General features: G+C 29.0%; 108 protein-coding genes, 5 tRNA genes, 1 rRNA gene and 1 pseudogene (2 of these 115 cut by a window edge). 84 read left to right on the top strand and 31 right to left on the bottom strand.

What is annotated here, in order from left to right; translation table 11 throughout:
• The 3 genes from clpB to GN161_RS00790 all read left to right on the top strand — a co-directional run.
• A protein-coding gene (gene clpB, locus GN161_RS00800; RefSeq protein WP_159714612.1) for an ATP-dependent chaperone ClpB crosses the window boundary here: on the top strand, positions 1–706 show its final stretch. The gene continues 1,871 nt to the left of window position 1, outside the view; only the last 706 of its 2,577 coding nucleotides appear in the window; its start codon lies off the left edge, out of view; its stop codon occupies positions 704–706.
• A gap of 391 nt (positions 707–1,097) precedes the next feature.
• Complete coding sequence (murB, locus tag GN161_RS00795) at positions 1,098–2,132, top strand: UDP-N-acetylmuramate dehydrogenase (protein ID WP_159714609.1); 1,035 nt, start codon at positions 1,098–1,100, stop codon at positions 2,130–2,132.
• A 177-nt stretch (positions 2,133–2,309) separates the two neighbouring features.
• Positions 2,310–3,002, top strand: a complete 693-nt coding sequence (locus tag GN161_RS00790; RefSeq protein WP_236840106.1) for a biotin--[acetyl-CoA-carboxylase] ligase — start codon at positions 2,310–2,312, stop codon at positions 3,000–3,002.
• A 247-nt stretch (positions 3,003–3,249) separates the two neighbouring features.
• Here the strand turns inward: GN161_RS00790 and coaA are convergent, their stop codons facing one another.
• Positions 3,250–4,191, bottom strand: a complete 942-nt coding sequence (gene coaA / locus GN161_RS00785; protein ID WP_159714606.1) for a type I pantothenate kinase — start codon at positions 4,189–4,191, stop codon at positions 3,250–3,252.
• 282 nt (positions 4,192–4,473) lie between these two features.
• On the opposite strand from coaA, the gene GN161_RS00780 reads away from it, so the two are divergent.
• From GN161_RS00780 to rplQ, 32 genes are all read left to right on the top strand, one after another.
• Positions 4,474–4,546: transfer RNA gene (locus GN161_RS00780), tRNA-Thr, on the top strand.
• A gap of 13 nt (positions 4,547–4,559) precedes the next feature.
• Positions 4,560–4,641 (top strand) — tRNA-Tyr (locus tag GN161_RS00775).
• A gap of 67 nt (positions 4,642–4,708) precedes the next feature.
• Positions 4,709–4,780: transfer RNA gene (locus GN161_RS00770), tRNA-Gly, on the top strand.
• A 21-nt stretch (positions 4,781–4,801) separates the two neighbouring features.
• Positions 4,802–4,876 (top strand) — tRNA-Thr (locus GN161_RS00765).
• Between the two features lie 132 nt (positions 4,877–5,008).
• Positions 5,009–5,479, top strand: coding sequence for a bacterioferritin (gene bfr / locus GN161_RS00760; protein WP_159714603.1), 471 nt, complete (start codon positions 5,009–5,011; stop codon positions 5,477–5,479).
• Positions 5,480–5,826: 347 nt separating this feature from the next.
• The gene (gene rpsJ / locus GN161_RS00755; protein WP_159714600.1) at positions 5,827–6,138 is read left to right on the top strand and encodes a 30S ribosomal protein S10; all 312 of its coding nucleotides are present in this window, start codon (positions 5,827–5,829) and stop codon (positions 6,136–6,138) included.
• Between the two features lie 78 nt (positions 6,139–6,216).
• On the top strand, positions 6,217–6,846 hold the full coding sequence (gene rplC / locus GN161_RS00750) for a 50S ribosomal protein L3 (RefSeq protein ID WP_159715516.1): 630 nt from the start codon (positions 6,217–6,219) through the stop codon (positions 6,844–6,846).
• Between the two features lie 53 nt (positions 6,847–6,899).
• Complete coding sequence (gene rplD / locus GN161_RS00745) at positions 6,900–7,499, top strand: 50S ribosomal protein L4 (protein WP_236840125.1); 600 nt, start codon at positions 6,900–6,902, stop codon at positions 7,497–7,499.
• Positions 7,496–7,798 (top strand): 50S ribosomal protein L23, encoded by a 303-nt coding sequence (rplW, locus tag GN161_RS00740; protein WP_159714594.1) that lies wholly within the window; start codon positions 7,496–7,498, stop codon positions 7,796–7,798. The genes rplD and rplW overlap by 4 nt, the downstream gene beginning before the upstream one ends.
• A gap of 21 nt (positions 7,799–7,819) precedes the next feature.
• Positions 7,820–8,647 carry a 50S ribosomal protein L2 gene (rplB, locus tag GN161_RS00735; protein WP_159714591.1) on the top strand — a complete coding sequence of 276 codons (828 nt, stop codon included), beginning with the start codon at positions 7,820–7,822 and terminating at the stop codon, positions 8,645–8,647.
• A gap of 26 nt (positions 8,648–8,673) precedes the next feature.
• Positions 8,674–8,961 carry a 30S ribosomal protein S19 gene (rpsS, locus tag GN161_RS00730; protein ID WP_159714588.1) on the top strand — a complete coding sequence of 96 codons (288 nt, stop codon included), beginning with the start codon at positions 8,674–8,676 and terminating at the stop codon, positions 8,959–8,961.
• Positions 8,962–9,003: 42 nt separating this feature from the next.
• Positions 9,004–9,333, top strand: coding sequence for a 50S ribosomal protein L22 (gene rplV / locus GN161_RS00725; RefSeq protein WP_159714585.1), 330 nt, complete (start codon positions 9,004–9,006; stop codon positions 9,331–9,333).
• Between the two features lie 33 nt (positions 9,334–9,366).
• Positions 9,367–10,077: a 30S ribosomal protein S3 gene (gene rpsC / locus GN161_RS00720; protein WP_159714582.1), complete on the top strand. Its 711-nt coding sequence runs from the start codon at positions 9,367–9,369 to the stop codon at positions 10,075–10,077.
• A 7-nt stretch (positions 10,078–10,084) separates the two neighbouring features.
• Positions 10,085–10,489 carry a 50S ribosomal protein L16 gene (rplP, locus tag GN161_RS00715; protein WP_159715514.1) on the top strand — a complete coding sequence of 135 codons (405 nt, stop codon included), beginning with the start codon at positions 10,085–10,087 and terminating at the stop codon, positions 10,487–10,489.
• Positions 10,486–10,692: a 50S ribosomal protein L29 gene (gene rpmC / locus GN161_RS00710; RefSeq protein ID WP_159714576.1), complete on the top strand. Its 207-nt coding sequence runs from the start codon at positions 10,486–10,488 to the stop codon at positions 10,690–10,692. Before rplP ends, rpmC begins: the two co-directional genes overlap by 4 nt.
• Positions 10,693–10,706: 14 nt before the next feature.
• Positions 10,707–10,964, top strand: coding sequence for a 30S ribosomal protein S17 (gene rpsQ, locus GN161_RS00705; protein WP_159714573.1), 258 nt, complete (start codon positions 10,707–10,709; stop codon positions 10,962–10,964).
• Positions 10,965–11,087: 123 nt separating this feature from the next.
• The gene (gene rplN / locus GN161_RS00700; RefSeq protein ID WP_159714570.1) at positions 11,088–11,459 is read left to right on the top strand and encodes a 50S ribosomal protein L14; all 372 of its coding nucleotides are present in this window, start codon (positions 11,088–11,090) and stop codon (positions 11,457–11,459) included.
• 15 nt (positions 11,460–11,474) lie between these two features.
• Positions 11,475–11,795, top strand: coding sequence for a 50S ribosomal protein L24 (rplX, locus tag GN161_RS00695; RefSeq protein WP_159714567.1), 321 nt, complete (start codon positions 11,475–11,477; stop codon positions 11,793–11,795).
• Between the two features lie 13 nt (positions 11,796–11,808).
• Positions 11,809–12,348, top strand: coding sequence for a 50S ribosomal protein L5 (rplE, locus tag GN161_RS00690; protein WP_159714564.1), 540 nt, complete (start codon positions 11,809–11,811; stop codon positions 12,346–12,348).
• Between the two features lie 32 nt (positions 12,349–12,380).
• Entirely contained in the window at positions 12,381–12,686 is a 306-nt protein-coding gene (gene rpsN / locus GN161_RS00685; protein WP_159714561.1) for a 30S ribosomal protein S14, read from the top strand.
• Positions 12,687–12,721: 35 nt separating this feature from the next.
• On the top strand, positions 12,722–13,117 hold the full coding sequence (gene rpsH, locus GN161_RS00680; RefSeq protein ID WP_159714558.1) for a 30S ribosomal protein S8: 396 nt from the start codon (positions 12,722–12,724) through the stop codon (positions 13,115–13,117).
• On the top strand, positions 13,107–13,670 hold the full coding sequence (rplF, locus tag GN161_RS00675) for a 50S ribosomal protein L6 (protein ID WP_159714556.1): 564 nt from the start codon (positions 13,107–13,109) through the stop codon (positions 13,668–13,670). The genes rpsH and rplF overlap by 11 nt, the downstream gene beginning before the upstream one ends.
• A gap of 30 nt (positions 13,671–13,700) precedes the next feature.
• Positions 13,701–14,054, top strand: coding sequence for a 50S ribosomal protein L18 (rplR, locus tag GN161_RS00670; RefSeq protein WP_159714554.1), 354 nt, complete (start codon positions 13,701–13,703; stop codon positions 14,052–14,054).
• A 20-nt stretch (positions 14,055–14,074) separates the two neighbouring features.
• Positions 14,075–14,599 carry a 30S ribosomal protein S5 gene (gene rpsE / locus GN161_RS00665; RefSeq protein WP_159714552.1) on the top strand — a complete coding sequence of 175 codons (525 nt, stop codon included), beginning with the start codon at positions 14,075–14,077 and terminating at the stop codon, positions 14,597–14,599.
• Positions 14,600–14,772: 173 nt separating this feature from the next.
• Positions 14,773–15,210, top strand: a complete 438-nt coding sequence (rplO, locus tag GN161_RS00660; protein ID WP_159714550.1) for a 50S ribosomal protein L15 — start codon at positions 14,773–14,775, stop codon at positions 15,208–15,210.
• Between the two features lie 10 nt (positions 15,211–15,220).
• Positions 15,221–16,540, top strand: a complete 1,320-nt coding sequence (gene secY, locus GN161_RS00655; protein WP_159714548.1) for a preprotein translocase subunit SecY — start codon at positions 15,221–15,223, stop codon at positions 16,538–16,540.
• Positions 16,541–16,593: 53 nt separating this feature from the next.
• Positions 16,594–16,710 (top strand): 50S ribosomal protein L36, encoded by a 117-nt coding sequence (gene rpmJ / locus GN161_RS00650; protein WP_159714546.1) that lies wholly within the window; start codon positions 16,594–16,596, stop codon positions 16,708–16,710.
• 44 nt (positions 16,711–16,754) lie between these two features.
• Positions 16,755–17,111, top strand: coding sequence for a 30S ribosomal protein S13 (gene rpsM, locus GN161_RS00645; RefSeq protein ID WP_159714544.1), 357 nt, complete (start codon positions 16,755–16,757; stop codon positions 17,109–17,111).
• A gap of 37 nt (positions 17,112–17,148) precedes the next feature.
• Positions 17,149–17,541 (top strand): 30S ribosomal protein S11, encoded by a 393-nt coding sequence (gene rpsK, locus GN161_RS00640; RefSeq protein ID WP_159714542.1) that lies wholly within the window; start codon positions 17,149–17,151, stop codon positions 17,539–17,541.
• Between the two features lie 37 nt (positions 17,542–17,578).
• Entirely contained in the window at positions 17,579–18,202 is a 624-nt protein-coding gene (rpsD, locus tag GN161_RS00635; protein ID WP_159714539.1) for a 30S ribosomal protein S4, read from the top strand.
• Positions 18,203–18,237: 35 nt separating this feature from the next.
• Positions 18,238–19,230, top strand: a complete 993-nt coding sequence (locus GN161_RS00630) for a DNA-directed RNA polymerase subunit alpha (RefSeq protein WP_159715512.1) — start codon at positions 18,238–18,240, stop codon at positions 19,228–19,230.
• Positions 19,231–19,275: 45 nt separating this feature from the next.
• Positions 19,276–19,644, top strand: coding sequence for a 50S ribosomal protein L17 (gene rplQ, locus GN161_RS00625; protein ID WP_159714519.1), 369 nt, complete (start codon positions 19,276–19,278; stop codon positions 19,642–19,644).
• 80 nt (positions 19,645–19,724) lie between these two features.
• Here rplQ and fmt read toward each other — a convergent pair whose 3' ends face one another.
• Together fmt and def are read right to left on the bottom strand one after the other, a co-directional pair.
• Positions 19,725–20,690 (bottom strand): methionyl-tRNA formyltransferase, encoded by a 966-nt coding sequence (gene fmt, locus GN161_RS00620; RefSeq protein ID WP_159714516.1) that lies wholly within the window; start codon positions 20,688–20,690, stop codon positions 19,725–19,727.
• Between the two features lie 12 nt (positions 20,691–20,702).
• Positions 20,703–21,224, bottom strand: a complete 522-nt coding sequence (gene def, locus GN161_RS00615; RefSeq protein WP_159714513.1) for a peptide deformylase — start codon at positions 21,222–21,224, stop codon at positions 20,703–20,705.
• 462 nt (positions 21,225–21,686) lie between these two features.
• Between def and tsaC the strand changes: the two genes are divergently transcribed.
• From tsaC to rrf, 3 genes are all read left to right on the top strand, one after another.
• On the top strand, positions 21,687–22,256 hold the full coding sequence (gene tsaC / locus GN161_RS00610) for an L-threonylcarbamoyladenylate synthase type 1 TsaC (RefSeq protein ID WP_159714510.1): 570 nt from the start codon (positions 21,687–21,689) through the stop codon (positions 22,254–22,256).
• A gap of 25 nt (positions 22,257–22,281) precedes the next feature.
• Complete coding sequence (gene aroE, locus GN161_RS00605) at positions 22,282–23,142, top strand: shikimate dehydrogenase (RefSeq protein WP_159714490.1); 861 nt, start codon at positions 22,282–22,284, stop codon at positions 23,140–23,142.
• A gap of 199 nt (positions 23,143–23,341) precedes the next feature.
• Positions 23,342–23,457, top strand: a 5S ribosomal RNA gene (gene rrf / locus GN161_RS00600).
• Between the two features lie 248 nt (positions 23,458–23,705).
• On the opposite strand, the gene gloB is transcribed toward rrf, so the two are convergent.
• Together gloB and rnhA are read right to left on the bottom strand one after the other, a co-directional pair.
• Positions 23,706–24,461 (bottom strand): hydroxyacylglutathione hydrolase, encoded by a 756-nt coding sequence (gloB, locus tag GN161_RS00595; RefSeq protein WP_159714487.1) that lies wholly within the window; start codon positions 24,459–24,461, stop codon positions 23,706–23,708.
• A 255-nt stretch (positions 24,462–24,716) separates the two neighbouring features.
• A complete protein-coding gene (gene rnhA, locus GN161_RS00590; protein ID WP_159714484.1) occupies positions 24,717–25,172 on the bottom strand; it encodes a ribonuclease HI in 456 nt (151 codons plus the stop codon).
• Between the two features lie 58 nt (positions 25,173–25,230).
• On the opposite strand from rnhA, the gene dnaQ reads away from it, so the two are divergent.
• Positions 25,231–25,986 carry a DNA polymerase III subunit epsilon gene (dnaQ, locus tag GN161_RS00585; protein WP_159714481.1) on the top strand — a complete coding sequence of 252 codons (756 nt, stop codon included), beginning with the start codon at positions 25,231–25,233 and terminating at the stop codon, positions 25,984–25,986.
• A 297-nt stretch (positions 25,987–26,283) separates the two neighbouring features.
• Positions 26,284–26,817 carry a D-sedoheptulose 7-phosphate isomerase gene (lpcA, locus tag GN161_RS00580; protein ID WP_420021887.1) on the top strand — a complete coding sequence of 178 codons (534 nt, stop codon included), beginning with the start codon at positions 26,284–26,286 and terminating at the stop codon, positions 26,815–26,817.
• Between the two features lie 85 nt (positions 26,818–26,902).
• Here the strand turns inward: lpcA and GN161_RS00575 are convergent.
• Both GN161_RS00575 and GN161_RS00570 read right to left on the bottom strand, forming a co-directional pair.
• Positions 26,903–26,976 (bottom strand) — tRNA-Thr (locus tag GN161_RS00575).
• Between the two features lie 117 nt (positions 26,977–27,093).
• On the bottom strand, positions 27,094–27,696 hold the full coding sequence (locus GN161_RS00570) for a peroxiredoxin C (protein WP_159714476.1): 603 nt from the start codon (positions 27,694–27,696) through the stop codon (positions 27,094–27,096).
• A 1,586-nt stretch (positions 27,697–29,282) separates the two neighbouring features.
• Here GN161_RS00570 and tgt point away from each other — a divergent pair.
• The 8 genes from tgt to GN161_RS00530 all read left to right on the top strand — a co-directional run bounded on the left by tgt (position 29,283) and on the right by GN161_RS00530 (position 36,916).
• A complete protein-coding gene (gene tgt, locus GN161_RS00565) occupies positions 29,283–30,389 on the top strand; it encodes a tRNA guanosine(34) transglycosylase Tgt (RefSeq protein WP_159714474.1) in 1,107 nt (368 codons plus the stop codon).
• Positions 30,390–30,457: 68 nt separating this feature from the next.
• Entirely contained in the window at positions 30,458–30,805 is a 348-nt protein-coding gene (gene yajC, locus GN161_RS00560; RefSeq protein ID WP_159714472.1) for a preprotein translocase subunit YajC, read from the top strand.
• Between the two features lie 33 nt (positions 30,806–30,838).
• The gene (gene secD, locus GN161_RS00555) at positions 30,839–32,698 is read left to right on the top strand and encodes a protein translocase subunit SecD (protein ID WP_159714470.1); all 1,860 of its coding nucleotides are present in this window, start codon (positions 30,839–30,841) and stop codon (positions 32,696–32,698) included.
• Between the two features lie 58 nt (positions 32,699–32,756).
• Positions 32,757–33,674 carry a protein translocase subunit SecF gene (gene secF, locus GN161_RS00550; protein WP_159714468.1) on the top strand — a complete coding sequence of 306 codons (918 nt, stop codon included), beginning with the start codon at positions 32,757–32,759 and terminating at the stop codon, positions 33,672–33,674.
• A gap of 476 nt (positions 33,675–34,150) precedes the next feature.
• Positions 34,151–35,290, top strand: a complete 1,140-nt coding sequence (gene ribD / locus GN161_RS00545) for a bifunctional diaminohydroxyphosphoribosylaminopyrimidine deaminase/5-amino-6-(5-phosphoribosylamino)uracil reductase RibD (RefSeq protein ID WP_159714466.1) — start codon at positions 34,151–34,153, stop codon at positions 35,288–35,290.
• A gap of 103 nt (positions 35,291–35,393) precedes the next feature.
• The gene (gene ribH / locus GN161_RS00540; protein WP_159714464.1) at positions 35,394–35,864 is read left to right on the top strand and encodes a 6,7-dimethyl-8-ribityllumazine synthase; all 471 of its coding nucleotides are present in this window, start codon (positions 35,394–35,396) and stop codon (positions 35,862–35,864) included.
• A gap of 35 nt (positions 35,865–35,899) precedes the next feature.
• The gene (nusB, locus tag GN161_RS00535; RefSeq protein ID WP_159714462.1) at positions 35,900–36,319 is read left to right on the top strand and encodes a transcription antitermination factor NusB; all 420 of its coding nucleotides are present in this window, start codon (positions 35,900–35,902) and stop codon (positions 36,317–36,319) included.
• 117 nt (positions 36,320–36,436) lie between these two features.
• A complete protein-coding gene (locus GN161_RS00530) occupies positions 36,437–36,916 on the top strand; it encodes a phosphatidylglycerophosphatase A family protein (RefSeq protein ID WP_181950841.1) in 480 nt (159 codons plus the stop codon).
• A gap of 91 nt (positions 36,917–37,007) precedes the next feature.
• On the opposite strand, the gene dxs is transcribed toward GN161_RS00530, so the two are convergent.
• Positions 37,008–38,879, bottom strand: a complete 1,872-nt coding sequence (gene dxs, locus GN161_RS00525) for a 1-deoxy-D-xylulose-5-phosphate synthase (RefSeq protein WP_159714456.1) — start codon at positions 38,877–38,879, stop codon at positions 37,008–37,010.
• 34 nt (positions 38,880–38,913) lie between these two features.
• Positions 38,914–39,843: a (2E,6E)-farnesyl diphosphate synthase gene (gene ispA, locus GN161_RS00520; protein WP_159714453.1), complete on the bottom strand. Its 930-nt coding sequence runs from the start codon at positions 39,841–39,843 to the stop codon at positions 38,914–38,916.
• Between the two features lie 309 nt (positions 39,844–40,152).
• Between ispA and thiI the strand changes: the two genes are divergently transcribed.
• Entirely contained in the window at positions 40,153–41,610 is a 1,458-nt protein-coding gene (gene thiI / locus GN161_RS00515; RefSeq protein ID WP_159714450.1) for a tRNA uracil 4-sulfurtransferase ThiI, read from the top strand.
• A gap of 212 nt (positions 41,611–41,822) precedes the next feature.
• On the opposite strand, the gene GN161_RS00510 is transcribed toward thiI, so the two are convergent.
• The 6 genes from GN161_RS00510 to cyoA all read right to left on the bottom strand — a co-directional run bounded on the left by GN161_RS00510 (position 41,823) and on the right by cyoA (position 47,774).
• Positions 41,823–42,911, bottom strand: a complete 1,089-nt coding sequence (locus GN161_RS00510) for an MFS transporter (protein WP_236840105.1) — start codon at positions 42,909–42,911, stop codon at positions 41,823–41,825.
• Positions 42,912–43,122: 211 nt separating this feature from the next.
• Positions 43,123–44,022, bottom strand: a complete 900-nt coding sequence (cyoE, locus tag GN161_RS00505; protein ID WP_159714447.1) for a heme o synthase — start codon at positions 44,020–44,022, stop codon at positions 43,123–43,125.
• Between the two features lie 20 nt (positions 44,023–44,042).
• Positions 44,043–44,267, bottom strand: a complete 225-nt coding sequence (cyoD, locus tag GN161_RS00500) for a cytochrome o ubiquinol oxidase subunit IV (protein WP_236840124.1) — start codon at positions 44,265–44,267, stop codon at positions 44,043–44,045.
• Positions 44,268–44,351: 84 nt separating this feature from the next.
• Positions 44,352–44,933: a cytochrome o ubiquinol oxidase subunit III gene (cyoC, locus tag GN161_RS00495; RefSeq protein ID WP_181950840.1), complete on the bottom strand. Its 582-nt coding sequence runs from the start codon at positions 44,931–44,933 to the stop codon at positions 44,352–44,354.
• Positions 44,917–46,878, bottom strand: coding sequence for a cytochrome o ubiquinol oxidase subunit I (gene cyoB, locus GN161_RS00490; RefSeq protein ID WP_159714438.1), 1,962 nt, complete (start codon positions 46,876–46,878; stop codon positions 44,917–44,919). Before cyoB ends, cyoC begins: the two co-directional genes overlap by 17 nt.
• 77 nt (positions 46,879–46,955) lie before the next feature.
• Complete coding sequence (gene cyoA, locus GN161_RS00485) at positions 46,956–47,774, bottom strand: ubiquinol oxidase subunit II (protein WP_420021884.1); 819 nt, start codon at positions 47,772–47,774, stop codon at positions 46,956–46,958.
• A 602-nt stretch (positions 47,775–48,376) separates the two neighbouring features.
• Between cyoA and GN161_RS00480 the strand changes: the two genes are divergently transcribed.
• From GN161_RS00480 to clpX, 3 genes are all read left to right on the top strand, one after another.
• Positions 48,377–48,577 carry a hypothetical protein gene (locus GN161_RS00480; RefSeq protein ID WP_159714432.1) on the top strand — a complete coding sequence of 67 codons (201 nt, stop codon included), beginning with the start codon at positions 48,377–48,379 and terminating at the stop codon, positions 48,575–48,577.
• Between the two features lie 1,403 nt (positions 48,578–49,980).
• Positions 49,981–50,607, top strand: a complete 627-nt coding sequence (gene clpP, locus GN161_RS00475; RefSeq protein ID WP_272897974.1) for an ATP-dependent Clp endopeptidase proteolytic subunit ClpP — start codon at positions 49,981–49,983, stop codon at positions 50,605–50,607.
• Positions 50,608–50,750: 143 nt separating this feature from the next.
• On the top strand, positions 50,751–52,031 hold the full coding sequence (clpX, locus tag GN161_RS00470) for an ATP-dependent Clp protease ATP-binding subunit ClpX (protein ID WP_159714429.1): 1,281 nt from the start codon (positions 50,751–50,753) through the stop codon (positions 52,029–52,031).
• A 230-nt stretch (positions 52,032–52,261) separates the two neighbouring features.
• On the opposite strand, the gene GN161_RS00465 is transcribed toward clpX, so the two are convergent.
• The 5 genes from GN161_RS00465 to metK all read right to left on the bottom strand — a co-directional run bounded on the left by GN161_RS00465 (position 52,262) and on the right by metK (position 57,374).
• On the bottom strand, positions 52,262–52,516 hold the full coding sequence (locus GN161_RS00465) for an oxidative damage protection protein (RefSeq protein WP_159714426.1): 255 nt from the start codon (positions 52,514–52,516) through the stop codon (positions 52,262–52,264).
• Between the two features lie 69 nt (positions 52,517–52,585).
• Positions 52,586–53,635 (bottom strand): A/G-specific adenine glycosylase, encoded by a 1,050-nt coding sequence (gene mutY / locus GN161_RS00460; RefSeq protein WP_159714423.1) that lies wholly within the window; start codon positions 53,633–53,635, stop codon positions 52,586–52,588.
• An 820-nt stretch (positions 53,636–54,455) separates the two neighbouring features.
• Positions 54,456–54,884, bottom strand: coding sequence for a Holliday junction resolvase RuvX (ruvX, locus tag GN161_RS00455; RefSeq protein WP_236840104.1), 429 nt, complete (start codon positions 54,882–54,884; stop codon positions 54,456–54,458).
• Positions 54,881–55,462, bottom strand: coding sequence for a YqgE/AlgH family protein (locus GN161_RS00450; RefSeq protein ID WP_159714420.1), 582 nt, complete (start codon positions 55,460–55,462; stop codon positions 54,881–54,883). The genes ruvX and GN161_RS00450 overlap by 4 nt, the downstream gene beginning before the upstream one ends.
• A gap of 745 nt (positions 55,463–56,207) precedes the next feature.
• Positions 56,208–57,374, bottom strand: a complete 1,167-nt coding sequence (gene metK / locus GN161_RS00445; RefSeq protein WP_159714417.1) for a methionine adenosyltransferase — start codon at positions 57,372–57,374, stop codon at positions 56,208–56,210.
• A 761-nt stretch (positions 57,375–58,135) separates the two neighbouring features.
• On the opposite strand from metK, the gene speB reads away from it, so the two are divergent.
• The 4 genes from speB to rpiA all read left to right on the top strand — a co-directional run bounded on the left by speB (position 58,136) and on the right by rpiA (position 62,863).
• Entirely contained in the window at positions 58,136–59,056 is a 921-nt protein-coding gene (gene speB, locus GN161_RS00440) for an agmatinase (protein WP_159714415.1), read from the top strand.
• Between the two features lie 427 nt (positions 59,057–59,483).
• A complete protein-coding gene (locus tag GN161_RS00435) occupies positions 59,484–60,665 on the top strand; it encodes a phosphoglycerate kinase (protein WP_159714413.1) in 1,182 nt (393 codons plus the stop codon).
• Between the two features lie 106 nt (positions 60,666–60,771).
• The gene (gene fbaA / locus GN161_RS00430) at positions 60,772–61,854 is read left to right on the top strand and encodes a class II fructose-bisphosphate aldolase (protein ID WP_159714411.1); all 1,083 of its coding nucleotides are present in this window, start codon (positions 60,772–60,774) and stop codon (positions 61,852–61,854) included.
• A 349-nt stretch (positions 61,855–62,203) separates the two neighbouring features.
• Positions 62,204–62,863 (top strand): ribose-5-phosphate isomerase RpiA, encoded by a 660-nt coding sequence (gene rpiA, locus GN161_RS00425; protein ID WP_159714409.1) that lies wholly within the window; start codon positions 62,204–62,206, stop codon positions 62,861–62,863.
• 262 nt (positions 62,864–63,125) lie between these two features.
• Here rpiA and GN161_RS00420 read toward each other — a convergent pair whose 3' ends face one another.
• Positions 63,126–63,737, bottom strand: coding sequence for a 5-formyltetrahydrofolate cyclo-ligase (locus tag GN161_RS00420; RefSeq protein WP_159714407.1), 612 nt, complete (start codon positions 63,735–63,737; stop codon positions 63,126–63,128).
• Positions 63,738–63,889: 152 nt separating this feature from the next.
• The gene (gene zapA / locus GN161_RS00415) at positions 63,890–64,234 is read right to left on the bottom strand and encodes a cell division protein ZapA (RefSeq protein WP_159714405.1); all 345 of its coding nucleotides are present in this window, start codon (positions 64,232–64,234) and stop codon (positions 63,890–63,892) included.
• 778 nt (positions 64,235–65,012) lie between these two features.
• Here zapA and ubiH point away from each other — a divergent pair.
• Both ubiH and GN161_RS00405 read left to right on the top strand, forming a co-directional pair.
• Positions 65,013–66,203 carry a 2-octaprenyl-6-methoxyphenyl hydroxylase gene (gene ubiH / locus GN161_RS00410; protein WP_159714403.1) on the top strand — a complete coding sequence of 397 codons (1,191 nt, stop codon included), beginning with the start codon at positions 65,013–65,015 and terminating at the stop codon, positions 66,201–66,203.
• A 31-nt stretch (positions 66,204–66,234) separates the two neighbouring features.
• Positions 66,235–67,464, top strand: coding sequence for an FAD-dependent monooxygenase (locus GN161_RS00405; RefSeq protein ID WP_159714401.1), 1,230 nt, complete (start codon positions 66,235–66,237; stop codon positions 67,462–67,464).
• 27 nt (positions 67,465–67,491) lie between these two features.
• Here GN161_RS00405 and ygfZ read toward each other — a convergent pair whose 3' ends face one another.
• Positions 67,492–68,610: a tRNA-modifying protein YgfZ gene (ygfZ, locus tag GN161_RS00400; protein WP_236840103.1), complete on the bottom strand. Its 1,119-nt coding sequence runs from the start codon at positions 68,608–68,610 to the stop codon at positions 67,492–67,494.
• 430 nt (positions 68,611–69,040) lie between these two features.
• Here ygfZ and prfB point away from each other — a divergent pair.
• The 6 genes from prfB to recC all read left to right on the top strand — a co-directional run bounded on the left by prfB (position 69,041) and on the right by recC (position 79,160).
• Positions 69,041–70,100 (top strand): peptide chain release factor 2 gene (prfB, locus tag GN161_RS00395; RefSeq protein WP_420021886.1). Its coding sequence is split into 2 segments (ribosomal slippage): positions 69,041–69,055 and positions 69,057–70,100, totalling 1,059 coding nucleotides; the frame shifts between segments, so codons are not numbered across the junction.
• A gap of 40 nt (positions 70,101–70,140) precedes the next feature.
• Positions 70,141–71,634: a lysine--tRNA ligase gene (lysS, locus tag GN161_RS00390; RefSeq protein ID WP_159714396.1), complete on the top strand. Its 1,494-nt coding sequence runs from the start codon at positions 70,141–70,143 to the stop codon at positions 71,632–71,634.
• A gap of 209 nt (positions 71,635–71,843) precedes the next feature.
• Complete coding sequence (gene lysA / locus GN161_RS00385) at positions 71,844–73,112, top strand: diaminopimelate decarboxylase (protein WP_159714393.1); 1,269 nt, start codon at positions 71,844–71,846, stop codon at positions 73,110–73,112.
• A gap of 651 nt (positions 73,113–73,763) precedes the next feature.
• Positions 73,764–74,240, top strand: a complete 477-nt coding sequence (rppH, locus tag GN161_RS00380) for an RNA pyrophosphohydrolase (RefSeq protein ID WP_159714390.1) — start codon at positions 73,764–73,766, stop codon at positions 74,238–74,240.
• A gap of 221 nt (positions 74,241–74,461) precedes the next feature.
• Positions 74,462–75,307, top strand: coding sequence for a prolipoprotein diacylglyceryl transferase (lgt, locus tag GN161_RS00375; RefSeq protein ID WP_159714387.1), 846 nt, complete (start codon positions 74,462–74,464; stop codon positions 75,305–75,307).
• Between the two features lie 508 nt (positions 75,308–75,815).
• The gene (gene recC / locus GN161_RS00370) at positions 75,816–79,160 is read left to right on the top strand and encodes an exodeoxyribonuclease V subunit gamma (protein WP_236840101.1); all 3,345 of its coding nucleotides are present in this window, start codon (positions 75,816–75,818) and stop codon (positions 79,158–79,160) included.
• 135 nt (positions 79,161–79,295) lie between these two features.
• On the opposite strand, the gene recD is transcribed toward recC, so the two are convergent.
• The 4 genes from recD to map all read right to left on the bottom strand — a co-directional run bounded on the left by recD (position 79,296) and on the right by map (position 87,258).
• A complete protein-coding gene (gene recD, locus GN161_RS00365) occupies positions 79,296–81,209 on the bottom strand; it encodes an exodeoxyribonuclease V subunit alpha (RefSeq protein ID WP_159714382.1) in 1,914 nt (637 codons plus the stop codon).
• A 169-nt stretch (positions 81,210–81,378) separates the two neighbouring features.
• A complete protein-coding gene (gene recB / locus GN161_RS00360) occupies positions 81,379–84,909 on the bottom strand; it encodes an exodeoxyribonuclease V subunit beta (protein WP_159714380.1) in 3,531 nt (1,176 codons plus the stop codon).
• Between the two features lie 355 nt (positions 84,910–85,264).
• On the bottom strand, positions 85,265–86,086 hold the full coding sequence (dapD, locus tag GN161_RS00355) for a 2,3,4,5-tetrahydropyridine-2,6-dicarboxylate N-succinyltransferase (RefSeq protein WP_159714378.1): 822 nt from the start codon (positions 86,084–86,086) through the stop codon (positions 85,265–85,267).
• A gap of 377 nt (positions 86,087–86,463) precedes the next feature.
• Positions 86,464–87,258 (bottom strand): type I methionyl aminopeptidase, encoded by a 795-nt coding sequence (gene map / locus GN161_RS00350; protein ID WP_159714376.1) that lies wholly within the window; start codon positions 87,256–87,258, stop codon positions 86,464–86,466.
• A 196-nt stretch (positions 87,259–87,454) separates the two neighbouring features.
• Here map and rpsB point away from each other — a divergent pair, with 196 nt between their 5' ends.
• The 18 genes from rpsB (at position 87,455) to tilS (ending at position 108,604) form a co-directional block, all read left to right on the top strand.
• The gene (gene rpsB / locus GN161_RS00345) at positions 87,455–88,138 is read left to right on the top strand and encodes a 30S ribosomal protein S2 (RefSeq protein WP_159714374.1); all 684 of its coding nucleotides are present in this window, start codon (positions 87,455–87,457) and stop codon (positions 88,136–88,138) included.
• A gap of 104 nt (positions 88,139–88,242) precedes the next feature.
• Entirely contained in the window at positions 88,243–89,055 is an 813-nt protein-coding gene (tsf, locus tag GN161_RS00340) for a translation elongation factor Ts (protein WP_159714372.1), read from the top strand.
• Between the two features lie 218 nt (positions 89,056–89,273).
• Entirely contained in the window at positions 89,274–89,999 is a 726-nt protein-coding gene (pyrH, locus tag GN161_RS00335) for a UMP kinase (protein WP_159714370.1), read from the top strand.
• Positions 90,000–90,084: 85 nt separating this feature from the next.
• Positions 90,085–90,651, top strand: a complete 567-nt coding sequence (gene frr / locus GN161_RS00330; protein WP_159714368.1) for a ribosome recycling factor — start codon at positions 90,085–90,087, stop codon at positions 90,649–90,651.
• 103 nt (positions 90,652–90,754) lie between these two features.
• Complete coding sequence (ispC, locus tag GN161_RS00325) at positions 90,755–91,954, top strand: 1-deoxy-D-xylulose-5-phosphate reductoisomerase (protein WP_159714366.1); 1,200 nt, start codon at positions 90,755–90,757, stop codon at positions 91,952–91,954.
• Positions 91,955–92,180: 226 nt separating this feature from the next.
• A complete protein-coding gene (gene uppS, locus GN161_RS00320) occupies positions 92,181–92,858 on the top strand; it encodes a polyprenyl diphosphate synthase (RefSeq protein WP_236840123.1) in 678 nt (225 codons plus the stop codon).
• 33 nt (positions 92,859–92,891) lie between these two features.
• Positions 92,892–93,755: a phosphatidate cytidylyltransferase gene (locus GN161_RS00315; protein ID WP_159714360.1), complete on the top strand. Its 864-nt coding sequence runs from the start codon at positions 92,892–92,894 to the stop codon at positions 93,753–93,755.
• Positions 93,756–93,785: 30 nt separating this feature from the next.
• On the top strand, positions 93,786–95,159 hold the full coding sequence (gene rseP / locus GN161_RS00310; RefSeq protein ID WP_159714357.1) for a sigma E protease regulator RseP: 1,374 nt from the start codon (positions 93,786–93,788) through the stop codon (positions 95,157–95,159).
• A gap of 49 nt (positions 95,160–95,208) precedes the next feature.
• Positions 95,209–97,632 (top strand): outer membrane protein assembly factor BamA, encoded by a 2,424-nt coding sequence (bamA, locus tag GN161_RS00305; protein WP_159714354.1) that lies wholly within the window; start codon positions 95,209–95,211, stop codon positions 97,630–97,632.
• An 82-nt stretch (positions 97,633–97,714) separates the two neighbouring features.
• Positions 97,715–98,215 carry an OmpH family outer membrane protein gene (locus GN161_RS00300; RefSeq protein WP_159714351.1) on the top strand — a complete coding sequence of 167 codons (501 nt, stop codon included), beginning with the start codon at positions 97,715–97,717 and terminating at the stop codon, positions 98,213–98,215.
• 3 nt (positions 98,216–98,218) lie between these two features.
• Positions 98,219–99,250: a UDP-3-O-(3-hydroxymyristoyl)glucosamine N-acyltransferase gene (lpxD, locus tag GN161_RS00295; RefSeq protein ID WP_159714348.1), complete on the top strand. Its 1,032-nt coding sequence runs from the start codon at positions 98,219–98,221 to the stop codon at positions 99,248–99,250.
• 99 nt (positions 99,251–99,349) lie between these two features.
• A complete protein-coding gene (gene fabZ, locus GN161_RS00290) occupies positions 99,350–99,805 on the top strand; it encodes a 3-hydroxyacyl-ACP dehydratase FabZ (protein ID WP_159714345.1) in 456 nt (151 codons plus the stop codon).
• A gap of 4 nt (positions 99,806–99,809) precedes the next feature.
• Positions 99,810–100,598, top strand: a complete 789-nt coding sequence (gene lpxA, locus GN161_RS00285; protein WP_159714342.1) for an acyl-ACP--UDP-N-acetylglucosamine O-acyltransferase — start codon at positions 99,810–99,812, stop codon at positions 100,596–100,598.
• A 2-nt stretch (positions 100,599–100,600) separates the two neighbouring features.
• A complete protein-coding gene (gene lpxB / locus GN161_RS00280) occupies positions 100,601–101,749 on the top strand; it encodes a lipid-A-disaccharide synthase (protein ID WP_159714339.1) in 1,149 nt (382 codons plus the stop codon).
• A 34-nt stretch (positions 101,750–101,783) separates the two neighbouring features.
• Entirely contained in the window at positions 101,784–102,395 is a 612-nt protein-coding gene (gene rnhB / locus GN161_RS00275; protein ID WP_159714336.1) for a ribonuclease HII, read from the top strand.
• A 57-nt stretch (positions 102,396–102,452) separates the two neighbouring features.
• On the top strand, positions 102,453–105,947 hold the full coding sequence (gene dnaE, locus GN161_RS00270; RefSeq protein WP_159714333.1) for a DNA polymerase III subunit alpha: 3,495 nt from the start codon (positions 102,453–102,455) through the stop codon (positions 105,945–105,947).
• A gap of 18 nt (positions 105,948–105,965) precedes the next feature.
• Positions 105,966–106,925: an acetyl-CoA carboxylase carboxyl transferase subunit alpha gene (gene accA / locus GN161_RS00265; RefSeq protein WP_159714330.1), complete on the top strand. Its 960-nt coding sequence runs from the start codon at positions 105,966–105,968 to the stop codon at positions 106,923–106,925.
• Between the two features lie 146 nt (positions 106,926–107,071).
• Positions 107,072–108,604, top strand: coding sequence for a tRNA lysidine(34) synthetase TilS (gene tilS / locus GN161_RS00260; RefSeq protein ID WP_159714327.1), 1,533 nt, complete (start codon positions 107,072–107,074; stop codon positions 108,602–108,604).
• A gap of 198 nt (positions 108,605–108,802) precedes the next feature.
• Here tilS and GN161_RS00255 read toward each other — a convergent pair whose 3' ends face one another.
• Positions 108,803–110,542, bottom strand: coding sequence for a proline--tRNA ligase (locus GN161_RS00255; protein WP_159714305.1), 1,740 nt, complete (start codon positions 110,540–110,542; stop codon positions 108,803–108,805).
• Positions 110,543–110,909: 367 nt separating this feature from the next.
• Here GN161_RS00255 and gmhB point away from each other — a divergent pair.
• Positions 110,910–111,482, top strand: a pseudogene (gene gmhB, locus GN161_RS00250) (D-glycero-beta-D-manno-heptose 1,7-bisphosphate 7-phosphatase).
• Between the two features lie 170 nt (positions 111,483–111,652).
• Here the strand turns inward: gmhB and accC are convergent.
• From accC to aroQ, 3 genes are read right to left on the bottom strand one after another with little or no spacing between them, the layout of a single operon-like run.
• On the bottom strand, positions 111,653–113,008 hold the full coding sequence (gene accC, locus GN161_RS00245) for an acetyl-CoA carboxylase biotin carboxylase subunit (protein ID WP_159714302.1): 1,356 nt from the start codon (positions 113,006–113,008) through the stop codon (positions 111,653–111,655).
• 10 nt (positions 113,009–113,018) lie between these two features.
• A complete protein-coding gene (accB, locus tag GN161_RS00240; RefSeq protein ID WP_159714299.1) occupies positions 113,019–113,477 on the bottom strand; it encodes an acetyl-CoA carboxylase biotin carboxyl carrier protein in 459 nt (152 codons plus the stop codon).
• Positions 113,478–113,492: 15 nt separating this feature from the next.
• Positions 113,493–113,957: a type II 3-dehydroquinate dehydratase gene (gene aroQ, locus GN161_RS00235; RefSeq protein WP_159714296.1), complete on the bottom strand. Its 465-nt coding sequence runs from the start codon at positions 113,955–113,957 to the stop codon at positions 113,493–113,495.
• A gap of 686 nt (positions 113,958–114,643) precedes the next feature.
• Here aroQ and GN161_RS00230 point away from each other — a divergent pair.
• Positions 114,644–115,343 carry the 5' portion of a rod shape-determining protein gene (locus GN161_RS00230; RefSeq protein ID WP_159714293.1) on the top strand. Its footprint extends 344 nt past the window's final position, so the window shows 700 of its 1,044 coding nt (coding positions 1–700); it begins with the start codon at positions 114,644–114,646; its stop codon lies off the right edge, out of view.

The following is a 115,343-nucleotide window of genomic DNA, read 5'->3' as shown; positions in this document are numbered from 1 at the left end:
TACTAATAGTGCAATGATTCGTATTGATATGTCTGAATTTATGGAGAAACATTCCGTATCAAGATTGTTAGGAGCTCCTCCTGGTTATGTGGGATATGAATCAGGAGGATATTTGACTGAAGCAATACGTCGTAGGCCGTATTCCGTGATTTTATTGGATGAAATAGAAAAAGCTCATGCAGAAATTTTTCATGTATTGTTGCAAGTCTTAGATGATGGGAGATTAACAGATGGGCATGGGCGTACAGTAAATTTTAATAATACTGTTATTATTATGACATCTAATTTAGGTTCAGATTTAATTCAAAAACGTTTTGGAACCGTAGATTATCAGGAGATTAAAGTTACGGTTTTAGATATAGTTAATCAACATTTTCGTCCAGAATTTATTAATAGAATTGATGAAATAGTAGTATTTCATCCACTTAGTGCTGAACATCTTATTAAAATTGCTAATATTCAGTTACAGCATTTATGTAATCGTTTAGAAGAAAAAGGGTATCTTAATACTGATATTACTAATGAAGTATTAGAATTTTTATCAAAAGTTGGATTTGATCCGGCGTATGGTGCGCGTCCATTAAAACGTGCTATACAACAGTATATTGAGAATATATTATCTCAAGAGATAATCTCTGGGAGATTGTTACCAGATAAAAAAATTACTATAGATATAGTAAATAATAGAATCGTTTTTATTCAATGAATATTGAAATAATAAAATTTATTAAAAACTAAATTATTTTAGTATTTATTTGGTAAGAATTATATGTAGTAAATGAATTCTTTATTCATACTTAATCAAGTAATTGTATATGTTTAACATTTTATTATATATATTTTTATGTACATATATGGTGTGAATAGTATTGTTTTTGGGTAATGTATTAAACATATTCTATGAAATTATTTTTTTATAATGAAAAAGATGGCAATGGATATTATTTTTTGGAGAAATAGTATAATACATACATATGTGCGTCGAGTATGCATAAGTGCTTATGTAAACTTGCATACTATTATATAGTCACATATAAACACAGCTGTTCTAAGATCTATTTGGATACGTACCTAATATTTTGTTAACAATAAAATATATGAAGTATCATTTTCGATTGAAGTCGTTAAATACTTTTTCAATTAACGTATTTGCTAAAAATATAGTAACAGCACATAATGAACATACATTATTACAGTTTTGGAAAAAAGCGTATAATAAAGGAGAACCTGTCCTTATTTTAGGTGGCGGTAGTAATATTTTATTTTTAGAAAATTACATTGGTACAATATTATTAAATAGGATCAAAGGTGTTTTTATTACTGAAAATAAAATAGCGTGGCGGCTACATGTTGGAGCTGGAGAGAGATGGGATGAATTAGTAGTTTATACTATACATAAGAATATACCAGGTTTAGAAAATTTAGCGTGTATTCCAGGATGTGTAGGGGCGGCTCCGATTCAAAATATTGGCGCTTATGGTATTGAGTTATCTCAAATATGCGAGTATGTAGATGTTATAGATTTGTATAGTGAAAAAAAAATTCGTTTTACTTGCGCTGAATGTGATTTTAAATATAGAAATAGTATTTTTAGAGATTGTTTAAAGAGATATGTTGTTGTATTTGTGGGATTGAGGTTACTTAAAAACTGGAAACCTATATTAAATTATAGTGGATTAAGTCATTTAAATAAATATCATATTACATCCCGTCAAATTTTTAATGTTGTCCGCAGAATTAGACATAAAAAGTTACCAGATCCTGTTTTAGTAGGAAATGCTGGAAGTTTTTTTAAAAACCCAATAATAGATATTAAAATGGCAGCTTGTTTGTTTCAAAATTATCCAAATATACCTTATTATTATCAAAAGGATGGTAGAATAAAATTATCAGCAGGATGGTTGATAGAGCATTGTCGACTCAAAGGTTGTGTATTTGGAGAAGCAGCAATATATCCTAGACAGGCATTAGTATTAATTAATACCAGAAAAATAGCTACTGGGACTGAAATTGCAGCACTTGCTCTTTATGTATATAATAAAGTTGCAGATAAATTTAAAATTTATTTGCAACCTGAAGTTAGATTAATTGGTAGTAATGGAGAAATAAATCCAAAAAAATTGTTTGTGTAATAAATAGTCAGAGAATGATCATCTATGTGTATATTATTTAATAATAATAATGTGAAATTAGAGGTGTTTCAAATATTTTTATTTTAGATACAATTTGTAAATTAATCTTAAGTCATAAAGATATGAGAGCAATTAAAACGTAAATATTTATTTGTTTTTTTTGGAGGTTTGAAAATTTTGTTAGGGTATAATGAAAATTATAATTTTTCTACATATTCTTCTTTTTTGAATGAATCTGAAATTTTAAAACATTTGCCTGAAGGTAGAGTAATGGTTCTGAATAAGATTAGCTCAACTAATAGGTATATAATAGATAATATTCCATATATAAGATCAGGTGATGCTTGCGTTACAGAGAATCAAACACGAGGCAGAGGTAGGCGTGATAAAATTTGGGTTACTCCTTTTGGAGAAGGGGTGTGTTTATCTATGTATTGGCAGTTACATAAGATTTCTCCTATAATCATTGAGTTAAGTTTAATAATAAGTATTGTTGTGGCAAAAGTATTAAAGAATTTTGGTGTATCCCAGATTAAAATTAAATGGCCTAATGATTTATATGTGTATGGACGCAAATTAGCAGGGATTTTAATTGAAATAATAACAAGAGAGGATAGTATTAGTCATATAATAATAGGTATTGGCATTAATGTGGCTACACACACACGTATAACGTTGGATAATAAAATTGGTAAAAATTGGATTAATTTAAAAGATGTTGGAGTGATACTGGATCGCAATATTTTAGTAGCAACACTTATTAATGTATTACGTAAGGAATTAATGGATTTTGTACTTTTTGGGTTTACGCCATTTATTTCTTATTGGAAAATTTTTGATGGTTTATATAATAAACCAGTGCATTATTGATTGGTGATTACATAATATGTGGTACAGTTTTTGGAATTAATATGTATGGAGTATTAATAGCGAGAAAAGAAGGTTCCGTGTGCTATTATTTAGGAAATAATGTTGCTGTTTATGTATCTTGATACAAATAATGTGCCAAATATTTGAGTCGAAATATTTTAAATTTATTTTTTTTGATCATACCGTAATCAGTGTTTTTATAAAGTAAACTAACTGCAATAAAAAATTTTATTTTTTATAGTTATTGTTATTTTTTTAGTTGCACATTATTTATGGTGTGATTAATATCTTTTTTTAAAATTAAATTTGCGCGTTTTCGGGTAGGTAAAATATTTGTTTGTAAATTAAGTCGATTAATGTTAGTCCATAGTTGTGAAGCTATGGAAATTATCTTTTTTTTAGACAATTGAGTATAACGATAAAAATAAGAATTAGAATAAGAAAAAGTGGTATAACAAAATTTTAAAAATCTATCGATATACCATTCTTGCAGTAAATGCTCTGGAGCATCAACATAAATAGAAAAATCAATAAAATCAGATATAAAAACACAAGGTGAGTTACAATGATAATTGTGATGATTTTGTAGGATATTTAATCCTTCTAGAATAAGGATATCTGGTTTATATACTACTTGTTGAACATTAGGAATAATGTCGTATATTACATGAGAATATACGGGAATTGTCATCGACTTGACTCCAGATTTAATTTTAGAAATAAAATTCATTAAATTAGTGATATCATAAGACTGCGGGAAACCTTTTTTTTTCATTAAGTGCCGTTTTTTCAAAATTTTATTAGAATATAAAAAACGGTCAGTTGTTACTAATTCTACAATGCGATGTTCAGGCCATCTGCTAAGCAGCGTTTGTAATATTTTGGCCGTGGTACTTTTTCCCGCAGCAACACTGCCAGTAATACCAATAATGTATGGTATACGTTTTTTTTGGATATTTAAAAATTGTTCTAAAGCAGTTTGCTGTTTTATATTCGAACAAATATATAGATTAAGTAATTTAGATAATGGCAAGTAAATTTCTATTATTTCATTTATAGAAAGGTCATTATTTATTTCTTTTAAATTAAGAATATCTCTTAGGGATAGAGTATTGTTAACATTATCCCTAAGAGATGCCCATTCTTTGCGACTAAAAGTTAAAAAAGGCGCAGACGAAACGTGTAGCATATTGTTTCTACTATTATAGATAAGTATTTATTTTATATAGGATTAAATTCTTATATAAACACTTGATCGAAATAAATGATTAAATTATAATTTATGAATTATAGTGAAAGCATCACGAAATGAATAATAATTTCGGTTGTATTAACAAATTAAAAAATTAAATTTTTTAATAAATATTTTGAATAATTTTATTATATTAAATACACTAGCTCAGTGAAATTAATTAAAATATATGTTTATTAGAAAAGGTTAATATTATTTTTTCAACAATATCAATGTGATGCCGGTGTAGCTCAATAGGAAGAGCAACTGATTTGTAATCAGTAGATCAAAGGTTCGAATCCTTTTGCCGGCATCTATAAAATTTTGATGGGGTTCCCGAGTGGCTAAAGGGAGCAGACTGTAAATCTGTCGTCGTAGACTTCGAAGGTTCAAATCCTTCCCCCATCATTTTTAATCTTGTGTTATAATGTAGAGGTGTTGTTGTCACATCAATAATTACAGGTTTTATTATGTAGTGGGCATCGTATAATGGCAATTACCTCAACCTTCCAAGTTGATGATGTGGGTTCAATTCCCACTGTCCGCTCATATAATATCTCAAAATTACGCTGATATAGCTCAGTTTGGTTAGAGCACACCCTTGGTAAGGGTGAGGTCAGCAGTTCGAGTCTGCTTATCAGCATTATATTTTCGATTTTTTTATGATGATAAGAGGATAGTTTGCAAGTGAAAGAGGGTAAAGCATGCTAAAAAATTGAGTTTTTGATTTAAAACTAATGGTTATGAATATGTGAAATAAAGTATAGGAGATTTCATGAAAGGAGATAATTATATTATTACTAATCTTAATAGTTTATTAAGTGATGAGTTGATTGCTGTAAATCAATATTTTTTACATGCAAAAATTTTTGAACATTGGAGGGTAGAACGTCTTAAAGATATAGAATATCAAGAATGTATGGATGAATTAGAGCATGCAGATCTTTATACTAAACGTATTTTATTTCTAGAAGGTATACCTACTTTAAGAAAATTTGAATTATTAAATATTAAAAAGAATATTGAAGATATTTTGCGTGATGATCTTAGTTTAGAACATCATAGTATTGAAAATTTACGTAAAGGTATAAAATATTCTGATTCAATACAAGATTATGTTTCCAGAGATATAATGGTACAAATTCTTAAGGATGAAGAGAAACATGTTGATTTTTTGGAGACAGAACTGAATATCATGACAAAAATTGGTATGAATAATTATATACAATCACAATTGAAGAAATGATTTTTTGCGTTACAAAAATGTTGTAAGTTATCTGTGTAACTTTTTTAATATTTAATTCATTAAAGATATTTTTGAAAATTTTATTTTAAATCGATCTTGTTTTTTTATTTGATTACTGGTATCCTAAATTTAGGTAATTTTTTTATTCTAGAAGATAGAAAGGATTAAAATGGAATTAGGTGGTATGTTTTCATTAAGGATGAAAAGCAAATTTTTTGAGTATTAATGTGGTGAAAAGCAAATATTTTTACGAGTTATTTTTTAAACTATTTTGATTAAAATAGTGTAATAAAATTGTATATATATAGTGGTTTATGAATAATTAATTGGGAGCTATATATTTAAATATGCAGAATCAAAGGATCCGCATTCGTTTAAAGGCATTCGATCACCGGTTGATAGATAAGTCGACTGTAGAGATTGTGGAGACAGCTAAGCGTACTGGCGCTCAAGTACGTGGCCCTATTCCGTTACCTACTAAAAAAGAACGATTCACTGTTTTAATTTCTCCACATGTTAATAAAGACGCAAGAGACCAATATGAAATACGTACTCACAAGCGTTTGATAGATATTGTTGAACCTACTGATAAAACAGTAGATGCTTTAATGCGATTGGATTTAGCAGCGGGAGTGGATGTACAGATTAGTCTTGGTTAGTTTTTATATATGGTGTGCACATGTAAGATAACAGAGAGATTTTTGTTGAATGGAATAGGAGAGGTTATATTAATCATTATGCAAGGTTTGATTGGTCGAAAATTAGGTATGACTCGATTGTTCAATACAGATGGGGTGTCTATACCTATAACTATGATTGAAATCACACCACATCGTATAACACAAATAAAAAATATTGAAAACGATGGATATTGTGCAGTTCAGGTGACTACTGGTATTAAAGATGTTAAACGTATTAATAGACCAGAAGCAGGGCATATGACAAAATCAGGGGTTGATATCGGGCGTGGTTTATGGGAGTTTCGTTGTGAAAATGCTACAATGATGTCAGTAGGAGATATCATCACGATACAGATTTTTAGAAGCGTTAGGAAAGTTGATGTTACAGGAATATCTAAAGGGAAAGGTTTTACAGGTACAGTAAAGCGTTGGAATTTTCATATGCAAGATGCAAGTCATGGTAATTCTTTATCGCATAGAGCTCCTGGATCTATCGGTCAAAATCAGACTCCCGGTAGAGTATTTAAGGGTAAGAAAATGGCGGGTCAGTTAGGAAATTATAAGATTACAGTACAAAATCTAGATGTTGTTGATGTTGATATAAAACGTAGTTTATTGTTAGTTAAAGGTGCTGTTCCAGGAATAATTGGTGGAAATTTAAGTATTAAAAGATCCGTTAAAATATGATTTTAGAGAAAAATATATAAATGAAATTGGCAGTCAGAGATTTTGCGGTAGAAATGAGTATATCACATGAAACTAAATTTTCTGTATCTGATAAAATTTTTGGATGTCCTTTTAATCCGGCATTAATACACCAAGTGGTTTCTGCTTACTTGACTAATTCTCGTCAAGGTACTCGATCTCAAAAGAGTCGATCAGAAGTTTCTGGTTCTAATAAAAAACCTTGGCGTCAGAAAGGTACAGGTCGCGCGCGTTCTGGATCGGTAAAAAGTCCTATTTGGCGTTCCGGCGGGGTGACATTTGCAGCTAAACCTAAATTATATAACCAAAAGATAAATAAAAAAATGTATCGAGGAGCAATAAGAAGTATTTTGTCTAGATTAGTGTCTGATGATCGTTTATTTTTAGTGAGAAATTTAGTTCTAGAGGAGCCAAAAACTAAATTATTATTAGAAAGACTTAAAAAAATAACATCAAAAAAAAATATATTGATTTTTACTGATTTTTTAGATAAAAATTTGATTTTAGCATCACGCAATATTTATAAAGTAGAAATACGCGCAGCGACACGTATAGATCCAGTAAGTTTAATAAATTTTGATATTACGTTAATTACTGATAGTGCTGTATCAAAAATTGAGACACAGTTAATATGATTTATCAAGAGCGTTTACTGAAAATATTGCGATCTACACATGCTTCTGAAAAAACATCTATTCAGTCGGAACAATGTAGTACTTTTGTTTTTAAAGTATCGAAGTATTCAACTAAAATGGATATTAAAAATGCTATCAATGTGTTATTTTCTGTAAAAGTGCATAAAATTAATGTTGTAGTTGTTATGGGAAAACGTAAAGGTACGGTTAATAATATAGGTCGCCGTAGTAATTGGAAAAAAGCATATGTTGTTTTAAAAAAAGGACAAAAGATAGATTTTATTAATACGATAGAGTAGATGAACGTGGAAAATTAAAAAATGTCTATTATTAAATGTAATCCAACTTCTCCGGGTAGACGGCATGTAATAAAACTAATTAATAGAGATTTACATAAAGGACGGCCTGTTTCTTCATTGTTATCCAATAAAATTAATAATAAATCAGGCGGACGTAATAATTATGGTCGTATTACCGTACGGCATATCGGAGGAGGGCATAAAAAACGTTATCGAATAATTGATTTTAAGCGTAATAAAGATGGGATTACAGCTGCGATAAAACGTTTAGAATACGATCCAAATCGTTCAGCAAATATAGCGCTACTGTTGTATAGAGATGGGGAGAGACGTTATATTTTGGCTCCAAAAGATATAAAAATAGGAGATGTTATTAGTTCTGGGATAGATGTTCCAATAAAACCAGGCAATGCTTTGCCTATGAGTAATATTCCGATAGGATCTGTTGTACATAACGTAGAAATGAAATTAGGAAAAGGTGGTCAATTAGCCCGTTCTGCTGGGTCTTATATACAAATTGTAGCTCGTGATAAAGAATGTGTGGTATTGCGTCTTAGATCAGGTGAAATACGTAAAATACGTTGTGAGTGTCGAGCAACTGTAGGTGAAGTGGGTAATTCTGAGCATATGTTACGTATGTTAGGTAAAGCTGGAGCCAACAGATGGCGTGGGACTCGCCCTACTGTACGCGGAACAGCTATGAATCCCATCGATCACCCTCATGGAGGTGGAGAAGGTAAAAATTTTGGAAAGCATCCTGTGTCTCCTTGGGGAGTGCAGACCAAAGGAAAAAAAACACGTAGCAATAAACGTACTGATAGATTTATATTATCTCATTGTAATAAATAAAATTTGAAGGTTTAGGAAGAAAGTTCATGTCGCGTTCTATTAAGAAAGGGCCTTTTATTGATCTACATCTTTTAAAGAAAGTAGAAAAAGCAATAAAAATGGGTGATAAAAAACCTATTAGAACTTGGTCACGACGATCTACAATATTTCCAAGAATGATCGGGTTAACTATTTCAGTGCATAATGGACGTCAACATATGCCAATATTTATTTCAGATGAAATGGTTGGGCATAAACTGGGTGAATTTGCTCCAACTCGTACGTATCGAGGACATTCAGTGGATAAAAAAATAAAAAATATTATTAAAAAATAACTGTATTATTAATGTGAGATGTACTATAGGGGATATTCTGGTATGGCAACTGTTGCAAGGTCCCGTTATATTCGTTCTTCTGCTCAAAAACTTCGTTTAGTGGTTAACACAGTACGAGGAACAAAAGTAACTCAGGCGTTGGATATTTTAAAGTATACTAATAAAAAAACCGCTGGATTGGTAAAAAAGACCTTAGAATCAGCTATTGCTAATGCGGAACATAACGATGGTGTAGATATTAACAATTTGAAAATTATTAAAATTTTTGTTGATAATGGTCCTAGTGTTAAAAGAGTTATGCCGCGTGCTAAAGGACGTTCAGACAAAATTATGAAACGAACTAGTCATCTTACTATAGTAGTATCTGATTAAAAAAAATAGATTTCAACGGACGGAGCATTGAAAATGGGGCAAAAGGTACATCCGAACGGTGTGCGTTTAGGTATTATTAGGGCGTGGCATTCTACTTGGTATGCAAATAACAAAGATTTTTCTGATAATTTGGATGGTGATTTTAAAGTACGTCAGTTTTTGATGCAAAAACTTTCAAAAGCTTTAGTATCTCGTATAATTATTGAACGCCCTGCTAAGAGCATGCGGGTAACTGTTTATACAGCTCGACCTGGTCTTATAATTGGAAAGAAAGGGGAAGATATTGAAAAATTACGTAAAAACATAGCGAAAATTTCTGGTGTGCCAACACAATTAAATATTGCTGAGGTTCGTAAGCCAGAGTTAGATGCTAAACTTTTATCTGATAATATTGCATCTCAATTAGAACGCAGGATAGTGTTTAGGAGAGTAATGAAACGTGTTGTACAAAGCGCTATGCGCTTAGGTGCTAAAGGTATTAAAGTAGAAGTAAGCGGTAGATTAAGTGGAGCCGAAATTGCTCGCACTGAATGGTATAGGGAAGGACGTGTTCCATTGCATACTTTACGTGCTGACATTGATTATAGTTGTTCAGAAGCACATACTACATACGGTGTAATTGGTATTAAAGTATGGGTATTTAAAGGTGAAATTTTAGGAGATGTATTACTTACTACAGGATTTTCAGATCAATCCAGTAATAATTTTACTAAAAAAAATATAAAACTCGCATATAAAGGATAGTATGATGTTGCTGCAACCAAAGCGTACAAAATTTCGTAAAATGCATAAAGGGCGCAACCGAGGAACCAAAGTAAATGATAATATTAGTTTTGGTGAATTTGCTTTAAAGGCTGTTGGTCGTGGGCGATTAAAATCTTGTCAAATTGAAGCCGCACGGCGTGCTATAAGTCGTGCTATTAAGCGTCAAGGAAAAATTTGGATTCGTATATTTCCAGACAAACCTATTACTAAGAAACCTCTCGAGGTACGTATGGGTAAAGGAAAAGGGAATGTAGAATATTGGGTAGCATTAATACAGCCAGGAAAGATTTTATATGAAATAAATGGAGTATCAAGAGAGTTAGCATACAATGCTTTTAAATTAGGTGCATCAAAATTACCAGTGAAAACTACTTCGATAGGAAGATCATGAGAAACATAATAAAATCATTAGAACAAAAAACAAATGGTACCATTACGTCGATTCAATCAGCACTAATAAACGCATTACGTGAACATTTTAATTTACGTATACAAGCAAAAGTAGGGCAGTTAAAACAGTTGCATTTATTAAAAAAAGTACGTCGTGATATAGCGTCTATTAAAAGTTATTTATCTAATAATAAAAATATATAAATAGAGAGTATTCCATGGAAGATAGGCAACGTATCAAAATAGGTCGTGTAATTAGTAAAAAAATGAACAAATCTGTTGTTGTTGCCATAGAAAGATTAATTAAACATGCAACATATAAAAAATTTATCAAATGTACCACTAAACTGCATGTACACAATCCTAATGAAGAGGCTAATGTTGGAGATTTCGTGGCAGTAAAAGAATGTCGTCCTATTTCTAAAACCAAATCTTGGATACTAATTTCTATTATCAAAAAATCGGATTATTTGTAAATATATAATAAAAAAATCGTATGTAATTAATGATTATTTGATAATAATCTGCACATTAATAATATGTGATTATATATATATTTATTTTATAAATTTAAATTAATTGTTATTATGGGGTGTTATGTGATTCAGGAACGTACTATTTTAAGTGTTGCTGATAATTCTGGCGCACGATATGCAATGTGTATTAAGGTGTTAGGGGGATCTGGTCGTCGTTATGCAAATATTGGAGACGTTATTAAAGTTGCAATTAAAGAAGCAGTACCACGGGCTAAAGTAAAAAAAGGTGATGTGTTAAAAGCTGTTGTAGTACGTACAAAAAAAGGTGTACGTCGTTCAGATGGATCTATTATTAGGTTTGATAGCAATGCTTGTGTATTGTTGAATGACATCAATATACAACCTGTGGGTACTCGTATTTTTGGTCCGGTAACTCGTGAATTACGCAATGAAAAATTTATGAAGATTATTTCTTTAGCTCCTGAAGTACTTTAATGGAGATTATTATATATGGCAGCAGCTAAAATTAAACGTAATGATGAGGTTATTGTGTTAAGTGGAAAAGATAAAGGAAAAAAAGGAAAAGTAAAACGTGTTTTTCCCGATCAAGGAAAAGCTATAATAGCCGGAGTAAATCTGGTAAAAAAACATCAAAAACCCATCCCAAATAAAAATCAACCAGGAGGCATTATTGAAAAAGAAGCATCTGTTGATTTATCTAATATTGCAATATTTAATACTGCTTTAAATAAAGCGGATCGTGTAGGATTTAAAATAAAAAATGGTAAAAAGATTCGTATTTTTAAGTCTACTGGGGATATAGTAAAATGATCGGAAATAGTATATGACTAATTTATATGATTACTATAAAAATAATGTAATACAGGATTTAATGCAGAAATTTCAGTATCGATCTATTATGCAAGTTCCCAAAATTAAAAAAATTACTATTAATATGGGGGTAGGTAAATCTGTTATTAACAAAAAATTATTAGAAAAATCAATAGAAGATTTAATGGTAATTTCAGGACAAAAACCAATTGTCACTAAAGCGCGTAAGTCTATTTCTAGTTTTAAAATTCGTCAAGGTCAGCCGATCGGGTGTAAAGTCACTTTGCGAGGTATGCGCATGTGGGAATTTATTGAAAGATTTGTTTTTATTGCTATGCCCCGTATTCGTGATTTCCGTGGGTTATCCATGCGGTCTTTTGATGGTCATGGCAATTATAGTATTGGAATTCGAGAGCAAATTATCTTTCCAGAAATTGATTATGATACCGTTGATGATATGCGAGGCATGGATATTACTATCACCACTAGTGCTATTTCTGATAATGAAGCACATGCTTTGTTAACTGCTGTTCGTTTCCCGTTTAGAAAATAATTTGCTTTACTTCAAATAGAGGAGCTTCAATTATGACTAAGGAATCTGTAAAGGCCCGTGAAAAAAAGCGTTTAAAATTAGTCAATAAATATTATATGCAGCGTGTTTCTCTTAAAAAAATTATTATTAATTCACATATTCCTAACGAGGAACGTTGGAATGCTGTTTTAAAGTTACAAACTTTACCCCGTGATTCTAGTCCATCCAGACAACGTAATCGTTGTCGTCATACTGGACGACCTCATGCTTTTTTAAGAAAATTTGGTTTGAGCCGCATGAAGGTACGTGAAGCTGCTATGCGTGGTGAAATCCCTGGTTTAAGAAAAGCTAGTTGGTAATTGCAATAAATATTGTGTTGTTGGAGATGATTATAATGAGTATGCAAGATTCAATTGCAGAAATGTTAACTACTATACGTAACGGGCAAATTTCTAAAAAAGAAAAAATTTTTACTCCGTCTTCTACAATGAAAGTAGCTATTGTTAATGTATTAGTAGAAGAAGGATTTATACAAAAATATAATATTAAAGATGGTGTTAAACCTACTTTAGAAGTATTTTTGAAATATTATAAAAAAAGAAAGCCGGTGATAGATATTATAAAGCGTGTTAGTCGACCTGGTTTACGTATTTATAAAAAGAGGAAAGAATTACCTCAGGTTATGTCTGGTATGGGTGTTGTTATAGTTTCTACTTCTAAAGGTGTAATCACAGATAATAAAGCTCGGCAACTTAATGTTGGTGGGGAGATTATATGCTATGTGTCTTAATACTAAAAATATTGCTGAATCATATATATATAAAACAATGATTTCTATTCCTAGCATAATAACTATAAAAGTAAAAGACTATCGTATTTCTGTGAGGGGTGCACTTGGTACACTAACTTATAAATTGCACGAATCGATTGATGTACAATTTTATGATACATCAACATTATTGATATGTATTAATAATTTTGATGTTAAAAATAAAGCTTTAATAGGAACAACACGTGCATTGATTAATGGTATGATTACTGGTGTTACAACAGGTTTCACTAAGAAACTACAATTAATAGGAATAGGTTATCGTGTATTTATTCAAGAGAATGTAATCAATCTAATTATAGGTTTATCTCATTCTGTTAATTACATATTACCTATGGACATTACAGTAACTTGTCCAAGTCAGACTGAAATTGTTTTAAAGGGAATGAATAAACAACTTATTGGTCAAGTTGCAGCAGACTTAAGGGCGCTTCGTCCTCCTGAACCTTTTAAAGGCAAGGGTATTCGTTATATTGATGAAATAGTGCATATTAAAAACACTAAGAAGAAATAATTGTTATTAATAATATAGAGAACATGTAATATGAATAAAAAAGATGCTCGTATTAGGAGAGCCTTGAAAACAAGAAAAAATTTATACAAATTAGGTGCTATTAGATTGGTAGTACATAGGACTGGTCAGCATATTTATGCGCAAATAATTTCAAAAGATAATTCTGATGTTTTAGTCACAGCATCTACGATGGAGAAATTTATTTCTAGTCAGTTAAAAGCTACTAGTAATAAAAAAGCTGCAGCTATAGTAGGAAAAATTATTGCAGAACGCGCAATAAAAAAGGGTATTGTAAATGTATCTTTCGATCGTTCTGGATTTAAATATCATGGTAGAGTGCAAACCTTGGCTGATTGTGCTAGGCAAACTGGGTTAATTTTTTAAAAAAGTAGTAAGGTAATAATATGAGATATATCGATAAACAGCCTGGTGAGTTGCAAGAAAAATTAATTACAGTCAACCGAGTGTCCAAAACGGTTAAGGGCGGTCGGGTATTTAGTTTTACAGCATTAACTGTGGTTGGAGATACCAATGGTCGTGTGGGATTTGGTTATGGTAAAGCTCGTGAAGTTCCTTCGGCAATTCAAAAGTCAATGGAAAAAGCTCGTCGCAGCATGATAATTATTTCCTTATATAAAGGTACTTTACAGCATGCAGTCAAGGGAGCATATACGGGTTCTCATATTTATATGCAACCTGCTTCTGAAGGAACTGGAATTATTGCTGGAACTACGATGCGTGCTATTTTAGAAGTTGTTGGAATACATAATGTATTAGCAAAGGCTTATGGATCTACAAATCCTATTAATATAGTTCGTGCAACTATGAATGCGTTACGAACTATGAAATCTCCCGAAATGATTGCAGAAAAAAGGGGTAAATCTGTTAGAGAAATTTTAGGTCATTATAGTTATGTTAAAAATTATTAAATTTATTTAGGGTGGAATTTTTTTGAGTGTTACCAGAAAAAATAAGAAAACTTTATATGGATTGAGTTAGGATATGCGTTTCATATTAGAAGTATTAGAGCAAGAATTGATCACCTGTTATTTGTGTCAGGACTGGTTTGGCCAGTTACATAGTCAAAGTGGAGTAGTGAATTATGCAACTTAATACTATTTATCCGTCCAAAGGATCTAAATGTTTAAAAAAACGAGTAGGTCGAGGTATAGGATCTGGGTTAGGTAAAACAGGGGGTCGTGGGCATAAAGGGCAAAAATCTCGTTCTGGAGGTAAAGTGCGTCTTGGATTTGAGGGTGGACAGACTCCTTTATATCGTAGGTTGCCGAAATTTGGATTTGTGTCTCGTAGAGCAATGGTTACTCAAGAGGTTAGATTGTCTGATTTATCGTGTATTTCAGATAAAATAATAGATATAAATGTGTTGAAAACATATAATATTATTAATAATAAAATTAAGTTTGTTAAAATTATAATGTCTGGAGAGATTCAATCTCCCGTCATAATAGATAGTTTCTTACGTGTAAGTAAAGGCGCGCGTACTGCAATTCAGTCTGTAGGTGGTCAAATAAAGGAGTGATTATATCAAAATGATAAAAGTTATTAATAAAAGACGTCCTGCATCTACTTTTCAAAGCATAAAAGGAGGATTAAGCGAGTTGAAACGTAGAATTGTATTTGTAATTGGTGCTTTAATTATTTTTCGTATAGGATCATTTATTCCAATCCCAGGGGTAGATTTAATTGTTTTGGCTAAAATTATTGAACAGCAGCAAGGCACTATTATTGAAATGTTTAACATGTTTTCTGGGGGGTCTTTAAGTCGTGCTTCTATTTTTAGTTTAGGAATTATGCCATATATTTCAGCTTCGATTATTGTACAATTATTAACCTCGGTACATCCTGCTTTAATAGAAATTAAAAAAGAAGGAGAAAGTGGCAGAAGAATTATTAATCAGTATATTCGTTATGGGACTTTAATATTGGGAATTTTACAATCAGTAGGTATTGTTACTAGTTTGCCTAATGTGTCGGGGTTAGTAATTAATCCAGGATTTTCTTTTTATTGTATAGCAATTATTAGCCTTGTTTGTGGTACGGTTTTTTTAATGTGGTTAGGTGATCAAATCACTAATAGAGGCATAGGAAACGGTATTTCAATGATTATTTTTTCAGGAATAGTTGCTGGATTACCGTTCGCTATAGGACATACGATAGAACAAGTTAGACAAGATGAATTACATTTTTTTATATTGATTCTAGTAATTTGTTTGGTATTTAGTATTACTTTTTTTGTTGTATTTATGGAGCGAGCTCAACGTCGTATTTTAGTGCATTATGCTCAACGTCAGAAAGGTCGTCGTGTTTATGCCGCTCAAAGTACACATTTACCACTTAAAGTAAATATGGCTGGTGTTATTCCAGCTATTTTTGCTTCTAGTATAATTTTGTTTCCAGGTACTGTTGTTTCTTGGTTTGGTAGTAGTACCAGCTGGAAATGGTTGACTACGATTGCTTTATATTTACAACCAGGTCAACCATTATATATATTACTTTATGCAGCAGCTATTGTATTTTTTTGTTTTTTTTATACATCTTTAGTTTTTAATTCGAGAGAAACAGCTGAAAATTTAAAAAAATCCGGAGCGTTTGTTCCTGGAATTAGGCCGGGAGAGCATACTGCAAAATATATTAACAAAATTATGTTGCGTTTGACTTTTATTGGTGCAATATACGTGACATTTATTTGTTTAGTGCCAGAGTTTATGAGAATAGCTATGAAAGTTCCTTTTTATTTTGGGGGGACATCTTTACTTATTGTAGTTGTGGTGATTATGGACTTTATGGTTCAAGTACAAACTTTAATGATGTCTAGTCAATATGAATCTGTACTAAAAAAGCAAATCTGAAATATTTTAATTACTGGTTTAAAGATGATTATATTTTATATAGAGGGAAAGTTATGAAAGTACGTGCATCAGTAAAAAAATTATGTCGTTATTGTGAAATTGTGAAGAGACACAATGTTGTTCGTGTAGTTTGTCGTATAGATCCAAAACACAAACAACGGCAAGGATAATTATTTAATGTATAGAATTATTAATTTTTAGGAGTATAAAAATAGTGATACGTATTGCAGGTGTCAATATTTCTGATCGAAAACATGCCGTGATTGCTTTAATGTCCATTTATGGTATAGGGAAATCTCGTGCTCGCTCAATTTGTTTAAATATAGGGATAAATGAACATATACAGCTTTCTAAATTATCTGACATACACATAGATAAATTACGTGATGCAGTTGATAAATATATTGTAGAAGGGGATTTACGTCGTGAAGTGACTTTAAATATTAAACGTTTGATAGATCTTGGTACGTATCGAGGATTACGTCATCGCCGTAGTTTGCCAGTACGAGGGCAAAGAACTAGAACAAATGCAAGAACTCGTAAAGGTCCTCGTAAATTAATAAATAAATAAATAACAGTATTAATAAAAAAGAAATTACAAATATAAAATGATTAAATCACCTAATCTTCGAGCACGCAGGCGGCTTAAAAAACAAATTTTAGATGGTGTAGCACATATACATGCATCTTTTAACAACACTATTATTACTATTAGTGATAAACAAGGTAATACTTTAGGATGGACTACAGCTGGTGGTTCTGGATTTCGTGGGTCTCGTAAATCTACACCATTCGCCGCGCAGGTAGCAGCTGAACGTTGCGCTGAAATAGTTCAAGAATATGGAGTAAAAAATTTAGAAGTTATGGTTAAAGGACCAGGCCCGGGGCGTGAATCTGCAGTACGAGCGTTAAATACAGCAGGATTTCATATTGTTAGTATTACTGATGTTACTCCAATTCCTCATAATGGTTGTCGTCCTGCTAAAAAACGACGTGTCTAAAGAATATTAATTGGTTATTTTGAAGGAAACAAAATGTATGGCAAAATATTTAGGACCTAAACTTAAATTAAGTCGTCGTGAAGGTACGGATCTTTTTTTAAAATCTGGAATTCGTTCAATTGATTCTAAATGTAAACTTGAACAACTTCCGGGTCAACATAGTATCCGTAAATCCCGGTTTTCAGATTATGGAATACAGCTACGAGAAAAACAAAAAGTTAGACGTATATATGGTATTTTAGAACGTCAATTTTCTAATTATTATAAAAAGGCTTCACGTATTAAAGGTAATACTGGTGAAAATTTGTTGAAATTATTAGAAAGTAGATTAGATAATATTGTATATCGTATGGGATTTGGAGCGACACGTGCCGAAGCTCGTCAATTAGTGAGTCATAAGTCCATTATGGTCGATAACCGCGTTGTTAACATAGCTTCATATCAGGTTTGTCCCAACGCTGTTATTAAGATACATAAAGCATCATATCAGCAATCTAGGATTCGTGCTGCCTTAGAACTTGCTGAACAACAAAGAGAAGATATAGCATGGATTTCGGTTGATCCTGTGAAACTACAAGGTTTATTTAAACGTTATCCAGAACGTAGTGAATTGTCTGCAAATATTGATGAACACTTGATTGTTGAGTTATATTCAAAGTGAGTGAAAGTTGTAAAATAATAAAAAGAGAGGCAATGATGCAGAATTCTGTAATAGAATTTTTAAAGCCACGTTTAGTGGGTATTGAGCAGATTACTGAAACCCATACTAAGGTTACTCTAGAGCCTTTGGAACGAGGGTTTGGTCATACTTTAGGAAATGCCTTACGTCGTATATTACTTTCTTCAATGCCTGGATACGCTATAACAGAGGTTGAAATTGATGGAGTATTACATGAATATAGTACAAAAGAAGGTATACAAGAAGATATTTTAGAAGTTTTGCTGAATCTAAAGAAATTAGCTATCAGGATTGAAGGAAAAGATTATGTCATTTTAACTTTGCAAAAATCTGGTATTGGACCTGTAATTGCAAATGATATTTTGTATGATAGTAATAGTGTAAAAATTATTACGCCAGATCATGTGATATGCCATATAACCGATAAAAATGCATCTATTAGTATGCGTATTAAGGTACAACGTGGCCGAGGTTATGTTCCAGCTTCTGCGAGGTTTAATCCTGAATCAGATACCTTGCCAATTGGTCGATTATTATTGGATGCATGTTATAGTCCGGTAGAAAGAATTTCTTATAATGTGGAAGCTGCTCGTGTTGAACAACGTACCGATTTAGACAAATTAATTATTGATATGGAAACTGATGGTACCATAGAACCGGAGGAAGCGATTAGGCGTGCAGCAACAATTTTATCTGAACAATTAGAAGCTTTTGTAGATTTAAGGGATATACATCAACCAGAACATAAAGAAGAAAAGCCAGAATTTGATCCAATTTTATTACGTCTTGTGGATGATTTAGAGCTTACTGTACGTTCCGCTAATTGTCTTAAAGCGGAGTCTATTCATTATATTGGGGATTTAGTACAACGAACAGAAGTAGAGTTATTAAAAACTCCCAATTTGGGAAAAAAATCTTTGACAGAGATAAAAGATGTATTGGCATCTCGTGGATTATTTTTAGGGACACGGTTAGAAAATTGGCCCCCGAAAAATATTTTAGATAATTAATGTTTTACAATTAATTTAGTATGAAAAAATAAAGGTAAATTTATTATGCGTCATCGCAAGAGTGGTTCTAAATTAAATCGAACTAGTGCTCATCGTAAATCTATGTTTAGAAATATGGTTATTTCTTTAATAACTCATCAAATTATAAAAACTACTTTATCTAAAGCTAAAGCATTGCGTTGTATAATTGAACCGTTGATCACATATGGTAAAGTAGATACTGTTGCAAATCGTCGTTTAGTTTTTTCTAAAATCAGGAATAATAATGTTGTTACAAAATTATTTACACAAATTAGTCCACATTTTTTTAATCGTCCTGGAGGGTATACTCGTGTACTAAAATGTGGATTACGTAAAGGGGACAACGCTCCAATGGCATATATAGAATTGGTGGAACGATCTAAAATAAAATAAAACATACAAGCAGCAACAGTAAGGTTAAGATAAATAATGAAATTTAAATGGATAAATAATTATGAATGTGTTAGATCGGGTTATTCTAATATGGAATTAGGTATGAACCATGTTTTATGTGCGTTGAGGAAATCACGTGTAAGCGTTCTTTTTTTTCCTGAAATTTGTAGCATAGTAAGTATTAATATTCCAGAACCAGTGCTAACATAAATACCACGTGTATTAATTGTTAATATAGTACCGGGTAATACTGGTGATGATGAATAGTTGGTTGCTTTTTGACTACTTACTTCGGCTTCCCATACTCTAATACGATAATGTTTTATTTGAAAATAACTAATTGGCCATGGATTAAAAGCGCGGATACATCGTTCTAGTTGAATTGCTGGTAATTTCCAATTGATACGTGCTTCTTTTTTATTTAATTTATATGCATATGTACTATAAGTTGAAACTTGAGGGATCAGTGTATATGTATTTAATATAAACTGATCTAGTACTTCTAACAACATAGTAGACCCAATATTTGCTAATCTTTTAGAAAGAGTATAAGTAGTATCTTTTGGAAAAATTCTACAAGGCAGCATGTGTAAAATATCTCCAGTATCTATACCTACATCCATTTGGATGATGGTGATTCCTGTAATGAAATCACCATATTCTAAGGCACGTTGAATTGGTGCTGGACCGCGCCAACGAGGTAGTAATGAACCATGTACATTAATGCAACCTAGTCGTGGTATATCTAATATTTCTTTCGGTAAAATGAATCCGTAAGATACGACTACTATTAGATCTACATCAAATTTTTCAATAATACGAACAATATCAGAAATGGATAAAATACTGGATTGAAACAATGATATACTATATTTTTTAGCTATTTCATGTAAGGATAAAGAATTTTTATATTTAGATGATTGTGTTTCTTGGGTGAAAATTGCTACTATATCGTGCGTGGATAGATGAATCAGCACATATAAATGCCATGCTGCAAAATCTGAGGTTCCAAAAAAAGCAATACGTAATGATTTTAAGTTTTTCATAATATATATCTATCATAGAGGACATTGATGTTTTTTAAACAATTTGAGTGATTTTTTTATTTTTTTATGAATTTTTTTAATTTTTAATGGAGGTAAATAATCGATAAAAAGTTTACCAAACAGATGATCTACTTCATGTTGAATGCAAATTGCTAATAAATTATTTGCTTCCATCTCAAATTTATTACCGTTTTGATCTAATGATTGAATTGTTATTTTTTCTGAACGCGGAATAATTTCATGTATTTGAGGAATAGATAAACAACTTTCAGTGATACTAGTGGTGCCTGCTTTTTTTATAATAGTAGGGTTAATAAAAACTAAACGTTGTTTTCTGTGTTCACCAAGATCGACAACAATAATTTGTTGATGAATATTGACTTGTGTTGCAGCTAAGCCAATGCCTTTGTTAAAGTACATAGTATCAAACATATTACTTATAATCTGCTTAATATCATTAGATACTACAATAACAGGATCTGCAATTTTTCTAAGACGTTTATCAGGATAATATAATATTTCTAATATAGACATAAAATAAAAAATTATTAAATTTATTTAAAAAAAATTATACATTATTTAACAGTGTATGGATATTATTAAGATTTAGCATGAATGTTTTTTGATGCATACCGATAATGTTTAGTATAATTTTATTATAAACAGATTAAATGATGTTTTAAGCATTCCTAATGTTTTGTGATTTATTACTTAATGAAATAAGTACATGAATATTCGTGTTTATATTCTAAATATATAAATATTGCTAGTATAGCATACTACAAGAGCATTTAATAAAAGATATTCAATCGTACTTTATGATTAAAATAATTGACACTAAAACTTAAAATATTGTGTACTTTATACATACATATATATATATATTGAAAAGTCATTTAATTAATAATTTTAAAAGATTTTTTTTATGCTTTACATATCGGTTTAGATAAAAATGTTATATGCTGTTATATCGGACAATTAATTAGATAATACTTTATGATACAGATATTTCCTTCATTAAATATAAAAGATTTACTTCTACAATTATATCAGGGTAAGGTGATCGTTTATCCAACAGAATCAGTATTTGGTTTAGGGTGTGATCCTGATAGTAAACATGCAGTATATGCTTTGTTAAAAATAAAAAATAGATCGTGGAAAAAGGGTTTAATTTTAATTGCTGCTAATTATACACAATTACTTAAATATATTGATGATAGCTGTTTAGATAAAAAACAACAATCGCAAGTTTTTTCTACTTGGCCTGGACCGGTAACATGGGTATTTCCAGCTAAAACTAATAGTCCGTATTGGTTAACAGGTCAATTTTCTTCTTTAGCAGTACGAATTAGTCATTTTGAGCCAATTCAACGTCTTTGTTTGGCTTTTGGAAAGCCTTTGGTGTCTACCAGTGCAAATTTATCTGGACGATCTCCTGCACGTACCATTGCTGAAGTATATAAACAATTTGGAAATGATATATCTATTATGCATGAAGATGTACTTGGGAGATCTAAACCTTCAGAGATTAGGGATGTTATGACTGGTAAATTAATTCGTGGATAATTTCTGTTATTAAGGGGATAAAGAGATGAGTTTTTTTGCTGTTTTTGGAAATCCGATTAAACATAGTAAATCAGCGGAAATTTATGCATTATTTGCAAATGAAATTGGAATCTCAAAAGGGTATGATTTGAAATTGGTATCACAAGATAATTTTCATTATTTATTATATGATTTTTTCAAATTAGGTGGATTAGGAGCAAATATTACTTCTCCTTTCAAAGAGAATGCATATTTTTTATGTAATCAGTTAACTGAACGAGCTGAAAAATCCCGTTCCGTTAACACGATAAAAAAATTAAAAAATGGTGTTTTACTGGGAGATAATACCGATGGTATAGGATTTATTAGTGATTTAAAACGATTGAATTGGATAGATAATGATAATATTTCTGATACAAATAAATCTACGGTAATAAATATTTTGTTAATTGGTGCTGGAGGTGCTTCAAAGGGCATTGTTCCTGTATTATTAACTACTATAGAAAAATGTCATATAAACATAGTGAATAGAACCTTCTCTAAAGCTCAAGTTTTGACATCTTATTATCAGGAAATAGGATATAAAAATGTATCATGTATGCCTTTGTGTGAGTTATATTATGACACTAGTAAATATAGTTTGATTATTAATGCAACAACTAGTAGTATGTATAGCGCTATTCTCAAAATACCATCATTTCTTATTACTCCTGTAACCAAATGTTATGATTTGTTTTACCAGAAGCAAGATACATCATTTATATCTTGGTGTAAAAAAAATGGATCAAATTATTGTGCAGATGGATTAGGGATGTTAGTAGGGCAAGCGGCTCATGCATTTCTATTATGGCATAATTTATTTCCTTCTATTGATCCTGTACTAAACCATTTAAGATCTACGTTTTAGATATAAAACATATGTTAATTTTTAGGAAAATCAACATGGATTGTTGCATGATAATAGAAGTTTGTGATATACATTTAAAGTGTATATTGTATAATGCAATAATGATGTTTGAATTATATTTATTTTATAAAAAATTTATTTAGTATATAACTTTAAGTGATTGTTCAAAAAATTTTTTGTCTGATTGTTGATGATTATACTTGGCGGCGTTAGCGCGATAGTACCACCTGATCCCATCTCGAACTCAGAAGTGAAATGTCGTGGTACCAATGGTAGTGTGGGGTGTCCTCATGCGAGAGTAGGGGGCTGCCAAGTATTGTGAGTTTGTAATTAATCTAATTATAAATATTTTGAAAATAATTTAAGTAATAAGATGGATAAGTTTAATTTTTTTATTATTCAGTGTATTGTTGAGTACACATAGAGAATAAATTTTTGAATATTTATAAATAATGTGTTTTTGAGAGCAAAAATAGAACCGCATGCTTACTTTTAAGTGGTGACTTTGCATTGTTTTGTAGAAGTTTGAACTATTTAGTCTGGTAAATTGTTTATTTTAAAAATTAAAACGAATCTTTTTTTTTGCGTAATTCATAAAAAATTTGCCACTCTTCTTTAATGTCCGGAGATAAATTTAGTGATTTTTTTATATCTAAGTGATTACAGCGAAAGAAAGGGTTGATTGTTAGTTCCAATTTTATTGTTGTTGGAACGGTAGGTTGGTTGTTTTCACGTAATTTAATAATTTTTTTATAATAATTGGTAATAAATTGATCTTGAGGTAGGACAAAGGTAGCAAATTTTAAATTAGATAAGGTGTATTCGTGTCCACTGAAAATTAAAGTGTTATGAGGAAGATTCTTAATTTTTATAAAAGATTCATACATATGCCGAATAGTTCCGTCATAGATTTTACCACAACCTGCAGAGAAAACAGTATCTCCACAAAACAGCCAGGGTTCACTGTAAAAACCGATGTGTCCTAATGTGTGTCCGGATAAATTAAGAACCGTGAATTTTTTTTGTAATAATGTAAAGTAATCTCCTTCTGACACTAAAATTTTAGCACCGCTATTTTTAGTTTCCATGGGCCCATAAACAGTGGTTTTTGGAAAATATTGTATTAGTGTGTCTACGCCATTGACATGATCGGAATGGTTGTGAGTTAATAAAATTGCTCGTAATTTAAACTTAAATTTATTTAAAATATTTAGTATTTGTATTGTTTCTCCAGGGTCAATAATTATACATTCATTTCTGTAATTATATAGAAGCCAAATGTAATTAGTGGTTAGCGCTGGAATTCTAATGATATTCATAGCCAATTTATTGTCAAAAATTATTATTTTTAGAACTTGGATTAATTATTTTTGAATGTAAATGTAGGTTCAAATGAAAATTTTAAATAATTATTTTTAATAGTATCATAATATCATATACCAAAAATGGTACGTGTGGAATTTTTAATGGAAATTTTGATAAATCAATCACTTTTATATGAAATTATCTGTGTTGATATGAAAATATATCACTGCTATATTTCATATAGCAGTGATAGTAATATTAATTAATAATTAATAAAAATCTTTGTTTAAAGGATTTTTAGCAGCTAGGCGAGCTAATTGATCGCATCGTTCATTATCTGGGTGTCCAGTATGGCTTTTTAGCCAGTTCCAATGAATAATGTTATGAATTTGTATTGCTGTATCTAGACGGCGCCATAAATCAATATTTTTTACTAATTTTTCTTCAGCAGTTTTCCAATGATGTTTTTTCCATATATGAATCCATTGAGTAATTCCATTTAATAAATATTGACTATCAGTATTTAAAGTAATTTGACATGGGTTTTTGAGTGATTCTAATGCGATGATAGCTGCCATTAATTCCATACGATTATTGGTCGTTAAGCGATATCCAATACTGAATTCTTTTTTATGTTGTTTATAGCGTAATATTGCGGCGCAACCACCTGGGCCTGGGTTACCAAGACATGATCCATCGGTGAAAATTTCTATTCTTTTATACATATTATAAAGTATATTATAATGTTTTGGAAGGTAACTAGTGTGACACAAATGAGAGGCTATGAGCACTAATATTGTACGACAAATTGCTTTAGATACTGAAACTACCGGCATGAACAAATTTGGAATTCATTATGAAGGACATAGAATTATTGAAATCGGTGCGGTAGAAATAATGAATCGTCATTTAACTGACGAGATATTTCATGTATATATGCGACCAAATAGGATAGTTGATATTGAGGCTTTCCAGGTACACGGAATTAGCGATCAATTTTTAAAAAATAAACCTACTTTTTCAGAAATAGTAAATGAATTTTTAAAATTTATTCATGGTAGTGAATTAATTATTCACAATGCTCCGTTTGATTTGGGTTTTCTTAATCAAGAATTACGGATGTGCAATGTAAACTTAAAAAAAATGGAATCTTATTGCGTCATAATTGATAGTTTAAAATTAGCTCGAAAAAAATTTCCAGGACAACGTAACAATTTAGATGCATTATGCGAGCGTTATTTTATTAATACTGATAAAAGAAGAGATTTGCATAGTGCATTGATTGATGCACGGTTATTAGCCAATGTATTTTTATCTATGAGTGGAGGACAAACAAAAATAGAATTTATGGAAATGATGAATACAAATATGTCAGATAATAAAATTAATGATCTAACGCGATTAGGTAATATGAAGTGTACTCGTGCAACATCATTAAAAATAATTCATGCGAATGAACAGGAAAAATTAGCTCATGAGGAATATTTAGATCGTTTGCAACAGGTAAATAAACGTTGTATATGGCGTAGCAATGAATGATATAACGAATAATAAAGTTTACTTCTGTTGTATAAATACAATACAATGACCATCAAATATTTTCAATTATGTAATATATTACATATTAGATAATTTAGGATGTAAATAGATATATTTATTTAAACAATTATTTAAGAATTTTATATATTTAGTGTTTTTTTGTGGAAACCAAAAGGGATGTTATTATAATAAAATGTATATTACTTTTTTTATGTATATGTTTGTTAGTTCGTAGGAGTAGTCATGTATCATGATTTAATTTATAATGAATTTAATAAAACTATAAAAACGATGCAGATGTTTTTTTCTGGAAAAAACAATATTAATTTGGTAGCATTGTCCGCGAAACTTATTGCTAATACTTTTAAAATGGGAGGAAAGGTCTTATCCTGTGGAAATGGTGGTTCGCACTGCAATGCTATGCATTTTGCAGAAGAATTAACCGGACGTTACAGAAATAATCGTGTAGGGTATGCAGCGATAGCTATTTCTGATCCGTCATACTTATCGTGTGTTAGTAATGATTTTGGTTACGAATATGTTTTTTCTCGCTATATTGAGTCTGTTGGTAACAAAAAAGATGTATTATTTGCGATCTCTACTTCCGGTAAGTCAGCTAATATTCTATGCGCTATAGAAGCAGCGTATAAACGAGAAATGAAAATAATTTTTTTGACTGGAGATAAAAAAGAAAATAAATTATCTGATCACATAGATATAGAAATTTGTGTGCCATACTTAAGTTATCTTGATCATATTCAAGAAGTTCATATTAAAATAATTCATTTAATTATTCTTATCATAGAAAAGGAAATGGGGTCCCTTTCTTAAGAGAAGGGAAAACTAATTTTTTAGTATGTATTATATATGAATGTTTGTGTATTGTATAATAAAAATAAACTATTATAGTCCTATATGCCGATAATAGGATTCGAACCTATATTCTTCGCATTACGAATGCGCTGCTCTGTCCATCTAAGCTATATCGGCATATATATATTATCGTGTGATATTTTTTTAAATAATGGATTATATGTGATTACAGATTATGTATGCGTTTTTATAAAAGAGTCAATTTTATTTTATTATGATGTTTTTCATTTTATTTTATAATTGAGACAAATTATTAGAGAGATAATTGATCACTCCTTTCTGAGATGCTTCTAGTCCCTCTTTATTTTTATTCCATTGAGCAGGACATAAAAGTCCATGAACCTCATGAAATTGCAGTGCATCTACCATACGAATCATTTCATCAAAATTCCTTCCAAAAGGTAAATCATTAATTACCTGATGTCGTATAACTCCTAGTTTATCTATTAAAAAGGAAGCACGTAAGGCTACTCCTGTATCTGGGTGTTCAATGCCATATTTTTTAATAATTTCGTGTTTTATATCAGAAACCATAATATATTTTAATAACCCAATTCCACCTTTATTCACAGGAATTTGTCTCCAAGCACTATGTACGAAAACTGAATCTATAGAAACTCCAATAACCTCCACGTTTCTTTTTTGAAATTCAACATAACGTTTATCACAAGCAATTAATTCTGATGGACAAACAAAAGTAAAATCCATAGGCCAAAAAAATACTATTGTTGTTTTTTTGTTAATATAATCTAATAAATTAAAATTATTTATAATTTCACCGTTTCCTAATACTGCAGAAGAAGTAAAATCTGGAGCAGCACGACTGACTAATACCATATTGGCTCCTTAATCCTTGTTGTAATATATCTAATATATTAATAAATTCAATATATATATAGTTTATTTTCATGATCAATATTTTATTTTACTGCTTAAATTATTTTTGTGCAAACAATACTGTGGAAAATTTTTAAATAAATATTTGTATCTGGTAAATAGCATAATTAATAAAAATTTAATTATTTTGGTATGTTAAGAAGTTTGTCTACTTATTATTTATTTTATATATAATATTATGTTGATATAGTAAAAATCAGAAAAATTCATTTTTTTACTTATCAAAATAGTAGTGATAGTTAATTATTATTATGTTTAATTTATATTAAATATTTGTATATAAAGTGATACTATTTATCAAAAAGAATTTCACATTTTTTTATAATGAAACATGACAGAATCATAATAGTTGCTTTATATGGAGACTGTTATAATAGTTTTAAATTAATAGTCAAAAATTATGATTTTTTATAAAATTTTGTAGATTTTTTTATTTAGATTTCTTAAATATTCTGTATCATTCGATATATAAATTGAAGAAGTTTGTTCCAATTGCAAGTTTTGTAATTTTAAGATAGTTGAATTGTATGATAATCAAGTTATTTGTGGGATTTTATAAAAAATTGAAGGTCAGGATATTTATGATATTTAATAATATTAAAGTAATGTTGCTTGGATTATACGGATATATGTTTGCACATTGAGTTTTATATAGTTATATATGCTGTACAATGATAATTCATTTCCATATATATATAATATTTGAGTCAACAAAATTAATGTTCTATCTAATATAGTGAATACATATAAATGGTACTTATAAGGATTGTATAAAAATTTATTTTGGCGGTGGTAATCAATAATATATCAATAATATTGAATAAAATTAGTTAAATGGTCGTTCTGTTATATTTCAATGCTGAAATAAAAAATAGGTTACAAATAATACGGAAAATAGCGTGATAGTTCATGTCTAAATATCAATAAATATTCTTACAATTGAATGATATTTTTAATGATATAACATTTTCTAGGTATATGTGATGTATACGTAGCGATAGTTTCTTAATGCTATATATTGAGTAGATGGTTCTTAATCAATACTAATTATTAAACAAAAACTATGTTATACGCACTAAACGTGTATAAGTATTTGTAATAATATAATATAAATTGTATTAAAATTTAAAAAATAGATATTACATAAATTAATGTGGATAATTACTATAAAATAATTAAATACAGCATTAATGTATATCAATATAATATAACTATTGATTAATTTTATTTGGATGTATAAATATTTTTTATTTTTAGAGATTATTTATATATTTGAAGGATATGATCATTGATTTTTTTATTAAAATTAATTTTTATAATAATACAAAGAATTCAAATATTATCATACCTTTATTAAGGATCATGAACTATATAATATAGATATAAATTTGTAGTTGTGAAGATATTATATTTTATTGTTCATAACATGTATGAATAAAGATTGTTATAACTATAAGTTTATAATTATTTTTTTGATTACGGTTATATTTGATCAGTAAACATTTATTTAATTAGAGGATAAAAATTTGTCATTTCAATTGTTGCAAACAGACGGTTGTGCTCGTCTTGGTAGACTTGTTTGTAGTCGAGGTGTAATAGATACACCCACCTTTATGCCAGTAGGGACCTATGGGTCTGTAAAAACATTAACTTCAGAAGAAATTAAAGCAAGCGGAACACAGATTATTTTAAGTAATACTTTTCATTTGTGGTTACGGCCTGGCTTAAATGTTGTGCAATTACATGGCAGTTTACATAAATTTATGAGTTGGACGGGTCCTATAATTACAGATTCTGGAGGATTTCAGGTATTCAGTTTAAAGGAAATGTGTACGGTTACAAAAGAAGGAGTATATTTTAAAAGTCCTATCGATGGTCATCGTGTATTTTTAACTCCAGAAAAATCAATAGAAATTCAACATGATTTACAATCTGATATAGTTATGATCTTTGATGAGTGTGTATCTTATCCTAATAATTGGAATTATGTCAAAAACTCGGTAAACATGTCGTTAAATTGGGCGGAACGTAGTCGTTTACATTTTGATGCATTACATAATTCAAATATGTTATTTGCCATCATTCAGGGAGGTATGTATAAAAATTTAAGAGATATATCAGCAAAAGAATTAATAAATATAGGTTTTGATGGATATGCAATAGGGGGTTTATCAGTAGGTGAGCCAAAAAAAGAAATGTATCATGTTTTATCTCATATATGTCAAATAATTCCTGAAAATAAACCACGTTATTTAATGGGTGCTGGAAAACCAGAGGATTTATTGGAGGCAGTACGGCAAGGTATTGATATGTTTGATTGTGTTATACCAACCCGTAATGCTCGTAATGGATATTTGTTTGTTTCTGATGGAATAATTAGAATTCGTAATGCGCGATATAAAAAAGATATTGCTCCAGTGGATAAGAACTGTGATTGTTATACTTGTCAGAGTTATAGTCGTTCTTATTTACATCATTTAGATCGTTGTAGAGAAATTCTTGGTGTACGTTTAAATACTATTCATAATTTAAGATATTATCAGCGTTTAATGAAGGAACTACGTCAAGCTATAAAGATAAAATCATTAAAAAAATTTATTGATATCTTTTATAGACGTATTAATCGTATTTAATGTCGATATAAATTTAGTTTTTACATTAAACTAATAATAAAACTATTCTATAAAAATAGGAAATATAAATGAACGTGTTGGTTAATGCTGCTTGGGCAAGTGTTAATTCTAATTCGCAAGGCAATCCGTATTCTTTAGTAATTATGTTGGCGGTATTTGCTGGAATTTTTTATTTTATGATTTTTAGACCGCAACAAAAACGTAATAAAATTCATAAAGAATTATTAAACTCTATCTCCAAAGGAGATGAGATATTAACTAATGGAGGATTAGTTGGTCGTGTGGTTAAAGTCACAGAAACAGGGTATATCTTCATTATTCTTAATGAAAAAAACAATGCTAATGGTAACGAAATATTGGTAAAGCGTGATTGTGTTACTGCTATTTTACCTAAGGGTACTATGAAAGCATTATAATTTATAATTTTAACGTAGTTTGAGATAAAATCTTTGTTAAATAATTATCCTTTATGGAAATATTTTGCAATTATATTAGTATTCATTACTAGTATAATTTATATGTTACCAAGTTTATATGGATATAAACCTACAATATATATTACTCAATGCACTCCAGAAGCGATGCATCAAGAAATTGGTGATGTTTTATTGTATCAAGTTGAAAAAATACTAGCTAATGAAAAAATAATTAACAAATGTATGTCATTACAAGCAGATAAAATTCTAATACAATTTTTTTGTGGACAGGATCAACTTCAGGCTTATGAAAAATTATCAATTATTTTTTCAAAAAAATATCAGATATCCCTTGGAACTACTCCGGATGTACCGCATTGGTTATCTGTAATAAAAGCTAAACCTATAAAATTAGGGTTAGATTTATGTGGTGGAATATATTTTGTAATACACGTAAACACGGAAATTGTATTAGATAAATTTCAAGAAAAATACATTGATACTTTAAAAACTATTTTGTTTGAAAAAAATATTCCTTATTTAAAAATACACAAAATTAAAAATCATGGCATTGAAATTAATTTCCAAAATGATAAGTATAGAAATAATGCGATTCTGTTGTTATCTCCAATAGATCATGATCTAGAATTGCAGGGAATAGGAATAGATACATTACATTTGTTTTTTTCTGAAATAAAAAAACACGCAATTTGTGAATATGCAATACATCAAAACTCTGCTATTTTACGTAGTCGTATACATCAGTTAGGTATTGTTGAACCATTAGTACAGCGTCATGGAACTGATCGTATTATTGTGGAATTACCTGGTATTCAAGATATTGAAAAAGTTAAAGAAATACTCGGTACAACTGCAAATCTAGAGTTTCGTTTGGTTAATGCAGCAATAAGTGAATTTGAAATAAATAATAACTTAATTCCAGAAGATTCCGAAATTAAATTAAGTAAAAATGGTGATCTAGTACCATTATATAAACGGATAGTTTTATCTGGAGATAATATTATTAATTCTAATGTTAGCGTAGACGAATATAATCGACCTCAAGTAAATGTTACGTTAGATAGAATGGGTAGCATCATGATGTCTAATTTTACTAAAGATAATATTGGAAAAGCAATAGCTACTTTATTCGTAGAATATAAAGATAGCGGAGAAAAAGATGTTAAAGGTCGTACTATTTTAATTAAAGAAGAAAATATTATTAATATTGCTACTATTCAATCTCAGTTAGGTAATAATTTTCGTATTGTTGGTATTAGCAATTTAAATGAAGCGCGACGTCTTTCATTGTTATTACGTATGGGAACTTTAGTAGCACCTATTCATATTGAAGAAGAACGGATTGTTGGTCCTACTCTGGGTAAACAAAATATTGTACAAGGATTTACTGCATGTGCTTTAGGGATATTGACTTCAATATGTTTTATGGTGTTATGGTATCGTTATTTTGGATTGATAGCTAGTATTGCTCTTATTTCCAATTTAATACTTATGATAAGTACAATGTCTGTTATTCCAGGAGTAGTGTTGACTATGCCAAGTATTGCGGGAATAATATTAACTTTATCTGTGGCTGTCGATGCAAACGTATTAATTAATGAAAGAATTAAAGAAGAGATAAAACAAGGTAAACCAGTGCAATATGCAATATATACAGGATATCGTAAAGCACTTACCAGTATTTTAGATGCAAATATTACAACTATTATTACTTCTATTATATTATACTTAATTGGTACAGGGCCAATTAGAGGTTTTGCTATTACTACTATTATTGGAGTGGGGACATCAATGTTTACATCTATTGTCGGCACTCGTGCTGTCGTTAATTTGGTTTATGGGAAAAGACATGTTAATAAGATATCCATTTAATTTTTTAAGTTCTTACACTTATATATTATTAATATATTTTATTAAATTTTTAAAATGAGTGGTATTTATTATTAAAATTTATGATTTTCTTTCATGGAAGCGCGTAGTATTTTTTTTATCGATATTTTTATGTTTTATTTCATGTTGTGCTATGATAACGCGTGGTTTTAATTGGGGATTGGATTTTACCGGAGGTATTTTAGTTGAAATTGTTTTAGAAGAAAATGTTGATATTATTAATATTCAAAATATTTTAGTTCAATCGGGATTTAATAACCCCATAGTACAGGGTTATGGTGCCTCTCAAAATGTAATGATTCGATTACCGTTAGGTTCACATGACAACAAGCTTAATCATAATATTATGAATGATATTATATGTATTTTACGACACGGTATTGTCCAAAATTTTTTTGTTAAACAAGTAAATTGGATTGGACCGAGTGTGGGTAATCAATTAATAAATACAGGAATAATAGCGTTATTAGTCGCGTTAATATGTATTTTAATATATATAACGTTCCGTTTCGAATGGAGATTAGCCACTGGGGTAGTTATATCTTTAACTCATGATATGATAGTTATTTTAGGTATATTATCTTTGTTTTCTGTAAAAATAGATGCAACTATTGTTGCTGCTTTGATGTCAGCCATTGGTTACTCTATTAATGATAAAATAGTTATTTTTGATAGAATTAGAGAAAATTTCTGTCGTATATCCGTAGTAAAATCTATAGATGTATTTAATATATCACTGAGTCAAGTGTTCAGTAGAACCATAATCACTTCAGTTACAACTATTATGGTGTTACTGATATTACTAGTTTTCGGGGGAAGTATGTTACATGGATTTGCAATAACTTTATTGCTTGGCTCTGTTATTGGTACAGTATCTTCAATATATATAGCTTCGGCTTTAGCTTTGAAACTAGGTACCAGACGGGGTCATTTTATAAAGATAAATAAAATTAAATAAAATATTTTATTGCTGGTATTTTATTTATTAAGTTTATGCACATCAATGATGTATGGTATGTAACAGTATTTTAATAATTTATTATAGTTTCTGATGGGATCTATTGTTTAGATAAGTGTTTTGAATATGCATTTTTAATACATTTATAGTTAAATTTTTATGTAAAATTTATATGTATAATGGCAATGCAAAATATAGATGCAATCATTGAAAATATTATTATAACAATACATAAAAAATGAGATCTAATATTATTATTATCATTATTTAATAATATATTAACTGTGATGTTTACGTATTATATAAGTATCATGTATATGATAGTATTTTAGTGTGTATCGAATATTTACGATATGATAACATAATTAAAAGATTAAAACAATAGCACCTTCGTAGTATCAGATTTAAATTATTGTTTTTATTAATAAAAACAAATTCATACATAAATATATTTAGTTGCAAGATCTCATGATACTATGGCGAATGACATCCTACCGTATGATAAGACATTTTTAACACGGGCATTGCAATTAGCATGGAAAGGGCGCTTTACTACAATGCCTAATCCTAACGTAGGATGTGTCATTGTTCGTAATAATAAAATTGTAGGAGAAGGATATCACGTACGCGCTGGAGAAGCACATGCTGAAATACATGCTTTGCGTGTTGCTGGAAATTTATCACGAGGCGCCACTGCTTATGTTACTTTAGAACCATGTAGTCATTATGGACGCACTCCTCCTTGTACTACTGCATTAATTAATGCGGGCATTAAACGTGTTGTTGTAGCTATGCTGGATCCTCATTTTTATGCAAGAGGACGTGGTTTGCATTTGTTAAAAAAAGCAGGTATTGAAGTACAACATAGTTTGATGTTATCTGAAGCTGAATCGATAAATCGAGGGTTTATTAAACGTGTACGTACTGGACTGCCATGGATTACATTGAAATTAGCCGCATCTTTAGATGGTAGGACAGCTATGTCTTCTGGAGAAAGTAAATGGATTACATCTACTCAGGCGCGTCAAGATGTACAACATTTTCGAGCAGAAAGTGATGTTATTCTGTCTACTGCTAGTACTGTTTTAGCAGATGATCCAAAATTAAATGTACGTTGGACATGTTTTTCGGACGAAATGAAACGTATATACATGAATAATCAAGTCAGGCAACCATTGCGAGTTATTATTGACAGTACAAACAGAGTACTTCCAACACATCGTATTACACGATACAAGGGAAAAATTTTGCTCGTACGTTTGAAAAAAGATCACCGAAATTGGCCTCCATCAGTGGAACAATTATTATTATCTTCAATTAATTATCATGGTCATCGTCGAATAAATCTAATGGAATTAATGCAGTATCTTGCATATCGTGAAATTAATAATATTTGGGTAGAAGCAGGAGCTACATTTTCAGGGATATTGTTAGATATTGGATTAGTAGATGAACTTATTTTATACCAAGCTATAAAATTTTTAGGATCTGATGCGCGTCCGTTATGCTTGTTACCAAATATTAAGTGTCTTAATGATATTAAGTCTTTTAAGTTACTTAATATTAAAAATGTTGGGCCAGATATCCGTTTAACGTTAATTCCACAGAGCATATGATATATATTTTGTGCATTGGTCGTTGTAATATTATGTTATAGTATATGTGTTTACAAATATGAATAAATATAACTGTATAGTAAATAGAAACATCAGGATTATTATGAATATTATTGAAGGTGATATTACGGCAAATCGAGCTAAAATTGCTATCGCTGTGGTGCGGTTTAATCGTTTTGTTAATAATAATTTACTTGAAGGAGCTTTAGATACTTTAAAGCGAATTGGTCATGTAAAAGATGAAAATATAACTATCATTTGGGTTCCGGGCGCTTATGAATTACCATTAATCGCAAAAGCATTAGCTGTGAGCCGTAGATATGATGGAATAGTCGCTTTAGGTACAGTAATTCGTGGGTTTACTATGCATTTTGAATTTATAGCAAAAGAATGCAGCACTGGATTATCTAATGTATCCATAGAAAATACACTTCCTATTGGATTTGGAGTGCTGACTACAGAAAATATTGATCAAGCTATAGAACGTTCAGGCATTAAATCTCATAATAAAGGATCAGAAGCGGCTTTGGCTGTTTTAGAAATGATTAACATATTACAAATGATTAAAAAATAGTTTTACTACATATATAAGTTTATAAAAGGAATTATGTGAAAGCAATTACTCGAAGGCGTGCGCGCGAATGTGCATTGCAAGCACTGTATTCTTGGAAATTATCTAAAAATAACGCTAAAGAGATAGCGCACTATATTATAATAGAACAAAATATGCAAGATTCTGATGTTTCTTATTTTCATGAATTATATATTGGAGTAATAAGTTGCTCTGAAGAGCTGGATAAGTTAATGATACCACATCTCTCCCGAAATTTAGATAAACTAGGTTATATTGAACATTTGGTTTTACGTATTGCATTATTTGAACTTACTAAATGTAATGATATACCATATAAGGTTGCTATTAATGAAGCAATTGAGCTCGTTAAAATTTTTGGCGCTGAAAAAAGCCATAAGTTCATTAACGGAGTGCTAGATAAAATAGCAGCTCAAATTTGTATTAATGAAAAATAATTATATTGTTATTAAATAATTTGTCATTTATGGAAAAACTTTAAATTTAATAAGAATATAATGGTTTAATTTTATTTATCAAAAAATTTGATAAATATGCATTGGTATATCTTAAATATGCTTAATAATTTGAAATTATCTAATATATGCTATTTTTTTGCTACTGGTTTTGGGTTAGGTACTATTTCTTGGTTACCTGTAGGAACTGTAGCTTCATTATTGGCAATACCAATATGGTGGGTATTGATGTATTTATTTTCATATGATTTTTATTGTTTATTTCTAATGATTGGAATAGGAGTAGGTATATATTTTTGTGATAAAACTAATAAAATTATTGGAATTCATGATCATAAATCAATTGTTTGGGACGAATTTGTTGGTATGTGGATCACGTTAATTATAGTACCTATACATAGTTGGTTGTTGATAATCGTTGCTTTTTTTTTATTTAGAATATTGGATATTATAAAACCTTGGCCAATATCCTGGTGTGATCGTAGAATAAGAAATGGATTTGGAATTATCATTGATGATATACTGGCAAGTATTGTATCTATTTATATTATTTTATTATTAAGTAATTTATATGATTAAAATTTTTAGGAATATATTGCTGAATTATTTCAGTTAGTTTATTAAAATTTTTAGAATTAAAAAAATCATATTATACCTGTTATGAAATAATTTAACGTATCCATTGTGTAATTTTTCTGTAAATACCTATACTATCTAATCCAAGTTCAGAGAGTATTTCTGACTGCGAGCCTTGAGAAATAAAAAAATCAGGTAAACCAATGTTTAGAACTGAAGTTGATAACTTATTCTGCATAATAAATTCATTTACTCCACTGCCTGCACCACCCATTATTGTATTTTCTTCTAATGTAATCAAAGCTTGATGATTTTTAGCAAGTTTTTTTATTAATGTTTCATCTAATGGTTTAACAAATCTCATATCTACTAATGTTGCATTTAATTTATATGCAACATTATAAGCTGATTGTAATAAAGTTCCAAAATTAAGAATAGCGATGTAACTTCCTTGTCGGAGTATTACACCTTTACTTAAAGGTAAAGTGTGTAATAGTTTTGTTGTATTTAAATTACCGGGTACGGCATATCCTTTAGGATATCTTACAACACTAGGTCCATATTGATAGCAATATCCTGTGTACAACATTAGTTTACATTCGCATGCGTCGCTTGGAGTCATTATTATTATATTTGGAATACAACGTAAATACGATAAATCAAAAGCTCCTTGGTGAGTTTGTCCATCTGCTCCAACAATACCTCCTCGATCAACAGCAAACAGTACAGGTAAATTTTGAATTGCTACATCATGAATTACTTGATCATATGCACGTTGTAAAAACGTTGAATAAATAGAGACAACAGGCTTGTAACCTGCTATAGCCAATCCAGCGGCGAATGTTACAGCATGCTGTTCAGCAATTGCAACATCAAAATATTGTTTTGGATATTTCTGAGAAAATATACTCATTCCAGAGCCTTCTCGCATCGCGGGGGTAATTCCTATAATTTTATTATCGTGAGCTGCGACTTGACATAACCAATCGCCAAAAATTGTAGAATAAGTTATATTTTTAGTATTTTCTATAGGTAATGATCCACTTGTAGGATCAAATTTTGGTACTGCATGCCATTTAATGGGATCTTTTTCTGCTGGTTTATATCCAAAACCTTTTTTTGTAAAAACATGTAAAAGTTGGGGTCCTTTCATATTACGTATATTTCTTAAAGCATGTATTAATTTTAATATGTCATGTCCATTAATAGGTCCAATATAATTGAAACCAAGTTGTGAAAACAATGAATTTGATGAACTAAGATTGTTGATGTTTTTATCGATACGTTTAATTAATTTGTTGCTTGAAAAAAGATCAGATAATATTTTATTGTCACTTGATTTTACAGCAGAATATGTTTTTTTTGCTAAAATATTAGCACGATGACTATTTAATGCTCCTACATTTTCTGAAATAGACATTTCATTATCGTTTAAAATAATTAATAAATCAGATTCTACAGATCCAGCATGATTCATTGCTTCGAAAGCCATACCAGCCGTTATAGCTCCGTCTCCTATAACGCATACTGTACGACGTCCTAACATTTCTCGTTCTGAGGCTATTGCTAATCCTAATCCTGCGCTAATGGAGGTAGAAGAATGTCCTACTGATAACACATCATACTCGCTTTCATCACGACAAGGAAATGGATGTAATCCATTTCGTTTTCTAATACTAAAAATGCGTTCACGCCTTCCCGTAAGAATTTTATGTGGATACGCTTGATGTCCAACATCCCAAATTAAATAATCAAATGGAGTATTATATACATAATGTAAGGCAACGGTAAGTTCTACAGTTCCTAATCCAGATGCAAAATGTCCGCTAGATTTACTAACACTAGTTAAAAGAAATTGACGTAATTCATTACATAATTTTGTTAAATTATCTTCAGGTAATTGTCTTAATTCCTTGGGAGTATTGATTGTATCTAATATGGGGTATTCATGTAAATTGCGGTTCATATCAAATTTTATTTTAATAATCATGCATATAATATTAATTTCTATGTTTAATGATATAGCGTGAAAATTCAGATAAAGTATTAACATTGTAGCCTAATTTTGCAATATACTTTAAATGTGCCAATGATTCACAATATAAATTTTGAACTTTAACTCGAGCTGTTTTTAATCCCAATACTTTCGGATAGGTATTTATATCATTATTATTATCATCATTATGTTGTGATTGTATACTTTTTTCTTTTTTATTATCATATGATCGTGAAATATCTATAATATCATCTTGTATTTGAAAAGCTAAACCTATAGTTGTGGCATAATGGTCTAGCAATGTTAATATATTGTAGCGTTTATTTCCTGCCGCTAAAGCTCCAATACGAACTGCGGCTCGAATTAATGAACCTGTTTTATATTGGTATGTAGTTTCTAATTGTGTGGCTGATATGTTTTTATTATTTTTTCTAATCAAATCTAAGGATTGGCCCAAACACATTCCGTTAGCTCCGCTAGCAGAGGCTAACGTAGCAATCATTTTTAAACGATTTTGATCTGAAATGGTTGGCATATGTGCTGTCGCAAGAATAGTAAACGCCAATGTATGTAGAGCATCTCCTGCTAAGACAGCAATAGCTTCACCAAATTTAATATGACATGTGGGATGTCCTCGACGTAGTTTATCATTATCCATAATAGGTAAATCATCATGAATTAAAGAGTAAGCGTGGATACATTCAACGGCTGCTGCTGGAGCATTAAGATTTGACGATCTAATACCAAATAGTTTTCCTGTTTGATACACTAGAAAAGGACGTAATCGCTTTCCTCCTAGCAAGATACTATAACGTATTGCTTTCATAAGAAGAGATACGTCTTGTTTAATAAACATAAGCAGATATCGTTTAATAGCTTCGTCTACTTGTTGATGACTGTTACGTAACTTATTAGCAAAATTCAACATAAGCATAGTATTTTAATACATAATAATAAAAACAATATCATTAAATATATGTATTTTAATGATACTTATATATAATAATATTACATAATGAAAATATCTATATGTTATTACAATTATTTTTTAATTTTTTGTGTTTTTATGTGTATTTTATAATAAAATAAGTAATGATACATGTAATTTTTATATAATCATTTGTAAGATAGTAATTATCCATATGATAGTAATGTTTGTTTTTTTAAAATTATTTAATTTAATATACGATATATATATATCGTGTTTATTTGAAAATGTTTTTTATATATTTAAAATATTTATATGAAAATAATTGTTAAATTTTCACCAGAAATTACTATAAAAAGCCGTGCTGTACGGGTTTTTTTTATAAAGGTTCTTATTTCAAATATAGCATCTGTTTTTAAAAAAAATAATGAATCGGTGTTAATCATACGTAAATGGGATTATCTTGAAATAAAATCTAATAATAATAATCAAAAAATATATATTATTTTAATGAATATTCCTGGTATTCATCATTTTCTCTTAGTTAGAGAGAGTTGTTTTAATTCTTTACAAGATATTTATGAAAAAATTATGCTTAGTTTAAGCCACGATATTAAATTATTAGAAAAAAGCTTTTGCGTACGGGTTAAACGCCGTGGTAATCATGATTTTACTTCTCAGGAAGCTGAACGTTATTTAGGAAATAAATTGTGTCAAAATATGAATAATGTTAAGGTTGATTTAACAAAACCTGAAAAAATTGTGTATTTAGAAATTAAAGATAATCATTTTTTTATAATTATCAAGCGTTATGAAGGTTTGGGAGGATTACCGATAGGTACACAACAAGAATGCTTATCATTAATTTCAGGAGGGTTTGACTCAGCTGTTGCGAGTTATATGTTAATCAAACGAGGATGTAAAGTGCACTATTGTTTTTTTAATTTAGGTGGAGATATGCATGCCATTGAGGTATGTAAGGTAATATATTTTCTATGGCATAAATTCAGTAGTTCTCATAAAATAAAATTTATTTCTATTGATTTTTCGGAAGTGGTTAAAGAAATTATTTCTAAAATAAAAGATAATCAAATAGGAGTAGTATTAAAACGCATGATGATACGTTCTGCATCATTGATAGCATATCGTTTTAAAATTCCTGCTTTAATAACAGGAGAGGTGTTAGGACAAGTATCTAGTCAAACTTTAAATAATTTAATACTTATTGATAGTGTATCTGATCATATGATATTTCGTCCTTTAATTTCTTATGACAAAGAAAAAATTATTGATTTGGCTCGGAAAATAGGTACAGAAATGTTATCAAAAGATATTCCAGAATATTGCGGATTAATATCAAAGAAGTCAACTATAAAAACAACAAAACAACATATTGAGTTTGAAGAAAAAAATTTTGATTTTACTATATTAGATCGTGCAGTTTCTCAACATTATATAATAGACGTACAAACCATTCCTGATCAAATAATAAATCAACCTTTATTTGAGGTAGAAACTAAAAAAATATTGAATTGTAATGATATAGTATTAGATATACGCACAGAAATTGAACAAGAAAGAAGTCCTCTTTATTTGATTGGTACAAAAGTACAAAAGATACCTTTTTATCAATTAATTGATAAGTTTTCTACATTAGATCCAAATAAAGTATATTTATTATATTGTAATCATGGTATAATGAGCAGATTGCATGCAATGCATTTATTTAAACAAGGATTTCATAATGTAAAGATTTATAGGCCATCGTTATAATTTGGTCGATAACACTTTGCATATGAAAGTGCTATGAAAATTTTTATTTAATGGTGTTGATGTTTAATTGGAATTAGAGAATATTGTTTGTTGTAATGGATATTACAATAAGAATTTTAATAATTTTGCCTATCTATAATAATTTTGTCTTAAATATATTGGAATCAGATATAATGTTATAATTATTCTTATCTGTTACTCTATTAAAATAGTTAGTGTTGTGTATTGATTGTTACAATACACAACAAAGATACGATTAATGCAAAAAATAATACTAACCATACACCTTGTATTTCTAATAGAACACCACCTACAAATCCCCCGCATCCTACACCTAAAAATTGAGCAATAGAATAAATACTAATAGTAGCGCCTTTGTATGTATTTGGTGACTCTTTGTTGATAATAGTAGGTAATATTGTTTCTATTAAACTAAACGCTATGAAAAATAATTGCATCCCAAATAAAAACGACTTTACAGAATACGTATTAATTAACATAATTAATTCAGATATAAATAAAATATTTATACAAGAAATTAATATTTTTTCTATATGATCTTTAGCCTTAAAATAGACAATACAGGCTAATACTGCGATAGCAGATATCATCATAATTATACTATAGATTTTCCAATGTATACTAAGAGGATAGCCTAAATTTATTATTGCTTTAGGTAAAGCAATAAAGTTTAGCATTAGAATAGCATGTATAAAAAAAATACTGATATATAATTTTTTTAATCGTGAATGAATTAATATTCTTTTAATGTTATTAAACATAATAAACAAGTTTTCATGATTTTTTATAGCATGGAGAGAAATAGGCATTATTACTATATGAGTTAAAATCATAGCTAATACAGCTAGTATAGTGATACTATGAAATAATCCGTGTAATCCAAACATATCAGTAATAATCGGCCCAAAAACCATAGAAATAGCAAAAGTTATACCAAAACTTATTCCAACTGACGCCATAGCTTTTATATGATGTTGTGTTTGTACTGATGCTAATAATAATGCTATCAGCGAACTGCTAATAGCTCCTGATCCTTGTAGTGCTCGACCAATAATCAGTCCCCAAATATTGTTGCTAGTTGCTGCTATTTCGCTACCAAGAGCAAACAATAATAAACCTACTATAATAACAGGTTTATAACCAATTTTATCAGACATCAATCCAAAAGGTAGTTGAAATATTATTTGCATTAAACCGTATATTCCAATGGCTGTTCCTATTAGATATCCATTTGCTCCCTGCAAGGAAGTAGCATGAACAGTTAAAACAGGTAGAATCATAAATATTCCTGACATACGGAGTGCGAATATCATGTTTAGTCCTAATATATTATACAGTTCTTGTTTGGTCATTTTAGTGTTATTATGCATAAATATTTTGATATGTGTTGAGTATAAAGTTTCTAAATATATCGATACGTATGAATATTTACAACAGAAACTTATAGATATTAAAGCATCATGTTATTATTAATTGAAAATTTGACAATATTTAAGATGTGGTGTATTTATAATGATAAGCATTTATACTTGCAGATAAAGTATAATCTAAAGATAAAAGTAAATTTAACAATACTACAATTATAATAGATAATAAAAACATTTTTTTTGCCCATATACTATCATTATTAGTTTTTACACAACCGTAGAATCCCATGCATAACCACCATAAGTTCATAGTGCTAATTATTATTAAAAATACATAGCTAGCATATCCCATGGTAGTAAATAATGTAGTTGCAATGATAAACCCAATAATATAAAGAATCATGTGATTCTTAGTTACCTTTATTCCTTTTTTGATAGGAAAAGTTGGAATCAGAGCTGCTTTGTAATCTTGTGATCGTAAGATAGCGATGGAATAAGAATGTGGGATTTGCCACAGAACAAAAATTATTAATAATATAAAAGCTCCTACATCAAATCTGTGTGTAACAGTACAGTATCCAATTACTGGTGGCATTGCTCCTGATATACTTCCAATTATTATACTATAGATAGATCTACGTTTCATCCATGCACTATATATACCGATGTATGTAATGAAACCTATTATTGTCAAATATATTATTAAATAATTTTTAGTGAAACTTAAAAATAAAAATCCAAATAAACTTAAAGTTATTGCATATAATATACTTTGCGTGAGAAAGGATTTACTGTGTTTTACCAACACTCTGTTTTTAGTTCTTTCCATGACTGTGTCAATATCTCGATCGATAATATTATTTAACACACAGCTAGCAGCCATAACTAATGATATCCCTATGGCCATGTTGATAAGTGAAGGATAATATATATCATCTCGAGATGCTATTAAAAATCCTCCTATAACTGACATTAAATTGCCTATAACAATTCCTGGTTTTATTAGGTAAAAATATTTTATCATGGTAATAAATTGTTTTTTATTTAAATCATCAAATTATGATGTAAATGTGTCATAATCCATATACTGCCTAATACAAGAATAAAAACAATAAATACTGTAAATATTAAAGATATTAAATTCCATGTTTGATGTGGTGTATTTTCCAAATGTAAAAAGAAAATCAAATGAACAAAAACTTGAGTTATTGAGCAGAATATTATAATATATTTTAATAAATTTTTATTTATTGTGCTATCTATTAGCATAAAAAACGGAATAATCGTTAATATTACAGATAATATAAATCCAATTAAATATGACTTGTGTATATAATAGTTATTCTTCATGAATCATAGTACTCCTAATAGATATACTTCAGTAAATACACATATCCATATAATGTCAAGAAAATGCCAAAATAAGCTCAAGCATTGCAATCGTATGTAGTTAACGTGTGTTAATCCTTGATACAGAATATGAATTATCATTACTACAATCCAAATAAGCCCCGCTATTACATGTAAACCATGAGTGCCTACTAAAGTGAAAAAAGAAGAAAGAAAAGCGCTTTGGCATGGATTATTTCCTGATTTAATTAAATGATAAAATTCATGCATTTCTATATTGATAAAACATAGACCTAATAAAAAAGTTATCCCCATCCAAATATTTACTTGTTTTGTATATGATTTTTTTGCATATATCATAACCTTACCATAGGTGAGGCTGCTTAATAATAAACAACAAGTTTCTAAAAACACAAAAGGTAACTCAAAGATGTCTTTACCAGAAGAAAAATCTGCTGTATTATTATGCAATACTGAGTATACTGCAAATAAACTTGCAAATAAAATGCAATCACTCATTATGTATAACCAAAAACCAAATATTATTTTTGTATTTGGATTATTGTGTTTATATATTGTTGACATATTCAATTTCTTTAATTTTTTCTACTGATACGTAATATTCTGTGTCATTGTTAAATGTGTGAATGATCCAAGTTGTAATTATTCCAAATATACTGAAAACAACGAGCCACCATATATACCAAATTATACTAAATCCAAATATTAAACTGAAAAAAGATATTAAAATTCCAGAATAAGTATTTTTTGGCATATGTATAGGTGTAAAGTGATCGGGACAAGAGTAGATATTTCTATTGTTTTGTACATACCAAAAAACATCACGATCATCATTTATGACAGGGATAATTGCAAAATTATAAAATGGTGGAGGAGAAAAAACAGCCCACTCTAAAGTAGATCCATTCCATGGATTTCCGTTTAAATCTTTGTGTTTATCCCTATGTATAATACTGACTACTATTTGGATACACTGACATACAATACCTAATCCTATTAATATAGTACCTATTGATGCTGTTATTAACATCGATGAAAATATTGGGTCAATATGTTGACTTAAGCGACGAGTCATTCCCATGAATCCTAAAATATATAATGGCATAAATGCTACATAAAATCCAATAATCCAAAACCAAAAAGCTCTCTTGCCCCATTGTTCATTTAAAATATAACCAAAGGCTTTAGGGAACCAATAAGTGGCTCCAGCAAAACAACCAAATAATACGCCTCCAATAATAACATTATGGAAATGAGCAATTAAAAATAAACTGTTATGTAATACGAAATCAGCTCCAGGCACAGATAATAATACTCCGGTCATCCCTCCTATGGAAAATGTGATAATAAATCCAATAGTCCATAACATTGGGGAAGTGAAAATAATTTTTCCTCGATACATGGTAAATAACCAATTGAAAATTTTTACTCCAGTTGGAATGGCTATCACCATGGTCATGATACCAAAAAATGAATTAACGTTAGCTCCTGCTCCCATAGTAAAAAAATGATGCAACCATACGCAAAAAGATAATACGGTGATGGCGATGGTGGCCCATATTAAAGATGTATATCCAAATAGTTTTTTCTGTGAAAAAGTAGAAACAACTTCTGAGAATACACCAAAAGCAGGTAATATTAAAATATATACTTCTGGATGTCCCCAAGCCCAAAATAAATTAATATACATCATCATATTTCCACCCAAATCATTACTAAAAAAATGGGTTCCTAAATAACGATCTAAGGTTAATAGAGCAATAGTAACAGTTAAGATTGGAAATGCTGTGATGATTAATGTATTTGTACATAGAGCGGTCCAAGTAAAAACTGGCATTTTCATCATTGATAATCCTGGAGCTCGCATATATAAAATTGTAGTAAAAAAATTTATACCAGTTAAAGTTGTTCCTATTCCTGAAATTTGTATACTCCATATCCAATAATCAACGCCAACACCAGGACTGTATTCTTTATTTGATAATGGCGGATAACCTGCCCATCCTGTTTGTGCAAATTCTCCTATTCCTAAAGAAAGATTTATTAAGATTACACCTACCATAAACAACCAAAAACTTAAAGAGTTTAAGAAAGGAAAAGCTACATCTCGTGCTCCAATTTGCAATGGAACTACTAAATTTATTAGTCCTATTACGAACGGGGTCGCCATGAATATAATCATGATAACGCCATGAGCAGTGATTACTTGGTTATAATGGTGAGCTGAAAGAAATTCATATGATCCAGAAGAAGATAAAGCTTGCTGCGTTCTCATCATAATTGCATCAGCAAATCCACGTAAAAACATAATACATGCGACTATAATATACATGATTCCAATTTTTTTATGATCTACAGAAGTAAACCATTCGTTCCAAAGATATTTCCATTTATTGTAATATGTGATGGTGCCACTAAGAATTGCTCCAATAGCAATAACTACGATGATTGTTGACATAATAACTGGATCTTCATATGGAATAGAATGTGTTGTTAATTTCCCAAACATTATCTTATTATCCTTATATATTTATAATATCGCTTGAAAATATATCACGTTTATACTGAAGAACTATTAAATTGTACTTAAAAATTCTCTTTCTTTTGGTGTGTAAATTTATTTATTACATTATAGAACAAGTTAGGTTGTACATGGGAAAAATAGATTACCGGATGATATTCAGTGGGTTGAGCTAATTCTTCATAGATTGACATATTGTTAATATGAAAAGATGATTTTTGAACCTTTTGTATCCATTGTTCAAATTCTTTTTTAGTTTGTGTAGCAAGAACAGTAAATTTCATACCAGAGAATCCCTGTCCACTAAAATTTGACGAAACACCTTTATATTGGCCTGCTGTGTTAGCTATTAAATATAGTTCTGTACGCATTCCAGCCATCGCATAAATTTGACCTCCTAATTGAGGAATAAAAAAAGAATTCATTACTGAGTTAGAAGTGACGTTAAATTTTATTGGTACACACATTGGAAAAACAAGTTCATTAATAGTTGCTATATTTTGTTTTGGATAAATAAAAAGCCATTTCCAATCTAATGATATAACATTAATAATTATTGGTTGCACATCATCAGATACAATGGGGTTCTTAGGATCTAATTTGTGGGTAGAGTGCCAAGTTAATATTCCTAGGAAAATAATAATTAAAATGGGTACGGACCATACTACAAATTCTATTTTTTTAGAATTCACCCAATTAGGATCGTATTGTATATGTTTACAGTTGGATGCTCTGTATTTTATAGTAAAAAAGATGGTCATCATAATTACTGGGATAATTATACTAAGCATTAAACCGAATGCGGTTAATATCAGTGAACGTTCTTCTATCCCAATTTGTCCTTTAGGATGTAATAACACTAAATCGCTGCATCCATTTAGCATTGTTATTAAACTATACAGTAATAATGAAATACATATTTTTTTATATTTGTATACTTTACATTTCATCCAAATAAATTTTAATATGAGCGTATATATTTTAAATTTTCACATTGAACATCCTACCGTAAACTTTCATTAATGTAAATAGGTTAATATATATCTGAAAATGTTTTATCCATTGTCATGCCTTAATAAGTATCGAGTATAATCAAAGTACATTCATATAATAATTAATTTTATTTTAAAATATAGAGGAAAACTAAATGCTTAGTTATTGCAATAACTTGCTTAAAATATTTATTTTGAAAAGATATAATTGATTCTAATATTGTTGTTAATTCATTTAAAATAAATTAACTAATTTATTGTTTAAAAGTTATTTGATTAATAAAAGTATCATAATATCAATATTTACGATGTTTTTAAAAACGCGATGAATTAATAAATTTTTAAAAGAATATCATTCAGGTATGGTAATTTTTATCAGATATCATACATGCATGATATGCAATATCAACTTATTATATGTATTATGTAATACTACATAATCTATTATTTTTTATTGTTGCATTCAATCTATAATATTAAAAGGGATAAATTATATGTATGTGTATATAATTCTTGAAAATACTACAGGGGATGGAGGAGGTAGTGTTGCTGTTGATTTATCTTGTTGTGTTGATAATACAGTGTATCATAATACACTGACACATCTTTATTTAGAATTATATACATCTATGGATGTTGTATTGGAAAGGTACGATATTATATATTTTTATAATAATGGTGAAAATTATATATAATAATCACAGTAAAAATATACTTGGATATAGAGTTGAAAGGATTGAGTGGTATCTAAATCGAAAATGGTTAGTGATGGAAATTGTGTAAAAATGATATTAATATGGTTTTAAAAAATATATAAAAATACGCAAGTTACATTGGTAACTTAGTAATAAGAAAATTGGTATTGGGGATAGTTTTCCTTTTAATATTATCATGGTATCTTATAATAAAACTGTAGTTGATAACGATCTTTGGGGATGTTGTTATGAAGACAGGTATATAAATAATTATTTTTTTATTAAATTTAGAAGAAAAGGTGTTTAATCGTAATGTAGGCGATTGTTTTACTAGGGAAATAAATCTTCTACATGTTTATCATGTAGAAGATTTAAAGGAAATATGTGTTATTTTCAATATTTTAAAAAAGTGGAAAGCCCAAATTTTTTACAACTAAATTAGCAGTATCTTTAAAATTCCAAGTTATATAACAATATAATTAAATACAAATGTATTAACTAAAATTTAGTGAATATATCAAATACAATTCAGATAAAAACATTAAAAATAAAATAAAAGATCACATAATAAGCAGTATATTGCGTGTTAATGGCATTATGTTTTTCTATGTTAATAGAAAATGAACTCAGTAGTATTCAGTGACAAGTCAAAAAACATGTAATTTAGGTAAACATTTAAAATAAAAATCATTACATATTTTATTTTAAAAAAATTTAAATTTGAAGTTTAATTTAAATTTTGTATAAAAATTGTTCTCTATTCAGTGAAGTTATTAAAAAAAATAGATTCTGATTATCTTTCTATTCTACAAGTGATTAATAATAAATTAAATATATTTGGTTTTTTAAAAATAGTTCGTTTCTTTAGAAACAATACGATAGTGGTAAGATATGTTTATGGTTCTCTTTTATCAGAAATAGTAATTCATTTTATTTTGGATTAAGTAAAAATTATTGAAAAGAGACTATAATTAATAAATTAATACATTATTATTAAATTAGTTGATTATTTGAAAATATTATATTATAAAGCATGTTATATAAAGTGATGGAGTTTTTCATTTTAGTTGATTTATCATGCAAAAATAATCGGTTGTTATCAGGTTGCATGTTTTTTATTCTATGAATGACATGTGATGGTAAATTTATATACACAGCATGATGAGTATAAGTAAAATATATAATATAGTGTATAAATATATACACGCTTCTTTATTCTTTATTATGACTGTAGATATTTAATTAATGGTAAATCGTTATAAATAATAACTATTAATAATTATTTTAACATAAAATATAATGATTAAATTTAGTTTGAAGTTTTTCATTAATTATATTATATCAATGTTTTAATATTATTTCTATGTAACAGAAACGTAGTAAAGGAGGATAGGGTATATGCCATGCAATGTTCGAATAATTTTAAATCGTCTTATTGTCGTCGTATGGTAGTAGTTCCAACAGTAATAGAACAAACTATTCGCGGAGATCGTATATATGATATATTTTCTTTACTATTAAAAGAAAGAATTATTTTTATGACAGGAACAATTGAAGATAGCGTAGCTAATGTGATTGTTGCTCAGATAATGTTCTTGGAATCAGAAAATGCAGAAAAAGATATTCATTTATATATTAATTCTCCGGGAGGATTAATAACAGCGGGAATGTCTATATATGATACCATGCAGTTTGTAAAACCTGATATTAGTACATTTTGCATGGGACAAGCTGCATCGATGAGTGCGTTTTTATTAGCCTCCGGTGCTAAAGGGAAACGATTTTGTTTGCCAAATGCTCGAATTATGATTCATCAGCCATTAGGGTCTTTTCAAGGACAAGCCACTGATATTGCCATTCATACCAGAGAAATACTAAAAATTAAAAATAATATAAATGAACTGATGGCTAAACATACAGGTCAGTCTATCGATGTAATTAGTAAGGATACAGAACGAGATTGTTTTCTATCTGCCAATGAAGCTATGAAGTATGGATTGGTGGATCATGTTTTGTCTCAACGAGAATAAATTTAAATTTCTGATTGTTTCGTGTTTTATAATTATAATCTTTGTTTATACGGCCATGTAGTATCTGAATTTGTGATTCATTTCTTAGACAGTTTATAGCTCATTTTATATTGGTTTGAGCCTAAAAGGGAAGGAATTAGATTGTGAGCGATAACCATCAAGATTATTCAAAAAATACGTTGTATTGTTCGTTTTGTGGAAAAGACCAAAAGCAGGTATTAAAATTAATTGCTGGATTATCAGCGCATATTTGTGATACATGTGTTGGTTTATGTAGGGATATAATTAATCAAGAGCTGAAGGATAAAATAGTTAACGAAAAATTGGTTAAATTTCCTACACCCTATGAAATTAAGAGTCATTTGGATGATTATGTGATTGGACAAGAACGTGCTAAAAAAATACTTTCAGTAGCAGTATATAATCATTACAAGCGTTTACGTAATACAGAGATGTACATAAATAACAATGGTAATAATATAAAATTATTCAAAAGCAATATTTTATTGATTGGTCCCGCAGGAAGTGGTAAAACGTTATTAGCAGAAACATTGGCTAGTTTCCTTAATGTACCATTTGCTATATCAGATGCAACCACTCTAACAGAAGCGGGATATGTAGGAGAGGATGTAGAAAATGTTATACAGAAATTATTACAGCGGTGTAATTATGATGTGAGTCAAGCACAACGAGGCATTATTTATATAGATGAAATAGATAAAATTTCTAGAAAATCAGAAAACCCTTCTATTACTCGGGATGTTTCTGGAGAAGGGGTTCAACAAGCTTTGTTAAAGTTGATTGAAGGCACTACAGCTGCAGTACCACCACAAGGAGGTCGTAAACATCCACAGCAAGAATTTATACAAGTGGATACTACTAATATTCTTTTTATTTGTGGAGGTGCTTTTTTTGGTTTGAATAAAATTGTTCAACAGCGTACTGTTAATAAACGTGCAATTGGATTTCGAGTTTTAGAAGACAACGACGTGAAAAAAAATACTGAATGTTCATTATTAACTCAAATTGAGCCAGAAGATTTAATTAAATTTGGTTTGATTCCAGAATTTGTTGGCCGACTTCCAGTAATTACTGTTCTTGATGAATTGGGAGAAGAAGAATTAATTAAAATATTAAAAGAACCAAAGAATGCTTTAATGAAACAATATCAAATACTATTTCATATAGATGGAATAGAATTAGAATTCTCTGAAACATCATTAATTGCTATCGCTAAAAATGCTATGAAAAGAAAAATTGGAGCTCGTGGACTTAGGGCTATTTTAGAAGATATATTATTAGATACAATGTATGAATTACCTTCTAGAAATAATATAGATAAAGTAATAATTGACGAATCAGTAATTTTTGGACACTCAAAACCACTGTTAATATATAGTAAAAATAAATTAGCTCAATCTTAAAAATGCACTACTTTTGATAAATATCAGCATTAACGATTGTGACACATGATATTATTATAAATTGTGAATAAATACAGTCATGATTATAATAATCGTATTGTGGTGAATTTAACATTTGGAGAAGCTTACGTGAAAATATTGGTTGTTGATTTATAATTATTGTGTATGTAGTTGTGCCTTAGTTAGTTAATAACCATGTGTAATTAATATAGGAGCGTTGTAGTCATTCATTACTTACTTTTTATTGAAAAATTTTCTCCAAATAGAAAAGTTTTCATTTCTTTTTCCAGCATCATGCGATCTGTAATATTCATCATGTTCAGTTTATTTTCATTTATTAAAATAGTTTGTTTATTTTGCCATTGCATCCATGCAGTTTTAGAAATATGTTCATAAATGTATTTTCCTAGTGCTCCTGGATAACATGGAGCATCTAATCCTTCAGATTTTTTTTTTAAAAAGACACAATAAATTATTTTAGACATTATTAGAAATCTCTCATTAGAATCAGTATTTTGGTAGAGGTTTAAATTTTTAACATTTTTATATTACAACTATAATTTCTGTAGCATTACAGAAATTGGTTTAGGTAATCCAATAATTGGAGGATTTGACAAATTATACCAAATCCCATTTTTTGTATAATTTAATTTTTTGCATAAATTCAGTAATATTGGTTTAATTTCTAAGTCAATATTGCTTAATTTATGTTTTAAACTGGGTAAGTATGTATGTGGATTATTATGAAGATTATGCTTTGATAGCCATATATTTAGCATATTAGGGCTGGGAAATTCAGGAAAACAAAATAATCCCCCCCATATTCCCTGATATGATCGTTTCTCAAGCCATATTTTTTTTGTTTGGTACTGTTGTAATAACAGTACTAATAACCAGATAGTTTTTTTAATTAATTTTTTTTGAGGTTTTTTCTTGGGATATTGATGAACACGGTGAGTTAAAAAAGCTTGACAATCTTCTTGAAGAGGGCAGTGGTTACATATCGGAGACGTGTTAGTACATATTAACCTTCCAAGGTCCATCATGGCTTGATTAAAAGCAGAGATTTCCAAGGTAGGTAATAATTGTTTACTTAATAACCATAATGTGTTATTTGTCTCAGACTTGTTTTCTGATAAATAATAATCAAGAGTATAATATCTAATTAGTATTCGTTTTATATTACTATCAAGAATAGGATAGTGTTGGTCTAATGTTAATGACAATATAGCCCCTGCAGTAGATTTTCCGATACCAGGTAACGCAACAAGTTTATCAAAATCTCTTGGAAAATTGCCTTGATAATGATTAACGATAATTTTAGCTGTTTTATGCAGATTTCTAGCTCGTGTATAATAACCTAGTCCACTCCATAAAAATAATATTTCGTCTAATTCTGCTTTTGCTAATTGTATAATAGTGGGAAATCTTCTAATAAATCGTTCATAATACAGAATTACAGTTTTTACTTGAGTTTGTTGTAGCATGATCTCAGACAACCAAGTTTTATACATTGTTTTATTTAGTTGCCATGGTAAATCTTGTATTCTGAATGTTCGATACCAAAGCAATATTTTTTTTGAAAAAATAAAGTTTTGATCCATGTAATTTTTGTGAATATAAAATTAAGGGTATGTAAAACGTAATATATTGTTTTTTAAATTATTTAAACTCCATTAAAAGACATTTTTTTAAGTTAAAAATGATTATATCTAAGATGTAGTAGTAGATACGTTATCGATATATTTTAAAAAGCAATTGTAGATTTTTTAACATAACAAAATATGAATTCATGTAAAAACTAACAGCTGATTATATAATATATATTTTAATTAGCTTTCGATATAGTTAATGCGCTTTTTTTAGAAAAATTTAATAGTCTATTCTTTTACAATTACTAAAACACAGTATTTATAGTTTAATGTATATTTTTTAACAAAGATATACAACTTTGTAAAAGTTATTGATTTTTTTATTGTTAAGAACATTAGATTCTATTCGTTGTAGCAATTTTAATTTAAATTTTATTTTTATATTGATATTGGTTTAATAATAATGTACACAACAGGGAATAAATAAATACCTTTTAAATATGATTTGTGTAGTTGATTTTTAAAATTTAATGAAATTTTTTTATTTTTAATTTTAAAATTATATACTATCGATAGAATCATATGAATTTATTATCTTTATTTTCTAAAAATTAATTTACACTTTAAAACTGTTAATTTTTATTAAAATTTATATCTTAATAATGTATATGTGAAGATACAAGTATTAAATATTATTTATATTTTAATGAAAAATTTTATATTACCATTTTATCTTTGATATTATTGAACATGTTAATATGATTCGTATGATATGATCAATATCAATTATCATGTTAAATGGCACTTAATATATAAAGATTATTTTTTATATTTAAGATTGATTTAACCAGCTTTTTAAAATTATTCCAGCTGCAATTGCATTTATTTTAACATCTTGTCGGATATATGAAGAATTATGGTAATACTTAAAATAATCTAAACGTGCCTCACTTGTGCTAAAACGTTCATCGTGCATATTGACTGTAACAGGAAGTATTTTTCTTAGTTTTTTAGCGAATTGTTTTGCTAAAACAGTAACCGGTTGTTCACTTCCATCTATCTTCAGAGGTAATCCTACTACTAATATTTTTGGTGTCCATGTATTATAAATATCTTTGATTTGATCCCAATTAGGTACACCAAACTGAGATTGTAACACAGTGAGAGGTCGTACGGTATAAGTTAATTTTTGACCAATTGCTACTCCTATGTGTTTAGTACCAAAATCAAAACCTATGATTATATCGATAATTGACATCATGCATGGCCTGTATGATCGGCAATATTACAAATATCAATGCCTAATATTTTTGCAGCTGCGCGCCAACGAGCAACAACAGGGGTATGAAATAAAATTGTTTCATTGGCTGGAGCAGTCAGCCAGGTATTTTCCATTAATTCATGTTCTAATTGTCCTTGAGACCAGCCAGAATAACCCAGCGCTACTAATACATCTTGTGGTTGATTAGGGGTTCCTAAAGTTTCTAATATGTCTTTAGATGTAGTGATCATAGCTTTTGAAGAAATATTCACACTAGATCCAAAACCTTTTTTGGGAGTATGTAAAATAAAACCTCGATCATCTAATAAAGGGCCCCCAGAAAATACTGGCTTATCTAATCGAATAGACGGATCTCGTATAGGAGAGGTAACTTTCAGGTTGTTTAATATAGTTTCTACGGTACATCGTTCAACTGGTTTGTTGATGACAATGCCCATAGCGCCTGTATCGTTGTGTTCGCAAATGTACACCACGGATTGTTTAAATAATGGATCTTGCAAGGCGGGCATAGCTATTAGAAAATGATTTTGTAAGTTTGTTATTTCATGTGTTAGCATAAATTACTGTAAAATCTATTTGTGGAAAATATAACTTTGAAAGATCATAATTTAATCATTTTTTTTTAAATAGTCCATACTTTTGTTGTAATTATTATATTGATTATTTTATGTATATACTGCGATTCAGTGTAAATATTAATTTTTTATCGACTATAAAAAATTATCTATGTTTTTTGTTAAAAATAACATTTATAATCAAAATATTTTAAAATTTTTTCACTAAACTAATAAACTCTAAGTCTTAAAAATTAATAATTAATTATAGGTTTTGTTAATGTGTATCTTTCAAAGCAGTATTTTTTTTATTTTTTATTTTTCAAAAAATATTATTAATCAATTAAAATCAATGTATATATTAATATGTCTACATCATCGGAAAATTGTACTTTGATACAGTTATTTTAGTGATTTTTAACATGAATTTTGAAAAATTAATTAGTTATTTAGTTTGTAATTTATTTATTATGTGTGCAATGATTTATTATAATTTTTAATTTTACAAAAATAATAAATTATATGAACATTGATTTTTTAGTGATTGCATATACTTAAACAATAATACTTATATTACCATAAAAAATTAAAAATTGATTTTATATAGAAAGAGAATAATATGTGTATAAAGTTCATTTTTATCATCAGTATATAAGTATTTTTTTATGTTTGTTGATTGATTGGTAGTATATCACATGTTAGTAAAACCATTATGTATTCATTAAAACGATAAGTATATTGAATATTATTACGAAGATTTAAACTTTAAACCAGCTTCTTCACGAAGAAGCTCTGCTTTATCAATTTTTTCCCAAGGAAAATGTTCACGACCAAAATGCCCATAAACAGCTGTTTCTTTATAAATTGGTTTTAATAAATCTAACATAGTAACTAAATTGTAAGGACGAAAATCAAAAAAGTTATTTATTAATCTCATTAAGATGTCATGTGAAGTTTTTTCTGTACCAAAAGTTTCAATGTTAATAGAAACTGGATGTGGTATGCCAATTGCATAAGATATTTGGAGTTCGCAACGATCTGCTAATCCAGCTGCCACAATGTTTTTAGCGACATATCTTGCTCCATAAGCAGCCGAGCGATCTACTTTCGATGGGTCTTTTCCAGAAAAAGACCCACCTCCATGTCTAGCCATACCTCCATAAGTATCTACAATAATTTTTCTTCCAGTTAAACCACAGTCACTAATAGGTCCACCAATAACAAATCGACCACCGGGATTAATAAAAAATTTAGTATTATTAGAAATCCATTTTTTAGGTAATACGGGTTTGATAATTTCTTCCATAGCAGCTTCTTGTAGATCTACTAGCTTTATATCATAAGCGTGTTGTATCGACAATACAACTGCAGTGATACCAATGATTTTTCCATTTTCATAAGCAACGGTTACTTGACTTTTAGCGTCTAATCCTAACCAGGGTAAAACTCCACTTTTCCTCATTTGGGAGTTTCTTTTAATTAAACGGTGCGCATATGTTATTGGAGCAGGCATGAAAACATTAGTTTCATTAGTAGCGTATCCAAACATTGATCCCTGATCACCCGCTCCTTGTTGTAAGGCATCACCGTGATCAATACTACATTGAATCTCGGAAGATTGTTTATTGATTACGCTTAATATTACGCAGGAATTTGCATCAAATCCCATATCTGCATGAATATAACCAATATCACGAATGGTATTTCTAGCGATTTCTTCCATATTTACCCAAGCAGTAGTAGTAATTTCTCCCCCCATTAATACTATACCTGTTTTAATGTATGTTTCGCATGCAACACGGGCTCTTGAATCCTGTGCTAAAATAGAATCTAATACAGCATCAGAAATTTGATCTGCAATTTTATCTGGATGCCCTTCTGACACAGATTCAGATGTGAATAAATATTGTGTCATTTATTATATCCTTTTAGTATAAAATTTTAAACTTATTAGTAATGTAACTGAATATAGGTGCATCAAACATATGCGGGTAAAAATATATGCATAAGTTATTTTATATGAATTTTAAAATACCACAATTTATTTCATATTGCTTATAATTTTAGTATTATTAAATTTATGATATCAGATGTTGAGGTGGTATTTGTGTGATTTATAAATAGGTTACGATAAATATTTTTTGTAAATATTTTTTATTTTGATATTTTTGATCTGTGATTTATGGAAACATACCATACTAATTCAGTTTCCATATATCTATTCATTTTATTATTCAATACGTAGTTTAATGAGTTTATTAAGAGTATTGGAAATTATTCATACTATAATCTCATTGTATGAGTGATTTTTTAAATTTTTATAAATATTTAATAATTATATGAATTAAATATCTGATGTAGCATTCTTTAAAAGTGATATTTGCTGTGTTATGTGTTTAAATAACACTAAATGGAAAATAAATGAAGATATATTTTTATTTATAAGCTATCAATATAAGATACTGTATGGATAAGATCTCACTTTATAATATAGGTTAATTTAAATATATTCTTAAAATTTTTTAAATTTGTAGACCTATCTGATGTTTTACTTTGATCGACGGATTGTATGAAAAAATTTAAATATCAATTTAAATAAATATTCATTTAGTTTTACTTAAACTATATTTTATATATATAATAAATTGTTTTAATATTCATTAAGAAAGGAAATACATGTGTACTTTAAATTATCAAAATGATAATTCCTTATTTTCAAATGCCTTTGGTTTTTTGCGATTTCCATTAGAATTTGATCCTTATAGTAGTAGTAGTGAATGGGTAATTACTGGCGTTCCTTTTGACATGGCTACTTCTGGGCGTGCAGGCAGTAGATTTGGGCCAACTGCTATCCGACAGGCGTCTCTAAATTTAGCTTGGGAACATTTTCGTTGGCCCTGGGATTTTAATGTACGTGAACAGCTACATGTAATTGATTGCGGAGATGTAGTATATAAATCTGGAGACATACAAGATTTTATAAAGTCTTTAAAAAATCATGCTGAACGTTTGTTAATGTCTAAAAAAAAAATGTTATCGCTTGGAGGAGATCATTATATTACATTACCTATATTACGTGCGTATGCAAAAATTTTCGGAAAAATGGCAATGATACATTTTGACGCACATGCAGATTATTACGATGATAACGGCAAATATGATCATGGTGTTGTTATGTTACATGCGATTAACGAAGAATTGATAGATCCTATGCATTCGATACAAATTGGTATTCGCACCGAATATAAGAAGCATTTTGGATTCACAGTGTTAGACGTAGAATATGTTAATGATACTAATATAGATATTATCATAAATAAAATAAAATCAGTTGTTAGATCTTTTCCAATATATTTAACTTTTGATATTGATTGTTTAGATCCAGCTATAGCTCCTGGAACTGGAACTCCAGTAATTGGAGGATTAACGAGTTACCGTGTGCTGAAGTTAATACGAGGTTTTCAAAATTTAAATATTATAGGTATTGATTTAGTAGAAGTAGCTCCAGCTTATGATTGCGCACAAATCACTGCTTTAGCAGCTGCTACATTAGGATTGGAAATGCTTTATACTCAAGTGAAATCAAAGAAAAGTTAGAGAAATTAATTTCTATATATTATTTGTTATTTGAATGCTTTTATTTGATGATATATCATCAAATAATAAATTATACTGTTTTTTGCATGCGTAACGTGATACTGATACTAAGTGATACTATAAAAGTAGTGGTATGATATGTTTAATGAATATATGATCATGTATACTTAAAGTCATAAGTAATTATAAATCAGATTATTATTCAGCAAATTAGTAATAATTTTATTTTTAAAAGTACATTACATGTTTTTCTTCATACATGCGCATATATCAGTATATTGTAACTATTAATGATATGTAAATTTTTACAGTTTCCATTTTTTAGTTTTCAAATAATTTATTAAGCACAATATGTAGTAAGAGAAAGATGTTTTAACCATTAATATATAATTGTTTATATTGTTTTATACATAAAAGGTTGCCCATCATGACTATGATTAAAATGAGTGATTTAGACCTAACGGATAAACGTGTTTTAATTCGTTCTGATTTAAATGTACCTGTTAAAAATGGAGTTATTACTTCTAACAGAAAAATTCACGCATCGTTACCTACTATTGAATTAGCTTTAAATCAAAGTAAACGTGTTATGGTAATGTCTCATCTGGGTCGACCAATAGAAGGAAATTATAATGTGCAATTTTCTTTGCAACCTGTAGTTGATTATTTAAAAAAAAAATTGGTTACTCGGCGGGATATCAAGGAAGTACGGCTGGTTAAAGATTATTTAGAAGGAGTGAGTTGTACAGAAGGAGAGCTGTTAGTTTTAGAGAATGTACGGTTTAATAAAGGGGAAAAAAAAGATGATGAGATGTTATCTAAGAAATATGCTATGTTATGTGATGTGTTTGTCATGGATGCATTTGGCAGCGCTCATCGTACACAGGCTTCTACGCATGGCATAGGTAAATTTGTTTCTTTAGCTTGTTCTGGGCTTTTATTACAAAAAGAATTAGAAGCTTTAGGTCAGGCATTACATTCTCCTATGAGACCAATGGTTGCGATAGTTGGGGGATCTAAAGTATCCACTAAATTGATTGTTTTAGATGCTTTATCAAAGATTGCAGATTATCTTATAGTAGGAGGGGGTATTGCAAATACCTTTTTGGCGGCTCAAGGGAGAAAGGTAGGTAAATCGTTATATGAAGAAGAATTGATACCTACAGCAAAACGCCTTTTAGAACATTGTGATATACCTATTCTTAGTGATGTGCGAGTAAGCACGGAATTTTCTGAAACAGCTCAGGTAACTATGAAGGCTGTGGTTGACATTAAGGATGATGAGCAAATTCTTGATTTGGGTGATGAATCTATTTCTCGAATATTAGATATTTTAAATTGCGCTAAAACTATTCTTTGGAATGGTCCAATTGGGGTATTTGAGTTTCCAAATTTCAGAAAAGGTACGGAAATGATATCTCATGCTATTGCTGAAAGTGATGCTTTTTCTATTGTTGGAGGAGGTGACACTTTAATGGCTATTGATTTATTTAATGTTTCCAACCAAATTTCTTATATTTCTACCGGAGGTGGTGCTTTTTTAGAATTTATTGAAGGCAAAACGTTACCAGCAATAAATATGCTTGAAAAGCATATTTTAAATAATTAGAAAGTATACATGTTGTTGGTTAACAAGTTGTTTTTATAAAGATACATACGGTATGTGTTAAAATAATACTGTATAGGCGTGTTCGTTAAAAAATAGAAGAGAATACATGACTAAGATACTTGATTTTGTAAAGCCAGGTGTAGTTACTGGAAATGATGTACAGAAGATATTTTCTTTTGCAAAAGAAAATAGTTTTGCTTTACCAGCAGTAAATTGTATAGGTATAGATTCAATTAATGCTGCATTAGAAGCTGCAGTTAATATGCAAGCTCCAATTATTTTACAATTTTCTAAAAAAGGATCTGCTTTTATGGCAGGATATGGTTTAAATGACAACAAAGTTGATTGTTCTACAGCAGTGTTAGGAGCTATTTCTGGGAGTTTACATGTGCATCATATTTCTAGTTATTATGGTATTCCTGTTATTTTACATACTGATCATTGCGCTAAAGAAAATTTGTCCTGGATCGATGCTCTATTAGAGTTGGGTACAAAACATTTTTCTGAAACTGGTAGTCCATTATTTTCATCTCATATGATAGATTTATCTGAAGAATCTTTAAAAGAAAATATAGAAATTAGTTCACAGTATTTAAATCGTATGGATAAATTAAATATGACTTTGGAGATAGAGCTAGGTTGTACCGGAGGAGAAGAGGACGGTATAGATCATCATCATCTCAATCATTCATTATTGTATACAAATCCGGAAGATATAGCTTATGCTTATGAAAAGCTTCATATTATCAGCCCGAGATTCATTATAGCCGCATCATTCGGAAATGTACATGGTGTATATAAACCAGGAAATGTACGATTAGATACAAAAATTCTTCAGAAATCGCAGGAGCACGTTTCTAATAAATTTGGATTACCTAATAATTTTTTGAATTTAGTATTTCATGGAGGATCTGGATCTACAAAAGAAGAAATTAGAGAAGCTATTAGGCACGGAGTTGTAAAAATGAATATTGATACTGATATTCAATGGGCCACTTGGGAGGGGATTTTAAAGTATTACCATAAAAATAAAAATTTTCTTCAAACTCAATTAGGTAATCCATATGGAAATGATCAACCAAATAAAAGATTTTATGATCCACGTATCTGGATTCGTGCAGGACAAAAATCGATGGTTAAGCATTTAGAGAAAGTATTTTCTATTTTAAATGCTATTAATGTTTTATAAAAATAATTTTTATTAGTGAAGAATTTTCAAATGCGTTAGAATAGATTTGTAGTCAATGATATCAGTATCATGTTGTTATTAAATTTAATGGAGGTTATTGAATATATTTGAAAGTATATTAAATTTTTTAAATTTCAAGATAGATTATCATACAATTGGTTGGTCATGATGTAATATCGTCGTATATTATATAATAATAATAATAATTATATAGTTGTATGGTATTTAACTCTCACTAAATGTCATTTTTTGACTTATATAAAATGAAAATTATTGTTAGAAATTAACAGTGATAGATTAAAATTAATATGCACTAAATATATAAATATACGTCGCGTATAGGTGACATATGGTAAAGGATCAATTAAAAAAATCAGTAGGTTGGGCGGCTTTACAGTATATTCTGTTTAGCAGAGTTATAGGAGTAGGCACTGGTTCTACTGTGACATATTTTATTGAAGCATTAAATAGTGTCAAAGATAAAATAGAAGGTGTAGTATCTAGTTCAAATCACTCATCTAATCAATTAAAAAAGCTAGGTATTCCTCTATATAATCTTAATAGTTTACACGAATTAGATGTATATTTTGATAGCGCAGACGAAATTGATATACATATGCAAATGATTAAGGGTGGAGGTGGAGCTTTGACTAAAGAAAAAATTATTGCTGCTGCAGCTAAAAAATTTGTTTGTATTGTTGATAGCAGTAAACAAGTAAATATATTAGGACGTGGTCCAGTGCCGATAGAAGTGATTCCTATGGCTCGCTCATTTGTAGCAAGGGAATTGATTCGTTTAGGTGGATTGCCGGAATATAGGCATAATATGATTACTGATAATGGAAATAATATTTTAGATGTATATAATATGAAGATTACAAATGCATCTTTATTAGAGACAAAAATTAATAATATTCCAGGAGTAGTAAGTGTTGGTATATTTGCTCAGAGACGGGCCGATATCGTATTAATTGGAACAAAAGATGGTATCAAAACAATTATCTCGTAATTCTTTTGTTTATGAAAAAAATAAATTTTAGTAATGTAAAATTTAAAAAAATATTTTAAATATATAGTCTATTAATTAATATAAATTATACTCATTTTTAACATAACTACAATCAAGAAGTTCTGATAATCAATATAATTAGGTTAATATTAATTGTTTAAAATTATAAAATTATTTATTTATATTTAAAAATATACGACATATTCATAAAATTAAAATATAAAGATAATACATATTTTTTGTTTAGAATGGTATGTATCGTTTAATGATCGTTTGAAATTAAATGATAAGATGGGGTTATAATTTCTGGTAGTGTTATATCCCATGTTTCTACAGGAAATAATTGAGTTGGTATTTTTTGAAAATTGTATGCCAATCCTATGGGTACATAGTTATTTTGATGTTTCCAATTTTTTAAAGTTCTATCATAAAAACCACCGCCCATACCTAATCGGTGTCTGTGAGTATCAAATGCAACTAATGGCACAAATATAATATCTAATTTTTCTATAGGTACAATAGAATCGGTATTCCATTTAGGTTCGTATATATTTAGGTGATTATATATAAGAGGCGTTGAGAATGTATATTCTGAAAATAATAAGTAATCAGATTTTAGAGAAGGTATAATGGGTAAATATATGTGTTTATGCATAAATAATAAAGTTCGTATTAGTAAATTAGTGCTTATTTCTCCGTCAAAAGAAACGAATGCTGCTATGTGTGTTGATCTGTACATATGATTTATAGTCATAATTTTATTAGTTATTAATTGCGCCGCTGTATGCTGTTCTTGAAATGTTAAAGTGCGACGTATAGTTCGTATGTATGTACGAATGGATTTTTTATATGTTGTTTTATCATTGATATACATATCAAATACTATTTGTATGGAAATAATATAAATTTATGTGTTTTTATATAAAATAAGCATTTATATATGGTCTTATATGAGTTATTTTTTATATTTTTGTTATCTACTATATACTCTGTATTTCTCTAAAATATAAAACATAATATATGTATTTACACGTGTTTAGAACATTCTAATGGACCATTAGAATGTTCGGTGATGTGAATATGTGCAACTAAAGCTTTTTCGATTGTTTTTTGTAACAACAGAATATGTTGCTCAATGTTAGTAGCGTATTCACGTGTTTTTAATTTTTCTTGAGCTAATTCATGACATATATTTAAAGCAGCTATAAATACCAATTGTTCAGTATTAGTTACTTTTGTTCTAATTTTTAAGTCTTGTAGTCGTTGAGTCAAATCTTCTACTGCTTTATTTAAAGCATCCTTTTGTTGAGATGGACAATTAATCCGTAATGTTCGACCAAAAATTTGAATATCTGTTGGTTGTTCAGGCATATTTCTTTCCTGGTATTTAATTTATTTATATTTTTTTAATGATTATATATTATGATAACAATGATTGTATGATTATATGCATAAAAATTTTTAATAAATACTTGATAAAATATAGCGGCATTGTGTAATTATATGCACATAAAATAACTAATTATCGTTATTATATTTGTAAATATTTAAATATAAAACCTTTGTATATATTAAAATATAATTAATAGGTTTTTAAATATAAAAAAATCTAAAAAGTTAGCATACCATAAATTTTATCGAAAATTAATTCATATAGACTGCATGGGGATTCTTCTATAATCTATAGAGTTGAATTGTTTTGCCAAGATACATGAAAACAATAATATGTTTAATATGTAATTTTCTAATGTCTTTAAAAGATTTATTTAATTGCTTCGTTGTTAATGATAATTTTTATTATGAAACTTGGTACGTATAATTATATTTTAATAAATATTTTATAATTTTCGATTATTACATAATGGTATGAATATATTTTATGTATTATAAGCGAATAAGCGTTATTATAAATAAATTGTAATATATATGTTGCAATTTATATTCTAAAGTTAACTGAATAATGATTGTGTTTCAAAAGTATGTTCGTTATAAAAAATAATATTTATATAATGAATTGTTTGTTATAGCATGTTTATTATATATAGTATAATATACAATATTTATTACGCTGGCTTGATCATTTAGTTTTGTACAATTGTAATTTTTGTTTGATACTAAAATGTAGTATTTGCATATTAGATAATAATTTATGTCTATTATTATAAATGGCGGGGGAATAACCGGCGCAATATTAGCGTTAATGTTATCTAAATTAACCAAAGGAGACGTGGAAATATCTTTAATAGAAAAGCATTCTCCTTATTGTTGTGATGCACAATTATCTTTAAATATATGTCCACCTCAGGTAATAGCTTTGTCCCGAGGGGCTTATTCTGAATTAATACGACTTAATGTGGCTCCAATTTTATCTTCTTGCTCTACTATTATAAAACAAGTGGAAGTTAGTGAATATCCTTGGTTCAACAAAGTATTGATTAAAGCCCGAGATTATCAATTATCAGAATTGGGTTATGTTATTGAACTGAATATTTTTCGAAAGAGATTATTTGATATTTTATGTAATCAATCCACTGTAACTGTGTATTGTCCAGCGATTTTAAAAAAAATTAAACGTGAAAAAAAAAATAATATAATTATATTAGATAATGGTTATCAAATAGTTTCAAAATTGATGGTAGCAGCAGATGGAGCATACTCAGAGTTAGCAACTAATTGCGGTATGCAATGGTTTAGATGGAATTATCAACAAATTGCTGTAGTTTCTAAAATTACCACTGAAATACCTCATTTCGGAAGAGCTTTTGAAATATTTACAGAACATGGACCATTAGCTGTGTTGCCTATGTCTAATGATTATAGTGTTTTAATTTGGTGTATTTCTGATACACGACAAAAAGAGGTATCTATATGGAATAAGAACAAATTTTCTCAAGAATTACAAAATATATTTGGATGGAGATTAGGAAAAATTTTAAATGTAGAAAGACGATTTTTTTATAATCTTTGGTTGACACGTGCTCACAGTCATATTAGTCACAGATTAGCATTAGTTGGAAATGCGGCACAAAGTTTACATCCTGTTGCGGGACAAGGATTTAATCTTGGATTACGTGATATTGTGGTGCTGTCTAAGGTAATTGTGCAAGCACTATATCAAAATCTAGATATAGGAGATTATTCTGTGTTAAACAAATATCAGAAACACAGATATTTAGACCAATGTAGAATCATTAAAATTACCGATGGTTTAGTACGTTTATTCAGTAATCATCACTTACCACTTGTTGTTACTCGAAAAATGGGCCTATTTTTTTTAAGTTACAGTACTCTATTAAAACATCTTTTGGTAAATGTGATATTAAATTGGAAAACAGATTAATTTAATAATAATAGTATTATAATATAATAATATGGAAAGTTTTGATCTATTAATTGTAAATCAAGGAATTTCTGGATTAGCATTGGCTTGTGGACTGAATGATTATTTTCGTATAGCAATCATAGAAAATAAGATTTCATCTCATATTGATGAAACAGAGGAATGGAATGTTAATATGTCTCTAGTTAATATAACTAGCACAAAAATACTTCAGTATCTAAAAGTTTGGAATCAAAATATATCAAAATCTTCCAGTTTGTTGCATAAATTAGAAATCTTTACAATGAACAATATACAGAAAACTGTTTTTAATACTGGTTATTTAGGATATCTTGAATTAGGATATATTACTGATAATAATTTGATATATCAAGCGTTAGTTGATCGTGCGCGACAATTAAGAAATATTATATTTATGGATTCAAATTTACCTGATGCAATAAATTATCATGATGATGCAGCATTTATTACGGTAAAGAATAATTATATATTTAAAGCTCAATTAGTGATAGGAGCAGACGGAATTAATTCTTGGGTAAAAAACGCTGCAAATATTTCTTCAATATTTATGGATACTAAATATTATGGATTAACTACTATTATTTACACTGAAAAAAATCATAAAAATACTCTTCGTTGTATCATTCATAATGATGGGTTGTTGGTGTTGTTGCCGTTAAAGAACGCACATCTTTCTGTTGTTTTTTGGTTATTACCACCATATACGGCTAAAAAATATCTATATATATCTACTTCCACTCAATCTATTAATTACGATTTAATTGAAATCTGTAATGTATTAGGTCATTGTGTTGTATGTGATAATATAAAATATAAGATTTTCTTACCGAGGATACAATATACACATAATTTTATAAATCATCGTTTGGTATTATTAGGGCAAGCTGCATATACTATATGTCCTTTTTTTTTTCAAAATATTAATGTAGATCTGATAGATGCAGCAGTGTTATTACATCATCTAAAGACACTGAAAAAAAATCACAAAGATATTGGACTTTATGGTAATCTAAAGCATTATGGGTGCAACAGAAAATATAGAATAACTAAAAGTTTCATGAATATCTCATGTATTCATATGTTACTTCGTGATAAGAGTTATTTATTAAAATGTATACAATATTTTATTTTTTATTTCATTAACACTATGCCTAATTTAAAAGTAGGTGTATTACATCATATTATGGGGTTAGATGATATGCCACAATGGTTACTGAAAGATCGTTATGAGTACAAATAGATATTATTATGCTTGTGTAAAAGTTATTTAAATTTTATTAGTATTAATAACAAAAAAAATGAGACTGTCATTAGTGTGTATATTTGTAATTTTTAATTCTGAAGGTCCTAAAATTGCCCTATTTAATACTACTTGTATCCATATGTTATTTTTTTTAATTTGACAGTGTTGTAAAACAACACCAATATTTTGCCAATGTTGGTCTTTTATTTTTAATAATACTCGATCACCAGGTTCCGGTAATTTATTATTATTCTTGTAATGAATGATGCCAGTTAACCGATACAATGCTTGTTTATTGGATCCACGGTACTTAACACGAGCAATAGATTCTTGTCCAATATAACAACCTTTATTAAAACTAATGCCTTGTAATGCATCTATATTAACAGATTGAGGCATAAATAGTTCACTGGTTATCGGTTCAATAATTGGATAACCTGCTTCCATATCTAATGAGATCCATTGACGGCTATTATTAAATAGTATGCAATATTTTGATTTACTCCATAAGTGATGTAATATTGATCTTTTGTTAATAATCAACAAAAACCGTTCTATTGGAGCATCAAAATAAAGTAAAGTGACATTTTTATCGTGCACTACCGTATGCGTTTTATTTGGTAGAATTGCAAAAAACGTGTTTAAATGTTGTCTTGCATGTGTTCCAGTAATTCCAATAAGTACTGCATTGTAATCAGGAGTGATAGTAACATTAGAGAATACTATATATTTTTTCATTTCTGTAATCTGTTTTTTATATATATTAAGGCGTACAATATATGCCATTTCTTGAGGTCTGGTGTGGAAAACATACATATTGCTAATCATTTTTCCTTTTGGATTACAATGTGCTGAGAAATTGTATTTATTTTTTTCTAGATTTTTAATATCACAAGTCAATTGATTATGTAAGTATTGCGTTACATCTGGGCCATATAATCTTATTAATATCCACTCCTCAAGGGAGATGAATGTTAGTGGTAAATCTTGTGAAGGCACAGGATAATGTCCTGAAAAAACTATATGAGGAAAGATCATATTTTCCTTATGAATAAAATAACCCCCCAAATAAATATTATATAATACATATTGTTTGGTTCTATCACTTAAATATTTAAACGACTTAGTATATCCTGGATACATTATCACAAACATTTGTTATTATAAATTTAAAATTAAATAATTTATCAGTTTTAAACTTTATGTGATGATTGACATCATAATAAGTATTGATATACACCGGGTATATGATAATAATTGATGAGGATACTATTTTTTAATATATAGTTGTTTGCAAGGTTATTTAACATAAAATAAATAAAAATATAAAACAGTGTATGGTTACTAATAACTGATAATATTCAAAATAATTATAATAAACAATCAAATTAAATTATATAATTAATAGCATAATAAAACAAATATCTTTATATATTTATGTAGCAATTTTTTATTGTATTGTAGTGTACATAGCCGTATATGTAATATATGAAATAATATAAATAAAAATATACGTTTAAGGAATAAAATTTTTATGATAGATATTAATCTTACTAAACAAGATATTCAACTTATGTTAAATAGAGCGCTTAAGTTTAAGGATGATTTTTAACTATAATCTTAAGAAAAAACATTTACAGATAATTAGCGCTGAACTAAAATCACCTGGTGTTTGGAATAATCCTAAAATAGCAAAAGTTCTAAGTCAGAAATCTTCTTCTTTAAAAAATTTTATTAACGTTGTTGATCAACTTATTAAAGATTTATCGGATTTAAATGATTTATTAGAATTAATCGAGAAATATGATGATACCTTGGTGAATGAAATTCATGATCAGTTAATTGATTTAGAACGTATATTATCTCAGTTAGAGATTAGTCGTATGTTTATAGGAAAATATGATGACTCTAATTGTTATGTTGATATTCAATCGGGGTCTGGAGGTATAGAAGCGCAAGATTGGGCTGGCATGTTGTTACGTATGTATTTGCGTTGGATGAATCATAAAGGTTTCATAATTGATATTACTGAAGAATCAGTAGGAGAGGTTACTGGGATAAAATCTGCTACTATTCAAGTTGTTGGGCCTTATGCATACGGTTGGCTGCGTACTGAATCTGGCGTTCATAGGTTAGTTCGCAAAAGTCCTTTTGATTCTTCTGGAAGACGTCATACTTCATTTGCTTCAGTTTTCGTATATCCAGAATCGGATGATAGTATAAATATTAACATTCGTCCAGAAGATTTGCGTTGTGATGTTTACCGAGCTTCTGGAGCAGGAGGGCAACATGTTAATCGCACGGAGTCTGCAGTACGTATTACGCATATACCAACCAATATAGTTACTCAATGTCAAAGTGATCGTTCACAACATAAAAATAAAAATCAGGCAATGAAACAATTAAAGGCTAAATTATATGAACTGGAATTACAAAAGAAGAACGATGAAAAAAAAATGAGAGAAAATAATAAAGTAAATATTACCTGGGGTAGTCAAATACGATCGTATATTTTAGATAGTTCTAGAGTTAAAGATTTACGCACTGGTTTTGAAAAACGTAATATTAAAGCTGTTTTAGATGGAGATCTAGACGATTTTATAAAAATTAGCATTAAAAAAATAATTAAGTGAAATCTGTAGTGACTAAGCACGTGTATTTAAAGGATCAGTTATGTCAAAATTTAATATCGATGATGAATTAAATATTCGTCGGAAAAAATTATCTCAACTCCGTAAAACAGACGTAGCATTTCCAAATGATTTTCGTCGTGATTTTATCTCTAATGAACTACACAAAAAATATGCTCATACATCCAATGCAGAATTAATACAGTTAAATATTGAAGTAAGTATAGCAGGACGCATAATAAGTCAGCGAATCATGGGAAAAGCATCTTTTATCACTTTACGAGATGCTGAAGGTTGTATGCAGTTATATATTACTGCTAGTTCATTAGAAAAAAATTTATATAATAAGAGTATAAAACAATGGGACTTAGGAGATATTCTGGGAGCGCGCGGTACACTGTTTAGAACACGTACTGGGGAATTATCAGTATATTGCAAAGAAATTCGTTTATTAACTAAATCATTACGCCCATTGCCAGATAAATTTCATGGTTTAAATAATCAAGAAACAAAATACCGTCAAAGATATTTGGATTTAATTGTTAATGAACATACAAGAGAAATATTTAGAATGCGTTCTTTAATTATTTCTGAGATACGTCAGTTTATGAAACAACATAATTTCATGGAAGTAGAGACACCAATGATGCATACAATTGCAGGAGGGGCTATAGCACATCCTTTCATTACGCATCATAATAAATTAGGAATGGATATGTATTTACGTATCGCTCCAGAATTATATTTAAAAAAATTGGTGATAGGTGGTTTTGAGCGAATATTTGAAATAAATCGTAGTTTTCGTAATGAAGGAATTTCCTGTTATCATAATCCTGAATTTACAATGATGGAAGTATATATGGCTTATGCTGATTATCGTGATATAATTGCTTTGGTGCAAAATTTATTATGTTCAGTAACACGAAGAGTATTAGGTAGTAATATTGTACGTTATGGAAATTATGAATTGAATTTTAAACATCCTTTTGCTCAAATAAGTATAAAAGAAGCTATCTTTTATTACTTACCAGAAACTAGATCTCAAAATATAGATGATATATATACTGCTATTTCTATTGCAAAATTATTTGGAATTAAGGTCAAAAATTGTTGGACGTTAAACGAAATACATATGGCTATTTTTGAAGAAGCAGTAGAAAAAAAAATTATTCAACCAACTTGTATTACTTCTTATCCGATAGAAATGTCTCCATTAGCACGTCGTAGTGATAATAATCCAAAGTTTGCGGATCGTTTTGAATTGTTCATCGCTGGGAGGGAAATAGGAAATGGTTTTTCAGAATTAAATGACCCAGAAGATCAAAAAGAACGTTTTTTAAAACAATCCGATGAGAAAAAAGATAAAAACAACACTAATTTTTATGTAAATTACGATGAAGATTATTTAATCGCATTAGAATATGGATTACCTCCTACTGCAGGTATTGGAATAGGAATTGATCGTTTAATAATGTTGCTAACTGACAAACATACTATTCGTGATGTAATTCTATTTCCTACACTTCGTCCAAAATAAAGTTTTTAAACTTTTTATATATATCTAAAAGCTACTATAACATTACGCAATTTAGTGATTCTTTTAATAAAAAATTAAATATTAATTAATATTGTTTGATTTTTTGTAATACGAATTTGTATTCGACTTATTTTAATTATGTTCGATTACACAATTGTAAAATTTTTTAATATTGAAATATATTGTAATAAAAACAATAGGAATACAGCATGACATACAATGCATTAACCCATATCAATACCCTTTCCTATGAAAAATTAATAAAATTACATAAAAAATATAAAGGACCAGTATGGGTATATGACGCCTCAGTTATAGTTAATCGTATTACACAATTACAACAATTTGATGTTGTACGATATGCTCAAAAATCTTGTTCTAATATTCATATCTTGCGATTGATGTATAATCATGGAGTTAAAGTAGATTCTGTTTCTTTAGGAGAAATTGAACGCGCATTATTAGCCGGTTTTAAAACGGGAAAGCAAAGTGATGAAATAGTTTTCACTGCTGATATTTTAGAGGAAGAAACATTATTGAGAATATTAGAACTAAATATTACTGTTAATGTAGGCTCGATAGACATGTTAGCACAATTGGGCGCTTGTTCCCCTAGACATAAAATATGGTTACGTATTAATCCTGGATTTGGATATGGACATAATCAAAAGACTAATACTGGAGGAGAAAATAGTAAACATGGTATTTGGCATGAAGATATTCTAAAAGCTTTATCTTACATTCACCATTATGATCTACAATTGGTTGGGTTGCATATGCATATCGGTTCTGGAGTGCAGTATGATCATTTATCTAAGGTATGTAATGCAATGATCCATCAAATTTTAAAACACAAAATAGATGTACAGGTTATTTCTGCTGGAGGGGGATTAACAATACCGTATCAAGATGATGATATAATTTTAGATATAAATCATTATTTTCATTTGTGGAATAATACAAGGAAACGTATTAGTCAGCATTTGCATCATACAGTAACATTGGAAATAGAACCTGGTCGCTTTCTTGTTGCTGAATCAGGGATGTTAATTACACAAATTAGAGCGGTAAAAGACATGGGTCGTCGTCATTTTGTATTAGTAGATGCAGGATATAATGATTTAATGCGTCCAGTAATGTACGGTAGTTACCATCATATTTCATTGGTGCCTGGAGACAATCGTAGTATTACTTCAGAGGCATTACGTGATACTGTTGTTGGTGGTCCATTATGTGAATCTGGAGATGTTTTTACACAAAGTATGAATGGAACAATATTAGCACGTAAGTTACCTTGTTCAACAAAAGTAGGGGATTATTTAATATTTCACGACACTGGTGCATATGGTGCTTCTATGTCTTCTAATTATAATACTCGTCCGTTATTACCAGAAGTTTTATTTGAAAATGGACAAATTCGTCAAATTCGTCGAAAACAAAAATTGGAAGATCTATTTATGTTAGAAACAATAGAATAATTTTTTAAATAAAAATTTTTAAATGATTGAAAGTTATTTAAATGACATCAATATGGGATTATATAAATTGTTTTAATAAATTATTTGTATTTAATGAGCAAAATTTTTTAATTAAAATAGATAAATATTTTAATGTTATATTGATTTTATTGATATCATTATTTATTAAATAATATTTTATTATGTGGTTTTTAAATGAAACATAACAGACTGTGAATTAATCATATATAAAAATAAGTTTTTATATTTTTGATGTAAATGTAGATTCATGATTAAGTATAATATTTTTTAATAATATCATGCTCAAATTTTTTATAAAATGTTCTAACGATATTTGTTTCAAATAGTAAATATATATAATTAAATTAAGTTATAATTATGTATTTCTGTAAGGTTTATTAGTTCATTAATGATATGAAACCGTAATAAAAATTCTTGAATTGGATATAATTATCAGATAGCATGTAATTCGTGAGTTTGATTGTGGTAATTATTGTTGATTGGTAAGAAATAAAAAATATGTGATCATTATATATTTTTACAATAGTTTGAGTGTCATTAATCTTTATGTAACAACTAAAATGGTATATCATAATTATTTATGAATATTTATAATTTAATAAAATATTTTAATAAAACCGAGGAAATTTGGTGATTGATAATAGCGGTTACCGATTAAATGTAGGGATTGTGTTGTGTAATACTCATGAACAAGTATTGTGGGCTAGGAAATGTAAACAACATTATTGTTGGCAATTTCCTCAAGGGGGAATTAATATTGGGGAAACTCCTGAGCAAGCTATGTATAGGGAATTGTTTGAAGAAATAGGATTGAATTATCAAGATGTGCGTATTTTGTCTTCAACACAAAACTGGATACGTTATAAGCTCCCTAAAAAATTAATTCGTTGGAAAATTAGACCAATTTGCTTAGGACAAAAGCAAAAGTGGTTTTTACTAAAGCTTTTATCTAAAGATACACGAATTAATATCAGAAATAATAAAGTGTATACATTCGATAGTTGGAAGTGGGTTAGTTTATGGTATCCTATACGCCAGGTCGTATTTTTTAAAAGAAATGTGTATAGAAAAGTTATGCAAGAATTTGTTGATACGATCATATCATAATAGATATAATCATATATTATAAAAACAAATAATATTAAGAATATTTGGGCAAAAAATTAAGTTAATTTGTTATTGCATCTATGCGGGAAAAATAGATGTAGTACATGAAATTTGTACATCTAAGGGTAGATAACTGAGAATTTTAGTTAAGTACTGATTATAATAATGTATACACACAACATAACATATCAATATATCATCACTATATCAATATAATTAATATGCAGTATATTTATAGTCATGTATGTAATCCAGTGATGCTTACAATAGGGCCTATTTCGTTACATTGGTATGGTATGATGTACGGATTAGGTTTTTTGTATGCTATGTGGTCATTATCGTATCGTATACGTTATTCTAATAATATTTTATGGACCCATAAAGATGTAGAATATTTACTATATTTGTGTTTTTTTGGTGTGTTACTAGGAGGTCGTATTGGATATGTATTATGTTATCAGTGGTCTTTTTTTGCTCAAAATTTACTGTGGATTTTTAAGATATGGGAAGGAGGGATGTCTTTTCATGGTGGTTTAGTAGGAGTAATAATATCAATTAAATGGTTTTCTATAAAAAAACATCAATCTTTTTTTCAAATATCAGATTTTGTTATTCCAGTAGTACCGTTCGGATTAGGCCTTGGTAGGTTAGGAAATTTTATTAATGGAGAATTATGGGGTCGCATAGCCATTGATATTCCTTGGGCTATGTTATTTCCTAATTCTGCGTATCAAGATTTATTGATATTACCAGATCACCCTACATGGCAACCGTTATTTAATTATTATGGTTCGTTGCCTCGTCATCCATCTCAATTATATGAAATGTTTTTGGAAGGAATAATGTTATTTATTATCATAAATAAGTTTATTCGTATACCACATCCTGTAGGTAGTGTATCTGGTTTATTTCTTGTTTGTTACGGTGTGTTTCGTATTACAGCAGAATTTTTTCGTCAGCCTGATAGTCATTTAGGATTAATTAATGATATGGTTACTATGGGACAAATTTTGTCATGTCCTATGATTATATTTGGAACAATTATACTCTATCTGTCTTACAGATAATGTAATTATCAATATTGTTAAAAATTATTATTTTTTAGTGTACTATTACTTGTAACATAAGTGGCTGTATTTTTGATATCTTAATTTTAATATTATATATATATTTATTTGAAATATTAAATTCATATAATCTTGTTGATGTTAGGTACCTGTATAATATAGAAGAGAGATAACAGTAATAGTCAATATTTTTTGTGGATGTTTTATTTTAATTCTTTTAAAGCGGTAATCTTTGGTTGCTAGTGTATATCAAAATGTTTGTTATATAAAAAATTTTTATATTTATAATTATGTCTTACAGCATATTTATGTTTATAAACAAATTATATAATATTTATTTTTAGTTATAATGAGAATATGAAAATAATTCAACTATATTATGGCCTGTTAAACATATATGTATTGCATTAATAAAAATGTATTTTTTATTTAAATATTTATCAAATAAATGTTTACTATTTATCATTCTAATCAAGCAAGTCTGTTTAAAACATCATTGATCAGTATCATGTCGGATAGATTACTACCTGATCCAATGCAATCCGAAATAATATTGACAGAGCATAGTATTATAGATCAATGGATACAGATGGAACTAGCCAATCACTTTGGCATTGCATGTAATATCACATTTATGACCTTAACGTCTTTCATTCAGAATATTTCTAATGTAATAGAGCCCAATAATTCTTTTGTGAATCATTTTTCTCATTCTATTATGTATTGGAAATTTATGGAAATATTATCTCACAAGCAGATAGTAAAAAATTTCCCTATCATAGAAAAATATTTATACAACGATATCAATCAAAAAAAAATAGGTCAATTTTCCGAGCAACTTGCCAAATTATTTACTCAGTATTTAATATATCGTCCAGATTGGTTGCATAGTTGGCAATCTAATAAAACAATAAATCATTTAGATGATGATACACATCAAATTTGGCAATCAAAAATATGGCGTATATTCTTGGAAAATATAAGATGCAGTCAACATGAATCAAATAGCAATATAAGTCCTTTACAACGTTGTATCAATTTTTTTAAAACTACTCAAAAGGTGAACTGTGATTTGCCAAACAGAATATTTATTTGTGGCATAACGTCCATATCTCCTATACATTGGAAAATATTGAAACTTTTAAGTTACCATATTGATATTTACTTGTGGTTTATAAATTCTTGTTATCACAATTTGATTGATGTATTTGTTCAAAGTTCACGTTCTGTAACACAACAAAAAAAACAATCATATAATAATAATGTATTATGCTCATCTTCGTCTGTTTCTGTTTGTTGTTCTAGTTGTAATAATTATCCTAATGTAAATCATCCTTTATTAAATTCATGGGGTAATGTTGTTTGTAATTTTTTATCTTTATTTTCTCAATTAAAAAATAAAATTGAACTAAAATCTTTTGTTATCCCTAAAAAAGATTCTTTACTGCACATTGTGCAAAAGGATATTTTAGAATTTCACAGTCACACAACAAATGAAAAGCTTCAATATAATACTGCAGTATTAAAAAATAATAAAAGATACATATTAGAATTAGAGGATCAATCAATTACTTGTCATGTTTGCCATAGTATTCAGAGGGAAGTAGAAGTATTGCATGATAATTTATTGTCTATGATGGTAAATGAATCATCGTTGTCCCCAGGAGATATCCTAGTTATGGCTCCTGATATACATTGTTATGTATCAGCGATTCAAATTACATTTAACAATACACAAGGTCGACATTTACCATTTAATATTACAATAGATAAATATAAAAACAATAAACATCCCATTATATCAAGTTTTCTTAATATACTTAACATACCATATAGTCGATTTACGTCTGAGGAAATTTTTTCATTTTTGAAGGTATCATCTATTGCATCTCGATTCAATTTACGTAAGGAAGAAATCAAATTATTGTTTCAATGGATTATTTCATCTGGTGTTAGGTGGGGTCTTGATGATATTACCATGCATAATTTTAATTTACCTATTACTAGTCAAAATACCTGGAATTTTGGATTAACCCGAATGTTATTAGGTTATGCTATAAAAAATCAACATGATACCTGTTGGGAGGGAATTTTTCCACATGAGGATATGATAAACGGAGAAAATACTAACATTATTGGTCAATTAGGCGAATTTTTAAAAATATTAAAAAAGTGGAGGGACCGATTTAGTTATTCTTATACATTGTTAGAATGGAGATCTTATTTTAAAGAGTTGTTTGATGATTTTTTTCTTTGTGATCATTTAGATTCAGAAGACAACAAAGTTTTACTTTTTTTAAAAAATTGCTGTAGAAATATATTAGAATCAGGTATACAAGCAGAATACCTCCAGGTTATAAGTATAACGGCCCTGAGGGATAAATTATGTTATAAATTAAATAAAGATGCTGCGGTGTATCGATTTGTACCAAATGTAATTAATTTTTGTGATATTACTTCGAATTTTTGTATTCCTTGTAAAATAGTGTGTTTTTTAGGTATGAATGATAATACATTTCCTCGTAATACAGTATCGCCAGACTTTAATTTAATGGTGAAAAATCCACGTAAAAATGATAAAAATATATATGAACAGGATTGTTATGCATTTTTATTAGCATTTTTGTTGGCTCAACAGAGGGTATATATTAGTTTTATTGGACGTTCAATTTATGATAATACGATGAATTATCCTTCTGTATTAATTGATGAATTATTTGAATATATTGCTTTAAATTTTTATTTAAAAGACCATAAACATATGGCATTAGATATTAATATAAAATATATACGTCAGCATTTATATCACTGGTACAATCCATTTCCTTTTTCACCTGAAAATTTTAATCCTGATAATACTAGACAAAGTTTTGCCGAAGAATGGTTACCCAAAATAAATATTAATAAAAATAATTCTCTATTGATTTATCCAAATTTTAATACCCCTCTTTCTTATTGTTCTGTGAAAACAATAGATTTTCAAGATTTATATAATTTTTATCGCCATCCAGTGCGTATGTGGTTTCAAAAACGTTTAAATGTGCGTTTTGATCAAAATATATTACAGTTATCGAACTATGAACCTTTTTCTGTGGATGCATTAAATCATTATGAACTAAATATAAAATTAATTGATTATCTAATACATAATAAAAATGCTAATGAATTATACCATAGTATACATGCTTCTGGAGTTTTGCCTTATGGTCCATTTGGAGAGCTGTATTGGATTAAACAACAAAAAAAAATGATAATATTAGCAAATCAAATAAAAAAATATTATTGTGTTGAAAAACACAATCTGAATATTTCTTTAAAATTTGATACTGTTACACTAGTTGGACAGTTAACTGCAATTCAAAAGGATGGATTAATACGTTGGAAACCTCAATATCTTTCTATGAAAGATATATTGCTGTTATGGTTAGAACATATAACATTTTGTTCTATAGGTGGGAAAGGAGATAGCCGATTATTTGGTATGAACGACATATGGCATTTTCCTAATTTATCAGAATTGTATGCAAAAAATTTATTATCAACTTTAATATTAGGATATTGCACTGGGTTAAATACTCCACTATTATTATTATATCGGGCCGGGGGGGCTTGGATAAATCATGTGTTTGACTGGAATACTAGAATGATATTGTTGGATTCATCTTATCAGCAAGATGCACGTTGCAAATTAATACAAGTCTGGAAAGGCAGCAAGTATTCATTATTTAGGGAAAGTTGTGATCCATATTTAAGTAAGCTTATTCCATTTGATTTAAATGAAGAGGATGTAAATAAAATAACTAAAGTTGCAAAACGTTACTTCTTTGATGCAATGAAAAATAGAGTAATATAATAGTTCAAAATGTTTATTTTTATCAAAAAAAATAAAAAAATATTTAGAGAGTGAAAAATTTAAGTAAACTGTACATATATTGTTGTAGACGTGTGTAATACTTCATTGAGGTTATATATATACAATAACAAAGTTTTAATTTATTAAATCATGCAACATTATATGTTTCTTTATTTTGTCGTATAATCCACTATGGCGTTGTGTGACTAGAGTAATACTACGTATTATTATATGATTCGTTGCATATAGAAAAAGACATTGACGAGCTCTGGTGACAGCAGTATATAATAATTCGCGTGTTAGCACTGGCGAATGTTTGTTAGGTAATATTATTGCGATATGTTGAAATTCAGATCCTTGTGCTTTGTGTATAGTCATAGCAAAGCAAGTTTCATATTCTGGCAATTGATATATTTGTATAATTTTTATATTGTTATGTGGTAGTAGAAAATATGCAGATAGTTTATTTTGATTATTTAACAACAACACTCCAACATCTCCATTACATAAACCTAATGATGGCTTATTGCGAAGTATGACAATAGGCCTGCCTATATAATTACCAGACTTATGTACTTGGATTAATCCTCTTTCATTTAGTATTTGTTCAATATAATAATTAATTCTTATCACTCCAAATGGGCCGTCACGTAATGCACATAATATTCGATAATGATTGAAAATTTCTAAAATATTTGTTGTTAATGTTTTAACGTGTTGTAATTTTTGTAAATAACTGGAATATGCCATTGCGCATTTAATAAGCATAGTTATGTAATTTTCTTTTTCTGCACAATAGATATAATGTAAATCCTTATATATGTTTGAGTGTAATAATGACAACGTACGATTATAATCTCCTGAATTTATAGCATTAGCTAATTGATTAATTCCTGAGCTTTTACTAAATCTGTAATTTTTCTTTAGTATACATGTGCCATCAATTATACTGTTATAATTGTAATGTACGGATGATGCAGAATAAGATATATTAGGTAATATACATCCTGTAAGATCCATAAGTTCTTGGTGACGTTTGTGAGAATAATGAAAATTAGCGAATTGACACATATCTTTAAATACGGATCCAGGTTCTACTGAACATAATTGATGTTGATCTCCAAAAAAAATAACTTTTGTTTTAGATGATAACGCTAAAACTACTTGAGCTAACATAGATAAACTAATCATAGAAGATTCGTCAATAATTAAAAGATCTAAATGCGTGAGATTTGAATAATTATGTTGGATGTTTTTTTTATATAGCTGTTTTCCAAGTAAACTGTGTAAGGTAGTAGCTTTTTCTGGTAAATTACATAAGCAAAGTTGTTTTAATTGTGGAATATTATTTATTGTTGTATTAAAAGATTCACTTAACAGGGCTGCAGCCTTTCCTGTTGGAGCAGTTATTTTGATATTTAGATGATTATTATCGTTGCATAGCAATAATGCTGCTATTATTTTAGTTATGATCGATGTTTTTCCAGTCCCAGGTCCTCCAGAAATTAACACTCTTTGATGTGTTATTCCTATGGCGGTAGCTATTTTGTGCCAATCGATTTCTGTATAATTTATAGGAAATAACTGATTTAATACGTAAATTATTTTTTCTTTTTTTAAAATATTTGATTGATATTTATGATTAAAAAATTGAGCGACTATGCATTCATCTTGCCACATGTGATATAAATACAACCGTTGATTTTCCAATACTAATGGGGTTATTCGTGATCCATTGCTTACTGCGGAACAAGAGAGTAATAATTCTTGCCAATCCTCTATTGATAATGGTCCTAATTTTTTAGATATTGCATGTGTTAATTCAGGATAATGTCCTTGAAATAATCTATCAGGAGTAAGTAAACATAACGGTAAACAAACATGACCAGATCTAACATTAGCACTTAAGGTTGCACTAGCTAAAATTAATGCTTCTTTTTTTTTATATCGATTATTTTCAGAAATAGGTAGAGTTAATACATTAGAGAATTGTATATCTAATGAATTCCACAGCTCTAATTGTAAAAATTTTTTCACAATATCTTTCATAGGAACTATCGTTTAATTATATATAGTAGTTGATATCATTTTTAATATCAAAAGATATAGGTGTATTGGTTTTTAATGTATGACATGATGTCTGTGTTATGTTATTTGAGAATGTACTTTTTCGTTTTATATAATAAATTTAAACATTACGTATTTAATAATATTTAGATTATTTTTTAAATAATAAATTGTCTAATTTATTAATAAATGTTAGTGATGGACGAAAGAAATAAATACCGTTACTATACGGTGTTCCATCCATACCTCGTATAAATAAATAATACACTCCTCCAAAATATTTCTCATAATTGTAAGATACGAGCCTATTACGTAGGAATCGATGTAGCGCTAAAGTATAAAGTTGATATTGTAATTCATAACGATGTTCAATCATTTCTTGTGTCATTTTAGAATGAATATAAGCATTGTTATTTTTTCCTAACCAATTAGTTTTATAATCTAATAAATAATACTGCTGATTCCAACGAAAGATTAAATCAATACATCCTTGTAACATTCCTGTTACTTCTAAAAAAGTGAGCGGTGGAGATTTTTGTGATAAAGGATCGTAATTTTTACATAAATGGTCTAATTCTTGTGATGTTAAATGAGTATTAATAGGTAAATAAAATTTAAGTTCAGTTTTTTTATTTTTAGGAGTTATTTGCGCAAGAGTTAGATTGTCATTATTAAGGGGTGTGTTGAATACTGTATATATCCATTCTCGAATAGTAAATCCCCAAATAGGATCAATATTGTATTGTTCCATATGTATGTGTAACCATTTTATATCCACAAGTTTTTTAAAATCTAAAATTTCAAAGATACTATGGAAAAAGTTTCCACATACTTTACCTTTAGGAAAAGTATGTGGTGTTAACGAAATGTCATTTTCTTGATGCTGAATGTTTGCATCGATATCTAATTGTTTCTGAAAATTTAAACATGTTGTCGTATCAGTATGTTTTAGTGCGCTAAAACTTGTCATTTTCCACGGAATGGTATTTACTGATTTTTTCCATTTTCTTGCAGATAGAAATTGATTGGATACAATAGGTGGTATATGAAAAAATGGTTTTTGTGATTGAGGAATGATACGAAAGGAAATATCACCATTTGAATTAATAGTTAGCTTTTTTAAATGTTGTTTTAATGTTTCTGCGTTGCCAGAAGTTTTTTTTTGGATTAAATACCCCAAGGCGCTGTGATGTAAATCACTGATATTAGATTTTTTTTTATATCGGTGTACTACTGGGGCAATACCTATAGAACAATGATAAATACTACGAGTTACTGCTACATATAATAACCTTAAATCTTCTGATAAACGCTCTTCGTCTGCTAATATTGAATTGTTTTTTGATACGTTAAAATTTAGATGGGTTTTATATGATTTTCTGTCATGAAAAAAAATATTTTTTTTATAATTAAAATCTGCCATAAATGGTAAAAATGTTAATGGAAATTCTAATCCTTTAGATTTGTGTATTGTGCTAATTTTTATTAATTGATCATTATTATTTGATCGTAAAGTTTGGTCAGATATTTTTTTGCTTTTTGGCTGTGTTATTTTTAACATTAACCATTCCATGAGTGTATATTCATCTTGTAATTCTTTTGAGGCATTTTGTAGTAATTCACTTAAATGTAAAATATTTATTAATCTGATGTCACCTTTTGGTATAGATAATAATTTTTCTGGTGTTTTATAGTAAAAAATTATCTTTTGTATCATCAGATATACACCTTTTTTTTTCCAAATAGAATAATATTCGGAAAACTCTTCAATTATTTGTTCCCATTTGTATTCATTGTTATTGATATTTTCAATATCAGCTGCATTTAATCCAAAAAAAACAGTGGTTAAGGCAGTGCAAATTGTATTACGCTCTGGAAATAAAATTGCTCGTAATAATAATGATAATTCGTAAGATTCTACTGTTTCAAAAACATTTTTGTGATGAGATAAAAATACTGTTGATATATTTACTGTTGATAAAACAGAGCGAATAAGTGATGCTTCTTCATGATTGCGTACTAATATAGTTATATCTGATGTTTTTAATTTTCTTTTATGTTTGTCATCTTCTAACCAAGCCGTTCCATTATGTATTTCATGTAATAAATTATGTAAAATAGTGGCACATTCCTTTGCCATTGCTTGTTTATAGTTGTTCATTGTAACTATTTCGTCGGGATGTAGCCAAAAACACATAGCTTTTTGTAATTGATTGTTTATTAGAAATCGATACATATGATTGCGGCTAGCCGCTTCTGAAGGAATAAAAGGAATATCTTTGAAAATAAATGGATTAGAGTTTAGCTGGAACAATTGGTTAATTGCATTAACTATATTTGATGATGAACGCCAATTAATATTCAGATTGTATTTGTTACATATCGCTCGACGTATTTTCATATAAACAAATATATCGGCTCCACGGAAAGCATAAATTGATTGTTTGGGATCCCCTATTAAAATAAGACTATTTTTTGAATAATTATTATACAGTGTGTGGAAAATTTTAAATTGATGTGAATCTGTGTCTTGGAATTCATCAATAATAGCTACCGGATAACACGTGCGTATTATATTTGCTAATTTATTGTCTTTATTTTTAACTAGATTATGAGCTAAAACATCAACAAGATCGTTAAAAGTGATTTCTGATCTTAAATGTTGGGTGTTATTTAAATCTTTACGTACTTCATTTATTGTAATATCAAGTATTAGTTCTTTAAATAATGACAATTGGTGATATAATTTTTCTATTGAATCAAATAAGGTATATATATAATCAGATCTATAATAATTATGTATCCTTAATTCTGTTGCTCTAAAACGTTGTAGATCATTAGGTATAGTATGATCAATTGTTGATTGTTTAATCCATTGATTAATTTTATCTATCCAACGTATTAAATTTTTTTTGTTGTATATTTTATGATTAATATCATAAGAATGAATGATATCAATTATATTATATTTGTTTTTATACCATTGTTTTTTTAAAAAATTAATATCATTCAGGATTTTTTCATAATACTTTACAATACTTTTTTTTTCTTCATGTATATTGTTATAATTGATACTAGGTCTGGATCCATGTATATAAGGAAGGATATCTTTTAAAAGTGTGTTTGGATCTTTCCAATGTTCTTGAATGAAGCTTACTATATTCAATGGAAGTGAATAAAAATTTCTTCTCCAAAAATCGGTACATACTTGTTGATATAATATTATTTCATTATCAATAATATTTGTATCAAATAGCATGTTTAATTCGATTGTGTTATGGTATAAAATATTTTGACAAAAACTATGAATAGTGAATATAGATGCTTGATTGATGTTTTTTTCTGCTTCAGATAATTGATATATAGCTAAATTTATATTAGTTATCTGTAACAATAATTCAGAAAATAAAAAATTATCACTATATCCACGTATACAATCTAATCGTAATTGATGAATATTTTCTTTTATGCGATGACGTAGTTCTTGTGCTCCAGATTTAGTAAAAGTTACTACAAGAATTTCTTTTATTGTTAAAGGACGGTAAAAATCTGATTTTTTTTTTAAACATAATAATAATCTAAGATAAATTATTATAAGAGCATATGTCTTACCAGTTCCCGCTGAAGCTTCAATGAGATTAATCCCACAAAGAGGTAGTTTTAAAACATTTAAATTGCGCACGGTTATTGTTTGTATTGCTTAAAAATAATAGATAAATATATATATATTATATTTAATTTTATTAAAAACTATATTTGTTATAGTTTTTTTTAAAATATATAAAATAATTCAATTACGGTGAATGATTTATCTACGTATAAAATCAGTAGGTAATTTTTTGGTAATATCCAGATATATCTTTTTATATTATTTTTGAATAAGTTATGATTAATGATGTTTATACATATAAGTTAAATAGATAGAAATTAATTTTTTTCAAAACTACAGGTATACATAGTGTCTCAATAATACTAAAGCAATAAACATCGCAACATTTCATGTAATACGAAAGTATTAAACGAATAAATAAAGTATTTTATGCATCACGTAATAATTCATTTATTTTAATTTTATTTTTAGTTTTAGAATCGACTGTTTTTACTATTACTGCGCAGTAAGTATTGACACATCCGTCCTTAGACGGCAGACTTCCGGGAATTACGACTGAACCAGCTGGAACACGTCCATAGTGTATCTTCCCGCTATCTCGATCATATATTTTGGTGCTTTGACCTATAAATACTCCCATGGAAATTACAGCACCTTTTTCAACAATTACGCCTTCTACTATTTCAGAACGAGACCCGATAAAACAATTATCTTCGATGATAGTTGGATTAGCTTGGATAGGTTCTAAGACTCCTCCAATACCAACACCTCCAGATAAATGTACATATTTTCCAATTTGAGCGCATGATCCAACTGTAGCCCAAGTGTCAATCATTGTGCCTACATCAATATAAGCACCAATATTGATGTAGGAAGGCATAATCACTGTGTTAGTAGCAACGTAAGCTCCGTAACGTACAGTAGCTGGGGGAATTACGCGTAATTTTTTTTCTTTAAAATGTGCGGCATCCCAGCCGGAAAATTTCATGGGAAATTTATCAAAAAAACGACCATTTCCCCAAGTTATTAATTGATTGTCCATAGTACAAAACGAAAGTATGATTGCTTTTTTTATCCATTGATGAGTAATCCATATATTATGAATTTTTTCTGATATACGTAATGTTCCATTATCTAATCCATCCATAATTTTTTGAATAGCATTATTTAAGATGGGCTCAATGTTATTTTTTGAAATGTGTTCTTTTCTTTCAAATGCATTTTCTATTATATTTTGTAACTGATTCATATGTTTTATGTCCATAATATATGGTTCATTTAAGATGTCGTTCATAACTAATTTTTAAAATAATTTTTGTTTAGATTAATATCATATAAATTTTTGTATTCGTTTACATATCATTAAATAAACTACTAATAATATTTAGTATAATATCACTGCATATCTACGATGATGCGCAGGTGTGCCTGTTATTGATAAAAATAAAGAAGTAAATGTTGTAATGTATTTTCATTAAAGTAAAATAAATAAAAATCGTAATTTTCCGTTTTAATAAATATATGAATATTAATTACATAATATATGATAATAGGTTAATTCAAATTAATTGCTAATACAATTTTAAATATACTTAAAAAGTTAATTTTAAACAAATATATGTTTAATCAATTGTAGTGACAAATAATTGATGGTAAAGATTCATCGGATCGTAGAGTTAATATTTCGCAACCATTTTCTGTAATAACAATGGTATGTTCATATTGTGCAGACAAATTATGATCTTTTGTTTTTACTGTCCATCCATCATTTTCAACATAAATATGGCGTGCACCTGCATTTACCATAGGTTCTATCGTTAATGTCATTCCAGATCGCAATATGACACCGTCATCATCAGCATCATAGTGTAATACGTGTGGAGCTTCATGAAAAAACTTTCCAATCCCATGGCCACAATATTCTCTTACTATTGAAAAATTTTGCTTTTCAACAAAACTTTGAATAGTTTGACCTACTTTTCTTAAGCGTATACCTGGCTTAATCATACGAATAGCCAAGTAAAGACTGTCTTGAGTTACTTGACATAATCGGTGTCCTAATGTGGTCGATTGACCAACAATAAACATTCTAGAAGTATCAGCATATAATCCATCTTTAATTACAGTAATATCAATATTTATAATATCACCTGCTTTTAATGTATGTAAATTGTTTGGAATACCATGACACACAACATCATTAATTGAAGTGCAAATAGACTTAGGAAATCCATGATAACCAAGAGGAGCGGATATAGCATGTTTTATTTTTGTAATATAATCGTGACAAATAGAATCTAATTCTCCAGTACTAATTCCAGGTTGTATGTAAGGTTCAATCATTTCTAATACTTCTGCGGCTAACTTTCCGGCAACGCGCATTTTTGTTATATCTGTAATTGTTTTAATAATAATCTTCATAATGTGTATTATAGTTGTGTGATTAATGAATACATAATATGTGGGCATTTAGGTTTACTGTATTAGATAAATTATTCCTTATACCTAACTTATCAAGAATAATTATAACATGTATTATATAATTTATCTATGTTTAAGTACTGATAACCATTAATATTATAATATAATATATTTTGAAAATTAATTGAGGTGTATAATGGAACAACTTTCTATACGGGACATGCTTCAAGCTGGGGTTCATTTTGGTCATCAAACTCGTTATTGGAATCCTAAAATGAAACCTTTTATTTTTGGTGTTCATAATAAAATACATATTATCAATTTAGAAATAACTGCCTTAATGTTTAAAAAAGCCTTAATAGAACTAAATAAAATTGCTTCACTAAAGGGTAAAATTTTGTTCGTAGGTACAAAACGCGCAGCTAGCGAAGCAGTGAAAAAAACAGCACTTGCTTGTAATCAATTTTTTGTGAATCACCGTTGGTTAGGTGGGATGTTAACTAATTGGAAAACGGTGCGTCAATCTATAAAACGTCTAAAAGATTTAGAAACTCAATCTCAAGATGGTACTTTTAAAAAATTAACTAAAAAAGAGGCATTGATTTTGAATCGCGAACTTATTAATTTAGAAAATAGTTTAGGGGGTATTAAAAATATGGGTGGACTTCCAGATGCAATTTTTGCTATTGGTTCAACACATGAACATATCGCTATAAAAGAAGCAAATAGTTTAGGTATACCGGTTTTTGCGATAGTTGATACTAACTCTAATCCAGATGGAATAGATTTTATTATTCCAGGTAATGATGATTCCGTGCGTGCGATCAATTTGTATTTAAATATAATATTTAATGTAATAGATATGGATTGTGTTGCGTGATTAGTATAATCAAAATTACATGTAAGTTATACTAATAGTTAAATGTTTAGAATCATGTTTCCTTATATATATTCTCAATATGACGATTTTACTGTGGAAAAAAAATGATTGATATTAATAATAATTTAATTAAAGAATTACGTAAGCGCACTGGTATTGGTGTTTTAGAGTGCAAACAAGCTTTGATTGCAGCTAATGGGAATCTCGAATTAGCTATAGATAACATGAGAAAATCCGGTCTCAAAATTGCTGTTCAAAAGTCTGGACGTACAACATCATCAGGTTTAATTACGGTAGAAATTATATCTACTGAAAAATACAAATACGGTATTATGATGGAAATAAACTGCGAAACTGATTTTGTAGCGAAAGATAGTACTTTTCAAGAGTTCGCTAAAATTGTTACTATTACAGCATTAAATGAAAAGATCGATAGTATTGATATTTTAAACACTAAATTTTCAGAACAACGTTCTAATTTAGTTTCGAAAGTTGGAGAAAACATAAAAATTCGTAGGCTGATTACATTAACAGGTAATTTTTTAGGGTGTTATGTACATAGATCAAAAATTGGTGTAATAGTGACTGCCAGTGGGAATGTAACTACAGATGTAATAAAACACATTGCCATGCATATTGCAGCTAGAAGTCCTAGGTATGTTAGCGTGGATGATATTCCATCAGATATAATGATGCGTGAAAATAATATTCAGATGGATATTGCTATGCGATCTGGAAAATCATGTAAAATTTCAGAAAAAATAACTGAAGGGCGCGTGAATAAATTTATAAACGATATTGTACTATTAAAACAAAACTTCATAATGGATATTAGTAAAACAGTAGAGCAGTTATTAAATGATCATTGTATTAGAATTAATAATTTTGCTCGTTTTGAATTAGGTGAGGATATATAAATTAATATGTTATGTGTATTAATGTAAATAGTTTAATCATTGAACATGGATCATCATAGTTTTTTTGAGTTAATATATTCAATATTGCAATCATAAAAACTATGTTAATTACATTGATTACATCGAAATAGTTATTGATATGTTATATTATACTTTGATAGTTTCATTTAGTTAGTGTTTGCTTCTGTTTATGCCATTTTTTGTGAGGAATATAATTAATGGTAACTCACACAAAACCAATTTATCGGCGTATCGTGCTTAAAATGAGCGGAGAAGCTCTACAAGGAGCCGAAGGTTTTGGAATTGATACTACTGTATTAAACCGAATGGTTATAGAACTTAAAGAACTAGTTAACATAGGCATTCAAATAGGTATAGTTATGGGAGGTGGTAATTTATTTCGAGGCGCCGGATTAGTTAAAGCTGGTATGAATCGTGTAGTTGGAGATCACATAGGAATGTTAGCGACTATAATGAATGGATTAGCTATGAGGAGTGCGTTACATCGTGCTTATGTCCATTCTCGTTTGATGTCAGCTATCCCGTTACATGGGGTGTGTGATCATTATAATTGGATAAAAGCTGTTGATTTATTATCTAATAATTGGGTAGTAATTTTTGCAGCTGGCACTGGAAATCCTTTGTTTACTACTGATTCTGCAGCTTGTTTACGTGGTATTGAAATTAAAGCAGATGTGGTACTTAAAGCAACGAAAGTGGATGGTGTGTTTTCTACCGATCCGGTTCAACATCCTGATGCCATATTGTATGAACAATTAAGTTACCAAGATGTATTGGAGCGTGAGTTAAAAGTTATGGATTTGACAGCATTTACATTAGCACGAGAACACAATTTGCCGATACGTATATTTAATATAAATAAATTTGGAGCATTAAAAAGAATAATAATGGGATATAAAGAGGGGACTCTAATTACCAAATAGTTTAAATATTCTAACATTATAATGAAATACTTAAATTCATATAAATTGACTTTTTAATTAAGCAATATAAAGTGGGGTATGTGATGTGATTAATAAGATGGATAATATTCAGAGAGATTTAGAAATACACATGAAAAAATGCATTAAAAGCTTCAAAATGAATATGAATACTATTCATGTAGGGCGCGCTTCTTCGAATATGTTAAATAGCATCCGAATAGATTATTATGGGGTATTAACTCCATTATTTCAACTAGCGAATATTATAGTAGAAAATGCACGAACATTAACTATCACAGTTTTTGATCATAAAATAATTAAATCAACGGAAAAAGCTATTTTTATGTCTGATTTAGGATTAATTCCTGTTTCTTGTGGAAATGTGATTCGAGTCACGTTACCTTCATTAACTGAAGAACGTCGTCATATTTTAATCAAAATGATACGCACTGAAGCAGAAAAAAGTAAAATATCTGTAAGAAACATACGTCGTATTGCTAATGATAAAACGAGAATTTTACTTAAAAACAAAGAAATTAATGAAGATGAAGAGCATTTTTTTCAAAACGAAATTCAAAAACTAACTAATATTTGGATTAAAGAAATTGATACTATTTTAGCAGAAAAAGAATTAGACTTAATGAGGTTTTGAATATTAAATGGTATATATGATCGATATCATCTATTAATACACTAATTAACAATAAAAAATAAAATTTTTGATGTTTATATTAAATGAGATTTGATTTACACATATGCAATCTTTAACAATTTTAGGTAGTACTGGGTCTATTGGAAAAGCCACTCTTTCTGTAATACAACAACATACCGATAAGTTTTTTGTACATGCATTGGTGGCTAAAGATAATGTTTCTGTAATGACGGAACAATGTATAACGTTGAATCCTAAATATGCATGTCTGATATATGAAGAGGCTGCAAGGATATTGAAAAAAAATTTAATCACAGCTGGAAAACATGGGATTGAGGTGTTATCTGGTGTAGTAAATGCCTGTGAATTGGCAGCAATTGATGATGTGGATATGGTAATGTCCGCTATAGTTGGAATTGCTGGATTGAAACCTACTTTTGCTGCATTGCGTGCTGGTAAAAAAATATTATTAGCGAATAAAGAAACTTTAGTTGTTTGTGGAAAATTTTTTATGAAAGAAGCTAAACGATATAGTGCCTGTATATTGCCTATAGACAGTGAACATAACGCTATTTTTCAAAATTTACCAGTGATATGTCAGAGGAATGTGGGACATATGTCTTTATCTGAGTGTGGTATATCCCGTATTGTCTTAACAGCATCTGGAGGAATTTTCTTTAAAGAACCACAAGAAAAATTGACTAAAATAACACCAGAGCAAGCCTGTATTCATCCTAATTGGTCTATGGGGCATAAGATATCAGTGGATTCTGCTACTATGATGAATAAAGGACTAGAATATATAGAAGCACGTCATTTATTTAATGCTAAACCTAATGAGATAGAAATATTGTTACATCCTCAGTCTATTGTTCATGCAATGGTATATTACACTGATGGGAATGTTTTAGCGCATTTAGCTCCTCCGGATATGAGGATTCCTATTGCCTATGCAATGGCCTATCCCGACAGAATTGGATTGAAAATTTTATCTAATATAAATATACATTGTCTTAATAAATTACATTTTGAGCAGTTAGATAACCGAAGGTATCCTTGTTTACAATTAGCAATAGAGGCTGATAATTGTAGTCAAGCCGCAACTATTGTTTTAAACGCAGCAAACGAGATTGCCGTAGAAGCATTTCTAAATAGAATGATTTCTTTTACTACAATTCCTGATATTATTCGTTGCGCACTTGAAGAAATAAATTTAAAGGATCCTGATGATGTAGAAGATATTTTATATATTGACCGAAAAGCTCGTGAAAAAGCAATATCGATGTGTAATATATGTAAATAGTGTGTTTTCTTGCAAATAAGTTATCACGTTATTGCATATATAGTATAAAAGTTATGTGATTAATTTTATTGATCTATAATTATAGTATTTGGTTTTTGTAAATAATACTTTTACTGAACATAAAGATATTTAATTTGGAAAATAAACAAGTGTGATATTATTTCAACATAATCAACGTCTTAACACTTTTTCATCTAATTTATTACCACGTCATGTTGCTATCATCATGGATGGTAATGGTCGTTGGGCAAGAACACGAGGAAAGTTACGTATTGTTGGTCATCAGGCTGGATTTAATGCGGTTCGACGTGCTGTTCATTTTGCCGTTAACTATAAATTTGATGCACTGACTTTGTATGCGTTTAGCAGTGAAAATTGGAAACGTCCTGATAAAGAGATTGATTCTTTGATGCGATTATTTTCTCATGCATTAAATAACGAAATAGATGCCTTGCATGAAAATAATATTAAATTAAGAATTATAGGAGATATTAATCGATTTGCTGTTGAATTACAAAAAAATATACGCCGTTCTGAAAAATTAACGGCTAACAATAGTGGACTGACGCTTAATATTGCAGCAAATTATGGGGGGCGATGGGACATTATTCAAGGGGTGAAAAAGCTTGCTACGAAAGTACAAAAAGGAATATTAAGTCCTAATCAAATCGATGAAGATGCATTGTGCAAATGCGTTTGTATGAATGAATTAGCTCCAGTAGATTTAGTGATCCGAACGGGAGGTGAACATCGTATCAGTAATTTTTTACTCTGGCAGATAGCATATGCTGAATTGTTTTTTACGGATGTGTTATGGCCTGATTTTAACGATGTTATATTTAAAAGAGCGTTAAATACTTTTATGAAAAGAGAGCGTCGATTTGGGAACAGTACATTTATGTAATATAAATGAACCATGTGAGTAGGGAGAAAATATTTGTTAAGAAATCGTTTAATTAGTATGTTGATATTAATTCCTATTATTATTTTTATGTTATTTTTACTGCCTATCATACAATTTTCAATTTTTGTATTTGTCATGTGTTTAATTAGTGCATGGGAATGGGGTAACATGATGTATTTTTCTGATTATATAAATCGAATATGGATATGCGTTATATTTGGATTATTATGTATTACAATGATAATTATGACATCACAAAGTGATTTCTATTGTGATAGATGGCGTATTTTTTGGTATTTTTTTTGTGTTATGAGTATAACGTGGTGGATACTAGCATTGTTATTAATATTATCTTATCCTGATTCTGCTATTTTTTGGAAACAATCTAATATATTACGTGTTTTTTTTGGAATATTGATAATTTTACCATTTTTTTGGGGGATATTAACGTTGCGTCAATTTCATCACATCAACGATAACGTTATTGGATCATGGCTTTTACTATATATTTTAATATTGATTTGGATTAATGATTCTAGTGCGTATATTATTGGTAGAACTTTGGGGCGACGTAAGTTATTGGAAAGTGTATCTCCTAAAAAAACTTGGGAAGGATGCATTGGAGGCATATTAATTTCAACAGGAATTTCATGGTTATTTAGTAGAAAACATATACCATTTAATAGTATTAATCCATACGTTATATTTTTTTGTTCTACAATTGCAATTATAGTTTCTATAATTGGAGATTTAACTGAAAGTATGTTTAAGAGAGAAGCTGGTATTAAAGATAGTGGAAGTTTGATTCCTGGACACGGAGGAATGTTAGATCGTATAGATAGCTTAGTTGCTGCAGTACCTATTTTCGTTTGTCTGATATTATTAAGTCTATATTAATTTATCAAAAATAGAGAATTAATAAAAATCATGTTATTACATTTTTTTTGGAATTTAACTGCATTTATCCTTGCATTAGGAATACTTATTACAGTACATGAATGTGGACATTTTGCAGCAGCACGGTTTTTAAAAGTAAAAGTAGAGCGATTTTCTATAGGGTTCGGTCCTGTGTTATGGAGTTGGCGTGATTCACATGATACTGAATATGTAATTTCCGCGGTTCTTTTTGGTGGATATGTTAAATTATTTAATAATCGGGAAAAAATTACACTTTTGAATCAGGAATATAACAATACATTCGATGATCAGCACGTCTGGAAAAAAAGTATTATCGTAATCTCAGGGCCTATTTTTAATTTTATTTTTTCTATTTTGTCATATGTATTGATTTTTGTAATAGGTATACCTATTCACAAACCGGTAATCCATTCTGTTATACCTAATTCTATTGTTGCTCAATCGGGTGTAGAATCTGGTGTAGAAATTAAATCAATTAATAATATTCAGACTAATGATTGGGATACAGTTCGTTTAGAAATTTTTAATAGTATAGGTAAAGAAAAAATTGTTATTTCTACTATGCCAATAAATAATAGTAAATGCATTAATACTTATACTATTAAGTTATCTTATAATTGGTTTAATAAGGTTGCTAATCATCAAGATCCTATAATAGCATTAGGTATTCTTCCTTTTCATACATACATGTCACCAATTTTATCAGAAATAAAACCTGATTCTGCTGCAAAACGAGCTGGTTTGAAAGTTGGAGATAAAATTGTCTCAGTTGATGATCAACTAATATATGATTGGGAGTTATTTATTAAAATTATTAAAAATAATCCAGGAAAAACTTTTAAAATTACCATAGAACGAAAAAATAAAATATTAAATTTAAATTTAACACCAAATAAGAATCATATGCTTCATTCTGATCAAGTAGAGAGCGTGATAGGTGCTTTTCCAAAGATTATTTGCATACCGATGGAACATCATGTAATCCGTCAATATGGGGTATATTTAGCGATACTGCAAGCTTGTGAAAAAACTTGGAAATTAATATGCCTAACAACTAATATATTGTTTAAATTAATTACTGGAGATATTAATATGACTCATCTTCGCGGTCCAATTGCAATAGCGCAAGGAGCAGGTGAATCAGCTCAATCTGGATTAATTTATTATCTCATGTTTTTATCTTTAATTAGTATCAATTTAGGAATTGTTAATTTATTTCCTTTACCAGGATTAGATGGTGGTCACTTATTTTTTTTTATAATAGAAAAAATAAAAGGAACATCAATATCCAAGGAAATACAGAGTGTTGGTTATATTATCGGATCTATTATTCTCATGTTAATGATGTGTTTATCGATTTTCAACGATATATCTAGACTATGATAATTAATAGTAAATTTATATTACAAATATTAAAAATAATAACGATAAGATGAAAAAAATACTTATAGCATTCTTCTTAATAATTAGTGATATGACATACAGCGCTGATACTGTTATAAACAAAATTTTTTTTAATGGATTAAAAAGAATTTCTTTAGATACAGTATTATTTAGTTTACCTTTAAAAATTGGATCTGTTATTAATAATGAAGATGTTGCTAACAGTATTAAAATGTTATTTTCTACAGGATATTTTGAAGAAATTGCGATATCTAGTGATGAAAAAGGAATTATTATAATTCAGGTAAAAGAACGTCCAGTAATTGATAATATTAGTTTAAGTGGAAATAAAACAATTAAAGAAGATGAAATAAAAACAGCATTAAATTCAAAAAAAATACAATCTGGAGAACCATTTAACGAATGTTCTATGTTTGAAGTAAAACGAGAATTAGATAATTTATATCATAACTGTGGTAAATTCATGGCTATGAGTAATATTATAGTTACACCTTTATCAAGAAATCGTGTTAATTTGCAAATAATATTTACTGAAGGTAAAACTGCTAAAGTACAAAAAATTAATATTTTTGGTAATCATGTATTTCATACAAAACAGTTATTATCAAAATTTAAGTTACATAGAAAAATTAAATGGGGAAATGTATTATCTTATAAACAATATAGAAAAGAAAAATTGTTTGGTGACTTAGATACTTTACGTAATTTTTATTTAAATAATGGTTATGCTAAGTTTCATATTGATGAAACTCAAGTTGATTTAACATCAGATAAAAAATATGTTTACCTTTCTTTATATATTACTGAAGGTATGCAGTATGTATTTGATTCTGTAGAATTGCATGGGAATGTATTAGATTATTTTCCTAATATTAGGGAATACGTTAAAATTTATCCCGGAGAATTATATAGCAATGATAAAATTCAAGAAATAGAATACAATATACGATATATCTTAAGTAAACGTGGTTATATTCAACCTATTATTTCAATAGAATCTGATATAGACGACAATAATAAAACGGTAAAATTTTATGTGTATGTTGATATAGGACATCATTTTTATGTACGTGAAATACGATTTGAAGGTAATAATATTACTAAAGATGAGGTAATTCGGAGAGAAATACATCACACAGAACAAACGCAATTGGATTATACTCGTATTATTCAAGATCAAGATCGACTCAAACGTCTTTGTTATTTTAAAACTATAAATACTCATATTGAATATGTACCGGATACTTTGAATCATATTGATGTTGTTTATAAACTTGAAGAAAAAAATACTGGTAATTTAAATTTGAGCGTAGGATTTGGAACGGAAAGTGGTATGAATTTACAATTTGGGATGTGTCAAGAGAATGTTTTGGGTTCAGGAAATTCTATATCTATCGCTAGTGCTAGAAATCATTATCAAACTTATGCTGAAATATCGGCTATTAAATCTTGCTGTAATATTAACAATATTAGTGTAGGTGGGAAGGTATTTTATAACGATGTAAATACTAATCATACGGGTTTTTCAAATTATAATTTGAAAAACTGTGGTATTAATATTAATTATTTATATCCACTTACTGAATATAATACGCTTAATGTAGGATTAAATTATACATCTAATTATTTAAGTAAAATAGCTCCTCAAGTAGCAATATGGCGTTATTTAAAATCTTCGAATATTCATCCAAAAATGTGGATTGATAATAAATTTTTTGATAATACTATTAATTTTCATACAAATGATTTCTTATTAGCTGCAGGATGGACTTTTAACAATTTGAACCATGCTTATTTTCCCACATATGGTGTACATGCTAATGTGGCAAGTACATTGACGTTACCTGGATCTAATAATCAATATTATAAAATTATAATTAATAGTAGTAATTACATACCTTTAGATCAACATCATAATTGGATATTAATGAGTTCCATATATGCTGGTTATGCTGGAAGCATTCATAAAAGAGAAAGTCCTTTTTACGATAATTTCTATGCTGGCGGTATTGGGACTATACGTGGATTTAAAATAAATAGTATAGGGCCAAAGGCTGCTTATTATTATAATAATTATTTTGACCCAAATTATGCTACATGTGTAATAAAAAATTCTCAGGATGCTGTTGGAGGAAATGCGATGACTCTTTTTAAAACTGAGCTAACCATTCCCATTACGGGTTTTAATGCACAACGTTCTAATATAGCACGTATTTCTCTCTTTTTGGATACAGGTACTGTATGGGATACTTTTTGGAAAAATACTAAAGCAACACAAACAGCTGGTATTGTAGATTATAGTATTTCAAGTAATATTCGTATATCTAGTGGGGTGGCATTGAAATGGGTATCTCCAATTGGACCAATAATTTTTTCTTATTCGAAATTAATAAAAAAATATTTTGGAGATGTAGAAGAGCCATTTCAATTCAGTATAGGAAAATTGTGGTAAATTTGGATGTTGTAGAGAAATAAAAAGTATCTTATTTATTAAGGTAATAAATTGTATATTTTATTAAATTAAGAGGTTTACAGTGAAAAAGTGGATATATATATTAAGTATAGTTATTTGGACAATACAAGCTAGTCCTGTTGGCGCTGCAGGTAAAATTGCGATAGTGAATATTTCCAATATTTTTCAACAATCTTCACAACGTGCAAAAATAATTAAACAACTTGAATATGAATTTAAAGATCGTGCTACTGAATTAGAAAAGATGGAGCATGATTTACAAATGCAAATACAAATGCTACAACGAGATGGCGCTACTATGCAAGCAATAGAACGTAGTGAATTAGAAAAATCGTTAATAAATCAACGTGAAATTTTTTCTAATAAAGCTAAAGAATTTCAACAAGAAAATCATGCACGTCAAACAGAAGAAAGAGATAAAATTCTTAGCATGATTCATAATGTAGTAACTAATGTTGCTAAAAAAGAAAATTATGAAATAGTAATTGATGCTAACGCTGTAGTATATCATAACACTCATATTATAGATATTACCAATTCTGTAATGAAACAAGTTGGGTAGACTATGATTGCAATGCGGTTAGTTGATTTAGCTCGGCAGTTAAATGCCAAATTATATGGTGATGAAAATATTATTATTACTGGTGTTGCTTCTATAAACAATGCAAGCATAGGACATATTACTTTTTTAAAAGATCAACGATGTATAAATCAACTGAGTTCTTGTCGTGCGTCAGCAGTAATATTATCTAAAAACAATTTAATTTTCTGTAGAGCTGCTGCACTGGTAGTAAAAGACCCTTATATTGCATATGTTAAAATAGCACAATTAATGGATACTACTCCTAAACCAGAGAAAAATATAGCATCTGAAGCAATTATTTCTTCAGATGCTATATTAGGACAACGGGTAGGAATTGGTGCTAATGTGGTCATAGAATCTGGAGTAATTTTGGGTGATGATGTAATAATTGGACCTGGTAGTTTTATAGGAAAAAAAACAAAAATTGGGACAGGTACTCGCTTGTGGGCTAATGTAACTATATATCATGAAGTAGAAATTGGTAAATTTTGTTTAATACAGTCTGGCGCTATAATTGGTTCTGATGGGTTTGGGTATGTAAATGATCATGGAGTTTGGGTTAAAATCCCTCATTTAGGAAAAGTCAAAATAGGGGATAATGTAGAAATAGGTGCTTGTACTACCATTGATCGGGGAACATTGGATGATACTAAAATTGGAAACGGGGTGATTATTGATAATCAATGTCAAATTGCACATAATGTTATAATTGGTGCGCACACTGCAATAGCGGGAGGTGTTATCATGGCAGGTAGTTTGACCGTTGGAAGTTATTGTATGATAGGTGGAGCTAGCGTAATTAATGGACATATAAATATTTGTGATAGAGTCACAATCACTGGAATGGGTATGGTAATAAAACCAATAACACAACCTGGTATTTATTCATCGGGGATTCCTGTAAAACCAAATACTATATGGTGGAAAACCGCTGCTTTGATTGTTCGGATTGGTAGCATCAATAAACGTGTGAAAACTATAGAACAAAAATTGAAAAAATTATTGTGCCTATAATTTGTAAGATGATTAGGACAGTTTATTCTTTATACTGTTGGGATGAACAAAATAAATGTTGTTAATACAACTTCTTATCTTATAAAGGAATAAAAAATCTTGATTACTGATACTTGTGTTTTGCGTATTGAGGAAGTTTTAGAACTTTTACCCCATCGATTTCCTTTTTTATTAGTTGATCGTGTACTGAACTTTGAAAAAGGAAAATTTTTAAGAGCGGTAAAGAACGTTTCTTTTAATGAACCATTTTTTCAGGGACATTTTCCAGGGAAACCTATTTTTCCTGGAGTATTAATTTTAGAAGCTATGGCTCAAGCTACAGGTATCTTAGCTTTTAAGAGCACAGGTAAATTAGCGCCAGGAGAATTATATTATTTTGCTGCTATTGATGCGGCTCGATTCAAGCGCCCAGTACAACCTGGTGATCAAATGATACTTGACGTTGAATTTATTAAAGAAAGACGTGGTATTGCACGTTTTAAAGGAATTGCTACAGTGGATGAAGAAATGGCCTGTGAAGCATCAATGATGTGTGCTCGTAGAAAGGAAATTTAATCTGATGATTCATAAATCTGCCATAATACATCCTAGTTCTATAATAGAAAAAGGAGCTATTATACATGACAATGTATATATTGGGCCATTTTGTTTCGTTGGAGCACAAGTTGAAATAGGGGCACGAACTTTATTGAAATCTCACATTGTAATAAACGGCATTACTCAAATTGGTGAAGATAATAAAATTTATCAATTTGCTTCTCTTGGTGAAGTAAATCAAGATCTAAAATATGCAAAAGAATCTACGCGTATAGAGATTGGTCATTATAATAAAATCAGGGAGAGTGTTACTATTCATCGTGGTACTATACAAGGCAGGAGAGTTACTAAAATAGGAAATAGTAATTTATTCATGATTAACGTACATATTGCTCATGATTGCATAATAGGAGATCATTGTATTATGGCCAATAATGTTACTTTAGGTGGACATGTAAGAGTGGATAATCATACGATCATTGGAGGAATGACTGCAATTCATCAATTTTGCCTTATCGGAACTCATGTTATGATTGGAGGATGTTCTGGTGTGGTTCAAGATATTCCACCATTTATAATAGCTCAAGGAAATCACGCAACACCTTTTGGATTAAATATTGAAGGTTTGAAACGACGAAATTTCAGTCGTTCTTCTGTACATGCTATTCGAGATGCCTATAAAATTTTGTATCGTAGCAACAAAACTATTGAATCAGCTAAAGTAGATTTAAAACTATTGGCAGTAGAACATCCAATTATCAATGAATTTTTAGATTTTTTAATACGTTCTCAAAGAGGAATTATTCGTTAATAATGTCTGTAAATAATCGTACTATTATTATAGGTATAGTAGCAGGAGAAGTGTCTGGAGATATCTTAGGGGCGGGATTAATTCGTGAATTAAAAAAAAAACTGAAAAAGGTATGTTTTTTTGGAATTGGTGGTCCTTATATGCAATCTGAAAATATGAAGTCTTGGTATAATATAGAAGAATTATCCGTTATGGGTTTTGCTGAAATCATTATGAAATTACCACGATTATTATATATCCGTAGAAATTTAGTGCGTAGATTTTTTTATTTAAAACCTGATGTTTTTATTGGTATTGATTTTCCAGATTTTAATATTTCATTAGAAAATCGCTTGAAGAAACGCGGAATTCGCACAATTCATTATGTTAGCCCATCAGTATGGGCATGGAGAAAAAAACGTATTTTTGCACTTAAAAAAGCTACCGATAATATTTTAGTTATATTGCCATTTGAAAAAAAAATATACGATCATTTCAATATACCGTGTCAATTTATTGGACATGCGTTAGCAGATCAAATACCACTTAATCCGGATAAAGTTTCTTTTCGCCAGAAATTAGGTATTCCTCATGACGTATATTGTTTAGCGGTGTTGCCAGGAAGTAGAATTAGGGAAATTAAAATGTTAGCTCGTGATTTTTTAGTATGTGCTGAATTGTTGAAAAATAATTTTCCTAATCTTGAAGTTTTGGTACCATTAACTAATCAAAGATTAGTAAAACAATTTGTCAGTGTTATATCGACATCAGTTAAATATCGTATATTAAATAATCAAACAGCATGGGAGGTAATGACGGCGGCAGATGTTTCTTTAGTGACCGCTGGTACAGCAACGTTAGAATGTATGCTAGCCAAATGTCCTATGATTGTAGCTTATCGTGTGCATCCTTTGACATTTATGTTAGCTAAGTATCTGATAAATATCCCTTGGATATCATTACCTAATTTATTAGCAGGTTATGAATTGGTAAAAGAATTTATTCAAAATGACTGCCGTCCTGAAAATTTAGCACAATCATTAATCGATTTACTCAATGATCATAATAATAAGCATATAGTATTGCAAAAAAAATTTAGGCAGTTACATAATAGTATTAGACGTAACGCAGATGAGCAGGCAGCACATGCAGTTTTAAGGTTAATTAGATGATAGTGATATTGTTTGTTATGCAGGTATAAAATTAATGAAAAATAAAAAATACTATTTGTCAAAAAAATTAGGATTAATTGCAGGAGTAGATGAAGTAGGATGTGGATCATTAGTAGGATCAGTAATAGCTGCTGCAGTGATATTACATCCAATGCAATCAATTTTTGGGTTAGCTGATTCTAAGACATTAAATAAAAATACACGACTTCGTTTATATACAAATATTATTCAAAATGCATTAGCTTGGAGTATTGGATGTGCTGACGTTATAGAAATTGATCGTTTTAACATTTTGCAAGCTCGTTTATTAGCTATGAAACGAGCAGTATACAATTTATCTATTAAACCGGATTTGATTTTAATAGATGGAAATTGTTCTCCAGTATTTACGGATATACCTTATCAATGTTTTAGTAAAGGAGACGCTCGAATAAAGATTATCAGCGCAGCTTCTATTATAGCTAAAGTTACTCGTGATCAAGATATGATAGCATTAGATGTGCAATACCCAGCATATAGATTTGCTCAAAATAAAGGATATCCTACTTCTTTTCACTTAAAGCAATTAACACTATATGGTCCTATAGCGCATCATCGAAAAAGCTTTGTTCCTGTAAAAAATATGATTTCTTATATTGATAGATAATTTTATATTTAGAGTCATCAGATATACACATATATTATTAGTTATTGTTTTTGACGTATGATAAAGCCAAGTTTTATTCATTTACATGTACATAGCGATTATTCCATGATTGATGGATTAGCTACGGTGGATAAATTAATAAAGCATGCAGAATTTCTTAAAATGCCAGCTTTAGCTCTTACTGATTTTAATAATTTATTTGGGTTTATTAAATTTTATGATGCTGCTTATAAAACAGGAATCAAACCAATTATTGGCGCGGATTTTTTAGTACAAGATATTATCATCAGTAATGAACTTAGCGAGTTAACATGTTTGGTTGCCGATAAACAAGGTTACTATCATTTAATTATGCTCATTTCAAAAGCATATAAAAGTAAATGTAATAATATTGTTCCTATAATTCAACGCTGTTGGCTTATAGAACATAATGAAGGGTTAATTATACTTTCTGGAGGACGTAATGGAGATATTGGTAAATATTTATTAAGAAATGAAAAATCAAAGATAGAACAATGTTTATGTTTTTATTCAAAATATTTTTCGGATAGATATTATTTAGAATTGATACGAACTGGCCGTCAACATGAAGAATCTTATATACAATTAGCAATAGAATTATCAATGATCAAAGGATTGCCGGTGGTAGCTACTAATGATGTACGTTTTATTAATAAAAAGGATTTTTTAGCTCATGAAATTCGTGTAGCTATATATAATGGTACTACGCTAAATAATGCTAAATATTCATATAAATATAGCGCGCAACAATTTATGAAAAGTGAACAAGAAATGTGTAAATTATTTGCCGATATACCAGAATCTTTAGTAAATAGTGTAGAAATTGCTTATAGATGTAATCTCACTGTTGATTTAGGTGGATGTTATTTACCACAATTCCCTACTGGATGTAATTCTGATAAAGATTTTTTAATTATGCATGCAGAAGAAGGATTAGAAGAGCGCTTAATTTTTTTATTTCCAAAGATTGAAGAACGTTTGGTTAAGCGAAAACCATATGATTTACGATTAAAACATGAATTGCAAGTTATTAATGACATGAATTTTCCTAGTTATTTTTTAATTGTTATGGAATTTATAAAATGGGCGAAAAATAATGATATTCCAGTTGGTCCCGGCAGAGGTTCTGGTGCTAGTTCATTGGTGGCTTATGCTTTAAAAATTACAGAACTCGATCCATTAAAATTTGATTTGCTTTTTGAACGTTTTCTTAATCCAGAGCGTATATCTATGCCTGATCTAGATATTGATTTTTGCATGGAACACCGCGATTCAGTGATTGATCATGTCTCTAAAACTTACGGATCAGATGCTGTATCTCAAATTATTACATTCGGGACTATGGCAGCTAAAGCAGTGATTCGTGATGTAGGACGAGCATTAGGTTATCCTTATGCACTTATTAATCGTATTGCTAAATTAATTCCATCAGCACCGGGAATAACATTAGAAAGAGCTTTCTCTATCGAACCGCAACTCAAATTACTTTATAAAAATGATGAAGATATTACAGTACTAATCGATATGGCTCGTCAACTAGAAGGTATCGTTAAAAACGTTAGTAAACATGCGGGAGGAGTAGTGATTGCGCCTATAAAAATTACTGATTTCTCTCCTTTATATTATGATAGTGATAGTATTCCACCAATGACGCAATTTGATAAAGATGACATTGAACGTATTGGTTTAATAAAATTTGATTTTCTTGGATTGCGTACTTTGACCATTATTAATCGTGCACTAAATATGATTAATAATACACGTTATAAAAATAATCTTACTATTGTTGATATACACTCTATATCATTACATGATCATAAAAGTTTTTATGTACTTCAGTCCTCAGAGACTACTGCAGTTTTTCAATTAGAGTCACGTGGTATGAAAGAATTAATTAAACGTTTAAAACCAGATTGTTTTGAAGATTTGATAGCATTGATCGCGTTATTTCGTCCTGGACCGTTACAATCAGGTATGGTTGATAATTTTATCAATAGAAAACGTGGTTATGAAATTATTTCTTATCCCGATTCTAAATGGCAGCACGAGTCTTTGCGGCCAGTATTAGAATCAACTTATGGAATTATTCTATATCAAGAACAAGTCATGCAAATAGCACAAGTATTAGCAGGTTATACACTCGGACAGGCAGATATATTAAGACGAGCTATTGGTAAAAAGAAATCAGAAGATATGGCTAAACAACGCTCTTTTTTTAATTCAGGTGCTATAAAAAATGGTATTGATACTACATTGGCGATGAAGATTTTTGATCTTGTAGAGAAATTTGCCGGTTATGGTTTTAATAAATCTCATTCTGCTGCATATGCATTAATATCTTATCAAACATTGTGGTTGAAGACTCATTATCCTTCTGAATTTATGGCGGCCGCATTAAGTTCTGATATGGATAATGTAAGTAAAATAGTGTATCTAATAGGTGAATGTCAAAAAATGAAACTTAAAGTGTTACCTCCAGATATCAATACCAGTCAATATCATTTTTATGTTAACGCAAGTAAAGAAATTGTTTATGGCTTTGGAGCTATAAAAGGAATAGGTAAATCCTCTATAGAAGCTATAATAACCTCTCGTAGTCAATATGGTAAATTTAAAGAATTATTTGATTTTTGTATTCGTATTGATAGTACAAAAATAAATCACCGTATGATTGAAAAATTGATTCTTTCTGGAGCCTGTGATTCTTTTGGATTACATCGTGCAAAGTTAATAGCATCACTCAATGATATACTAAAACGTGCTAGTCAGCATATTAAAAATAAACATAGTAGACAAATAGATATATTTGCATCTCATTTAGATACGTGTACTATTATAGAATCTGGTTGTAATCAAACTGTGCCACAGTGGTCTGATCAGTTATTATTAGAAAAAGAAAAAGAAGCTCTTGGGTTATATTTAACTAATCATCCAACTATTCAACATATAAAAAACATAGAACACTGTATACCTAATACTATCAAGATAAAAGATCTTATATTAAAAAAAAATAATACAACGATACATATTTTTGGGGTCGTTGTATCAATACGAACAAAATTAAGTAAAGGTGGTAAACATATTGTATTTTGTATCTTAGAAGATTATTCTGGGCGATTAGAAATAGTGATATTTGAAAAACTACTTAATAAATATCAATCTTGTTTGAAAGAAAATAATTTTTTACTTGTTGCGGGTATAATTTATATTGATAAGATACATGGTCATCATAAAATAATAGTGCAAACATTGGAAGATATAAACGATATCTATAAAAAAAACGCACGTAGTTTATCCATTATATTAAATAATAGACAAGTTGATGATTATGATCAATTATTACGTAATATTCGTTTTTTTTTAGAAGAAAATCAACATGGAACTTTGCCAGTATGTTTTTTTTATCAGAAAAATGGCATGCAACTCAGATTATATTGTGGGGAAAAATGGCACATTACTCCAACTGATCAATTACTGATAAATTTACGTAGTCTTGTTGGAGATGAACAAGTAAAATTAGAATTACATTAATTTAATAACAGGAATGTTATGGGGTTAAATTTTATTGATTTTGAAAAACCTATCTTAGATTTAGAAGAAAAAATTCATTCTTTAACATTGACAGTACATTCAGATAAAAAATCAGAAATAAGTGTTAATGAAGAAATTGATCGTCTTCGTGCGAAAAGTATTGATCTTACTCAAAAAATTTTTTCTAATTTAAATGCTTGGCAAATAGCTCAATTAGCACGTCATCCTAAACGTCCATATACTTTAGATTATATAGAACGGATATTTAATGATTTTGATGAATTGTCTGGTGATCGAGTATATGCTGATGATAAAGCTATTGTAGGAGGAATAGCAAGACTTGATTCCCGTCCAGTTATGATTATTGGGCATCAGAAAGGTCGCGATACTAAAGAAAAGATTAAACGGAATTTTGGAATGCCTGCTCCAGAAGGGTACCGAAAAGCGTTACGTCTTATGAAAATGGCAGAGCGATTTAAAATGCCACTTATTACTTTTATAGATACTCCGGGCGCTTATCCTGGGATAGGAGCAGAAAAACGTGGGCAATCTGCAGTGATCGCTAAAAATTTGTGTACAATGTCAATGCTAAAAATACCAATTATATGCACTGTAATCGGAGAAGGTGGTTCCGGAGGGGCTTTAGCAATAAGTGTGGGAGATAAAGTGAATATGTTGGAATATAGTACATATTCTGTAATCTCTCCAGAAGGATGTGCATCGATTTTGTGGAAAAACGTTAAAAAAGCTCCTATTGCTGCTGAAGCAATGGGTATCACTGCTCACCGACTGAAAGCACTTAAATTAATTGATAATGTGATTTCTGAGCCATTAGGCGGGGCGCATAGAGATATTTTGACTACTTCTATTGCATTAAAAACGCGGTTATTATTAGATTTAACAGAATTAGATGCTTTTGAGGAAAAAGAATTATTAAACCGGAGATATTACAGATTGATGCATTATGGATATTGCTAGTTTAAAAGTGTATATATCTGCTCAAAGAGAATTGTTATAGTATAATAGTACATTGGCCTCTTTAATTAAAAAATTAAATATTGGTATATTTATATTGTTGGCAGTATTAAATAATCATCATTTTATATCATAGATATTACAAAAATATGATTGCAATTAATGCATCGTTGGAAAATTGGGATTTATATGATAAAGTAACGCATTGTCTTGCTGGATATAGAAAATTACTATTATCTTACAGTGGCGGACTGGATTCTACTGTGCTTTTGGATATATTAACAATTTTGAGAAACAGAGGTAGCAAGTCAATATCGTCTCCGTTAATTTTACGTGCAATTTATGTACATCATGGTCTCAGTAGTCATGCTAAGATATGGGCTGATCATTGCTTGGAGCAATGTAAAACACGAGATATACCTTTTTCGGTAATCCATATTAATTGTTATGATGCAGAAAATAAAAGATGCAATATAGAATCATTAGCACGAAATCTTCGTTATAAGCAATTATATAATCATTTATATTCGGATGAAGTACTTTTAACCGCACATCATATGGATGATCAAGTAGAAAGTGTATTTCTCGCTTTGAAAAGAGGAAGCGGACCAGCTGGACTCTCTGGGATAACTAAAAATATATTGCATGCTGATAAATATAGGTTGTTAAGGCCTTTATTAGGTTGTTCTCGTAAACAGTTAGAAATATATGCTCATAAAAAAAAACTTACTTGGATTGAAGATGATACGAATATGAATATTCGTTTTGATCGTAATTTTTTACGTATAAAAATTTTACCATCAATATATCGACGCTGGCCTTGTTTTAATCGCGTCGTTGCACGTACTGCGCAGTTATGCAGAGATCAAGAGGAGTTGTTAGATGAGTTGTTGTCAGAATCTTTGCGAAAATTAATTGATACATCAGATGGTTCTTTGTTATTCAGACCAATACTGCAATACAGTATACCAAAACGACAAGCTTTGTTACGTCGTTGGTTAAGAAATTTTTCTATGAAAATACCTTCCTATCAGATTATAAATCGCATTTGGCAGGAAGTAGTATTAAGTCGAAAAGATGCTACTCCAATGTTACAATTAGATCAATACTTATGTCGTCGTTTCCGTCAAAAATTGTATATTTTACCTATAAACATGCGATCTTCTTTAAATAGGATTAAATTATCTTGGAACAAAATAAACAGTGTAATTATATTGCCACATAATTTGGGCGCTTTAATGTGTCAACCATTAGATATTGATATATGCTCATCTAAAAGTATATTAGATGTAGATTTAGACATAAATTTAGCATTAAATGGTTCTCCTAATTTCTTTAAAAAATCTATTAAGGTTTTAACATGTTGTTACATTCGACCTCCCAATTCTGATGAAAAAATATCAATTATCTTTGGGCATGTAGATGGATTATTATACATTTTAGGTAGAAATCACGGTCGATATTTAAAAAAAATTTGGCAGGAATTAGGTGTACCTCCATGGTTAAGAAGTCGTATTCCTTTACTTTTTTATAATAAAACTTTAATCACTGCTATAGGAGTATTTATTACTCACAGTGGTAAGATTAAAAATAAAGAGCGTGTATTATGGAAAATATCTTGGTTACAAGATATTTTATTATATAAAATTTTTAAAAATAGTGTTCGTTACCACTTAGAATGATTTTTTTTTATTTAATCACTATATAGATAATTCGTCCTAAACTAGGATAATAGAAAATGTGTTTTTTTAAAAATAACAAAAATTATTTAATATAACTTTAGTAGACATAATTATTTTCGCTTATATTTACTAAATGTTATATAAGATATTTAATCTTAAAATCAGTGTTATTTTATTATTAGAAATTGCTTAAAATAATCACGAGGTAATAATTTTTTCAGTTAAATATTGTACTAATATTTCCAGTTTAATTTTCTTTATTTCATTTGTTTTACGATATTTGTATTCTACCTCTTGGTTAGCTAAGTTACGATCACTAATAATAAGAACATGTGGTATTCCGATTAAATCTATGTCAGTAAACATCGTCCCTGGATATTCTTTACGATCATCAATTAATATATCTGTTCCTATGATAGATATAAGTTGTTTATAAATTTTTTCTGTAATGATTCTTACATTAATAGAACGGTACATATTAATTGGTATAATGGCTAATTTAAATGGTGCGATTATATCTGGCCATAAAATGCCGTTTTTGTCATGATTTTGCTCGATAATTACAGAAATAATACGAGTAATTCCTATTCCATAACAACCCATTTCTATTATCAAATTATGTTTATTTTTATTGTTTTTTTGTATATAGTTACGACTTAGATTTGAGTATTTTTGCCCTAATTGAAATATGTGTCCTATTTCGATACAGTTATGAATTGATAAGATATTTTTTTCATTAATGTGTAGATTATTATGCGGTACTTCGTGTAAATCTGCTATTTTTACTAGTGGTAAATCACGATTCCAGTTGACTCCAAAGAAATATTTGCCACTTATATTAGATCCGGCAATAAAATCATTCATTGTTGCTACATTATAATCTATAATTAATGGTATAGGTAAATTAATAGGACCCAATAGATTGGGTTGTGCTCCGGTAATTGTATGGAATTCTTTTGGATCTATGTAAGATATAGGGGTGTATATCTGTGGAATCATTGCAATTTTTTTTAAGCTAATTTGATGATCAGCCCGTACTACTAAACCTAATAAAGGATAAGAATTATTTATGTATTTGTGTGTGGCGCGTACAATTATTGTTTTTACAACCTGATGTATCGATAAATTAAATTGATTGGTTAATTCTTCTATGGTTTGGACATGTGGAGCTACTATTAATCGCATGTTTTCTTTAGCCATTTTTGGTTGTATTTTCGTAGCATCATGCAAAAACTTGAAGTTATTGGAATTTTTACTAGGTATACTGGGAACTGCAATATTATCTTCACCATGTTCAGAATATGCTTGAAATTCATGAGATAATATTCCTCCGATACTACCAGGTTCAGCTTGAACAACACAAAAATTTAGTCCAATACGATTAAAAATCGTATGATATATATCATACATATTGCTATATGTGTTTGTAAGAGATTTTTTATCTACATGAAAAGAATATCCATCTTTCATAATAAATTCTCTGGCACGAATTATTCCGCCTCTAGGACGTGCTTCGTCACGATATTTAGTATTAATTTGATACACAATTAATGGGAACTGTTTGTAAAACATTGTTTCTTTACAAATGATTTCAGAAACCATTTCTTCATGAGTTGGTCCTAATACAAATTCCTGATCATTACGATTGCTAAAACGTAATAGTTCTGCGCCATATTCTATCCAACGACCACTTTTTTTCCATAATTTTGCTGGTTGAACGATTGGCATAGATATTTCGATCGCATTTATTTTACTCATTTCTTCTCGAATAATATTTTCTATTTTTCTTAAGACACGTAGTCCTGTTGGTAACCAGGTGTAAAGCCCAGATGATACTTGGCGAATTAAACCAGCTCGTAACATTAGTTGATGACTAATCGCCTTGCAATTTTTAGGTACTTCTTTAAGAGTAGCTAATAAATATTGACTGGTACGCATTATCGTTATCTAATATAAAAAGGTTGTTAATAAAAAATTATAAAAAATTTTATTGTTTAAATATATATTTCAAATACTAAATTGAACTTATTGCTTTTAAATATATTATATGTAGTGCGTATTTTCTTTTTTATGCTAAGTAACATTGATTATGTAATTTAATATATAATTATATATTATAGTATGATTTTTTAAAAAGTTTTATTATTCTACATAAGATATATTAGTGTTTTATCGATGTTTATATATGATGTTTTCTTATGATTGCGTCAGAATTGATGATTCTATGAATGTTATCAGAAAGTATAAGATTTTATTGGCATTATTTGATAAGAATATTTACAAATTATAAGTATAGGTATAAGTCATGAGTTCAAATAATGCTATATTTATAGATCGGGATGGTACAATTAATGTTAATAAGAATTATGTGCATAGTATTGATAATTTTTGTTTCATTGATAATGTTATAGATGCAATGATAGAATTGAAGGAAATGAATTTTTTTGCTAATAATAGTTACTAATCAATCTGGAATAGCACGAGGTATATTTACTCAATATGACTTGTTATTTTTAACAAAATGGATGATTTATTATTTGCAAACACGTCGTGTACATATAGATGCAATTTATTTTTGTCCGCATCATATACAAGGAATAGTCAAGCAATTTCAGCGAGATTGTTTGTGTCGTAAACCTAATCCTGGAATGTTATTAGATGCAAAAAAACGTTTTAATATTGATATGATCTCTTCTTATATGGTAGGAGACACTGAAAATGATATGTTAGCAGGCCGATTATCAGGAATTGGCACTAACGTATTAGTGTATAGTGAAAAAAATAACAAAAAAATAAAAACACAGAAAATTGGACTATAGAAAGTTTAGCATGTTTGCCATATATGATAAAAAGATATAACTGTATGGAAAAGCTATAAATGTTTTTTATTCTTTATTTTTAACATTTTATTCTGTTAACTTGGTGATGTATGTAGAGGCATTGTATTCATTTAGAATGGAGATGTTTCTTTTTATAATTAAAAAGAATAATAACCACCTATTTTTTTTACAAAATATAATATATTTTTTATACGTTATTTTTAATTATTTATATATTCAGTTTATTCTTTAAATAGTGAATATTAATTTCTCTCCCTTTTTGAAATACCTCATCGGTTATAATTTTTAATTGTAACTCAATATTAGTATTGATACCATCAATAATTAATTCCGATAACGCATTTTTCATGCGGGCAATGGCTATGTCACGTGTTTTTCCAAAACAAATCAATTTTCCTATCATTGTATCATAATAAGGCGGCACTGAATATCCAGAATAAATATGAGATTCCCAACGTACGCCTAGTCCTCCAGGAGCATGAAACCTAGTGATATGTCCTGAGCTAGGTATAAAATTGTGAGAATCTTCAGCATTAATACGACATTCTATAGCATGCCCTTCAGATGTAACTGCGTCTTGTTTAATATCTAATGTATATCCAGAAGCAATTTTTAATTGCTCTCTAATTAGATCTATTCCGGTAATCATTTCTGTAATTGGATGCTCTACTTGAATACGAGTATTCATTTCGATGAAAAAAAATTCATTGTTTTCATATAAAAATTCAAATGTGCCTACTCCACGATATCCAATTTTATAACAAATCTTTACACAACTTTCTCCCATATATTGCCGCATTTCAGAACTGATACCTAATGCAGGAGTTTCTTCTATTATTTTTTGATGTCTCCTTTGAATAGAACAATCACGTTCTGTCAAATAAATTATATTTCCTTGTCCATCAGATAAAACTTGTATTTCTATATGTCTTGGATTTTCTAAATATTGCTCTACATAAATAGTGTCATTGTTAAACATGTTTTTTGCTTCTGTTCGTATCATTTGTATAGCATCTTGTAAATCTGATTCTTTCCTCACTACACACATGCCTCTTCCTCCTCCTCCATGAGCAGATTTTATGATAATTGGATAATTAATATGTAAATGTTGATATGAAAAATTAGAAAAGTCTTTATTTATATTCTTGTTCAGTTCATAATTCCAACCTGGAACAGGCATTATTCCTGATTCTTTCATAATAGTTATAGCAGATATTTTATTTCCCATTAAACGGATTGTTTCTGAACATGGTCCAATAAAAACAAAACCAGAGCGTTCAACCTGTTCTGCAAAATCAGCATCTTCTGATAAAAATCCATAACCAGGATGAATTCCTGATGATCCGGTAATTTCTGCAGCTGAAATAATAGCTGGAATATTTAAGTAACTATGTGTCGCAGGCGGAGGTCCTATGCAAATAGTTTCATCGGCTAAAAGGACGTGTTTTAAAGCACGATCTATGGTGGAATATACGGCTACTGTTTTTATTCCCAATTCTTTACATGCACGCAAAATACGTAGTGCTATTTCTCCTCGATTTGCAATGACAATTTTTTCTAACATTTTGTTCTCTTTATTCAATGATAAGCAATGGTTCGTTAAATTCAACTGGTTGACCGTTATCAATTAAAATTGCTTTTATTGTACCTGATTTATCTGATTGAATTTGATTCATAACTTTCATGGCTTCAACAATGCATAAAGTATCTCCCACTTTAACTATTTGCCCTATTGATACAAATGGATTAGAATCTGAACTAGAGCTGAGATAAACAATACCTACCATAGGAGAACGTATAACATGTCCACTATCTATTAATTTATCATTATCATAGCGTGTTATTTCTGCATTTGAAATACATGCTGGTATTTCCGACGTTTTTGTTACAGGTACACGTTGTGTTAAAGGAGATAATTTTTGAGATGTAGAACGAATTATACGTATTATTTTGTTTCCTTCAGAAATTTCTAGCTTAGAGATAGTAGATTCTTCAACTAATGTAATTAATTTTTTTATTTTACGAATATCCATAACAAAAACCTATGTTTATTTGTTATTGGTTAATTTTTTGGATAAATATTTATGTGCCATGTGCAAAGCAAAATGGTATCCGTGTGCTCCAAATCCACAAATAACACCAAGGGCAATATCAGATAAATATGAACGATATCGAAACTTTTCTCTTTTATAGATGTTAGAAAGATGAACTTCAATGAAAGAAATGTTTACAGCTAAAAATGCATCTCTTAATGCTACGCTGGTATGAGTAAAAGCTGCAGGATTAATAATGATAAAATCTGTATTTTTGCGATTTTTATGCACGCAATTAATTAATTCATGTTCTGCGTTGGATTGAAAATGATTTATTTTCATACCTAAAGATTCAGATGTTTTATATAAGTTTACTACAATATCAGATAAAGTTTCATATCCATATATATGGGGTTCACGTGTGCCTAATAAATTTAAGTTAGGGCCATTCATCAATAAAATATGAAATGTATTTATCATGATCTTAAATATCCTCATTAGAATTCAACGCGCAGTATATCATCATAATTCTCATATATATATTTTGTTTAATATTTAATATGTGTTATCCGTATCATGTAACAAAAAAAATATTTTTTAGTATTTATGGTGTATTTTATTGCAATGTTATTGTTGAAATGATTAATATAATATATATATCATTATATGATTACAACGAATCCATGATGCTAACCACTAAATTAGTGTATTGTTGTTTTTAACTTTTTGTTAGGCAAAATAATGTTTATGTGATGATTAATGTGATAAACAATTTATGTTTCAAACATTGTTATTATAATATTAAGTTGTAATATTTTTCAATACATATATATGTGGTTTATATTTTCCTCTAAGTATAGCGAAAGTATAAAAAATATTATATGTTATAGTAAATATTACATAGTATGAATTTACAATATTCGTAGTGATTATATATATCATGTAGATATATTACATATTATATATGATGTAGATTGCTTAGATATAATTAGCATTTAACTGCTAATTTAAAATTAAACACAAAATAATATAGCAATATTTAAAACATAGTCATTGAAAAATATATTTAGTGGTGACATTGTGTGAATGTTGTTTTTATCATTCTTTAGGAGGTTTCATACGAATGGATAATTTTAATAAATTTAATAACATTGTTGTAAATTACTATGTTTAAAAAATTTCGGGGTATATTTTCTAGTGATCTATCCATTGATCTGGGAACTGCTAATACTCTGATTTATTTGAAGGGACAGGGTATAGTATTAAATGAACCTTCTGTTGTTGCTATTAGACAAGATCGCGGGGGTATGCCCAAAAGTGTAGCTGCTGTTGGATATGCAGCTAAACAGATGCTAGGACGTACTCCGGGAAATATTGCAGCTATTCGTCCTATGAAAGATGGAGTAATAGCTGATTTTTTTATTACTGAGAAAATGTTACAACATTTTATCAAACAAGTACATAGTAACAGTTTCATGAAACCTAGTCCTAGAGTGTTAGTGTGTGTGCCAGTAGGAGCTACACAAGTGGAACGTAGGGCGATACGTGAATCTGCTCAAGGAGCGGGAGCGCGTGAGGTGTTTTTAATAGAAGAACCTATGGCGGCAGCTATTGGAGCAGGTTTACCGGTATCGGAAGCTACTGGTTCAATGGTGGTAGATATTGGAGGAGGTACGACCGAAGTAGCTGTAATTTCACTTAATGGAGTAGTGTACTCATCATCTGTTAGAATTGGAGGAGATCGTTTTGATGAAGCTATTATTAGTTACGTGCGCCGTCATTATGGTTCCTTAATTGGTGAAGTGACTTCAGAAAGAATAAAACATACTATAGGTTCTGCGTATTTAGATGATGAATTACTAGAAA

It is taken from the genome of Blochmannia endosymbiont of Camponotus nipponensis (assembly GCF_009827135.1).
Classification (GTDB): domain Bacteria; phylum Pseudomonadota; class Gammaproteobacteria; order Enterobacterales; family Enterobacteriaceae; genus Blochmanniella.
This window is presented reverse-complemented; position numbering and strand designations above follow the sequence as displayed.

Bases quoted from the DNA above. Each gene is read 5' to 3' on its own strand.
- murB (WP_159714609.1), top strand. From the start codon at position 1,098: ATGAAGTATCATTTTCGATTGAAGTCGTTAAATACTTTTTCAATTAAC.
- coaA (WP_159714606.1), bottom strand. From the start codon at position 4,191: ATGCTACACGTTTCGTCTGCGCCTTTTTTAACTTTTAGTCGCAAAGAA.
- bfr (WP_159714603.1), top strand. From the start codon at position 5,009: ATGAAAGGAGATAATTATATTATTACTAATCTTAATAGTTTATTAAGT.
- rpsJ (WP_159714600.1), top strand. From the start codon at position 5,827: ATGCAGAATCAAAGGATCCGCATTCGTTTAAAGGCATTCGATCACCGG.
- rplC (WP_159715516.1), top strand. From the start codon at position 6,217: ATGCAAGGTTTGATTGGTCGAAAATTAGGTATGACTCGATTGTTCAAT.
- rplD (WP_236840125.1), top strand. From the start codon at position 6,900: ATGAGTATATCACATGAAACTAAATTTTCTGTATCTGATAAAATTTTT.
- rplW (WP_159714594.1), top strand. From the start codon at position 7,496: ATGATTTATCAAGAGCGTTTACTGAAAATATTGCGATCTACACATGCT.
- rplB (WP_159714591.1), top strand. From the start codon at position 7,820: ATGTCTATTATTAAATGTAATCCAACTTCTCCGGGTAGACGGCATGTA.
- rpsS (WP_159714588.1), top strand. From the start codon at position 8,674: ATGTCGCGTTCTATTAAGAAAGGGCCTTTTATTGATCTACATCTTTTA.
- rplV (WP_159714585.1), top strand. From the start codon at position 9,004: ATGGCAACTGTTGCAAGGTCCCGTTATATTCGTTCTTCTGCTCAAAAA.
- rpsC (WP_159714582.1), top strand. From the start codon at position 9,367: ATGGGGCAAAAGGTACATCCGAACGGTGTGCGTTTAGGTATTATTAGG.
- rpmC (WP_159714576.1), top strand. From the start codon at position 10,486: ATGAGAAACATAATAAAATCATTAGAACAAAAAACAAATGGTACCATT.
- rpsQ (WP_159714573.1), top strand. From the start codon at position 10,707: ATGGAAGATAGGCAACGTATCAAAATAGGTCGTGTAATTAGTAAAAAA.
- rplX (WP_159714567.1), top strand. From the start codon at position 11,475: ATGGCAGCAGCTAAAATTAAACGTAATGATGAGGTTATTGTGTTAAGT.
- rplE (WP_159714564.1), top strand. From the start codon at position 11,809: ATGACTAATTTATATGATTACTATAAAAATAATGTAATACAGGATTTA.
- rpsN (WP_159714561.1), top strand. From the start codon at position 12,381: ATGACTAAGGAATCTGTAAAGGCCCGTGAAAAAAAGCGTTTAAAATTA.
- rpsH (WP_159714558.1), top strand. From the start codon at position 12,722: ATGAGTATGCAAGATTCAATTGCAGAAATGTTAACTACTATACGTAAC.
- rplF (WP_159714556.1), top strand. From the start codon at position 13,107: ATGTGTCTTAATACTAAAAATATTGCTGAATCATATATATATAAAACA.
- rplR (WP_159714554.1), top strand. From the start codon at position 13,701: ATGAATAAAAAAGATGCTCGTATTAGGAGAGCCTTGAAAACAAGAAAA.
- rpsE (WP_159714552.1), top strand. From the start codon at position 14,075: ATGAGATATATCGATAAACAGCCTGGTGAGTTGCAAGAAAAATTAATT.
- rplO (WP_159714550.1), top strand. From the start codon at position 14,773: ATGCAACTTAATACTATTTATCCGTCCAAAGGATCTAAATGTTTAAAA.
- secY (WP_159714548.1), top strand. From the start codon at position 15,221: ATGATAAAAGTTATTAATAAAAGACGTCCTGCATCTACTTTTCAAAGC.
- rpmJ (WP_159714546.1), top strand. From the start codon at position 16,594: ATGAAAGTACGTGCATCAGTAAAAAAATTATGTCGTTATTGTGAAATT.
- rpsK (WP_159714542.1), top strand. From the start codon at position 17,149: ATGATTAAATCACCTAATCTTCGAGCACGCAGGCGGCTTAAAAAACAA.
- rpsD (WP_159714539.1), top strand. From the start codon at position 17,579: ATGGCAAAATATTTAGGACCTAAACTTAAATTAAGTCGTCGTGAAGGT.
- GN161_RS00630 (WP_159715512.1), top strand. From the start codon at position 18,238: ATGCAGAATTCTGTAATAGAATTTTTAAAGCCACGTTTAGTGGGTATT.
- rplQ (WP_159714519.1), top strand. From the start codon at position 19,276: ATGCGTCATCGCAAGAGTGGTTCTAAATTAAATCGAACTAGTGCTCAT.
- fmt (WP_159714516.1), bottom strand. From the start codon at position 20,690: ATGAAAAACTTAAAATCATTACGTATTGCTTTTTTTGGAACCTCAGAT.
- def (WP_159714513.1), bottom strand. From the start codon at position 21,224: ATGTCTATATTAGAAATATTATATTATCCTGATAAACGTCTTAGAAAA.
- tsaC (WP_159714510.1), top strand. From the start codon at position 21,687: ATGATACAGATATTTCCTTCATTAAATATAAAAGATTTACTTCTACAA.
- aroE (WP_159714490.1), top strand. From the start codon at position 22,282: ATGAGTTTTTTTGCTGTTTTTGGAAATCCGATTAAACATAGTAAATCA.
- gloB (WP_159714487.1), bottom strand. From the start codon at position 24,461: ATGAATATCATTAGAATTCCAGCGCTAACCACTAATTACATTTGGCTT.
- rnhA (WP_159714484.1), bottom strand. From the start codon at position 25,172: ATGTATAAAAGAATAGAAATTTTCACCGATGGATCATGTCTTGGTAAC.
- dnaQ (WP_159714481.1), top strand. From the start codon at position 25,231: ATGAGCACTAATATTGTACGACAAATTGCTTTAGATACTGAAACTACC.
- lpcA (WP_420021887.1), top strand. From the start codon at position 26,284: ATGTTTTTTTCTGGAAAAAACAATATTAATTTGGTAGCATTGTCCGCG.
- GN161_RS00570 (WP_159714476.1), bottom strand. From the start codon at position 27,696: ATGGTATTAGTCAGTCGTGCTGCTCCAGATTTTACTTCTTCTGCAGTA.
- yajC (WP_159714472.1), top strand. From the start codon at position 30,458: ATGAACGTGTTGGTTAATGCTGCTTGGGCAAGTGTTAATTCTAATTCG.
- ribD (WP_159714466.1), top strand. From the start codon at position 34,151: ATGGCGAATGACATCCTACCGTATGATAAGACATTTTTAACACGGGCA.
- ribH (WP_159714464.1), top strand. From the start codon at position 35,394: ATGAATATTATTGAAGGTGATATTACGGCAAATCGAGCTAAAATTGCT.
- GN161_RS00530 (WP_181950841.1), top strand. From the start codon at position 36,437: ATGCTTAATAATTTGAAATTATCTAATATATGCTATTTTTTTGCTACT.
- dxs (WP_159714456.1), bottom strand. From the start codon at position 38,879: ATGAACCGCAATTTACATGAATACCCCATATTAGATACAATCAATACT.
- ispA (WP_159714453.1), bottom strand. From the start codon at position 39,843: ATGCTTATGTTGAATTTTGCTAATAAGTTACGTAACAGTCATCAACAA.
- thiI (WP_159714450.1), top strand. From the start codon at position 40,153: ATGAAAATAATTGTTAAATTTTCACCAGAAATTACTATAAAAAGCCGT.
- GN161_RS00510 (WP_236840105.1), bottom strand. From the start codon at position 42,911: ATGATTCTACCTGTTTTAACTGTTCATGCTACTTCCTTGCAGGGAGCA.
- cyoE (WP_159714447.1), bottom strand. From the start codon at position 44,022: ATGATAAAATATTTTTACCTAATAAAACCAGGAATTGTTATAGGCAAT.
- cyoD (WP_236840124.1), bottom strand. From the start codon at position 44,267: ATGCTAATAGATAGCACAATAAATAAAAATTTATTAAAATATATTATA.
- cyoC (WP_181950840.1), bottom strand. From the start codon at position 44,933: ATGTCAACAATATATAAACACAATAATCCAAATACAAAAATAATATTT.
- cyoB (WP_159714438.1), bottom strand. From the start codon at position 46,878: ATGTTTGGGAAATTAACAACACATTCTATTCCATATGAAGATCCAGTT.
- cyoA (WP_420021884.1), bottom strand. From the start codon at position 47,774: ATGCTAAATGGATGCAGCGATTTAGTGTTATTACATCCTAAAGGACAA.
- GN161_RS00480 (WP_159714432.1), top strand. From the start codon at position 48,377: ATGTATGTGTATATAATTCTTGAAAATACTACAGGGGATGGAGGAGGT.
- clpP (WP_272897974.1), top strand. From the start codon at position 49,981: ATGCAATGTTCGAATAATTTTAAATCGTCTTATTGTCGTCGTATGGTA.
- GN161_RS00465 (WP_159714426.1), bottom strand. From the start codon at position 52,516: ATGTCTAAAATAATTTATTGTGTCTTTTTAAAAAAAAAATCTGAAGGA.
- mutY (WP_159714423.1), bottom strand. From the start codon at position 53,635: ATGGATCAAAACTTTATTTTTTCAAAAAAAATATTGCTTTGGTATCGA.
- ruvX (WP_236840104.1), bottom strand. From the start codon at position 54,884: ATGATGTCAATTATCGATATAATCATAGGTTTTGATTTTGGTACTAAA.
- GN161_RS00450 (WP_159714420.1), bottom strand. From the start codon at position 55,462: ATGCTAACACATGAAATAACAAACTTACAAAATCATTTTCTAATAGCT.
- metK (WP_159714417.1), bottom strand. From the start codon at position 57,374: ATGACACAATATTTATTCACATCTGAATCTGTGTCAGAAGGGCATCCA.
- speB (WP_159714415.1), top strand. From the start codon at position 58,136: ATGTGTACTTTAAATTATCAAAATGATAATTCCTTATTTTCAAATGCC.
- GN161_RS00435 (WP_159714413.1), top strand. From the start codon at position 59,484: ATGACTATGATTAAAATGAGTGATTTAGACCTAACGGATAAACGTGTT.
- fbaA (WP_159714411.1), top strand. From the start codon at position 60,772: ATGACTAAGATACTTGATTTTGTAAAGCCAGGTGTAGTTACTGGAAAT.
- rpiA (WP_159714409.1), top strand. From the start codon at position 62,204: ATGGTAAAGGATCAATTAAAAAAATCAGTAGGTTGGGCGGCTTTACAG.
- GN161_RS00420 (WP_159714407.1), bottom strand. From the start codon at position 63,737: ATGTATATCAATGATAAAACAACATATAAAAAATCCATTCGTACATAC.
- zapA (WP_159714405.1), bottom strand. From the start codon at position 64,234: ATGCCTGAACAACCAACAGATATTCAAATTTTTGGTCGAACATTACGG.
- ubiH (WP_159714403.1), top strand. From the start codon at position 65,013: ATGTCTATTATTATAAATGGCGGGGGAATAACCGGCGCAATATTAGCG.
- GN161_RS00405 (WP_159714401.1), top strand. From the start codon at position 66,235: ATGGAAAGTTTTGATCTATTAATTGTAAATCAAGGAATTTCTGGATTA.
- ygfZ (WP_236840103.1), bottom strand. From the start codon at position 68,610: ATGTATCCAGGATATACTAAGTCGTTTAAATATTTAAGTGATAGAACC.
- lysS (WP_159714396.1), top strand. From the start codon at position 70,141: ATGTCAAAATTTAATATCGATGATGAATTAAATATTCGTCGGAAAAAA.
- lysA (WP_159714393.1), top strand. From the start codon at position 71,844: ATGACATACAATGCATTAACCCATATCAATACCCTTTCCTATGAAAAA.
- lgt (WP_159714387.1), top strand. From the start codon at position 74,462: ATGCAGTATATTTATAGTCATGTATGTAATCCAGTGATGCTTACAATA.
- recC (WP_236840101.1), top strand. From the start codon at position 75,816: ATGTCGGATAGATTACTACCTGATCCAATGCAATCCGAAATAATATTG.
- recD (WP_159714382.1), bottom strand. From the start codon at position 81,209: ATGAAAGATATTGTGAAAAAATTTTTACAATTAGAGCTGTGGAATTCA.
- dapD (WP_159714378.1), bottom strand. From the start codon at position 86,086: ATGAATCAGTTACAAAATATAATAGAAAATGCATTTGAAAGAAAAGAA.
- map (WP_159714376.1), bottom strand. From the start codon at position 87,258: ATGAAGATTATTATTAAAACAATTACAGATATAACAAAAATGCGCGTT.
- rpsB (WP_159714374.1), top strand. From the start codon at position 87,455: ATGGAACAACTTTCTATACGGGACATGCTTCAAGCTGGGGTTCATTTT.
- tsf (WP_159714372.1), top strand. From the start codon at position 88,243: ATGATTGATATTAATAATAATTTAATTAAAGAATTACGTAAGCGCACT.
- pyrH (WP_159714370.1), top strand. From the start codon at position 89,274: ATGGTAACTCACACAAAACCAATTTATCGGCGTATCGTGCTTAAAATG.
- ispC (WP_159714366.1), top strand. From the start codon at position 90,755: ATGCAATCTTTAACAATTTTAGGTAGTACTGGGTCTATTGGAAAAGCC.
- uppS (WP_236840123.1), top strand. From the start codon at position 92,181: ATGGATGGTAATGGTCGTTGGGCAAGAACACGAGGAAAGTTACGTATT.
- rseP (WP_159714357.1), top strand. From the start codon at position 93,786: ATGTTATTACATTTTTTTTGGAATTTAACTGCATTTATCCTTGCATTA.
- bamA (WP_159714354.1), top strand. From the start codon at position 95,209: ATGAAAAAAATACTTATAGCATTCTTCTTAATAATTAGTGATATGACA.
- lpxD (WP_159714348.1), top strand. From the start codon at position 98,219: ATGATTGCAATGCGGTTAGTTGATTTAGCTCGGCAGTTAAATGCCAAA.
- lpxA (WP_159714342.1), top strand. From the start codon at position 99,810: ATGATTCATAAATCTGCCATAATACATCCTAGTTCTATAATAGAAAAA.
- lpxB (WP_159714339.1), top strand. From the start codon at position 100,601: ATGTCTGTAAATAATCGTACTATTATTATAGGTATAGTAGCAGGAGAA.
- rnhB (WP_159714336.1), top strand. From the start codon at position 101,784: ATGAAAAATAAAAAATACTATTTGTCAAAAAAATTAGGATTAATTGCA.
- dnaE (WP_159714333.1), top strand. From the start codon at position 102,453: ATGATAAAGCCAAGTTTTATTCATTTACATGTACATAGCGATTATTCC.
- accA (WP_159714330.1), top strand. From the start codon at position 105,966: ATGGGGTTAAATTTTATTGATTTTGAAAAACCTATCTTAGATTTAGAA.
- tilS (WP_159714327.1), top strand. From the start codon at position 107,072: ATGATTGCAATTAATGCATCGTTGGAAAATTGGGATTTATATGATAAA.
- GN161_RS00255 (WP_159714305.1), bottom strand. From the start codon at position 110,542: ATGCGTACCAGTCAATATTTATTAGCTACTCTTAAAGAAGTACCTAAA.
- accC (WP_159714302.1), bottom strand. From the start codon at position 113,008: ATGTTAGAAAAAATTGTCATTGCAAATCGAGGAGAAATAGCACTACGT.
- accB (WP_159714299.1), bottom strand. From the start codon at position 113,477: ATGGATATTCGTAAAATAAAAAAATTAATTACATTAGTTGAAGAATCT.
- aroQ (WP_159714296.1), bottom strand. From the start codon at position 113,957: ATGATAAATACATTTCATATTTTATTGATGAATGGCCCTAACTTAAAT.